Below are 113,258 nucleotides of genomic sequence, written 5' to 3'. Positions count from 1 at the left end.
ATGGCCACCGGCGGGACCATCACCCACCACCATGCGGTCGGTGCCGACCACCGCCCGTGGATGCGCGACGAGATCGGCGAGCTGGGAGTGCAGGTGTTACGCGCGGTCAAGCAGACATTGGATCCGGCCGGAATTCTCAACCCCGGCAAGCTGATTCCGTGACACCGCCGCGCCGCCGAGAAATCGCCAAGGTGATCGCGCTGACCAACCCCGTGTCGGGCCACGGCGCCGCGGTCCGCGCCGCCCAGCTCGCGATCGCCCGGCTGCACCGCCGGGGCGTGGAAGTAGTCGAAATCATCGGCGACGATGCGCAAGACGCGCGGCACCTGGTCGGCGCCGCCCTGGAGAAGGGCGCCGACGCGGTCATGGTGACCGGAGGCGACGGCGTCGTCTCCAACGCCCTGCAGGTGATGGCCGGCACCGACATCCCGCTGGGCGTCATTCCGGCCGGCACGGGCAACGACCACGCCCGCGAATTCGGCATTCCCACCAAGGATGCCGAGGCCGCCGCGGACATCGTCGTCGACGGCTGCACGGAATCCATTGACCTGGGCCTGATTCGGGACAGCAACGGCGTCGAGAAATGGTTCGGCACGGTGGCGGCCACCGGCTTCGATTCGCTGGTCACCGACCGCGCCAACCGGATGACCTGGCCACACGGCCGGCTGCGCTACTACGTCGCGATGCTCGCCGAGCTGTCGCAGCTGCGGCTTTTGCCATTCCGCCTAATTCTCGACGGCATCAAAGAGGTCGACGCGGACATCACGCTGGCCGCCTTCGGCAACACCCGCAGCTACGGCGGGGGGATGCGGATCTGCCCCGGCGCCGACTACACCGACGGTCTGCTCGACATCACCATGGTGCACGAGGCATCCCGCACCAAGCTGGTCCGACTGTTCCCCACCGTGATGAAGGGCACCCACGTCAACCTCGATGAGGTGAGCACGGCCAGGGCCCGGTCAATCCACGTGGAGTGCCCCGGCATCAACGTCTACGCCGACGGCGACTTCGCCTGCGCGCTGCCGGCCGAGATCTCGGCGGTGCCGGGCGCGCTGCAGATCCTGCGGCCCACTGGCGAGCGGGAAACCTAACCGACGCCCCGGCTCAGCCAGGTCACCTCTCCGACGTCGCCGCCGTCGCGGTAGGGCTCGAGTGCCTCATCCCAGGCGGTGCCCAGCACCGAGTCCAGTTCCGCCGCCAAGGTGTCGGCGCCCTGGGCCATCATCGACCGCAGGCGCATCTCCCCGACCATGACGTCGCCGTTGGCGCTCATCGCGCCGCTCCACAGGCCGAGCTGTGGGGTGTGGCTGAAGCGGTGGCCGTCGACTCCGGGGCTGGGGTCCTCGGTGACCTCGAACCGCAGCACGGACCAGGACCGCAGCGCGTTGGCCAGTTTGGCGCCGGTGCCCACCGGACCGACCCAGTTGGTGACCGCGCGCAGCTGCCCGGGCATCGCCGGCTGGGGCGTCCAGGTCAGATTCGCCTTGGCGCCCAGGGACGACGACAACGCCCACTCGACATGCGGGCAAACCGCCGCGGGTGACGCGTGCACGTACACCACGCCGGTCGTCACGTCGGCGAATTGGTTCGACGCTCGCATATCCTGCTCCTTCGGTTCCACGAGGGACGTCTTCCCCAACGACCTGCGGACCCGACAAACAGGGCAGCGTGCTGAATTCTTCGATTTTTTGTGTGTCGTGCGTGTCTATTGTGCCTTGTGATACCCCTGTTGCGCTAGTGTGCGTTTCCCACTAGCTGTAAGCGGCTATCACGGCGTCAGAAATCGCCGGCCACGGCCCCAGCGCCCAGTCCCCGAATTCCCGGTCCGTGAGCACCACCAGCGCCAGGTCTTTTTGGGGATCTGCCCAGATGAAACCGCCTGCTTGGCCAAAATGTCCGTACGTTCGCGCGGAATTACCCGCGCCCGTCCAGTGCGGCGATTTCGTGTCCCGGAGCTCAAAACCCAGCCCCCAATCGTTGGGCCGCTGCACCCCGTAACCGGGCAGAACGCCGTCCAGACCGGGAAACTGCACGGTCGTCGCCTCGGCGTGCAGGTCCGGCGAGACCGTCACCGGGCGCAACAGGTCCCCGGCGAACGCCGCCAGGTCCGCCACCGTCGACCTCGCCCCGAATCCGGCGGCCACCGCGCCGCCCTCCAGGACGGTCGCCGCCATGCCCAGCGGTTCGCATACCGCCTCGGTCAGGTAGCGCGCGAACTCGATGCCGGTCTGTTGCTCCACGGTCTGACCCAACACGGTGAAGCCCTGGTTGGAATAGATCCGGCGGGCACCGGGCGCGGCCAGCACCTGGTCGGAGTGCATCGACAGACCGGAGGTGTGGGCCAACAGGTGGCGGACGGTCGCGCCGGGCGGCCCGGCGGCCGTGTCGAGGTCGACCGCCCCTTCCTCGATAGCGACCTGCACGGCCCGGGCGGCCAGCGGCTTGGTCACCGACGCCAGTTCGAACACCCGCCCGGTGTCGCCGTGGCTGGCCAGCACACCATCGGGTCCGATTACCGCCGCGGCGGCGGCCCCGACGGGCCAGTCGTTCAGGGCGTCGAGGGCCGCCATCACTTCCGGGCGATGTAGTAGTTGTTGATCGGGTCCGACTCGATCTCGGCCACGCTCACGTCGGCGAATCCGGCATTGCCCAGCATCGAGACGGCCAATTGCGTCCCCCAGGCGGTGCCCAGTCCGGCCCCGTCCAGCGCCAGCGACACCGTCATGCAGTGCATCAGCGACGTCGTGTACAGGTAGGTGCTCATCGGCACGCCGACGTTCTCCTCGAGCCGGCTCGACGCCTTGATGTCGGCCATCAGCAGCACGCCGCGGGGCCGCAGCGCCCGGTAGATGTTCTCCAGGACGCGCGCCGGTTGCGCCTGATCGTGGATGGCGTCGAAGACGGTGATGACGTCGTAGGCGTCCGCCTTGTCCAGGTCAGCCAGATTGTGGCTCTCGAAGGCCGCATTGGTCAGGCCGAGCTCCTCGGCCTCCCGGATCCCGGTGGCAATCGCCTGCTCGGAAAAGTCGATCCCGGTGAAGCGGCTGGCCGGAAACGCTTGTGCCATCACGTTGATGGCGTGTCCGCTGCCGCAGCCGAAATCCGCGACCTCGGCTCCGGACCGCAGGCGCTCCACCAGGCCGCCCACCAACGGCAACACCACGTCGACCAACGCGGTGTCGTACACGACGCCGCTCTGCTCGGCCATCAACGCGTGAAAGCGGGGAAACTCGCTGTAGGGCAGACCGCCGCCGGCGCGGAAGCACCCGATGATTTTCTGTTCGACCTCGGCGAGCACCGGAAACAGCAGGGTCACCAGGGCCAGGTTGTCCGGTCCGGCCTCGCGCGTCAGCACCTTGGCGCGCTCCGCGGGCAACGAGTAACTGGCGGTGCCGGGGTCGTACTCGACCACGCGGCCGGTGGTCATGCCGGCCAACCACTCTCGGACGTAGCGCTCGTTCAACCCGGCAGCCGAGGCGATCTGCTCGCTGGTGGAGGGTGCCATCCCGGCCATCGTGTCCAGCAGGCCGGTCTGATGCCCGATGCTCAGCAACAGCGACAGGCTGGCGCCGTCGATCGCCGCGGTCATCCGTTCGGTGAATTCTTCGGTGGTTTCCAAAGCCGTCACGCACAGCGACGCTACACCCGGTCCATGGCTGGACAACCCGCCGAGAGATGTATGGCGGCGGTCAGTAGGTTGGAGCCCATGAGTCAGACAGTGCGCGGCGTGATTTCACGTAAGAAGGGCGAGCCCGTCGAACTGGTCGACATCGTCGTCCCGGACCCCGGGCCCGGCGAGGCTCTGGTCGACGTCATCGCCTGCGGGGTCTGCCACACCGATCTGACCTACCGCGAGGGCGGCATCAACGACGAGTATCCGTTCCTGCTCGGCCACGAGGCCGCCGGCCGGGTCGAGGCCGTTGGGCCGGACGTGACCGCCGTCGCGCCAGGCGACTTCGTCGTGTTGAACTGGCGCGCGGTGTGCGGGCAGTGCCGGGCCTGCAAGCGCGGCCGGCCGCAGCTGTGCTTCGACACCTTCAATGCCACGCAGAAGATGACGCTGACCGACGGCACCGAACTCACACCCGCCCTGGGCATCGGGGCGTTCGCCGACAAGACGCTGGTGGCCGCCGGCCAGTGCACCAAGGTCAATCCCGAGGCCGACCCGGCGGTGGCGGGCCTGCTGGGTTGCGGGGTGATGGCCGGACTCGGCGCGGCGATCAACACCGGGGCGGTCACCCGGGATGACACCGTCGCGGTGATCGGTTGCGGCGGCGTCGGTGACGCCGCGATCGCCGGTGCGGCGCTGGTGGGCGCGCGGCGCATCATCGCCGTCGACACCGACAACACGAAACTGGACTGGGCCCGCAAGTTCGGCGCCACCCACACCGTCAACGCCCGCGAACTCGACGCGGTCGAGGCGATCAAGGACCTCACCGACGGGTTCGGCGCCAACGTGGTGATCGACGCGGTGGGCCGGCCCGAAACCTGGAAGCAGGCCTTCTACGCCCGCGACCTCGCCGGAACCGTTGTGCTGGTGGGTGTTCCGACCCCCGACATGCGCCTGGACATGCCGCTGGTGGACTTGTTCAGCCACGGCGGGGCGTTGAAGTCGTCGTGGTACGGCGATTGCCTGCCCGAACGCGACTTCCCCACCCTGATCGACCTGTATCTGCAGGGCCGGCTTCCCCTCGAGAAGTTTGTCTCCGAGCGAATCGGGCTAGACGGCATCGAGGAGGCGTTCGAGAAGATGCATGGCGGCAAGGTACTGCGATCGGTGGTTGTGCTCTGATGGTCGACATCGATCGGGTGGTCACCCACGGCACCTTTGAACTCGACGGCGGCAGTTGGGAAGTCGACAACAACATCTGGCTGGTCGGCGACAACTCGAATGTCGTGGTGTTCGACGCTGCCCACGATGCGGCGCCGATCATCGAGGCGGTGGGGGGTCGCCATGTGGTGGCGGTCGTGTGCACGCACGGCCACAACGATCACGTCACGGTGGCGCCCGAACTCGGCAAGACGCTGGACGCACCTGTGCTGCTGCACCCCGCCGACGACGTTCTGTGGCGAATGACCCACCCGGACAAGGATTTTCGCACCATATCCGATGGTGAGACGTTGAAGATCGCCGGCACCGAGTTGAAAGCGTTGCACACTCCGGGTCACTCCCCTGGATCGGTGTGTTGGTACGTGCACGACCTAGGCGTCGTATTCAGCGGCGACACCTTGTTCGCCGGCGGCCCCGGCGCGACGGGGCGTTCGCACTCCGACTTCCCGACGATTCTGGAGTCGATTTCCGGGCGGCTGGGCAAGCTGCCCGGCGAGACCGTCGTGCATACCGGCCATGGGGACAGCACCACGATCGGCGAGGAGATCGTGCACTACGAGGAATGGGTGGCCCGCGGCCACTGAGTACTCCACACTGTTTAAGGAGTGATACGCATGGCCAGCAACCTCGTCGCCACCCTGCCCGATCTGTCCGGAAAACTGGCGGTCGTCACCGGAGCGAACAGCGGTTTGGGCTTCGGGCTCGCTCGGCGACTCTCGGCCTCGGGCGCCGACGTCGTCATGGCCATTCGTAACCGGGCCAAAGGGGAAAGGGCGATCGAGGAGATCCGCACCACGGTTCCCGGGGCCAAGCTGACCATCAAATCGCTCGACCTGTCGTCGCTGGCCTCCGTCGCCGCGCTCGGCGAGCAGCTCAATGCCGACGGCCGACCGATCGACATCCTGATCAACAACGCCGGGGTCATGACGCCGCCGGAGCGCGACACCACCGCGGACGGCTTCGAATTGCAGTTCGGCAGTAACCATCTCGGGCACTTCGCGCTGACCGGGCATCTGCTGCCGCTGTTGCGCGCCGCCCAGGGCCCTCGCGTCGTCTCGCTGAGCAGCCTCGCGGCGCGCCAAAGCGGCAAGATCCACTTCGACGACCCGCAGTTCGAGCAGTCCTACGCGGCGATGTCGGCCTACGGCCAGTCGAAGCTCGCGGTGTTGATGTTCGCCCTCGAGTTGGACCGGCGCAGCCGGGCGGCCGGCTGGGGCATCATGTCCAACGCCGCACACCCCGGCCTGACCAAGACCAACCTGCAGGTCGCCGGCCCTTCACACGGTCGCGAGAAGCCCGCGCTGATGGAGCGGTTGTACAAGGCGTCCTGGCGCTTCACGCCGTTCCTGTGGCAGGAGATCGACGAGGGGATTCTGCCGGCGTTGTACGCGGCGGCCGCGCCGCACGCCGAAGGCGGCGCGTTCTATGGGCCCCGGGGACCCTTCGAGGCCGCCGGCGGCGGGGTGGCTTTGGCGAAGGTTCCCCAGCGCGCGCGCAACGAAGACGACTGCCGGCGGCTGTGGGAGCTTTCGGCGCAGCTTACCGGCGTGAGCTATCCGACGACGAACTGATAATCAGCGCAACGATTATCGTTGATCCATGCGGCCCGAACCCCAGATGCCCGAATCGAGCATCGTGGTGCGGCCCGAACCCGACTACGCCGAGGCGTCGCGGCTGCGGGCCGCCGGTTTGGCACAGGCGATCGCGGCGTTCGAGCGGGCCGCCGAAGAGGTGACGCTGCCCAAAGCCCCGCAGCCCATCGTCATCGCCGACTACGGCGCCGCCAACGGCCACAATTCGCTGAAGCCGCTGTCGGCGGCAATCGCGGTGTTGCGTCGCCGCACCCGCCACGATCACGCAATCCTGGTGGCGCACACCGACGTACCACGAAACGACTTCGCGGCGCTGTTCTCGACGGTGGCCGACGATCCGGAAAGCTATCTACACTCGGACACCGCGACGTTCACCTCGGCGGTCGGCCGATCGTTCTATGACCAGATCGTGCCGTCCAAGACGGTCAACCTGGGTTGGACGTCGTGGGCAATCCAATGGCTGAGCCGAACTCCGTGCGAGGTGCACGATCACGTGCACGTCTCGCACAGCAGGGACGAGGCCGTGCGGTCGGCCTTCGCCGACCAGGCCGCGCTGGATTGGCATAACTTCGTCGCCTTCCGCGGCCGCGAGTTGGCCCCCGAGGGCCGACTGGTGGCGTTGACGCCGGCCGCCGACGAGGACGACACGGCGGGCTTCGCCCCGCTGCTCGATGCCATCGTCGATGCGCTGGGCGACCAGGTGCGCGACGGCCTGCTGAGCTCAGATGAGCTGCGGCGCATGACGATTCCGGCGTTTCCCCGTGCCGAGAAGGATTTTCGTGCCCCGTTCGCGCCGAAGGGCCGGTTCGAAGGCCTGATGATCGAGCACCTCGAGATGTTCAACGCCGAGGATCGATTTTGGGCTCGTTACCGGTTGGACCGCGACGCAGAGGCTTTCGGCGCGCAGTGGGCGGTCTTCGCTCGCTTCGCGCTGTTCCCCTCCCTGGTGGCCGCGCTCGACGGTGGGATCCACGACGGGCGAGCGGCGAAGTTCGCCGAGCAGCTGGAGGCCGGGCTCGCCGAGCGCCTGTCGAGCGCACCCGAGCCGATGCGGATTCCGCAGGCGTTGGTCGTGCTGGTCAAGCGCGACTCAGCGCAACGATGAGAGTTTCGGCACAACGGCAGTGCGGGTAACCCCTAGCAATCGTCAACCTGCGACCGCGAAGGGGTAGACGCATGAGCGTGCAAGACGATAAAGGGACTGAGAACGACAAGTCGACCGAGGAAGATACGCAGTCGGAGCGAGCCAAGCAAGCTGATCAAACCAATCAAGGGGACGATGAGCAGCGGGTTACGGAGAAACCCGAGCCGGACGACGACGATAAGCAGAAGGCCGCCGAAATGATGGAGGCCTACAAAGAAAAGCCCACGATCGTCCTGCCCGGCACCGGCGGAAGCGTGTCCGGCACCGCGGTCAACGACTGGCTGGACGAAGACGGCAATCCCAAGCACGAAGAACCCGAGGGTTCGGATGCTCAGAACTCGGACGCCCAAGGCTCGGATGCGCAGGATTCTGACGCGGAGCAGGGTGATGGCCAGCGCGACGAACAGGCGTTGAAGGAGCAGATCGAAAAGGACAAGGCCCTCAACGAGAAGCTGAGAGAAGCCGCCCAGGAGGAGAACAAGGGCGAAAAAGATTGAGCCGGAAGCAAATTCCCGAACTCAACGCCCGGGCAGCGGCCCCAATCCGCTGATTCCCAAGTTGCCCGCGATCCCCTGAATGATCTCGTTGACCCGGTCGAGCCCGGGAAGGGGTTCGTTGACGCCCGGTATGGGGGGAATCGGTGGGGCCGCCACCCTGCGCGGAGTCGCAGGACGCGCGGGCGCCGCCGGTGGGGCCGCCTGGGGAGTCGCCCCGGGTGTGGTGGTCATCGGCGTCTCGGTTTCGGCGGGTGGCGTGGTGTCGGAAGTTGACGGCACCGGAACTTCCGGTGGCGGCGCGGCGGGTTGGCCGGTTGCGCTGTTGGGCGCCGCCGGCGCCGTGCTCCGGATCGGCGTTGGTGTGGTCGCCGATTTGTTCTGCGAGGTCAGGCCGATCGCCACGGCGGTCCCGACCAGCAGCACCGCCGCGACCGCGATGATTATTGCCGCCGCCGGCAGCAGATGCCCTCGAGAAGACAGCTTCTTACGCGTGGCGGTTTCGGGTGCGGCCTCGGCCACCCGGGTCGGCTCGGCGCTCGCGGTCGCGTCCGTGCGCGGATCCGGCCGCGCCGACGCCCGAGCGGTCACGGCGGCGGGCGCGGCGGGCGCGGCGGGCGCCGCGGGTGCCGAAAGCGTCGCGCCGGCGTCGCCGGGGCCGTGCGCCACCCGCAACGCGGCGCCGACCGCGGCCGTGAGCTGCGGGCGCGGCGTCGTTGCCACGGGAACGCGGAAATGCCTAGACAGCGAGGTGATGACCGTCGGCAGGTTCGCCCCACCACCCGTCGAGACTATCGCGACGAGGTCGCGAATTCCGTTACGCGTCAACGCTTCTTCCAACGCCGCGATCACGCCGCCCAGCGGAGGGCGGATCGCGTCGTCAAGTTCGTGCCGGGTGAGCCGGACTTCACCGCGCGTACCGGTCAGCCCGTCGGTCAGCGTGGCGACCATGCTCGAGGACAGCTGTTCCTTGGCGATCCGGCACGCGCTGCGCAGGCGGCTCAGCGAGCCGATCGCCGCGGTGCCCGTCGGGAACGCACCGGTGGTCGGCATGTTGGCGATGGCGACGCCCAGCAGCGCCTGATCGACCAGGTCGCCGGAGAAATCGCGGTGCCGAACGGTCGGGGCCAGCGCGCGGTAGTCCCCGCCGGCGTCCATCAACGTGATGTTGGTGCCGCTGCCGCCGAAATCGCAGACCGCCACGGTTCCGCCCGGCGGTATGCCCGGATTGGCGCGCACGGCGAGCAGCGTCGCCGCGGCGTCGGGGATCAGCAGGATGGGGCGCGCCCGTTGCGACCATTCGGGGACCTCGCTCAGGGCGGCGCCGAGGGCATCCACAGCGTGTGACTCCCAGTGCGCCGGATACGTCACCGCGACGTCCTCGGGCACGGCATGGCCGCCGGTGGCGGCGTGCGCGAGCGCCCGCAACGCGTCGGCGATCAATATCTCGCTGCGGTGCACGGAGCCGTCGACCGCCACGACGCCACGCGCGTCGCCGACACGGTTGACGAAGCCGGTGATCACCACGCCGGGCCCCCGCAGTCCGGGGTTCTCCGCGGGGATGCCGACCTCGGCGGGACGATCCGGATAGAGCGTCAGAACGGGCTTGCGAGTGATGGCGTTGTCGCTGGTGACGGCCGCGAGGTTGGTGGTTCCGATCGACAAGCCCAGCGCTGTCCCGACTCCATTGGCCATATCCCGATTCCCCGTATCCACAGCACCAACTCGCATCCGGCTAGGCGTCATTGTGCCGTCGCAGTCTGTATTCCGTGTCAGCGGCGGCTATGCGCCCGCTGTGCGCCGTCAGCGGATGCTGCCCTCGCCGGCGATCAGCGGCAGGTCGAGGGGGGTGACCCAGCCCGGCCGCAGGTCGTTGACGGCGGGGACGGCATTGAGTGCGCGCAGGCCGGTCGCCAGGCATCCGGCCGCGGCCGCGTCCCGGCCCGAACCGTCGGTGAAGCGGAACGCCGTCTCCTGGAAGATGCTCGGGGTGCCCTCGATGTCCACGCGGTAGACGTCGTTGTCGTGGCCGGTGGGCCAGTCGGGGGCCGCGTCGAGCCCGATCCGGTTGACGTGCTCGAGCTGGATGCGGGTCTCGCCCCGGTAGACGCCGTTGATGGTGAACCGGACCGCGGCCACGTGCCCTGGCTTGATGACGCCCCTGGCCGAGTTGCGCTCCGTCGGGGTCACCCACTTGTCCCAGGTGGTGGTGATTTCGTCGAGCATGATGCCGGCGGCGTGCGCGATCATCGGGACGGTGGCGCCCCAGGCGAAGATCAGCATGTCGCGGTCTTCCAGCATCGGCTTGAACTCGGGCTCGCGGCCGATGCCCATCTCGAATTCGTAGTCGCCCTCGTAGTTGGTGTAGTCCAGCAACTCCGAAGCCCGGACCCGGCGCACCTCCGAGCACAGGCCCATCAAGGTCATCGGGAACAGGTCGTTGGCGAATCCGGGATCGATGCCGGTGGTGAAGCAGGACGACTCCCCCAACTCGCACGCCTCGGTGATCGGCTGGATCCAGTTCGGGGGGTTGAGGCTCATGGTCGGCCAGACCCACGGCGTCATCGCCGTCGAGCACACGTCGATGCCGGCCCGCAGGAACCGGGTGATCAGCGAGATGTTCTCCTTGGCATGCATCGCGGTCGGGCCGTAGTGAACCAGCGCATCGGGCTTCAGGGCGATCAGCGCATCGACGTCGTCGGTGGCGGTGATCCCGACCGGCTCGGGCAGCCCGCAAATCTCGCCCACATCGCGGCCGACCTTGCCGGGATTGCTGACGCCGACGCCGACCAACTCGAACAACGGATGCTTGACGATCTCGGCGATCACCATCTTGCCGACGAAGCCGGTTCCGTACACCACCACTCGCTTTGAGCCGTGTTCCGCCATGCGTTTACGCCACCTTTCCGGTTACCAGCCGAACTTCACATTAAGCTTCCCTACCGTCGCTCGTGGTGACACGATGCAATTCATGATGAAGCACCTCACCGGACCTTCGGTCCTGTTGGCCGTCGGTTTCGGATTCGCGAACGCGTGCGGCGTGGCCCACGCCCTGCCCCAGATGCCGAAGGTCCGCTATGAGGTCAACGGGCCCGCGGTCGCCGAATTCATCTACTACCAAACCGACGACGGGCAACTGCACCAGGTGAACGCGCCGCTGCCCTGGTCGACGGAGTTCACCGCCTTTGGCGGGGAAGTGTTCACCATCAGCGCGCAGGGGCCCGGCCCGATTTCCTGCAAGATCCTGCTGGACGGCAACGTGGTGAGCGCCGCGACGGCAACCACCGGTACGCCCGCCAGAACGGTCTGCACGCACTGACCCAGCGCTCCCCTTTGCCACCTCGAAGGAGGTCTAGATGAGCCTCAAGACGGGTCCCAAGAACGCCCTGGCGCCGCGAACGAATGGGGCGCCACCGTCCGACATTTCGCTCGCCGACATCCATCTCGACTCGCTGGACTTCTGGGGGTTGGACGACGACATCCGCGACGGCGCCTTCGCCACCCTGCGCCGCGAGGCGCCGATTTCGTTCTGGCCCGCGATCGAGTACGAGGGCTTCGAACCCGGCGGCGGGCATTGGGCGCTGACCAAACACGACGACGTGTACTTCGCGAGCCGTCACCCCGAAATCTTCAGCTCCAGCCCCAACATCACCATCAACGACAACACGCCGGAGATCAGCGAATACTTCGGCTCGATGATCGTGCTGGACGATCCGCGGCACCAGCGGCTGCGCTCGATCGTGAGCCGCGCGTTCACCCCGAAAGTGGTGGCGCGCATCGAGGCGTCGGTCCGCGAGCGGGCCCGCCGGCTGGTCGCCTCGCTGGTCGCCAATCATCCCGACGGAGAGGCCGAGCTGGTCAGCGAGCTCGCCGGTCCCCTGCCCTTGCAGGTCATCTGCGACATGATGGGCATCCCCGAAGACGACCATCAGCGCATATTCCATTGGACCAATGTGATTTTGGGGTTCGGCGACCCGGATCTGGCCACGGATTTCAACGAGTTCCTCCAGGTGTCGATGGACATCGGCGCCTACGCCAGCGCGCTGGCCGAGGACCGGCGAACCAACCACCACGACGACCTGACCACCAGCCTGGTGGAGGCCGAGGTCGACGGGGAACGGCTGTCCTCGGCCGAGATCGCGTCCTTCTTCATCCTGCTGGTGGTGGCCGGCAACGAGACGACGCGCAACGCGATCAGCCACGGTGTGCTGGCGTTGTCCCGTTACCCCGCCGAGCGGGAGAAGTGGTGGTCAAACTTCGACCGCCTGACCCCCACCGCCGTCGAGGAGATCGTGCGGTGGGCCTCCCCGGTGATCTATATGCGACGCACCTTGACCCGGGACTTCAAGCTCGGCGGCACCAAGATGAAGGCCGGCGACAAGGCCACGCTGTGGTACAACTCGGCAAACCGCGACGAGTCGACGTTCAACGATCCCTGGGTTTTCGACGTCGCCCGCACACCCAATCCGCACTTCGGTTTCGGCGGCGGCGGAGCCCATTTCTGCCTCGGCGCCAACCTGGCTCGCCGTGAGATCAGGGTCGTCTTCGACGAATTGCGCCGCGAGATACCCGACATCGTCGCGACGGACGAGCCCGCGCGCCTGCTGTCGCAGTTCATCCACGGCATCAAAACCCTGCCGGTGGCCTGGACCCCGCCTCGGTAGCCCCGGGCCCAATTCCCCTCTGTGCGAAGCTATATCGCCTTCTCGAATCCGACAGCGCATGCGCGAGCGGATTCGGGGCTTACGCTGACCACGTGACCATTCCCGCGTTTCCGGCCGCCGAGGTGCTGGCCGCCCGCCAAAAACTCGTGCTCGACCACTTCCACGACGAGGTTCGCCAAGCCTGGGACGACGTCTTGTCGACCTTTCCCCATCCGCGCTACGAGCTGATCCCCCAGATGCTGGTGCACGACGGCGACGAGGCGGTGCGCGAGTACTACGCCTATACGCGGACCGCGTTTCCCGACCAGGACCACGAAATCATCGCGGTGCGCCACAGCGCCGACGCGGTGATCGTCGAGTTCTGGCTGATGGGCACGCACCGCGGATACCTGGGCAAGGTCCCGCCCACGGGCAGCCGGTTCCGCGTCCGCATAACCGCCTACTTCGTCTTCGACGACACGGAAACCCTTGTCTGCGAACGTATCTACTTCGACACGCTGACCATGATCAAGCAGCTCCTGGGCGGGCTGGACATGAAGAGGCCGGCCAATTGGTGGCTGGCCGCGCGCTGCCTGCGCGGGTTCTTGTCGATGTCGTCTGAAAAGCCGGACCCCGCGCTGACCGACACGCGCGCCTTTGCGGGCTAGGAGATCATGTAGTCGCTGAGGGGAAAGGCCCGGGCTTCTCGCACTGAATTGAGCGTCGACGTCGGCCGCAGCAGCGACGCCTCACCGCTGGGGCTGAAGTAGTACGAACGCGATGTGGCGCAGTTACCGGCGTAGAACACGGAGTTGTCCAGCAGTTTGGTCATCCGCTCCATGAATCGGTCGGTGGCCTCCTCGGTCACCTCGAAGGTCGTCGCGCCGCGCCGCTTGACCTCACCGAGCAGCCGGTCCATGTGCCGCATCTGGTATTCGATGGTGTGGAAGAAGGACAGTCCGGAGAAGGCGAACGGGCTTGCCAAGCCCAGGTAGTTCGGGAAATACGGCATGGAGACGCCCTGGTAGGCCTGAAACCTGGTCTCTCGCCACCACTTACCCAGATTGCGGCCCTTGCGCCCGACCACCTCGATGGCCGGGAAGTTGGCCTCCCACAGGTCGAACCCGGTCGCCAGCACCAGCGTGTCGATGACGGTCTTGCGCCCGTCTGCGGTGACGATGCCGTCGTGCTCGATCCGCTCGATCGAGTTGGTCTCCAGGTGCACGTGCGGCTTGGTGAAAGCGCGATAGAAGCCGTTGGAAAAGGTGGGCCGCTTGCAGCCCATGTCGTAGTCCGGCGTCAACTTGGCGCGCAGTTCCTTGTCCCGGATCCACCGGAATCGGGACATCTTGGCCAGGTCGGAGGCCGAAATGTTGCCGCGCCCCCGTGACTCCCGGAAGTGCAGCGCGCCCACGACCATGATGATCTCGAGGATGATGTCGGTCACCCAGCGCAGCGCGCGCTGCGCCGCCGGCACCCGAGTAAACAGGCGACGCACCGCCGGGGAGAACTCGAAGTCGACCTTGGGGATCACGTGTGTCGCGGTGCGTTGGTAGACGGTCAGCTCGCCGGCCTCCTTGGCCAGCTCCGGGACGACCTGCACCGCGGACGCGCCCGTCCCGATGACCGCAATGCGCCGCCCCGCGTAGCTGTAGCCGTGGTCCCACGCCGTGGTGTGGACCACCTTCCCTTGGAAACTCGCGATGCCCGGGATGTCCGGCATGCGCGGCTGGGACAGGAATCCGGTGGCGGTGATCAGGAAGCGTGTCCTCAGCGTTTCGCCGCCCGCCAGCGCGACCCGCCACTCGGCGGCGTCGTCGTCCCACTGGGCGCCCTCGACGGTCGTGTTGAACCGCATGTGGCGGCGCACGTCGTACTTGGTGGCCACGTCCTGCGCGTAAGCCTTGACCTCGGCACCCGGCGCAAACAGCCGTGACCAGTCCGGCTTGGGCTCGAACCAGTACGAGTACGTAGTGGAGGGAATGTCGACAGCGATGCCCGGGTAGTGGTTTACGTGCCAAGTGCCACCCAGGTCGTCCTCGCGGTCGAGGATGATGAAGTTGTCAAATCCGAGGCGCTTCAGCTGAATAGCGGCGCCGATGCCGCCGAAACCTGCGCCTACGATGATCGCGTCGAAACGCTCCGTGTTCACAGCCTCGCTCCGTGCTACGTGATTGCGTACTTAAGGAATCATAAGCTTTCCCTAAGATACGCGACTCTAATAGGGCGCCACGCCGGGCGCATCCGAGCTTTGCCAGTATGTGATCTTGTCGACACAACTGGGGCAATCCGTCGACACGTCACCATGCCTGGTCAACCGGGTGATTAACCGCGTAAACGGCGGGTCCAAGCGCCGCAGTCGTCATCTTGTGGCCGGCCCGGCCGCGGACGTCCCCTGTAGTCGGCCCAGAAAATCGTGGCATCGCCGGGCGCGTTCGGAGTCCTGAGCCATTACTTCGTGGAAGAAAGACTCGACATCATCCAAACCCGCGTTCTTCGCATCACGCGCGTACTGGCCATAATCGTGCCCCGCCTTCAGCGAGTGATATTGAAGGGAAATAAGATCGAAAGTTACGTCGTCGAATCCCGTTTCACCCGTTGCCATGTCGCCACCTCCTGACACTGAGCGCCAATCTGGTACTCGCCGTCTCCGGCTACCCTGAATGGACAACACCAAACGACGACTCGAATGGTTTTTTTGGCAAGCCGCTGCGCGATGGGCCGCACCGGTCCGATGGCGACGACGCCGCCGCCATCTTCCGCGGTATACAGGAAAACATCACTTAATGGTTGGCAACTTGACAGTTTTGGGAGGGCTGGCATGGGCATTTTCGATGCCATGAACGCACGTCAATCTCTTCGTCTCCTCGGTTCAGCAGTAGTTCTCGCGGCGTCGGGCGTGGCCGTTTCGGCCGTGTCCACGTCGATCGTCCCGTCCGCTTCGGCCCAGTGTCCGGACGTGCAAGTGGTGTTCGCCCGCGGCACCGGCGAAGCACCCGGCGTCGGCCCCACCGGACAAGCCTTCGTCGACTCCCTGCGCCAGCGCGTGGGCGGACGCTCCTTCGACGTCTACCCGGTCAACTACCCCGCCAGCGACCAATGGGACACCGGCATCGACGGCGTCAGAGACGCAGGCGCCCATGTCAATTCGATGGCCCACGACTGCCCCAACACCAAAATGGTGCTCGGCGGCTACTCCCAGGGCGCGGCCGTGATGGGCTTTGTCACCTCCGCCGCCGTACCCGAGGGCATCGACCCCAACACCGTGCCCAAACCGCTGTCCCCCGACGTCGCCAGCCACGTCTCCTCGGTCGTGCTCTTCGGCATGCCTAACGTGCGGGCAATGAACTTCCTGGGCGAACCCCCCGTGGTCATCGGCCCGCTCTACCAAGACAAGACCGTCAAGGTGTGCGCCACCGAAGACCCCGTCTGCTCCGACGGCATGAACTTCTCCGCCCACGACACCTACGCCGACGACGGCGCCATGATCGACAAAGGCGTCAGCTTCGCCTCCAGCCACCTCGGTATGGGCGGGCCGGCTCCGGTCGCGTCGCCGGCGCGAGGATTCGGCACCTGAGCGGCCGGGCGGCCTGAGCTAGATCGTCTCGGGCATGACGGCCGCGACGATCAGCGCGACCACCAACGCGGTGATGAACACGTACGACAGCGTCACCCCGACCAAGGCACGCTCGCGACCACGCTGGCCGGTCTGGCGAATCTGGGCTAACCCCAGATGCCCCAGGATCAGTCCCGCTGGGGCGAAGACGAACGCAAACACCACCGACAGCGTCGCCAACACATTGGCTTCGTCCCGCGGCGGGCCAGGAGGTGGCTGCGGTACTGGATGCGGGCCAGGCGCACCCGCGCCGAACGGATTGGGCTGAAACGGGCCGGGGCCAAAGGGATTCGTCATCGGCTCAACTCGGGATCTTGCCCAGGATGTAGTTGGCGATGTCCAGGGCGGCTTGCTCGCCCCGATCGGTGTCCACCAGCACGACGTTGATGTCCACCACCACATTGTTCTTGGCGACGATCGCGCGATCGTTACGAGATCGCATCGCCGGGCCCTGCGTGGTCAAAACCATGACGGTGATGCCGTTTCCGGCGTCGGAGGGGACGCCCATGGTCACCGCCACCGGCGGCGACTGCTTGCCCGGGGGCGGCAGGATGTTCATCGTCGAGCCTCCACATTTTCGCCATATCGACACCAGATTCGTCAATTGTCGCTGCGCGGCCGGCGGGTCACGAAAGGCCATGACCACCTGTCCCGCTTCCTTCAGGGCAGGTACGTCGTGGTCGTCGATCAGCACCAAGCCGTAATAGCCGACGAGGGCCTGCATATCACTGTTCGGGGCGCCGCCGCCCATCACCGGCCAGCACTCGGGGCGATCAACGGAGGCGCTGTCGGAGTCCGGGCCCGGCTTGTAGGTGGGCGGAAGGGCAACGAGGTTGGGGATCCCCATGAACCGTTTGACGTCGTCGATGGTCGGCAGCAGTCCGGGCAGGCCCGTGGGCGTGACCATAGGCGAGGACGGCGCAGAAGTGGTTGATGCTGCCCTACTCGTGGTTGACGCCGTCCGGGACGGGCCGCTGTCGGTCTGCGATGCCCAGGCCACCACGGCCACCACCGTCAGCGTGATGACCGCGTACGACAGCATCAGCCCGACGATCGCGCGGTCGCGGCCCCGTTCGCCGGAGCGGCGTATCTGCTTGAGACCTAGATGCCCCAGCACCGCCCCGGCGGGGGCGAAGACGAACGCGAACACCACCGACATCGTCGCAAAGATGTTGGTGCGCGGCCGCTGCGGTGGCGGCGCCGTGTAGATCGGCGGGCCGGGCGGCATTCCGCCGTACGGAGCACCACCAAAGGGGTTGCCACCGAAGGCATTGGGCCCGGAGGGTTCCTGTGGATTCGTCATGGCTCAGCTCGGAATCTTGTTGAGTATCTGGTTGGCGACGTCCACGGCGGCTTGCCGGGCGCGGTCGGTGCCGTTGCCGGTGTAGGACACCAGCAGGTCGATGAAGACGTTTGCCTTGGCCGCGACCGCGTGCACATTCAGCGACGCCTCCGATGCCAGTTCGACTGTGCTGATGCCGTTCCCGACGTCGAGCGGCCCAGTCACCGAAATCATGAAAGGCGCCTTGTTCGGCCAGGTGTCTTTCACTGAAGCTCCGTTACATTGGCGCCACACTGAGAGAAATTTCGTCAGCTCTGTTCGCGCCGCGGCTCCGTCGACGAACGACGCGACGCCCGGGCCCACCGTGACCGTATTGTATGAATCGCCCCCTGCCCCTTCGACGTACATTGCGACGTAGAAGCCTTGCATCGCACCGCCGTTATAAAGTTCCGGCACGCCAACGTCAAGGGCTCCCCTACACTCCGGTCGGTCGAGGGTTTCTAGGGCCGGCTGCGGCTGGTGCGATGCTCCGCCGATCGTCAGGGTCTGCTCACCGGTGATGACTTTAACGTCATCGAGGCTGGGGATCAGTGCAGGTAAATCGGCCGGTTTCACTATCGGCGCCGCTGTGGTGGTGGGCGCGGCGATGTGCGCCGGAGCGCCCGAGGGCTGCAAACCCCACACCACCAAAACTCCGACCACGACGACGATCACCGCATACGACAGCACCGTCCCGACCAGTGCCCGATCGCGGCCGCGCTGCCCGGTGCGCTGGATCTGCCGAAGGCTCAGGTGCCCCAGGGCGGCACCGACGGGGGCGAACACGAACGCGAACACCACCGACAACGTCGCCAGGGCGTTGACCGGTGGACGGTCCGGCGGCGGTGCCGTCGGCGGCGAAGACACCGGAGGCGCAGCGGGATTGCTGCCGAACGGGGTGCCGCCGAACGGATTGTGCTCGAACGGGTTTCGAGGTGGGATCGTCATGTTCGCGACTGCCTAGAGCACACCGAAACTCGAAGTCACCCAGCGGACCGGGTCGACGCAGCGGAACGGGGCGATGCCCCGGGCGTGTAGGCGCTGCCCGCTGGGTGGCTGGCCGAGGGCGGAGACGACGAAGAACCGGTGCCTCAATCGCCGGGGCGTGGAGGGGTTTTCGACCCCGGCGATGATCGAGCCGGCGTTGAGCCGGGTGAGCAGGCTGCGGACCTCCTCGTGCAGCAGCTGACCGTCGTTGTCGTCGTAGAGCACGGAATCCGAGGGATCACGCAGATAGGCGGCCCCGGCGTTGGACATCACCATGCTCCACTCGGACCCGTCGACATCCCGCAGCGCTCGAAGGGCGTCGAACTTCGACAAAATGACCGCGAGCCGCGGTTCACCGGAACCGATGGCCATCATCACGTTGTTCAGCACGCCGCGCGGGTCCCCGCCGCTCACCATCTGCGGGGGCAGCAGGTCCTGCAGCTGATCCCGAATCGATTGCACCCGAAGCGGATCGAACATGAAGAACACGGCCTCGGCGTTGCTGAAGAACCGAAACGGCGGAGAATGCAGGTTCCCGGACTCCATGTCCTCACCGGCGACGTCGCGCAACACCAGGTAACGCTGGATCCCATGCCACGTGCCCAGGCTGAAGATCAGCGGCTCGCGCTGAGTCGAGGTCTGCGTCATCATCGTGGGCGTCGGCGGGATGAGACCGCGCTGCACGAACAGCGGTGTCTCGTAATGGGTGGCGTACGCGACGGCCGTCGAGCGCGTCGCGGGCGCCATCGCGAACCCGAGGTGTTCGCACAACAGCTGCAGCTGGCGGACCAGCACGCCGATGTAAAGGCTCTTGCCGGTGGCGCGGGCCCCCGCCATCGCGATGCAATAAGCCTGACCCTCCCGCCACCGGTCGGGCAGGGTGAAATGGCAGACCGGGCAGATCTCGAGGACGGGGCCGCGCAGCGCCTGCGCGGCGATGTTCGGCGGCGGCGGACCGTTGTATCCGGGCGGCCGATCCCACCGGAACATCGGGCCGATGTCGGCCTTGGCGCCCAGAAACGCCGAGCCGACCTCGTCGTGGTAGCGCGGCGCGCCGCTGGCGGGCGCGAGCGTCCACAGGTGATGATCGGGATCCAGAAGCCCAAAGCAGCGTGGACATTTCGTCAATATCGCCGGGGCGGTCGGAGCGGTCATGTCAGCGCCCGAACAAGGCCGGCGGCGATCTCGTCGAGCACCTGCGGATGCGCCAGCAGTTCGGCGGTGGCATCTTGCCCCGACCGCGGTGCCGGCAGCCGTGGCCCGGCGGCACGGCGGTCATCCGACAGGGTGATCAAGGCGAATCCGCTGTGCACGCCGCTGGCCGGGAAGTCCGAACAGGCCACGGTGGCGATGTCGGTGCGCAGCCGCGACCAGCGTGCACCCGCCGACCATCGCGGCTGCACCTTGCGAACCGCCTCGGCCAGCCCCAGCCCCGGTCCGTTGGCGTGTCCGTCCACCGGAACCTTGGTGACGTCGGCGCCGACGAGGACCGCGGCGACGTCGTGAATCCCGAGGGCATCGGCCACCCCGACCGCCACGTCGGTGGCGGCCGCCGCGCTGCCGTCGGCGAACCAGGGCCGCATCGACGCCGAACTGTTCAGCGCGACAACCAGTTCGGCGTGGGCCTGCTTGCGGTCGCGGCCGATGAGACGCCGCGCGGACGTCCGCGCCGCTGCCGCCAGCGGGCTCAGCGCCGTGTCGGCGGCGGCGGTGACAGCGACTTCGATGTGGTGACCGGCCGGACGCAGCTCGGCGAACACCACCGTGGTGTCGCCGCTGACATCCACCGGATCGAACAGCACCTGCACCGGGTCGGCTTCGTCGGGCACATCGTGCGCGATCGCCAGGTGCACCACGGCGCCGGCACCGAACTGCGTGGTGAATGCGGGCCGGACGGCGACGGTGACGGGACCGGTCAGCGAGGGCAAGACGACATGATGAGGGCTCGAGCGCACCACGGGCTGGCCCGGTGCGCCCTGGATGTCGAGCGTCGCGTCGCGGACCGCACCGCTGATCGACACCGAAAGCGGCCCAACGGGTATGTGCGCGCGTTGATTACGTGCGGTCAGGGCGTAGATCGGCATCAGCGGTTCCTCCACATCTGAGCCGGCGGGGCCGTCTGCGGGGCAAGCCCGTCGGCGCGGCGGGTCAGCGCCGTGTTCACCAGCTTCCGGTAGCGCCGCGGCGGTGCCGCATCGTTGCTGCCGACCATCCGCATCATCACCGCGAGCACCCCCTCCTGGTCGTCATCGCTGAACGGCCGTCTCGCCGTCACCGCGGCGGCGGCCGCGGCCAGCACGCCATCGACGGCGTCGCCCGGCTCGGCGGCGTCGGTGCGCAACAGGCTGGCCGCCACAACCTCGGTGGCCGTGACGATCTCGCTGTCCGCCAGGGCCAGCACCTGCTCGGTCGCCGCGCCGGCCACCAGCGGGTCGCCGGCCAGCCGGCCCGCCGCAACCGGTCGCGGCTGTCCCGCGATCAAGCCCAGGGCCGCGAACACCGCCACCCGCACCGCGCAGTCGGGATGTATTCGCTCAGGCCCGATCTCGCGTAGTGCCGTGTCCCACAGCCCGGCATAAGCCTGCTGATGAGTGTTGAGGTAGCCCCGCTGCACCCAGGATGCCGGATCGACCATCCGCAGCGCCGCGCATGCCACCGCGAGGTCATCGTTGTTAGCGCCGGTGATCTCGTCGGCCAACCGGGCCAGTGATTCACTGTCGGGCGCCCCCAGCAGGGTCGGCAACAGCGCGGCGGTGCTCATCGTGGCGCCGCCCGCCGCCAGCAGCTGGGTGGGATCCCAGATCCGTTGGGCCGCCAGCTCGTCGCGGCGCGGCGACCCGTTGGCCGCGAGCCACCAGAGCTCGGCGAAGCGATCCGCCTCACCGGGGTTGCGTTCGGCGCGCATGCCGCACACCGCAGCTCGCGTCCACGTCGCGTCCCACGGTTGTGCGCCAAGCAGTTCGGCCGCCGCGGGCATGGTCGATCCATCGGCGAACCAATCGAGCACGGCGTCGCTGATCGGCGTGGCGCGTTCACAACTCAGGCGCAGCGCCGCGGCGGCCGCGGCGATCCGGGTTTCGGGGCCGAGCCGGTGCGTCAACCGCCGGGCCAGCGTGGGCCCGGTGTGCGGGTCGGCGAGCTGGGCCGCGACGCCTTCGGTGAGGGCCTGAGTCAGGCGATCGTCGTCGACGCCCGCTCTCAGTAGCAGGTCGACCAGCTTGAGCAGCCGCTGCGGGTCACCGGCGGCGCCGGCCCGCTCCAGCGCCGGGCCCAGCGCGGCCGTCAGCGGTTCGGGAACCGCACGGCCGTGATAGGTGTTGGCGCTCAATGGGATCGGGCCGAGCTGATCCAGCCAGGTGTCGTCGCCGATCGCGCGGCACAGGTAGGTCAGCGCGGCGTGTTCGCCGGCGAACCCGGGCAGGTTCTGTTCGGCCGCCTTCCACGCGTCGGGCGTGGTGTGGCCGACCAGGGCCGAAAGCGCCTCGTCGACAAGGCGTTCGGTCGGAGACCCGGGGGTGATGCCGGCCGGCGAGTGGGCGGTGATGATCGCGTTGGCCTCGGGATGGGCGGCCGCGAAATCTTCGTCGGCGGCGATCGTGACCGCCAATGGCCAGGCCGGGTGCAGGCCCCGATCGTCGGTTTGGGCGGCCCGGCGGTCGAGTTCGTCGAGCATCGCCAGTGCCGATTGCGGGTCGAGTAGCACCTCTTGCGCCATCACCGACCAGGCGGTGACGTCGATCGCCTGACCGGCCGCGGTCCGATGGGGTTCGCCACCCAGCTCCCCCAGCGACAGCGTCGCGGTCTCGTCGATGACGACGAAACCCGTTGGCAGCGTGTCCAAGTCACCGATGGGCACCGCGGTCAGGTGCGCGATGGCGTGCTGCGCCGAGCCGAGCTGGTCGGCGCGGTCGAAGGTGCTGAAGTTCAGGGTGGCCGCGGCCCCCGGTGACATCAAAAAACTCACCAGGCCGATCCACTGCGCAGCGGAGTCGACGGAGACGGTACCCAGGACGACGGGCGCGCCGCCATCGAGGGCCGCCGCCACCGCGTCGAGCAGCCCGAGCAGGGTGCCGACCCGCCAGGTCGTGGTGTCCAGCGCGAACGCGATCGCGCTTTCCCGGGTGACGACGTGCGCTGCGCCCGGCGGGTCGGCGGGCAGGGCGGCGCGCTCGACGGCCGCGGCGCCGAACGGGCGTAGCCAGGCGGGCGAGCCCCACCGCTGAATGGGCCGCAGCCGCGGCGCGGAATCCGGTGCCCGGTCCAGCAATACGTGGGCGAACACGTTGCCCGGGCGCCCCGTGCTGTCGGCGCCGGCGGCGACGGTGTGCCAGTAGCCGGCCGCGTCGCCGGCCCAACGCCGGTACTCCAGCCGCCGTGGCGCCGCGTCCAACTGTTCCGGGGTGGGGTAGTCGGGGAGCGGGATGACGGGCCGAAACGCGGTGCGGACACCGGACGCGAGGCGTTGGGTCTCCTCGGGCGACAAATCCCCGGTCGTCTGCTTGACCTGCCAGCCGCCAGCGCCGCCCGGCTGGTCGAAACTCGTGTAGGCCAACTGGCCGTAGCGCGGGGTCACGGCGCGCCCACGCTCAAACGGAGGCTGTGCACCGGCGGGTCCAGCAGCGCGATGGTGCGCAGCCGCGCCGCCGAGGGCGTGTTGACGAACAATCGGATCCATCCGCGTCGGCCCCGCAGGTCGACGGCCCAGGGCTCGGCGGTGCCGGCGGTGGTCAGGGCCGACCATCGCAGTTCCTTGGAGGGGGTGGCCGCCAGGCCGCCCTGTGCGTCCAGCGGCGCGGCGTCCAGCGCCTCGCCGTCGGTGGGCGACAACGGAATTCGGTCGGGGTTGTTGATCAAGACGAATGCCGGTGAGCCCGGCACTTCGTATTCGGACCGCATGTAGATGGTGGCGTGCGACGGCTGTCCGTGCGGATCGCGGCTCAACTGCACCGCGTACTGCAACCGCAACAGGCCCGCGTATTCGATGCTGCGTACGGTGCCGATGGCCCGGCGGCCGGCGGAGAACGCCACCGGCGCCAGGTGCAGGGAACACCCGCTCACCGGCAGTTTGCCGTTGGGCAGTTGCAGGCCGCCGTACTTCTCGTACTGCTCGACGGTGATTTCGTAGGACGTGCCGGTCAAACCGTTGCGCGGGTCATAGCCCTTGGGGGCCAGATACACCACGACGACGGCGGCGCCCTGCGGCCAGTCGAACGTCAAAACCTGCTTGTTGCAGTACTCGGCCAGCTCGACATCCCGAATGACCCCGGTGCGCACCGAACAAAAAGTCTTGCCCAGCAACGCACGACCCGCCAGCACGGTGACCGGGGTGAAGTAGGCGCGGCTCCAGTCCGTCGGCCACGACACCCCCGACATCATCGACCACGGCCGCCCGTCGGGACCGGCCTGCTGGGTGATCGGTTGCGTCAGGCGCAAATCCGGGGTCAGTCCGACCTGCTCGAGCGCGGCCTCGGGCAGGTCATTGGCCTCGGCGCCGGCGGCCGGGCCCTTCTGGCTTCGATAGATCACCACCTCGCCGGCGGAGGGCGGCTGCCAGGTGAGCTCGAAGCCGTCGGTGGCCCCCGGCGCCGACGTCACCATCAAATCGGTGACCGGCGTTAGGACGGCGGCGATTTCGACCTCGGCGTCGACCGGCGCTGCCAGTCGCAGCACGCCGTTGACCGGGACCGCGGCCCGAACCCGATACACGTAGCGCCGCCCCGGCGCTGGGTCGGAGTCGACGAACCCGGCACGGTTGTCGCGGTCCAGCAAGATCCGATGCTGCGGCCCCTCACGACCGGCTTCCTCGGCCAGCATCCGGGACACGAACACGGTGCTGACCGCCGAAGGCACCGTCCAACTGCCGATGACCTTGCCGTTGTCCTGCCGAACCACGCAATCGCGCACCGGGCTGACGGCCACACCCTCGGCGTGCTTGATCGGCTGCGCCGCAAGCGCTTCGGCGCGGGTACTGCCGACGTTGACCCACACCTGGTAGTAGCGCACCGCTGCGGCAGAGGGCTCGTGGTCGGCCGCGGTGGTCGCGTGGGTGGCCGCCACCAGCCGGGCCCGGTCCGGGGAGTACGGCGCGTTGTCCTCTTGCGCGACCAGCCGGTAGATCACCACGGCATCGCCGCCCGGTAGGTACGGCGTCCAGGTCAGCTCGCTGCCCGCGGTGTCGCCGTCGTCGGGCCGTGACGGTCTGACGGTGACGGCGGCCAACGGGCCGGTCTGCTCACCGAAGGCGTATGCGGCGAAATCGGCTGCATTCAACGGCAATTCGTCGCTCGTCGTGCTGTCTGCGGCGTGGGTCGGATCACCGTCGGGTCCAACCGCGGACAGGCCGGCCGGGCGATGCCGGCCCGGCGACGGCTGCGACTCCACCTCGGCCAAAACGGCCGCCAACTCCTCGGCGTACTCGGCGACCGAGCCGGGCAGCATCGCCCGGATCTGTTCCACGTCCGTGCGTCCGGACCGCAGAATCAGCCGCAGGTGGGTTTCCTTGAAGCCGGCCTTGGACACCGCCCCGGAATCGATCAGGCGCTGGCGCCACGCGATCAGGGCGTTGAGGCGGGGGTCGTCGGCGTCGCCGGCATGTTGCGGATCGGGCATGACTAGAACACCAAATCCCCGCCGGGCGGCACGTCGCGGTGCTCGGTGTGGGTGATCACCGCGGTCTTCTCCATCTCCACTCCCGACGCGGCGGCCAACGGAACCTCGAACAGGGTGAAGTCATAGGGCGCCAGCCCGTCGCTGGCCTGCACCACCGCGGCCCGAAATCCCAGGCCGGGCCGGGCAAGTGCGGCCGTATCGATGGCCACCGCGCAGCGGCTCGCGGTCATCGCCGCGTCGGTGAACACCGATCCGTCGAACGGGGCGGCGTGTCCCGGCCGATGGTCGACGACACCGGCGGCGAACTGTTCGGACCCGACGTGCTGCCCCATCGCGGGAGCGAAGACGGCACCGGTCAGCGCGTTTCCCACGCGGCTGTCCTCGGCGAACATCTGCTCGACGCGTTGCCATAGCGCCTCGGCGCCGGTGGAGTGCACCTGCCCGGAGGCGACGGCCGCCGACCATTGGTCCAGACCCGAGGCGGTCTTGAAACCCGGCATCCGATACAGCATTTCGGGCTCCTCCCGTAGCCGGCCCGCTGCGTGGGCGACCATGTCCTGCCACGGCTTGGTCAGCCAGCCGAGCGCGTACAGGCGGCGCTGAATGGCATGGGCCGCATCGTCGGCGCGCTCCGCGTTGGGGTCGGCGACCCCGACCTGGGCGCAGCGGGGCAGGCCGTCGGAAATCAGCGGCGCCGGCGAGCGCCCCGCGGGTGCGGGTCCAAAGGGCGCGCGTAGCACCGGCCCCAGCACGCGACACCACGACAGATACTGGCCGTACGCGGTGGACAGGCGGCTGACGTCCTGCAGCGCGGTCTGCAGGTTCGCCTGCATCATCTCGAGCTGATTCTGTTGAGATTTCCGCAGATTCATCAACGTGAACATGTCGCGCTGGGCGAACAGGAACAACGTCAGCGACACCACGATGTAGAGGCCGAGCAAAATTCCGCCGGTGATCAACGTGTACTTCCAGCCCGTGAAGCCGACCGCCGCGAGGCCGACCAGCACGACGAGGACCCCCATGGTCGCCCAGGTCATTGTGGCCAGGATGGTGCCGATGGCTTGCTGGCGGGCGCGCACCCGCTCGTCGATCGAGATCTCGCTGGCCGCCCGCTGAATCTGCTCGGCGATCTGCGCCACCTCGGTGCGGGCCCGCCCCAAGAAGTCGGTCAGGATCGATCCCGCCTGCCAGGCATAGCTTTTCGACGCATGCTGTTGCCAGCGCTCCAGCTCGGTCGACACCCCGCGCGCCTCGACGCCGGCGGCGGGGTCGGAGTAGGCGCGCTGCAGCCGCTGGCGCAGATCCGCCGCGCCCAGCACGTCGGCAGGCTCCAGGTCGCTGACGCCGATCACCGCGGCCAGCGACGTCGGGATCGCCCTGAACCGGTCCGCGCGGCTGGGAACGACGTCGGCCGCGTTGGCCAACACACCCACGCCAGCGCCCACTTGAATCGGGTCGAGCCCCTTCGCCCGGCGTCCGCCGTCGGCAAGGGTCAGGGCGCCGTTGACGAAATCGATCCACAGCGGGCTCAGATCCTGTTGCGCCAGTTGACCGTTGCCCGCTGTTCCCCCGATGGCGGCGTTGAGTGTGTCGGCGCTGCGGCCCAGGTCCTGCCAGTCGGCGAGCTGGCTGCTGGTGACCACCGAGAACGCCGATTCGCGGCCGCCGAACACGGTGCCCTGCACCGTCGAGGCCAACACCGCCGATACCGATCCCTTGACCGCCGACAACCACGCCGACGGCGCGTTGCGCAAAGCGCCGCCCATGAAGCGCAGGAACATCTTCATCGCGGCCCAGATCGAAATTGCTTGGGTGGCAACATCGTCGGCACCCAGCCGCGGTCCGCGCAGCACGTCGCGATGTTTGGTCCACAGCGCGCGGGCCATCGCCTGGGTGGCCGCCGCAACGTCCTCGACGTAGAGCACCGGCACCTGGCCGCCGTGCGGCAGCGGCAGCCGCCCCGCCGGATCGAACAGCCGCGCCCGCAGCCGGCGTTCCACCTCGGCGGTGTCCAGGCTGCGGTAGAACGCGCGCACCGCGCGCAGCGTCTGGCCCGGCAGGATCTCCACACTGTCGAAAGGGGTCTGCTGCACATCGGCCCACAAACCGGCCACCGCCGCGACCACCGGCGCGGCGCGCTGGGCCAGATCCAGCGGTTCGGCGAGATGCCCCCACGGCACCGCGCCCAACCCGGGTGCCGGCGAATCCTCCGGTGCGATCAGCAGGTTGTGCCAGCCCTCCACCACCACCGACGCGCCGAGCTGACTGGCGCCGGCGCGCCCACTGGTGAGCAGCATCCGGAGCAGGGTCATCGCGGCTCCCCTGGCGGTGCTGCGCACGACTTGTTCGACGAACTGCTCGGCGGCCAGCGGCGCCCGCTGCTCGGCCGGCGCATCGAGGGGAACCAGCACCGCCACCCGGACCCGGTCGTAATGCTGGGCGGTCAACACCTGTTGCAGCACAACGCTTTCCGACCGGCCATCGCGCACCATCGTCGCCGCTGTGGCGGGCCCCCGCGCATCGCCGGCGTCCACCCAGACGAAGACGCCCAGCAGCCCGGCGGACGAGTAATCGCACAGGATGCCCAGAAGCTCGTCGGTCTGCAGGTGCGGGGCCACGACCACGGTGAGCGAGGTGTCGGGGGATGCGGCCATCGTCAGAACGTCCCGCCTTCGGGAATCACCACGGGCGCTCCGCCGTCGAGCACCGGGCCGCCCGCGGCCGCGCCGGCCGCCAGCGCCTCGGCCTCGTGCTGGATCAGGTTGATCAGCGCACCGGTGGCCGCGTACACGTCGGGCGCGAGATCGCGGAACATCGGCGTGTTCGACGCCGTGGTTCGCGTCGGCACCGTCGTGAACGCCCCGCCCGGCGTGGCGCCGGCCATGTCGGCCGGAAGATACTGCGTCGCAACGTCACGGATGGTGGTCAACCACTCGATCGCCGCAGCGGCGCGCTCGTCGGCGGTCTGGGCCTCGGCGATGCCCGGGACCCGCGACTGCACCCCGGGCGCGCTCGAGGCCCCCTGCAGGAATTCGCGCAGCAGTCCCTGCGCCGACAGCGCGACGATGCCGCTGGCGGGGTCTTGCGAATGCGCGTCGTAAAGCTCACGCAGCACGCTGTAGGGCCGCAGCGAGCGCATCACCGGCGGCTCGTGCGACTGCGCGATGGCCAGCAGGATCGACTCCAGCACCGCCGGCAGCCAGTCGTAGGGAGCGTGGAACGCCGACGGCGGTGTCAGCAGCGGGTTCGGGAAGTTCAGCCACTGCCCGCTGTCGGCGTCGTAGATCCGCACCGGCTCGGTGAACGGTGACGCCGGGATCTGGATGCGGCCCAGCAGCTGGCCGACGAACCAGCCGCCGGTCATCGTGAATCGCTGCTCGTCGGTCATTGGCAGCGACGCCGAAAGTGGCCGGGAGCGACGGTATTTCCAGAAGGCGCCCCGCCCGGGCCCCGCGGTCTGCGCCCATTGCTGGGCCGCGGGCTTGAGCACCGAGTCGAACGCCAGCGGCGAGTAGTTGGGATACGAGCCGAAGATGTCGATTCGGGTGACGCTGTCCTCGTCGGACAGCGAACGCCCGTAGTTGTCCTTGGTCGCCTGGTCGATCCGCGGATTGTTGCGGATGACTTCGAACAGTTCGCGGTCCACCGGTTGACCGGCGAACGGAATCTCGGAGAACTTGTAGCGGTATTCGGTTTGCTGGCCGGGGTGGACCCGTTGCAGCGCCTGGTCGTTGACGCTGGCCAGGGGTCGCGCCAGCGACAGCGCCTCGGCGAACTTGGTGGCGATGTCGCGGCGGCGCGCCACCAACTCCGACTCCGAGGCTCCCGCCCCCTGCACGTAGTCGCGTAGCGACACCTTGCAGAATTCGGCGAACGACTCCCCCGGCCGCTCCACGTAGAGCCGGGCCCGGCGCAACAATTCCACTGGGCGGGTGTGGATGTCGAACTGCGCGATCGAGGGCACCCGCGCGCGGCCGGTCTCCGGGTCGGTGCCCAGCGCCCGCGTGACCCACGTCGCGGTGCGCTCGATCAGCCCGCCGGGTGCGGCCACACCGCCGGTGGTCTGCCACTCCCCCAGGATCACCCGCGTGGTGGCCTCCTCGATGGCCGACTGCAGCGGGATCATCGCGTTGGCGCCGGCCACCGCCTTCGGCAGGTCGGCCTCGTAGCGGCCCTTGAACGCGGTCGAATTGATCAGCAGCACTTCGTTGTTCGCCTCCGCGAACCGGCTGGGCACCAATTCGTCGGCGTCCGCCGGCCAGGCCGCGTACTGGTCGGTGGCCAGGCGCGCCAGGCCCACGTCGGTCGGCGGCTCCGAGCGGGCGTTCTCCAGCTGGATCATCGCCTCGCTGAGCCGATCCCGCAGCGGCACCAGCAGTTCCAGCCCCACCACCCGCAGCACGTCGGCGATGCGGGCGGCCGCGTCGGCGAACAGCTGGCGGCGCACCGTCGCGCGGAACCCGTCCACCACGGCGGCCACCACCTGATCGGTGTTGGTCATCACCCCGTGCAGCGATTTGAGCCCGGCGTCCACCTGCGGCGAGAACGCCACGATGTCGGGCGGGCCCATGTTGCCCAGCTGCGCAACCCCGGCGGTGAGGTGGTCATCGATGTGGCGGCGCAGCTGGTCGACGACTTCCCGCGCAAACGGCAATCCCAGCGAGGCGACGGCCGCGCCGACGACCCGTTCGAGCCGGTTGGCGAAATCCTGGTGCCATTGAAAAGCCATGGCGTAGGCCGCCTCCGCGCATGCGCGGGTCAACTCGGCGCGCCGGTTGTGCACGGCCTGCCGCATGGTCGGCACCCACTGCTCGGCGGTGACGCCTTCCGGGTTGGGCAGGTGGTTGCGCAGTTGGCGGTCGATGAGGCCGTTGACGGTGGAGACGACGGTGTCGGCGGTGAAGGCCTCGGTGCCGATCCAGCGGCCGAGCTGGCTCACCCGGGTCTGCTCGTCGCCGGCGCTGGGTGGCAATCCCAATTCGCCACAGAGCGCGGCCCATTGGCTGGACAGCAGCGAGTCCAACTGCTCGGTGCTCGACGCCGGGTTGCCCCGCTGCATGTGCCCGTCGAGCAGCTTGTCTACGCAGCTGCGGGCCAGGCGCTGGGCCGCGTATTCGGCGTAGCGGTCACGGCCCATGCTCAGGCTGGAGAAGCCATAGGTGCCCCAGGGCAACACATCCCACGACGAGATGCCCCAGCCCAGCAGGTCGCGATCACCCACCGGCGAGGCGGTGTTGCCCAGGTCGTAGGCGACGAACTGGTCGCTGGCCCGCCCGCTCATCATCAGCCCCGCCAGCCCACGCGCCAATCCCCGGTACACCGCGTACTGCGAGCCGTCACCGAACAGGGTGCGGTCGGCGCCGATGTAGCGGCCGACGGGGAACACCCGCGCGAACGGAATCGGTTCTCCCTCACCGTGATGGTGGCCCAAGGCGCGCAGGATTCGCACGTCGTGTTCGCGGGCGGCACCGGATTGGCTGGCCACGATCTCACCGAGCATCGCCAACGCGTTGGCCCGCACCCCGATGATGGCGCTCTGCGGGAGCGAGTCGAAAATGTCGGGCGTCACCATGAATACGCCCATCAGGCGGGGATCCAGACCGGTGACCAAGGTCAGCAGGCGGCACACGTCGAGCGCCATCGACGCCCCCGCACCGCCGGCCATCGACGACACCACCAGCACCAGGGGCGGTTCGTTGGGGTCGAAGCGACCCATGCCCGGCACGTCGACCGTCGACATCTCGGAGACGGTCTCGACGCGAAACAGCGTGTCCCACGCCGCCTGTAGCCGGGCGTGGATCTCGGCGGCCTTGCTCAGCGTGATCATGCGCCCGATCGCCCGGTATTGCCCCGCGCCGGCCGAGATCGGGATCGACACCTCCTGCGGGCTGCGCGGCGCCCAGGTGGCGATGGTGTCCAACGCCGATTCTGCCGCCAGTCGTTGCGACAGCGCACCGTCCAGGACGGCGTAGCTGCTGCCCTGCGGTCCACACCCGACGTAGCTGCCGCCCTGGGCGGGAACGTTCGCCAGCCCCTCCGGGCCCGACTCCGCGGCGCTCGGCACGTCGATGTGGACGAATTGCCAACCGGCCAAGAGCTTTTCGATTCCAGCGGTGTGCAGTTCGGAGCGCAGCTGGTCCATCATCAGGGACAGTGTGGCGCCGCCGGAACCGCCGCAGCCCACTACCAGGAATCGTCGCATCAGGTGCCCTCTCCGAACGGGTCGAATGGATCTGGGTCAAATCGATGGGAGGGTTGCGTCGGATCGGTCGGCGGGAGCCCGCGCGGCGTGCCGTCGTCGCGCTCTTCGCGCTCTTCACCCTCGTCGTCATACCGGTAGCCGGCTGCCATCGTCTCGTCTTGGCGGAATATCGGTTCGGGGATCGGCCGCTCTTGTGTCTCCGCCTCATTGAAGCCGGGCGGCACCGGCCCAGTCGGCACGTGGGGCGGCGCCGCGGGCCGCGAAGGCGCCCCCGCAGGTACCGAAGGCGCCGCCGCGAACGGCGAATCCGCGCCGCTCCCAAAGGGATCGTCTCCGGCTGAGGCGACGACGACGCCCGCCGGCGTGTCACCGAATGGGGAGGCCGCCTCGCCCGGCGCGGCGAACGCTGCGGTCATGCCGGCCTGCACGGCGCGCAACCGCAACCCGGTGAGCAGGTCGGGCAGCCGTTGCGCGACGTCCTCGTAGAGCCGCTCACGCGCGACGGTGTCGGTGGTTCCGGCCACCAACAGCAGTACCTCGGCGGCGTTCTCGGGCCCGTACGGGTTGTGCAGCAGCACCCAGGTGTTGTGCACCGCCAGCGGCAGCACCGCGCGCAGGCCGGTCTTGTCGGATCCGGGCAGCTTGGACCCGACGCTGACCAAGCCCTCGGCGCCGACGACCACGTGCCCGGATCCGAATGGGCTGCGCCTCAGCGCAACCGACAGATTCACCCCGGCCACCGACAGCTGGCGGGTGCCACCGGGCGGCAGCCCGGTCACGGGTTGCACCAGGTCGGTGTCGGCCATCGCGAACGGCTCACCGCCGCGCAGCACCGCGTCGTGCTCGACCTGCACCGGGATGCGTTCGGCCAGCAGCGGATTGTCGGGAATCTTGCTGACCCACCACTTCGATGCGTACAGCAGCGCCAGCGGGATTCCGGGACCCAGCAGCAGCGCGGCGATGAGCACCAGGATGAAGTTGGTGGTGTTGAGCGGGTTGATCATCGACGCCGTGAAGGCCACCGGCACGGTCTGGGCGTCGTCCGGGTTGTCCAGCGTCGAAACATGCACGGGCACAGTGCCGTTGAGTCCGCCGTGCCCGTTGTGATCGGTGCGCAGGCTGACCGACAGCTGTGCGGTCTCCCCCGCCTGCACCTTCAGGCAGTGCTGGCCCGAATTCGTCGGCGAACCCACGTGCGGCGCGCCGATGCCATCCGGTGCGCCCGTCACCGTCGGGGTATCGGTGTCGCTGATCCAGGCGCAGCCCGGTCCGGTGATGTTCAGCGTCGCGGTCGCCCCCTTGGCTCCCTCAACCGTGCCGAAGTCGATGCGCTGGCCCGGGGTCGGCAGGCCCACCTTCGGCAGAATCTGCACGGGCACATCGACTTCCTGCGGCGACAACTGCGTGCCGGCGATCGGCCCGCCGTTCTGGTCGGTGGTGTTCGCGGTGGTGATCACCAGCGACATCCGCAACGTCGCGTGCCCCGGGGCCACTGTGGTCAGATCGGCGTCGACGGGTTTGGCGATGTCATCCTTGCCCGCCGCCGTCAGCAGCGGAATCGGCGCGGCGCCATCGGGACTCAACGACGCCGACATGGTGGCCGTACCGGCAAGGTCGCTCGGGGCCATCGGCTTGCCTTGGCCGTCAACCAGACCGAAGACCAGGCCCTTCAGTGTCTGCCCGCTGTGCCAGGCGACCTTGTCGGCGCCCGTCAAGGCCGGGAAGATGTCGGTGGTGATGTGAATGCTGACCTTGGACACCGCGTCGGCGTGCTGGCCGGTGGTGTCGACGTAGACGATCGCCCATTGCCCGGTCCAGTGCGGGGCGTTGCCGTTCTGCAGCGAGATCGTCTGCGCCGATTCGGATTGCCATTGGTAGCTCACCGCTACGCCGTCGACGTTGACGTTCTGGGCGCCGTCCTTCTTGGGCAGCGGCAGGGTCTGCCCGGTCGGCGAGACGAGGTAGGGTTCGACGCCGGGCACGCCGCCGGATCCCAGGATGTTGACCTCTTTGATGGACCGGTCGAGCACGAAGTTGTGCCGCGCCTCCGGGCACACCTTGATCTGGCAGACCCCACCCTGGTCGGTCACGCCGGGGTCCGGGTTGAGCGCGTCGAACGCGAACAACATGTCGTCGATGTTGGCGACGGGAAAGAAGTCGCCGGGCACCGGATCCGTGATGGCGCCGCACGCCAAGCCCTGCAATCCCTTGCCGGTGCTGATCGCCGACATCACGTTGAAGTCGCCGGGAGTCTGCTTGGCGCCCAGCCCGATTCCGAGCATGATGATGTTGCTCGACCGCAACTGATCGGCCAGGCCGCTCGGGCGGCAGATGGATTGCACGGCCTTCTGCGTGGTGTCGGGGATTCCGTTCGGCGAGTCCAGCGGCACCCCGTCGGCGTAGGGCTTGGTGACCGGGCGGGCGGTGAAATCGATCATCCCGTCGGAGAACCAGGCGATGGCCTGGCAGCGCTGACCCTTGTCGGCCGAACCGGCGTGCGTCGTCAGCGCCTGCCGGGCGCCGTCGAGGGCCAGCCAGTAGTCGGTGTCGATGCCGGTGTTCTTCTTGGCGATCGGATCCAGCGACGCCCCAACGCTGTCCGCGGTCGAGCCGGTGAGCTGGGTCCAATCATGTTCGGGGACATAGGTATCGGAGAACCCCGCCACCGCGACGTCGAGTTTCGCGCTCACCCGGTCGGCGTATTTGCCCAGCGTCTGCACCAGGTAGCGGGCGGCCTGCACGCGGGCGGCCTGCGGGTCGGTCTGCTGCAGGCTGCTCGACTCGTCGAACAACAGCAGCAGATCGCCGGCCTTCTGCGAAGCCAGGCAGGCCCCGAATCGGCTCGCGCCCGGCGAGCCCGCCGCCCACGCGACGGGCGCCCAGCCAGCCACGTTCAGCACGGCAACGAGGGCCGCGACCGCGGCCACCCGCGCGAGCGTCGCAAAGCCGTTGCGGCCGCGGGGCATTCGAGAGGAGTGGGCCACTACAACGTCCCCGCCCACAGCGCGATCTGCCACGCCCCCACGGCTATCCCAAGCAGGCAGACGGCCAGCACTATCCAATACAGCTTCGAGGTCCACGTTGGCGCCGAGTAGATGGCCTCGGTGCGGCGCCGGGTGTCGACCCGGCTAAAGACCGCCAAGGCGCCGATCGCCAGCGGCCCGGCCAGCAGCCACCCCATGATCGCGGCCGCAATCATCGGGCCGCCCAACGCGCTTGCACCGGCCAGCGCAATGCCGGCAACCCCCAGCGCCAGGGCCACCGCGAACCACACCAGCGGCGGGCCCGCCGTCGTCAGCGCGCCGATGCCCGCCGGGCTCGCGGTGAGTTGCCCGAACGCGTCACGCCCACTCGTCGGGTCGAACGCCGGTGGTGCCTGAAAAGCATCGGGGGCTCGCGACGCGGCGGGTCGCTGGTTGGCCCACGGATCGAATCCGCCCGCAAAACCCCCGCCCTGCGCCGGCTGCTGTCCGCCACCGGACTGGGTCTGCTTGCCCGGCCCGAAGTCGCTGAAGTCGAAGGGGTTTGGTGCGTTCATCGGTCTCAATACGGGTTCAGGCAGAGGGCGAAGGAACGGTCGGGAGGCGCGGCCACGTACACTGAGTTGCAGTCGTTGTTCGAGCGCACCCGCGCGGCAACCGTGTACACCCCGTCGCGGTGTTCGCAGTCGACACCGAACAGGTCCAGCGCGTCATTGCCCGTGCTGTTGCGCAGCTGTAGCTCCACGCAGGTGCCTATCGGCACGGTCGCCAGGTCGAGCTTCGGGCCGCGCGGCACCGTGGTGCCCGGTGCGACCGACGTGATGACGCGCGGCGGTATCGGCCTGGGCACGGCGGAGCTGGAGGCGGTCGCGGGCGTGGAATTGCTCGGGCGGGTGCCCCAATACACGCCGCCGAGGATCAGCAGGACGCACATCAGGTAGCCGATCGCCAGGCCGGCGATCGCCGCCGGGCGCCCGCGTTCGCCGCTGCGGGTGATCTGCGGCAGCGCGAGGTGGCCCATGACGATGCCGGCGGGCGGAACGATCACCCCGAAGACCGGCGAGAGCACCGCCAGCGTGTTGTAGTCGGCGCGCGGCGGCTGCCCGCCGAACGGCGCACCCGGGTAGCCGACCGGGGCCGTCGGCGCGCCGCCGTATGAGACGGTGGGCGGCGTCGCGCCGAACGGGTCGCCGGAGGACGGTGCAAAAGGGTCTTCGCTGGGATACATCAGTTCACCCCACCGGCCGTAGCGGCGAACCGCTGTGTTGAGCTACGCGAGCTGTGCGGCCCCATGTCAACCCTTGAAGTCGACGATGCAGGCGTACACGGTCTTGGTCTTGTTCCACAACGTCGTGGGGGTCTTGCAGGAGTCGTTGGACAGCAGCTGGGTCACCTGCAGCACGCCTTCGCGCACCTCGCACCTGACCGGGTAGATGGTGATGAAGTCCGCCTTCTCCGACGGGTCCGGCTTGTTCTGCTGGACCTCGATGCAGTCACCCACGTGCAGGTCGCCGACGGAGACGCTCGGGCGCTGCGCGGGCGGGGCCGTGATCACCGTGGTGCGCGGCGGGGTCGGCGGCACGTACGGGCTGGGAGCCGCCGTCTTGACCGTGTTCGAATCCGATCCGCCGCTGGTGACCAGCCATACCGCCAGGGCGCCGACCGCGAGCACGATGAAAAGGTACGAGGCCGTCAGCCCGAAGATGGCGCGGTCGCGGCCGCGCTCGTGGCGTTGGCGGATCTGGGACAGGGCCACGTGGCCCAGCGCGGCACCGGCCGGCGCGAAGACGAACGCGAAGATGGCCGACAGCGTGGCCAACGTGTTGACCTTCGGCCCGGACGGGAAGGACCCGGATCCCGCGGGCGGATGACCCGGCTGGTTCTGGCCGAACGAGGACCCCTGCCCCCCGAACGGATCGCCGCCGAACGGATCCTGGTAACCGCTATACGTCATTGGCGCCCCTCGATGCTGGGCCCGAGCTGGTCACCCATCCCCCTCATCAATCGCCATCCCATTCCCGGTCGACGCGCCCAGTCGGCGGCGTTCACCGTCACCACATGCCTTGAAATTCGTGACGTCCCACCGCAACAAATCAACATAGTCGGTGCAGGCACGACGCACTCTTTTTCCACGAGAAGCACCCTTCGGTACTGCTATATATAGTGGCGCGCCGCACACCCGCGCAATTTAGGTTGTGACGCGACGTTCGCTATACGGTCGGCATTGAAGTTAACTGAGTTGCCACATGGCTGAGCCCAGCGCATCGCGTAAGTTAGCTGCCGGACGTTCGAAGCGCGTCGGGTAATTAGCTCGCGCTAACCGGTCGGGGCTTTGGAGTTGAGAAAGGCGACTATCCCCTGGGTGACCGCGGCGGCATATTTCGCCCGACCGTCCGGACTTTCCATTCGCGCCAAGTCACCGGCGTTTTTCATGTTGCCCAGTTCGACCAGCACCGCGGGGTACTGGGCCAGGTTCAGCCCAGCGAGGTCGTCGCGGCCGTAGAGGCCGTCCGAGCCGATGTAGTCAGCCGGCTGTAAACCGGACTGGACCAAGGCATCCCGCATCGCGTGGGCCAGCTGTACGGCGGGCCCGGACTGGACGTCGTTCAGCGGCGGGCTGGAGTAGTTGACGTGGAATCCACTGCCGGATGCGGGCCCGCCGTCGGCGTGGATGCTGACGATCGCGTCCGGGTGCATGGCGTTGGCCGCGGCCGCGCGTTGGTCGATGCACGGGCCGACGCCGCTGTCGCTGTCGCGCGACAGCTGGGTTCGCGCGCCCATCTGGCTCAGCGAGTCGTTGATCAGCCCCACCACCGCCCAGGTGAACGCGTGCTCGGGATACCCGTCGTCGGCGACGGCGCCCGAGGTTTGGCAGGGCTTGGTGCCGCCGCGGCCGTTGGGCACCTGCTGGTTGATCGAGGCGTCGTTGACGGCGTTGTGGCCCGCGTCGAGGAAAACCGACGTCCCGGCCACCCCGGCCCTTGCCCGCGGGACGGGCAACAACGCACCCGCAGCGACGGTCGCCGGCATCAGACCGGCGATTCTCAGGACGTCGCGGCGTGTCATCGATCGCGAGGCGCCGGGGCGGTCACTCACCGCGCGATGGTAGCAATCAGGGCTCTTCGACGGCAGCCGTCAGGGCATCCCCCACACACTTCAGGAAGGTGGCCGGCACGCTGTAGCCACACGTCACCATCCTCAGCCTGCCCTGGTAAGTGGTAACTCCGGTCAGATACTCGCCGTCGGTCTGGCTGAGCACCACCGGTCCCCACACCGCCGTCGGGCGCAAAGGGCTTGCGCCGTCGAGGTTTTGCACACCGAGGTTGGTGACCATGATGCCCCACGGGCTGATCCGGCTGAAAAGCTCCTCCGCATCGTCGGTGTCGGCGTCGATGGTGATCATCTGCTCGAGCGCCATTGAGCTGGTGCGGATTCCGGAGGCCGACCGGGCGACGTTCAGATGCGCGGTCATCGCGCGGGCCTGCTCCCAGAACGGTGGCCCGTCCCACGGCGCGTGCCCCGTCGCGGTCGGCACGATGCGCATGGCGCAGCCCCCCTCGATTCCGAGAATCGGCCGCACGTTGATGGGGTGGAGGACGCGGACGAACTCCGCGCCGCGGTCGGTGGCGCGCACTCGGCACATCGCCACCACCAGCGCCGCGTGCACCGTGGTGCTTTCCGCGCGGCAGCGCCGCACCAGTGCCGCGGTGTCCGCGTGGGTCATGGCCATGGTGCGCACGTTGGTCAAGGCGCCGTCGAACGGACGGATGGTGCTGGGCTCGCTCATTCTCGGGTCGCCCGATAGCGCGGCAGGTTCTAGCGGGCCGGCCGCGAGGGTGTTGGCGATCAGGTCCTCTTGGGCTTGTGGCACAGGCGAACTCGTCATGGTGCGTCCGTTGAGCGCGGAAAGCACGTCGGTGAGCACGACGATGGAACTGATTCCGTCCGCCACCGTGTGATCGAACGTGAGCAACAACGCGCTACGCGACGGGCCCTGCAGCAACGAGGCACGCACCAGTGGCGCACGCGACCGGTCGAACGGTCGGCGCAGCTCCTCGGCCGCGGCGGCCCGCCACGCCAGTTCCGGATCGCTTCGGACGGTCAGCTCGACGGGCGCGACGGTTGCCGCACGGTAGAAGCCCAGGCGGATGCCGGGCCGGTCCTCCACGTGTACCGACAGCAGCGGATGCCGTCGCTGGACGGCGGCCAGGGCGGTACGCAGCTTGTCCGGGTGGAGCACCTCGCCGAATTCCGCCACGATCGAGAAGTGAGCGGGGTTGCGCTCGCTGTACCGGTAAAAGAGCCGCTCCGCGGCGCCCAGGGGGCGAACGAGAGTTGCCTGGTCGTGCTGCGGACTGTTGACGATCACCGAACCTCCAAACGCCGGAAAAGCACTGCGACACAATGCAGACGGTCTCCCGGCCGATTCGGTTCAAGTCTCCTGCCGCCCCCTCGCCCCGGCCCCCTTTGATGGGCCACGTTTCCCACACATCGCGACATCGCGCCGACTTGTGCGTCAGCCGCAACGTCGGCGCACACCGCTGGATATCGCCATACTAAATAGTATGTTATGGTCTTCGGCATGTCCGTGGTTGAAAGCCGCCCGCTGCACGGCGTCACCGATGAATTCGTTGCGCGGCTGGCCGATCGCGCCGACGAGGCCGAGCGGTTGCGGCGCCTCCCCGCGGCGACGATCAGCGACTTCCGGCAGACCGATCTGTTCCGGTTGCTGCTGCCCGCCCGGTTCGGCGGCATCCAGGCCCCGTTTCCCGAACTGCTGCAACCGATTCGGCGAATGGCGCACGGCTGCGCGTCGAGCGCCTGGACGTTGGGTTTCTACGCGCTGCACAACTGGATGCTGTCGCTGTTCGATCCACGTGCCCAGGACGAGGTGTTCGCGTCGGGACCCGTGCTGGCGCCGGCTCCCCTGGCTCCCACCGGCCGTGCCGTTCCGGCCGACGGCGGGGTGCGCTTGACAGGCCGGTGGTCCTGGGCGACGGGCGCGATGGATGCCGACTGGGTGATCGTCGGCGCGCTCGTCGAACGGCAGGACCGGATCGATCCGGCGTTGGCCGTGGTGCCCGTCGAGCAGGTCGAGGTCGTCGACACCTGGCACACGGCCGGCATGCGCGGCACCGGCTCGCACGATCTCGTCATCACCGACGCCCTGGTGCCCGAGCATCGATTGGTCGCCGTGGCCGACATCTACGGCGGGACGGCACCGGGTGCGCGTGAGCATGGGGTCCCGACGTACCCGTGGCCGCTGGTTCCGGCGCTGGCGCTGACGGCGTCCATGCCCGTGCTCGGCGCCGCGGAGCGGGTGACCGAACTCTTCGCCGAGCGGCTCAGCGGGCGGGTGCTCGCCTACAGCGGGGTAGCGCAAAAAGATCAGCCCGCCGCGCAGATCCGGCTGGGCGAGGCCCGGGTGCGGCTGCGCTCGCTGCGGGCGTTGGTTGACAAGACGGCCGACGACATCGAGGCGATCGTGGTGAGCGGGGAACGGGTGAGCCGATCGGTGCGGGCCGACGCGCGCCTGGCGGCCGCGCGTACCGTGCACGAAAGTCGGGCGATCATCGCCGATCTCATGGAGGCCTCCGGCGCCAGTGTGCACTTCCTGTCGAGCCCGATGCAGCGCGCGAAGCGCGATGTGGACATCGCCGCGGGGCACGTCGTGTTCGACTACGACACCAGTCGAGAGTTGGCCGGGGCGTTGGCGATTGGCGCGAAGATTTCACCCATCGCCATGATCTGAGCCGGCCGTCTCGCCCAGCATCAGGGCCAGGAACCGTTCTCGTTGAGCCACCGATTGGGCCTCTTCGGCCGAGCTGGTGAGGTGCAGCAGTCCGATTCCCGCCGCGAAGGTCAGTTCGGCGCGCAGCTTCGCGTCCTCGCCGCTGAAACCGTAGTCGCGGTAAGCCTTTATCACAGTGCGTACTAGGAGCCGATCGGTGGCGCGGATGTTTTCGGCGGCCACCGGATCCAGGCGGGCCCATTCGCGCATTGCCCGCTCGAGCATCCAGTATTGCGGGCTGACCAGGGTTTGGGTCAGGGCCGACAGGCGCTCGCGGGGCGGCAGGGCGTCGAGTTCAGAGAGCGCCTGGCGGTCGCGTTCGAGGAAGTTGTTCCACGACTCGATCAGCGCGGTCCGATAGTTTTCGATGTCCTCGAAGTGCCAGTAAAAGCTGCCGCGGGTGACGCCCGCCTGCTGGCAGAGGCGTTCGACTTTGAGTGCGCGCACGCCCTCTTCGGCGAGCACCGTATAGCCCACCTCGAGCCAGTCTTCGGCTGACAGGCGGGTCGAGGGCTGCTTTCGCACCACCACACCATGCAGATTACGGGAGGCGTTACCGGCTCGTCGGCGGAATCGGGAGTCGGGCGGTGTCATCGAGGTCGACGTCGAGCGCGTTGAGCATCAGCGCAAGGCCCGCATACCGGTTGATCACCATCAACGTCTCCATGGTGGCCTCGGAGCCGAGGGCCGCGTGGACCTCGTCGAAGAGTGGGGCCGCGACGTGGCGGGTGGTCACCAGTTCGGTCGTCAGTCGCAGCACCGCCAGCTCGGTGGGGTCGAATTGCCCGGTCTGCCAGTCGGATTCGGACGTAATGGCGTCGATGGTGGCGGTGTCGAGTCCGACCGTCTGTGCGACGTCTCGGTGCTGGCCGAGTTCGTAGGCGCAGTCCATGAGATAGGCGGTGCGCAGCACGATGAGTTCGCGAAGCCTTCGCGGCAGCACCGGGCTGCTCAGGGCGGCGTCGCCGGCCACCATCCAGCCGGTGAACACCTTTTCGGCATTGGCCAGTGCGCGATAGACGTTGAGATTGCCGCGCCGCGCGGTCAATTCGCGGGCGACTTCGGTCATGTCTTCCGGCTTGCGATACGGGATGCGTGTCATGTCGCGTCGATGTCGAGGTCAACGGCGTTGAGCACCAACGCCAGGCCGTAGTAGCAGCTGACGATCATCAGCAGTTCCGCGAGCGCCTCGTCGCCGAGCAGGGCGTGGGCGGCGGCGAAGGCGTCGTCGCTGAGCCGGCGGGTGGCGCACAACTCGGTGACGGTGTCGATGACGGTGCGCTCGTCTGGGCTGAATCCGGCCGAGTCCAGGACGGCTTTGTTCTGGAGGGCGTCGATTTGTGCTTTGTTGAGTCCGGCTTTGCGGCCGAAGCCCACGTGCTGGGCGAGTTCATAGGGCGAGTCCTGCATGTGGGCCACCCGCAGGATGATGATTTCGCGTATCCGCGGGGTGAAGGTGGGGCTTTCGAAGAGCTGGCCGGCCATCTGTGCCCAGCTCTCGAATATGTTGGGGGCGTTGGCGATTAGTCGAAGCACATCGAGGGTGTCGGGGCGGGTCAGCAGCTGCCGGCTCCGTTCTGGCTGGTCGTCTGCTTTGGCCAGGGGCATTCGCGTCATCCGCCGAGGCCCTTTCTCCTCGAACGATTTGGATGTATAGATCGTTGCCGCGCACCTGCATGGTGTCGCGCCGGCGATTGCGTTTGACTGCAGGTTATTTCGCTTTCGGGATCGCGACCCGTCACTTTGTCACGATAGCCGAGTTGTAGTTTGGGGCCCACGCCCGCTCGAAGACAGCGATGGGAACCTGCTCGTCGCGGCCGGTACTGATACCGCTGTCGTTGAGATGCACCACCCCGGCCTTGCTGTCGATGCCGGTGACCACCACGAAGTGGTTCGCAGAGTTCCGCTTTCCCGGCCGATTCCAAATTGTTTCGGCATTGAGGATGGCGATGACCTTGTGGTTTCCCGCCAGACTGCGCGCCACGGCGGCGGTATCGGTCTGAATGTTGTCCGCTCTGATCCAGTAGTGCCACAGCAGGACCGGAAGGTCGGCGATATTGGTGGTGCCCGCTGGCGTCCAGATCGGCCCGTGACCCGCTGTGCTCGGCGTATTTTCGGCCAACGTGATCATCTGCTGCTCTGTTGGCTCGCGTCCCGTGATCTGGCCGACCACGTCGGCCACCGCCATTTCCCCGCAGTCGGAAGCGTGCTGCTCGCGCCAGTAGGGCGCGGCGGCGACGGGATCGCCATACATTCCCAACTCATGGTCGGCGTCGGGGACGGGAGCACCCGGGTTGGCGTGCACCCCAGCGGGCAATAGCACCGGCGACACTGCAATCGTGGCGGACAACAAAGCGACCCGGCCGACCCTTCGTGCGGCGCTGGCGACCTTTGCCCGCGAGGTGCTCGTCATCGGTGTCCGCTCCGGGGCCGCCGCGACGGCGTGCAGATGTGAAATCAGGTTGGGGGCCCTGGACGGAGGGTGACAGAAAGTCGGCGAAATTCCGTACCGACACGCGGGTGATTAGAGCCATAAAATCAAGCCGGTAGTCGTAAGGGCCCCGCCCGGGTTGCCGCTCGGTGCTGACCAAAGGCATGCGCGCCATCGTCTAGTCCTTCAGATCCACCAAGAGTCCTTCGACTGTATAAACAACACCGTTCGGATGCAGAGGGTTTGCGAAAGCTGCTAGCTCTAGCAGATTAGACGGCACTCCGCCTGGTAGTGGACACAAGGGGCAGATGCATCTCGGATGCTGGGCGCCGCTGACCTTCCCAACTAGCCTGAGACCGTGCTTGCCATTCCGACCCTCAAGTTCAGCTACGGCAATCTCCTGCTTGCCCGCCTTCGCGACCTTGGCTCGACCAGTATCCAGGAGCTTCTCGGCGACGATCCAGGGCAGCTCTTTAAATCCGATGGACCCTTTGAGAACCCGGAGCGACGGGCTCGTGATTGTCTTCGGTTCGCGAAGATGCTCGACCTGGCGGTGGAGGACGAGCGCAGGTGGAACCTCACCGAGGCGGGCATCGCCTACGCCGAAGATATTGACCGGAGCAACCCGTGGATTGTTAGTGACTTTCAGGCAGGTGTCCTTCGTGACCGCCTATCGTACGGTGGCGCTCCGCTGGCTGAGGACGTCCGAATCGCACTGGAGATTGTTCGTGATTTGCCCGCCGGCTTCTCCACTGACGATCTCGGCCGCGCGTTAGCGGAGCGCACGAAAACCGACCAATGGCAAGCTGACCGGACCTTCGAATCGCAGGGTGCGCGCTACCGAGAACTCCTCGTAGAGAGTGGGCTAATCGATAGGAGCGGTGAACTAACCGAGCAAGGGTCCCTTTTTCTTGGACGGCAAGCTTCGGTCTGGTGGGTCAATCAAGGTGCCACTTATGCGAAGGAGCGCGATGGTGGCTTTCTATGGGCGCCGATGCTGAGCCGGGCGGGCCGCCCGCAATATCACTGGGACAACATGGATGAGGTCCGCGAAGCTGACATTGTTCTGCATTACAGCAATGGCTCGTTGCGGGCTGCGAGCCACGTAACCGCAGCTGCGAGACCGGCGCCGAACCCGCTCGACGCTGAAGCTTGGGAGACGGCGGGCCGGCTAGTCGAGTCTCAGTACCAGGAGCTGAATGAGCCAATTGCACTTGCCGCTATCGACGAGGGTGCCCGAATTAGGCAGGGTTCACCGTTCACCGTCACTGGATCAGTCCAACAGGTATATCTCGTCCGCCTCCAGGACGATTTCGTTAAAGAACTGGCCCAGCGGTTTCCCGAACTTGTTCCGCACCTATCTTCGGTCCCAGCCGCTGCGCGTCGAAGTTTAGCGCTGCCGGAGGTGCCGACGCCGCCCGACCTGTTCCATGACTTTGCCGAAGCGGTAGAAGCTTCTGGACTCCGCTTTCCCGCAGGGTCGAACCTCGTTCGGTCGTTTTTCAGCAGTCTGCTTGCCAAACCCTTCGCGATTTTGACGGGGCTCTCCGGTTCGGGCAAGACTCAGCTCGCGATGAGACTCGGTGAATGGTTCGGCACAGATGAACACGGACGTCATCGCCACGTCGTCGTGCCCGTGCGCCCTGACTGGACGGGGCCGGAAGCCATCTTTGGTTATGAGGACGCACTACGTAGGTCGGCGTCTGGGGCGCCGGTTTGGTTCGTCCCCGAAGCCTTCGAGTTTGTCCTCCGCGCGGCGGATGATCCCGAACATCCATACTTGCTGATCCTGGATGAAATGAACTTGGCTCACGTCGAGCGGTACTTCTCGGATTTTCTCTCCGGGGTCGAATCACGGCGCCCGGTACTACCGGATCTTGTCTTTGATAAACGATCTCGCCAATGGGTCCTGCGCGACGTAGAAGCGCAAAGGCTGCCCTTGCCACGGAACCTTTTCGTGGTCGGCACAGTCAACGTGGACGAGACGACCTACATGTTCTCGCCGAAGGTTCTCGACAGAGCATCCACCTTCGAGTTTCGGGTGACCTCCGATGAACTCGACGCTGAACTACAGCGGCCGATTGCTACGCCGGCGGGAGCGGACCAGCGAGTGCGTGCCTTCGCGTCGCTCGCGGAAAGCGACGATTGGCAGCGAGAGCATCCTCACCCGGCTCGCGTCGAGATTGTGTCGACGCTTCGCGAGGCGCACATGATCTTGGCTCGCGCCAACCAAGAGTTCGGCCATCGCACTCTGTACGAGATCCTACGGTTCTGCGCGTTTTTCGCGGCGACGGGAGATACCGATGTCGATACTGCGCTCGACCTCGCAATGATGCAGAAGGTTCTGCCGAAGGTGCACGGGTCGCGACGGCGCGTTGAACCTGTTCTCAATGACCTCGACGGGCTGGCAGCGGGCGATGGCCCAACCCCCCGGCTACCCATCACGCACCACAAGATCGTCCGCATGATCGAGTCCGTTCGCACAAATCAGTTCGTTAGCTTCGCTGAGTAACAATGCCCCACGATTCGTTGCAATTGAAGCTTCGAAATGGCGAAGGCAACGTCGTCGGTCACCTGCTGGTCGCCAGTCTTCCGCAGCGGCACGACATGACGTTGTCGAGGCGTGGTGGTGTCGCCTTGCGTGAGGCAGGGATTTACCGCTACGAAATAAGTACTGATGCAAGGAATGTCGACGTTGAGCCCAGCGAGTTGTTCGATCCCGATGATCAGAGCTGCAAGCAAGGGAGGCTACGCACCGGTCAATCCGTTGGGCGTCTCCGAATTCAAGTGGTCGATCGCGTCACCGGGCAAACAGCAACGGCCGATATCGATGTCCTAGCCATCAAGCTCGACCATGAGACCGAGTATCGCCAGATGCTTACGGACATTTCTTCATTCGCTGCTGAGGCAGTGTTGCAGGGATTTGCGCCAACGTTATTGGATCTTGCGCCAAGCGAGCTACCTGCCGAACTTCTGTACCTCCGCTTCGCGATGATCGCGGCGTACCTGCAAGATCCGGCGTTCGAGGCCGCGATTGCGCGTGTCACCGCGCAACCCCACCGGACATGGGTATCTGAGCAAGAGATCCGTCCAATTGGGTCACCTTTTCCAGCTGGAGCCGCTTTTCGTCGCGCAGTATGCGCGCCCGGTCGGCGTGTGCCCTGGACGGGTGGGTCGGCCGCACTCGCCTCGTTACCTGCTGCGCTAACCCGCGATCGCGCCGAAGCGAGCGTCGACAACTCGGCTAACCAGTTCGTCAAGTTTGCTTTAGAGCGTTGGCGAGCCGTCGCGCTGGAATTGCTCGACATACTGTCTCTGGCTTCGCAAAAGATCGAATCCGGGCCTCTGCGCCGTGGCCAGCAGATTGCTGCGGAAGTTGGTGCCCAACTCGACGAATACCTGGCGCACCCGCTCTTTCATGAGGTCAGTTCACTAACGAGAATGCCAATTTCGGACCAGGTGTTACTCAAGCGCGCGGGCTACCGCGAAGTCTTTCGGACCTTCGCGTTGACCGAATCGGGCCCTACGGTGCGAATAGAACGCAGCGACGTAGCCGACATCTACGCAGCTTCCCAACGCAATATCGCAACGCTCTATGAGTTCTGGTGCTTTCTCGCCGTAGTGAATTCACTTGGACGAGTGTGCGGGCAAGACCAGACGGCGCGTGCCTTCACGGTCGCAGCCGATGGCACCTCCATGACTATGCGATCAGGCGGCGCGTCGAAGTTATCGTGGTCTGTCAGACGAGGAGGTCGTCCTCTTCGTGTCCAGGTCTTTTTTAATCGGACGTTCACCGGAGGTGATGATCGACGAGGCTCATGGAGCCAAGCGATGCGTCCTGACTGCTCGGTGCGCATTCGACCCGAAGGCAGTACTCCTTCGCGCGTCCCCACGCAGGAACTCGAGATCTGGATCCACTTCGATGCGAAGTACCGTGTTGACAATCTCCTCGCGCAGCTGACATCAACTCCTGATTCGGCCGAGTTGCTTGGCGAATCGACGACCTCTGGCGGTGCGAAGCGCGACGACCTGCTCAAGATGCACGCGTACCGCGACGCAATCTCGCGAACGGCAGGAGCGTACGTGCTGTATCCGGGATCCGAGATAAAGGACATCCGACGACATCCGGGCTTCAAAGAAGCGCTACCGGGCCTCGGCGCCTTCCCGCTCAGGCCGAGTAGTGAGGGCCTCCAATCGTCATCGGAGGCCCTCGACCACTTCTTGAGCAATGTCCTCACACATGTCGCTAGTCAAGTCACGCGCGACGAGCGGCATCGCTTCTGGACCGCGACTGTGCATCGGCCTGGTGAGCCCACCGTCACGTCATCACTGACAACGGACTTTCTGGACGAACCTCCCGCGGACACGGATGTGCTTCTCGGTTTCGTCCGAAATGCTGAGCATCTTAGATGGATAGAACGGTTGCGACAGTACAACATTCGTGCGGCAGGTCGGGTTGGCTCCGTCGAAATCGGCGGGCGAGAGCTCGGCGCCAAGCTTCTTCTCTTGTACGAGAATCGGACCGGCTCCCTCCATGTGTCCCGCGGGGCAAAGGTAGTGCGCTGGCGGCCAGCGACGGCAGGCGACTTAATGGCCACTGGGTATCCAAACCCTCGCGGTGATATCCACTTCGTGGCCGACCTCGAGTTCGTCGAACATCTGCCCACGTGGGCCGACTCGATCGACCTTGAGCTTCTGACATCAAAAGTCCGTGACGGGGCCCCGATTGTTGTGACCTGGTGGGACGTCGTCCGAGCAGCCTCGACCGTTGAACCCTGAGCTGAACGTCGCAAACGGATCTTCCCGCGAGTTTGGGGACCGCACTCGCACTCACAACGCCGCGCTCGCATCGGATCCCTCGCGGCTGGATGGATAGGGAGTACTAACTGAGGCCGCGGGCCGCGACGATAGCAGGCTGTTACGGCCAACGGCCCTACGGCCTCGCCGGCAACGCCGCCAACCACCCATCCGAAAGCAACTCCAACAGCTGCCCATCCGGATCCCGAATCATCGCCATCGCGTCACCCACGGTCCCGTCGACCACCACTCCCCCAAACTCGGCCACTCGAGCCAGCACCCCGGGAAGGTCGGACACCGAGAACGAGATGTGCGTCAGCCCGACCTGGTCCATCACCCGCTCCGAGCCGGCATGGACCTGACGCTTCGAGTAGTCCATCAGTTCGAGCACCAACCCGTCGCGCACCAAGTACGTCGCATGCACGCCGAGCGGCTCGGGCAGCCCGACGAGCTGGGAGGTCGGGCCGTCGGGCGAGTCAAGCTCCCACCAGAACTGGAACCCCAGCAGGCCCTCGTAGAAGCGGCGCGACCGCTTGCAGTCGCGCACGCATAACCCAACGTGATTGAAAACCGTCCGATGGTTCGTCACGACACCCTTTCCGCACCAAACCGGGCGCCCAGGCGGCGGCGTCGACCGACCTGCAAACCGCTTCCACCACGCAGCCTAAACGCGCAATAATGCAAAGATAATAAGCGCACCGCCAAATACGCAGATTACCTTCCGTTGGAGGGCTTTTCGATGGCCACACGTCCGAACGTCAGCGCCGACGCGATCGTTGACTTCGACCATCATTCCGATGCGTTCAATCTCAACGAGCTGGCCGTCAACGCCGACCTGCGGCAGCGATGTCCCGTGGCGTGGAACGAGAACTACGGCGGGTTCTGGTTCCTCAGCAGCTACGACGCCGTAAGCCAAACCGCCCGCGACGGCACCACTTTCGCCCACAAGTACGAGCCCAACGCCGCGGATGGCGTCGACTATCAAGGCGAGATGGGCGTCCCCCGTCCCGACGGCCAGCCGGCCCTGGGCATCGGCGAGGTCGACGGCCCCTACCACCAAGCGCTACGCCACGCGCTGGCACCGTTCTTCTCCCCCGGCGCCGTCGAGAAACTTAAGCCGTTCATGGAGCAATCCGCCCACTGGTTCCTCGATCAACACATAACAAGAGGCCACATGGACCTGGTGCTCGACTACGCCAGCCCGGTCCCGGCGATCCTCACCATGAAGCTGATGGGCCTGCCGTACGACAACTGGCACCTGTACGCCAACCTCTTTCACTCCGTCATGGCCGTCCCCCAGGACAGCGACGAGTACGCCACCGCGATCGCCAAAGTGCCCGCCATGATGGAAGAAGTCCTCGAGTTCGCGGCCAACCGACGGGCCGACGCCCGAGAAGACTTGACCAGCTTCCTCATTCAGTTCGAATTCGACGGCCACCGCCTCACCGACGAGCAGCTGCTCAACATCCTCTGGAACCTCATCGGCGGAGGCGTCGACACCACCACCTCCCAAACCGCACTCACACTCAGACACCTGGGCACCCACCCCGACATCAGACAGCAGCTCATCGACCACCCGGAGCTCTACCGCACCGCCACCGACGAATTCCTGCGCTACTTCTCCGTCAACCAAACCCTCAGCCGCACAGTCACTCACGACGTCGTCCTCGCCGGCCAACGCCTCCGCAAGAACGACAAAGTCGTCATCAGCTGGCTGTCGGCCAACCACGACGAAAACGAATTCGACCGGCCCGACGAGGTCATCCTCGACCGCACACCCAACCGCCACGTCGCCTTCGGACTCGGCCCGCACCGCTGCATCGGCTCGCATTTGGCCCGGCTGATGTCCGCCGTGATGGTCAAGGCCGTCCTCGACCGCATCCCGGACTACCACGTCGACGTCGAGAACGTCCACCAATACCTGGGCAACCCGAGCATGACCGGCCTGGGCAACCTTCCGGTCACCTTCACGCCGGGGGCCAGCCGGGAAACAGAACGGCCGTGGTGATCGCTCAAAGCACTTGCGCCACAACACCCGCGATCAGTTCGTCGGGGGCCTGGACAATCCCGACGGCGCTCAATTGGCCACCGATGGCCAGCGACGCGACGCCGTGCACCAGCGACCAGAGCGGCGCGGCCACCTCCCGAGGATCCCGATCCTCGACGATCCCCGCCTCCTGACACTTGACGATCGCGTCGAGCAGATCGCCGAACGCCTGCTCACCGGCGACCGCCAGGCCGGGCTGCTCGGCCTTCAGCGACTCCGCGCCGAACATCACCTGATAGTGGTCGGGATGGGCAATGGCCCATTGCACATAAGCCCGGCCGAGCTCGACGACCCTCTCCCTCGGATCCGACACGCGCTCAGCAGCGGCACTCAAGACCGCGTGCAATTCCCGAAATCCCTGTTCGGCGACGGCGGCCAGCAGCTCGGCCTTGTCGGCGAAATGCCGGTACGGAGCCGCGGCACTGACCCCCGCACGCCGCGCAGCCTCCGTGAGGGTGAACCCTTTCGGCCCCTTCTCGGCCACCAGCGAGAGCGCGGCGCTGGTCAGCGCGCGTTTGAGATCACCGTGGTGATAGCTCTGACGCCGGGAGGTTGACCGCTTCACTGACATGTTGACGACATTAACATTGTTGTCTATGTTAATGCTATTCACATCGGCGACCCGGGAGACGAAATGTCGAATCTGCCTGAAACCACATCCACACTCGCCGGCACCCGCGACCGGGAGAAGACGGCCGACCTACTCGGTCAGGCGCTCGCCCAGGGCTACCTGCAGGTGGACGAGTACGACCAACGACTGCAAACGGTGTTCCAGACGCACACGGCGCAGGAACTAAGCGAACTCACCGCGGGCCTGCCGGTCGATCGCATCCGGCGTCACGATCCCCGCCGGCGTGCCGCTCGCATCGCCGCGGCTCGGCGCGGGGTGCGCGCCCACCTCTACGCGTACCTCGCCATGTGCGTCATCGTGCTCACCGTCTGGGCAGCGGTCGCCATGACCACCGACGCGACCTACTTCTGGCCGATCTGGCCCATCCTGGGCGCGGGAATCGGACTCGTCAGCCATACTTTCTCGATACCGGGCGCCAAGCAATGGCACTGGCTACCAATGCTTCCGGCCACAAACCACCGAGAACGCTTGCAACCGTGGTGACCCCTTGCGCACCAACGTAGTCCGGCTGCAGTATGGCTAGTCGTGGCGCGAACATGGTTGTCGATCAGGGTCGACCTAGTCAGCGGTCGCGGCGAGGTTTACTGGCCGCGGCCCGGCCGAATCTTCGCCGCCAATCGCACCCATCGGTTCAGTCAACTCGCTGAGGCGATCGACGTCGCCTTCGCCCGCTGGGACCGCTCGCATCTCTGCAAATTCGAGCTAAGCGACGGCCGGGTGATCGGCCAGCCCGAGTTCGACGACTTCGACCAGGGCCTCCTCGATGCCGGGGCGACAAAATTGTCGACACTGTCGTTGGGTGAGCAGTTCGTCTACGAGTTCGATTTCGGCGACGGTTGGACACATCTGTGCACCGTGGGGCCGGAATTGATTGATCCGGAAGACGAATTGGGGATTCTGCCGAAGTCCCCGCTCGCCTACTTCGGGTGGGGCGATATTCCCGACCAGTACGGTCGCCGGTGGATCGACGATGACGGCGAAGACGAGCCACCGGATCCTGAATTAGGCGACCTGCCGCCATTGCAGCCGGGCTGGGGCCCGCAGATCTGACGCGGTCCGCTGGCTATTGCAAGCTATCAATTCTCTTGCGCAGCATCTGCGCGAGCAACTTCGTCTGCCGCTCATCGAAACCGATTGCACTGCATTTGTCCGGCCAATCCTGTGCGGCATCGACAATCGCGTCGATCATCCTCGTGATCGCGCGTGGCCGTAGACCGAGGTGTTCGCCTGCCGCCACGAAGTCGGCGCGGGCAAGACGATTCGCCCGGCCAAATAGGTTAAGCGCCATGGGATCCCGCCACCGCATATAGGGTTGCGTGCACAGCAGGTCGTACGCGGGCGTGGGTTGCCAAACCCCGTCCGGGTTGTAGATCGACAAGTTCTTACCATGCAGGTCGCCGTTGCCGATAAGCCAGGAAAAAACAACGATTTTCAGCAATTCAAGGATCGCGGCCGGCCGGGAGCCGCCGCCGCGTCCGCACGTATCGGCCAGCGCTGTAATGGCGGTCTCGGTTTTGATGCGGTATTTCGACGCGGGATAAATTCCGGCAACCTGGCATGCATCCTCTTGCGCTATACGCGTTGTCCCTGCCCGGTCGAATCGGGTCACCAGCAGGGCACTACTCCCCTCGGCATCATGCAGCAGCGATGTCGCGGCGACCCGAAGCCCGCACGCGGCGGCCATCGTCATGAAAAAGTGCTCGTTCTCGACGATCAGCGGATACTGGACGGGATTGAGCTTGAGTATCGCCGGCCCGGAACGGGTCTGGGCCGGCGTCGACAGCATCGCGGCGCTGACCTTCGGCTGTACACCGGCCAGACCCACGGGGTCTGCATCGACCGAACCGGTCAGCCGTGCAAACACGGCACGAAAGTCGTTGTCGCGGTCGGGCTCAAACATCGGCAGTGGCCGAGCCGGTGCGGCACCCGCCGGCACGACCCGCACGTTGCCGATGGTGTCTGCGCCGATCGCCAGCAACAGCGTGAGGTGGTCGTCGGCCGAGGTTTTCGTCGACGACGTCACCACGCCGAGCCGTACTCCCTCGGGGAGAAGCCCTGCGAAGAACGGCGGAACGGCCCCTCCCGTGCTGAGGACGGGATATTTGCCGGACCGAAGTAGCGACCAGGACACCGATCGTTCCCGAACACTTGATTTGGCCGGATGTTGGTCGGCGTTGTAATCGAAGCTGATCGTGTCCGAGCGTTCGCGAGTCAGACGACCAGCGAGGTCTTCGCCGATGTACACGTCAGCCTCGGTGACGTCCCGTAGATCGAGGCGGCGGGATCTGGTCATTCAGCCGCTACGCTCACGTCGATGGACATGCCGAGGATCTCGGCGATCTGGACGACGGACCCGAACTTGACCGCACCGCTTCCCCGTTCGAGCGACTGAACACTGGAGCGCGAGACGCCGGCCAAGTCGGCCAAAGTCTGTTGGGTGAGGCGCAAGGCAACGCGTCGCTCAGCGAAGGCCCGCCCTATGCGTGTTATATCAGGCATAGAGCGGTCCAGTCGGGGGCTGGTCCGCCTCGGAGTTGCCACCTCACTCCTTGTGCTTGGAATTAAATGCATAAACAGCATGCGCCGCTGCCGCAGGGGCTGTCAACCCTTCTATGCTTTATCCTGCAAGCTTAAACTTGGCGGCCGACTCGCGGCGCTCGCAGGGGCGAACCGAGGGGCAATTTTCAAAAGCGCTATCGGGTCCGCTAGCACGTTCGTGAGTCGTGTCATGTTGCAGTGCCCGGCCGACCCGAATATATTGCGCCCGTGGTTATTACGTCGCCGTAGCGTACTGCAACACGGGCTCCGCGGAATCGACATGCCCATAGCTGATAATCCGCAGCCGATTCGGCCGTACCTCGTAGACGACGCCGTCGACCGGATTGGTGACATCGAACCCGTCGTCGGCGCGCTCGGCATTGGAGAGCTCGATGTGGGCGCCGTCGCGAATCCGCTCGCCGCGATAGTAGTAAGTGCCGCTGAGGTTTTTACACACCACCGCCAGTGACTTGGCGGTACGCACCACCGCGGCCGGCGGATTGCCGGGATCGCAGCGGGCGGTCTCGCCCACAAACCCCAACCCGTCGGCGCCCTTCACCGGACGCGACAGCGTCGGCGTCAGCGGTGGCGCCTGAGTCGTCGGGGCCGGAGGCGCCGCCTGTGCCGTCGATGGCGGCGGAGCCCCCGGAGCGTTGTGATCATCTCCGCCAACCAGATTCACCGACAACACCACCCCGGCCAACAACACGACCGCCGCCACCGCAGCCACCACGACCGGCATGCGACCGATCGCGGGCCAATGCCACGAACGCCTCGGCGCAGCAGGCGGCCCGGGCCGGCTGTCCGCGGGCTCATCGAGTTCGGCGAAGGAGACGGTGGGTAACGGGCGCGTCTTCAAGGGCCCGCTTCGTCCGGCCACGGCACCCACCGGTTCGTACGCCGCGAACACCGCCTCGCTGGCGGCTTGGGCGAGCTCACCCGCGGACGCGAAACGCGCCGCGCCCTGCTTCGCCATGCCCCGGGTGATGATGTCGTCGTACTCCCGGCCGACGCCGCGGCGCATGATGCTGGGCCGGGGCGCCGGCGCCAACATGTGCGCGCGCTTCAGCTCCCCCGCGTCCTCGCTCTCGAACGGCGGTTGGCCGGTGAGGCATTCGTAGAGCGCGCACGCCAACGAGTACACATCGGTCTGCGGCCCGACGCGCCCGGTGGTGAATCGCTCGGGCGCCATGTAGGTCCGCGAAATCTTCTCGTCGCCCACGGCCTGCGCGATGCCGAAGTCCGCGAGGTAAGTGAAGTGGTCGTGGGTGAGCAGGATGTTCTCGGGCTTGACGTCGAGGTGCACCAGACCACCGGCGTGCGCGGCGTCCAGCGCGCGCGCCACCTGCGCGGTGATCGATGCCGCACGCGACGGTTCCAGCCCGCCCTGTTCGCGCAGCAGGTCTTTGAGGCTGCCGCCGTCGTCGACCAACTGCATATCGATGAACGGCACCCCGTCAATCTCGCCGAAGTCATGCAGCGGCAGGACATGCGGCTCCTGCAGCCGCGTCACCTTTCGGCACTCGCGCCAAAGACGTTGCTGGAAGCCAGGGTCCGCGGCCGTCTCGCCACGCAATACCTTGAGCGCGACCATCCGGTCCTTGACCGTGTCGTACGCGCGGTAGACCTCGCCCGTTGCCCCAGCGCCGATCAGTGAGCGCAGCTCGTACGGCCCGAACCGGGTACCGAGCCGCGAACCGCGGGACGAGGAGGTCACTGCGCAATCCTTTCTCAAGACAGTCCAGCCCGCGGGTTCCCGAATCGGGCGTCGACATAACGTGCGCAGCCTCACGCGTGTCGCTACTCTGAGACGCCGCTGGTGGCCGCTATTGTTTGCCGGCCGGAATCAACACCACTGCGCGAAACTGCGCCTGCCCCACCCTAGCGGCAGCTGCACGTCCACGCAGACCGCAATCGTGAGCCGCACCCCCGATACAGTGAGTCATCGTCCGGCACGTAAGTAGGTGAGGCCTTCGATGAACGACATGACGGCGCAGTTCGCGGAGATCGTCGGCGAGCACAACCTGCTGACGGGCGACGCAATTTCCGAGGACTATTCGCACGACGAGGTGCTGACCAAGCCGCCGCAAAAGCCGGCATACCTGGCCAAGCCCGCGGCCGCCGAGGAAGTCGCTCTACTCCTCGAGGTCGCCACGGAAAACCACGTGCCGGTGACGGCCCGCGGCTCGGGCACCGGCCTGTCGGGTGCGGCCATCCCCCGCGCGGACGGGCTGCTGATCTCCTTCGAGCGCATGAACGCCGTGCTGGAGGTCGACGTCACCAACCAGGTCGCCGTCGTCCAACCCGGGGTGACGCTCACCGAACTGGACGACGCGACCGCCGGCACCGGGCTTCGGTACATGGTGCACCCGGGCGAGCTGTCGTCCAGCGTCGGCGGTAACGTCGGCACCAACGCCGGCGGCATGCGCGCGGTCAAGTACGGCATCGCCCGCCACAACGTGCTCGGGCTGCAGGCCGCGCTGCCCACCGGCGAGCTCATCCGCACCGGCGGCAAGATCGCCAAGGTCTCCACCGGCTACGACCTGACCCAGCTGATCGTCGGCTCCGAAGGCACGCTGGCCCTGGCCACCGAGGTGACCGTCAAGCTGCATCCGCGGCTCGACCACAGCGCCACCGTGCTCGCCCCGTTCGCCGACTTCGACCAGGTCATGGAGGCGGTGCCCAAGATCCTCGGCAGCGGCCTGGCGCCCTACATCCTGGAATACGTCGACAACGTGACGATGGCGGCGCTGGTCCATACGCAGAATCTCGAGCTGGGCGTGCCCGATAGCATCCGCGACAGCTGCCAAGCGTATCTGGTTGTGGCACTTGAGAATCGGACGGCAGACCGGCTGGACGAAGACGTCGAGAAGACCGGTGAACTGCTCGCCGAACTCGGTGCGGTGGACGCCTATGTGCTCGAGGGCGGCTCGGCGCGCAAGCTCATCGAGGCGCGCGAGAAGGCGTTCTGGACGCTCAAGGCGGTCAACGCCGACGACCTCATCGACGCCGTGGTGCCGCGCGGCGCGATGCCGAAGTTCCTTTCCGGCGCGCGCGGTCTGGCGGCGGCGGCCGGTGGCGCAGCGGCCGGCTGCGGGCACGCCGGCGACGGCAACGTGCACCTTGCCATCTTCTGTCCGGACCCGGCGATCCGGAAGAAGCTGCTGACCGACATCTTCGCGCTGGCAATGGAATTGGGCGGCGCAATCTCCGGCGAGCACGGCCTGGGCCGCGCCAAGGCCGCGTATTTCGTGGAGCTCGAGGACCCGGTCAAGGTCGACCTGATGCGCCGCATCAAGGCGAGCTTTGACCCCGCGGGCATCCTCAACCCCGACGTCGCGTTCGCTTCGGGCGACCCGTAATTCCACTGGACCGATCCCCGGCGCGCACAGTGAAGCAGCGCACACAACCCAGCGTTGTGCCTTCACAACAGATGACCTCTACTGACGCCGCGGTAGGTAGTGCACCATGGAAATCGCGACCCGTGGGTCCAACGACGAACTTGCGGGTACCTACAGACCCACATCATCGCGATGCCGCGGCCCGACAGCCCGCCCCGCGGCCGCACATCGGCCCGATCTGAGGCCAGATCCGCCCTAAGGAACGAGAACGCCACATGACCACCGCACGTCCCGTCAAGACCCGCAACGACGGTCAGTGGGCGCTGGGCGATCGCGAACCGCTCAACCACGCCGAGCAGTTCAAAACCGACGACGCCCCGCTCAACGTGCGTGACCGCATCATCAACGTCTACTCGAAGCAGGGCTTCGACAGCATCGCCAAGGACGACCTGCGCGGGCGGTTCCGCTGGATGGGCCTCTACACCCAGCGTGAGCAGGGCTACGACGGCAGCTGGACCGGCGACGAGAACACCGACAAGATCGAAGCCAAGTACTTCATGATGCGGGTCCGCTCCGACGGCAGGGCGATGACCGCGCACACGATGCGCACGCTGGGGCAGATCTCGACCGAATTCGCCCGCGACACCGCCGACATCAGCGACCGCGAAAACCTGCAACTGCACTGGGTTCGGATCGAGGACGTGCCCGAGATCTGGCGGCGGCTCGAACCGGTGGGCCTGCAGACCACCGAGGCGTGCGGTGACTGCCCCCGCGGCATCCACGGCTCGCCGCTGGCCGGCGACTCGCTCGACGAAATTCTCGACGCGTCACCAGCGATCGACGAGATCGTGCGGCGCTCGCTGAACAACCCCGAGTACGCGAACCTGCCGCGCAAGTACAAGACGGCGGTCTCGGGCCTGCAGGACGTCTCCCACGAGACGCATGACGTCGCGTTCGTCGGCGTCAACCACCCCGAACATGGCCCCGGCCTGGACCTGTGGGTGGGCGGCGGACTGTCCACCAACCCGATGCTCGCCCAGCGGCTGGGCGTGTGGGTCCCGCTGGACGAGGTCGCCGACGTCTGGGAGGGCGTCACCCAGCTGTTCCGCGACTACGGCTACCGCCGGCTGCGCGCCAAGGCCCGGCTGAAGTTCCTGGTCAAGGATTGGGGCGTGGAGAAATTCCGCGACGTCCTGGAGACCGAGTACCTGAACCGCCGGCTGATCGATGGACCTGCGCCCGCGCCGGTCAAGCAGACCATCGACCACGTAGGGGTGCAGCGGATCAAGAACGGGCTGAACGCCGTCGGCGTCGCGCCGATCGTCGGGCGCGTAACCGGCAGCACCCTGTCGGCCGTGGCCGACCTGATGGAGAAAGCCGGCTCCGACCGCGCGCGGTGGACCCCGTTTCAGAAGCTGGTCATCCTCGACGTCGCCGACGACAAGGTCGACGAACTGGTCGCGGGGCTGGAAGCGCTCGGCCTGCCGTCGCGGCCGTCGTCGTGGCGCAAGAACACCATGGCGTGCACGGGAATCGAGTACTGCAAGCTGTCCTTCGCCGAAACCCGGGTCCGGGCACAAACTTTGGTGCCCGAGCTGGAACAGCGCCTGGCCGACGTCGATTCCAGGCTCAACCTGCCGATCAGCGTGCATCTCAACGGATGCCCCAACTCGTGCGCCCGAATCCAGGTGGCCGACATCGGGTTCAAGGGCCAGTGGATCGACGACGGCGAGGGCAACTCGGTCGAGGGTTTCCAGGTGCACCTCGGCGGCGGCCTGGGCGAGCAGAGCGGCTTCGGCCGAAAGCTGCGGCAGCACAAGGTCACCAGCGCCGAACTCGGCGACTACATCGACCGGGTGACACGCAAGTACCTCGACGGTCGCCAGGACGGCGAGACCTTCGCGTCCTGGGCGCTGCGCGCCGACGAGGACGAATTGCGCTGAGGCCGCGATGAACACACTCGTACTCACCGCACACGGCAGCCGCGACCCCCGGTCGGGCGCCAACGCCGAGGCCGTGGCCGACCGCCTGGCGGCGATGCGGCCCGACCTCGATGTGCGGCTGGCGTTCCTCGAGCTCAACACGCCGAGCTTCGCCGACGTGCTGGCCGGGTTGCCGGACAGCCGCCGCGCGGTGGTCGCCCCCTTGCTACTCGCCAGCGCCTATCACGCGCGCCTGGACATCCCCCAGCAGATCGCCGACGCCGGCGCCCACGGCATCCGGCAGGCCGACGTGCTCGGTGAAGACGAGCGACTGGTCGCGGTGCTGCGCGAGCGCCTTGCCGAGGTTGGGGTTTCGGAACTCGACGACGGCCTCGGGGTGATCGTCGTCGCGATCGGTTCGTCCAACCTCGCCGCGAACGCACGCACTTCGAAGGTGGCGGCCAGGCTGGCCGCCGGCACCCAATGGGCTGGAGCCACAACGGCGTTCGCCACCCGGCCCGAGGCGTCGGTGGCCCGGGCCGCCGATCAGCTGCGCGGCCGCGGCGCGCGCCGGCTCGTCATCGCGCCGTGGTTCTTGGCGCCGGGCCTCATCACCGACGGGGTGTCAAACTTCGCCCGCGACAACGGCATTCCGATGGCGGCGCCGCTGGGCGCTCATCGGCTGGTGGCCGAGACCGTGCTCGACCGCTACGACGAGGCGCTGGCCGAGGACGCCGCGGCCTGAGCCTTCGACGCCGCCGCGCGGCCGAGGATGTGGCTGAGCAGGTCGCGGATCGCTCCCGGCGGCGGGGTACGCCCGCCGACCCAGATGGCCCGAAACTTACGGCGTAGGTCCAACTTCGGGATGTTGACCGCGTGCAGGCGACCGTCGGCCAGGTCGTCGGCGACGGCCAGCCGGCTCATGGTCGCCGGTCCCGCGCCCGCGAGCACTGCGGCGCGCATGGCCGCCGCGGAGGTCAATTCCAGCACGGGTGCGGCCTGTTCCATATCTTCGCCGAGCACCTTGCGCAACGCGGCCGTCAGCGAATCACGGATGCCCGAATGCAGTTCGCGGGCCACCAGCGGCGTCTGCGCGAGCTCGCGCGCGGTCACCACCCGCCCCCGTCGCGCCCACTTGTGGTCGGGCGCAACCACGATCACCAGCTCGTCCTCGCCCACCACGCAGCTTCCCAAACCCTTTGGCGTACCGGGGTTTTCGACGAATCCCAGGTCGGCGCTACCATCGCGGACCGCGGCGATGGCATGGTCACTGTTGGTGGCGGTCAAAATCACCTGGGGCGCGGTCTCGCCGCGCCGCGTCGCCTCGGTCTGCAGCGACAGCAGCCAGTGCGGCATGAGTTGTTCGGAGATCGTCTGACTGGCCGCCACCCTGATGCGTTCGCGGCCTTCCTTGCGCAGCGAACCCAGGCCCGCGTCGACCTCGCCCGCGACCTCGAGCAGGCGGGTTGCCCAGTCCGCGACGATCAGCCCCGCGGGCGTCAGTTGCGAGCCCCGCGTGGTCCGGACGGCCAGGGTGACGCCGATCTGGGCCTCCATCGCGGCAAGCCGTCGCGATATCGCTTGCTGGGTCAGCCCGAGCTCGCGCGCGGCCCGGCCCAGGGTGCCGGTCTCGGCGATCGCCAAAAACGCCTCGAACGAGGCGAGGTCGGGCAACCGGGGGCTCAGCGGCATGGGCGGCGGCTCACAATCAAATCGTGTGACACAACTATAGCTTGTGACACCACAACGCGAAGCCTCTATTCACGCCCACGCCCGAGCCGGAACAATCGGGCGCATGACGCGTGCCGGCTGGTAGCCCCCGCGGGCGCCGTCGCGCTAAATTAGCCAGCCAGACCGTATTTGACTGCTCGCAGCCGGCTGACCCCGCTAGCCAGAAGGAAGGACATCACCCGTGGCCTACGTGATCGCCGAACCCTGTGTCGACATCAAAGACAAGGCGTGCATCGAGGAATGCCCCGTCGACTGCATCTACGAGGGCGCCCGGATGCTCTACATCCACCCCGACGAGTGCGTCGACTGCGGTGCCTGCGAGCCCGTATGCCCCGTCGAGTCCATCTTCTACGAAGACGACCTGCCCGACGAGCACAGCCAATACCTGCAGCTCAACGCCGATTTCTTCACCGAGCTCGGCTCGCCCGGCGGCGCGGCGAAGGTCGGGCTGACCGAGAACGACCCGGCCCCGATCAAGGAGCTGGAGAGCAGAGCAGAGGCGTCGTAGCCGCACCCGTTTCGTAAGGTGAGGCAATGCGGATAGCCCGAATCGTCCACGTCCTCCGGCAAACCGGGTCGTTGGCGGTCACCACCACGACCGCGGCGTCCACCATCAACGCCTACCGGCCGTTGGCCCGCGGCGGATACCCCTCGCTGTTTTCGTGGATGTTCGGGCTCGTCGTCACCGAATTGCCACTGCAAACGCTGCTGACCCAGCTCGGTGGACTGGCGTTGACCGGTCGCCGCCTGACCAAGCCCGTGCGAATAGCCGCGTGGATCGTCGCCGGTCTCTCCGCACTGGGTCTGCTGAACCTCAGCCGCGCGGGCCATCGGGCCAATGTGCCCCTGACCGAGGCCTTGGACAGCGGATTGGGGGCCGACCGGCTCACGGAGTCGGGCGGCCTGTGGCGGCGGCCGTCCGGCGGTGGCACCGCCAAGACCCCGGGGCTGGTGCGCATGCTGCGGATCTACCGCGACTACGCCCACGACTCCGACATCAGCTACGGCGAATACGGCAGCGCCAACCACCTGGACATCTGGCGACGCCCCGACCTCGACCCGGCCGGCAAGGCGCCGGTGCTCTTCCAGATCCCCGGTGGCGCCTGGACGACGGGAAACAAACGCGGACAAGCTCATCCGTTGATGAGCCACCTCGCCGAGCTGGGTTGGGTCTGCGTCGCGGCCAATTACCGGCACAGCCCGCGCAACACCTGGCCCGACCACATCGTCGACGTCAAGCGCGCCCTCGCCTGGGTCAAGGACCACATCGCCGAATTCGGCGGCGACCCGGACTTCGTCGTCGTCACCGGCGGCTCGGCCGGCGGCCACCTGACGGCGCTGGCCGCGCTGACGCAGAATGACCCGCAGTTTCAGCCGGGATTCGAGGACGCCGACACCCGGGTGCAGGCGGCGGTTCCGCTGTACGGCATCTACGACTTCACCCGGTTCGACAAGACGCTGCACCCGATGATGCCGGCGATGCTGATCAAGTCGATCATCAAGCAGAAGCCCTCCACACACCTGCAGACGTTCGAGGCCGCGTCACCGGTCAACCACGTACGCGCCGACGCTCCCCCGTTCTTCGTCCTGCACGGCACCAACGACTCGCTGGCCTACGTCGAGCAGGCCCGCACGTTCGTCGAGCGACTCCGACAGGTCAGCGCGCAGCCGGTGGTGTACGCCGAATTACCGCTCACCCAACACGCTTTCGACATCTTCGGCTCGGTCCGCGCCGCACACACGGCGGTTGCCATCGAGCAATTCCTCGCCGAGATCTACGCAGCGCACCTGCGGGCCGATGTCGTTGCGGCCCCCGAGGTGTCGTAACCGCTAGGACTTCGGACGCACCCCCGCGGCGCGGTACACGAACAGCGGTTCCACCGGAAACCGCAACGTCGTCCTGGGTAGAGCTCCCAGCACCTCGTCCGGAATCCTCTTCTTGTAGTTGAGCTTCATCGAGCCGCTGAACGCGGCGTCGACTCCATGAAGGTCGATGTCGATGCCGAGTCCCTTGCCGGTGATGGTGGCCCGGCCCGGCCCGAAGTCGGTGTCCCACGGGCAATCGACGGACCGCAGGTTGGCGTCGCCGCGCGCGGGAAAGGTGGCGACGATTCGGGCGGCGCTGAACGCGAACCCACCCGTATACCGCGAGACGCCGGAGGCCGAATACACCCCGGGCACATGGCCACTGAAGTGGCGGACCACCCCCACCCGGCCGGCGCTGAAAATGATCCCCTCGGCGTCGAGTTCCGCACGCAGCGCCGCGGGCAACTGGCCGATCTGGGACAGATTGCGAAGGAATCCGAACACGTCCGAACCGTAGCCTCGCGGCTGGCGTCGCGCAGGCTTATTGCACCGTCACGGTCAGCGTGTAGGTGCACGCCGGTTTGGCGTCCTTGCCCACGAAGCTCGTGTACGAGGTGCTGACCGTGGTGCTTCCCGGCTTCAAAGCGGCGAACGTCCACTCCTCGTTGCCCGGCGCCCCCAGCGCGTCAGAGGTCGGCTGGACGAACTGGTGGCCGAGTTGCTTGATGACGGACGCATCGCCGATGGTCGTGTCGGGCGTCCACCGATACGGGGTGGTGTAGTTCGAGCCCAACTCCACCACCAGGGTGTTGCCGACCGACAGGGTGACGTTCTGCTTGATCTCACTCTGCGTCAGCACGTCGTTCATGGGGACCTGGAGCGTCTTGGTCGACGGCGGGTTTCTGGAGGCGAAGTGGCAGCCCACCACGGTCGACAACATCAGCACGGCGACTGTTGCCAGCAGCCTGACCCTCACCGAATCCCCCTTCGATTTCCCGCCCCGGAGCCTAATAGGTCTGATCCAGACCGAAGATAGGCGACGACGCCGCGGATCGCCGCGTCCGGCAGGATGGGCTGGTGTTTGGCCTCGAACTGATCGTCGCCCTGGTGTCCACCGTCATCGTCGGGACGGTCATCGGCCGGCGCTATCGCGTAGGTCCCCCGGTGTTGCTCATCTTCCTGGGCGTCCTGCTGGGGCTCATCCCCCATTTCGCGCACATCAAGGTCAACGGCGAGATCGTGCTGTTGCTGTTCCTTCCCGCGATCCTCTACTGGGAGGGCCTCAACACGAGCTTCCGCGAGATCCGGGCCAACGCACGCATCATCGTGTTCCTCAGCGTCGTCCTGGTGATCGCCACCGCGCTGGCGGTGTCGTGGACGGCGCGAGCGCTGGGCATGAATCCGCACGCCGCCGGCGTCCTGGGCGCGGTCCTGTCGCCCACTGACGCGGCCGCGGTGGCCGGTCTTGCGAAGAAGCTGCCGCGCCGATCGCTGACCGTGCTGAAGGCCGAGAGTCTCATCAACGACGGCACCGCCCTGGTGCTGTTCGCCGTCAGCGTCAACGTCGCGATCGGTGGGTCAGCGATCACCCCGCCCGAGGTGACCGTGCGGTTCATCGTTTCCTACCTCGGCGGAATCGCCGCCGGTCTGCTCGTCGGTGGCGCGGTGACCATGCTGCGCAAGCGAATCGACGCCCCCCAGGAGGAAGGGGCGTTGAGCCTGGTGACGCCGTTCGCGGCCTTCCTGCTGGCTCAGTCGATGGAATGCAGCGGCGTGGTCGCGGTGATGGTGTCCGCCCTGGTCCTCGCATACGCCAGCCCGTTGGTGATCCGGGCCCGTTCGCGGCTGCAGTCCTTCGCCTTCTGGGACATCGCGACCTTCCTGCTCAACGGCTCGCTGTGGGTGTTCGTCGGTGTTCAGATCCCGGGAGCGCTGCGCGGCATCGTCGGCGTCGACGGCGGGGTTCGGCATGCCCTGTTCGTGGCGCTGGTGATCACCGGCGTGGTGATCGTGTCGCGCATCTTCTGGGGCGAAATCACCACGCTGCTGATCCGGCTGATCGACCGCCGCCAGGTGCAACGCGAACGCCGGGTCAACTGGCGCCAGCGCTTCGTCACGGTGTGGGCGGGGTTCCGCGGGGCCGTGTCGCTGGCGGCGGCGGTTGCCGTGCCGATGACAACGCTGAGTGGTGCGCCCTTCCCCGACCGCAGCCTGCTGATCTTCATCGTGACGGTCGTCATCCTGGTGACCGTCCTGGTCCAGGGCAGCACGCTGCCCGCCGTGGTGCGGTGGGCGAACATGCCCGAAGACGCGACCCACGCCGAGGAACTGCATCTGGCTCGATGTCGGGGATCGCAAGCCGCCCTCGCCGCGCTGCCCACGGTCGCCGACGAAGTCGGCATCGGCGACGACCTGAGGCGGCGGCTGCAAAAGGAGTATGAGGAGAAGGCGGCGCTGGTGCTGGCCACCGAGAACGGTGAACCAAACTCCCGCATACTCAAGGGCCGGGAAAAGGTCCGGCGCGTGCGGCTTGGCGTGCTCGAACACAAGCGCCGGGAAATCACCTCGCTGCGCAACCAGAACCTCATCGACGACATCGTGCTGCGCGAATTGCAGAACGAGATGGACCTCGAGGAAGTGCAGCTGCTCGCCGCCGCTGCCGACGACGACGACGACGACGACGAATAGGCCCCGTCGGTGGCCGACCGTACAGTCGGCCCCATGCTGCACACCGTCGCGATCCGTGGCTATCGCTCGCTGCGCGAGGTGATCCTGCCACTGGGCCGGCTATCGGTGATCACCGGCGCCAACGGCGCCGGCAAATCCTCGCTGTATCGCGCCTTGCGCCTGCTGGCCGACTGCGGCCGCGGCGAGGTCATCGGGTCACTGGCGCGCGAGGGTGGGCTGAAATCGGTGCTGTGGGCCGGCCCCGAGCAGCTGGCCGGCGCCCGACGCTCCGGGAAGGCCGAGGGCACCGTCCGCACCCGGCCCGTATCACTCGAATTGGGCTTCGCCGCGGACGATTTCGGCTACCTCGTGGACCTGGGCATCCCGCAGTCGGCCGGGAAGTCGGTGTTCGCCCGCGATCCGGAGATCAAGCGGGAAGTGTTGTTCGCCGGGCCGGTGCTGCGGCCCAGTACGACGCTGGTGCGCCGGTCGCGAGTCTTCGCCGAGGCCAGCGCGGATTCCGGCAGCGGGTTCGACGAGTTGTCCCGATCGCTGCCGTCGTACTACAGCGTGCTCGCCGAATACGCCCACCCGCATGCGCTTCCCGAGCTCGCGGCCGTGCGAGAACGGTTGCGCGGCTGGCGGTTCTACGACGGCTTCCGGGTCGACGCGGGGGCGCCCGCGCGGCACCCGCAGGTGGGCACCCGCACCCCGGTGCTCTCCGACAACGGTAGCGACCTGGCGGCCGCAGTCCAGACGATCCTCGAGTCGGGGTTCGACGACCTCAACCGCGCCGTCGCCGAAGCATTCGACGGCGCCACCGTGTCGGTCGCCATCCACGACGGGTTGTTCGACCTCCAGTTGCGACAGCGCGGCATGCTGCGCGCGTTGCGTTCGGCCGAATTATCCGACGGCACATTGCGTTTCCTGCTCTGGGCCGCCGCCCTGCTGAGCCCGCAACCGCCCTCGCTGATGGTGCTCAACGAACCGGAGACCTCGCTGCACCCCGACCTGGTGGCACCGCTGGCGTCGCTGATCCGCACCACCGCCGCCACGACGCAAGTCGTGGTGGTCACGCATTCCCGGTCGCTGCTCGACTTTTTGGATACGGTTCCGCTGAGCGAGCGCTCCGACGGCGAGGCCATCGAGATCGAGCTGTACAAGGACTGGGGCGAAACACTTATCAGCGGCCAGACCTTGTTGACGACGCCCCGCTGGGACTGGGGCACGCGCTAGTCACTTGTCGCGGTCTTGTCTCCGCGTCGATTGTGCATCCTGGGCGGGCCCGCACCGGCGTGTCGCCGCCGTAGCTGCACGCTCAACGCCCTGAACGCACAGTCAACAAACAATTGCCCGCCAGGCAATCTTGCCCACTAGGCAACTTTGGCGTACGTTGGTCGCCATGACCGGGCTCCGTGAGCGCAAGAAGGCCGACACCCGGCGCGCGCTCAGTGATGCCGCATTGCGACTGGCATTCGAACGCGGCCTGGAAAACGTGACGCGCGAAGACGTCGCGAACATGGCCGGCGTCTCACTGCGCACGTTCAACAACTACTTCAGCGGCAAGTACGAAGCGCTCGCCTACCGGCAAGCCGAGCGTGTGCGGCGCAGCATCGCCGTGCTGCGACAGCGCCCCGCCGACGAACCGTTGTGGACGGCCCTCACCCACGCGGTGCTGGAACCCTTGGAAGCGGACTTCGGCGACGTGTACGGAGACGAGAACCGTGCTCCCAGCCGCCAAGAGCTTGTCGAGGTCCGAAAGCTGGTCATGCACCCGCAAGTACGGAACTCGCTGCCACACAACCTGTTCGACGAGTTACTTCAGGTGATCGCCGAACGCACCGGGACCGACCCCGACCGCGACCTGTATCCACGATTGGTGATGTCCGTCGTACGCGCCGTCGGCGATGCCGCCGCCGACGCGTATGTGCGGGCCGATCCGCCGGTGGCCATCACCGCACTGATCCGCGAGGGGTTCGCGACCGTCAGCGCTGGGCTACCCGAACCCCCCAGAAAGAAGGCACGCCATGGCTGACGAACACGTCGACGTGGTCATCGCCGGCGCCGGGCCCAACGGGCTGCTGCTGGCGTGCGAGCTGGCGCTGACCGGAATCAGGCCGGTCGTACTCGACGTGCTGCCCGGGCCCAGCTCCGAGCCAAAAGCCAACGGCCTTGTGGGACAGGTCATCCGACAGCTCGACATGCGTGGGCTATATCAAACCTTCACCGGTGACCAGGCGCCTCCATACCCGAACCCTGGATGGATTTTCGCGGCCATGGGGCTGGACTTCTCGGAGGTGACCGACAACCCGATGTATGTGCTGGCCATGCAGCAGCCCCGGCTGGTGCGGCTGCTGGAGAAGCGAGCCCGCGACCTCGGGGTTGATCTGCGCTGGGGCCATGGACTCGTCGACATCGAACAGAACCCGGAATCGGTTGCGCTGACGGTCTCGTCGCCCGAGCGCGAGTACACCATCGCCGCCGGCTATGCCGTCGGCGCCGACGGCGGCCGCAGCCTGGTCCGCAAGAGGCTCGGCATCGACTTTCCCGGCTTCACATCGCCGATGGTCGCCCGACTGGCTCACGTGCATATCCCCGACGAGTTCCACCGACCCTACAGCCGCATCGAGATTCCGGGATTCGGACTGCTTCCCTTCGGCCACAGCCGCTTTGACCGCGGCGGGATCATCTACGCCGAATTCGAGCCGGGCCGGTCGCTGCTCGGGACCCTCGAGTTCGGCCCTCCGGTCCCCGACGTTCCGGTGACTCTGACCGAACTCCGCGACAGCGCGCATCGCATCCTGGGCGTCGATATCCCGTTCGAAGAGCCGAAAGGCACTGGGCCGCACGCCCTTCGCCGCATCAACGGGCAGAACACCCGACACGCCGAGCGCTACCGCGATGGCCGGGTCCTGCTGCTCGGTGACGCCGCGCACGTGCACAGCCCGTTGGGCGGCCCGGGCTTGAATCTGGGGATGCAAGACACCATGAACCTGGGCTGGAAGCTGGCGGCCGAGGTCAATGGCGCGGCCCCGCCCGGATTGCTCGACACCTACCAGTCCGAACGTTACCCGGCGGGCCAGCGGGTCATGATGCACTCGCTGGCACAGATCGCCCTCATGGCGCCGGGCCCCGAGGTCGCCGCATTGCGAACGCTGCTGGGCGAACTCCTCACGTTCGCCGACGCACAAACGCACCTGGCGGCGCTGCTGGCGGGTGCCGACGTGCGCTATGACGTGGGCAACGACCACCCGCTGTCGGGCTGGCTGGTGCCCGACCTGACGCTCGATGACGGTCGACGGGTCGCCGAGCTGCTCCACGATGGCCGCGCAGTTCTGCTCGACCTCGGCGGCGGCGGCGCGGACACGGCGCGTGGCTGGGCCGATCGGGTCGACACCGTCAGCGCGGGCATCGCTGACGGGCCCGCCGCGGCGCTGCTGATCCGCCCCGACGGCTACGTCGCCTGGGCAGCCGACGAATTCGGCCCGACCCAGGAAACGGGCCTGCGGGCGGCACTTCAGCGCTGGTTCGGGCCGCAGACGGGCGGATAACGGCGCACCGAAGCGAAGTTCACACAGAGTTCAGGCCCGCGTCGGTTCGGCATTGGTGAGCGCACACGCGCACCGCGTGTCCTCACGGTATGCGCGTTGTACAGGTCGCCAACTTCTATGGCCCTCGCTCCGGCGGCCTCCGCACCGCGATCGACCGGCTGGGTGCGGAATACTGCGCCGCCGGGCACGAAGTCTTCTTGATCGTTCCCGGCCAGCGCGCTGAGCGCGCCCAGCTGTACACCGGCGTCGTGCGAATCACCCTGCCGGCCCGCCTGATTCCCTTGACCGGCGGCTACCGTGCGGTGCTGCCGGGCCCGGTCAAGGCGCTGCTGGCCGCGCTGCGACCCGACGCGTTGGAGGTTTCGGACCGCCTCACCCTGCGATCGCTGGGGCGGTGGGGCCGCGACTTCGGCGCCACGACCGTGATGATCTCCCATGAACGCTTGGATCGCCTTGTCGGGCAGGTTCTTCCGCGCCGTGCCGCGCGGAAGTTCGCCGACGTGGCCAATGCGCGCACCGCCGCGAACTACGACACCGTCGTGTGCACCACGGCTTTCGCCCGCGAGGAATTCGACCGGATCGGTGCCGACAACACCGTCACGGTTCCGCTTGGCGTGGACCTGCAGACGTTTCATCCGCGCCACCACTCGTATCTGGTGCGCGAGCGGTGGGCCGCGCCGACGCAGCTGCTGCTCATCCATTGCGGGCGGCTGTCGGTGGAAAAGCGTGTCGATCGCAGCATCGACGCACTGGGCAAGCTTTTGCACGCCGGTATCGACGCGCGACTGGTGGTCGTCGGCGAGGGTCCATTGCGGTCCCGGCTGGAGCGACAGGCCGCGCGACTACCGATCGACTTCACCGGCTTCGTCTCCGACCGCAACACGGTCGCACAGCTGCTGGCGACGGCCGACGTAACCCTGGCGCCGGGGCCGCACGAGACTTTTGGGCTGGCCGCGCTGGAATCGCTGGCATGCGGAACCCCGGCCGTGGTCTCACGCACGTCGGCGCTCCACGAGATCATCACCCCGGACAGTGGCGCCTCGGCCGACAACGACCCGGCCGCCATCGCAAAAGCGGTCAGCGCCATCGTCAATCGGCCGGAACGACAGCGTCGCATTGCGGCGCGACGCCGCGCCGAGGACTTCACCTGGCACCGGGCCGCGACCGGCATGCTGGCGTCCTTGGGCGCACCGGCCTTCAACGACCCGCGCGGCACTTCCGAGCAGACGGCGTAACGGTCACTAGGCTCGCAGCAGACCGCAAGGAGGATCCGGTGCGAGCACGCGATCAGGTGTTGATCACCGCCGCCGAGTTGGCGGACGTCATTCAGGCCGGCGACCCGGTGACCGTCCTGGACGTGCGATGGAGGATCGATGCTCCCGACGGGCGGCCGGCCTACCTGGACGCACACATTCCCGGCGCCGTGTACGTCTCACTCGACGATGACCTCAGCGACCACACGATCTCCGGCAGGGGCCGTCATCCGCTGCCGTCGGGACGCGACGTGCAGACCGCCGCGCGGCGCTGGGGAATCCGGCAGGACGCATTGGTCGTGGCGTACGACGACTGGAATCGCGCCGGTTCAGCACGAGCGTGGTGGGTGCTGACCGCGGCCGGGCTGCACAACGTGCGCATTCTGGACGGCGGCTTGGCCGCGTGGCGATCGGCCGGACTACATCTCGAGACCGGACCGGTCGATCCGCCGCCTGGGAATGTGACTGTGCCGCACCACGATCTGTATGCGGGGAGCCGGCGCACGCTGACGGCCGAGCGCATCGGCGAAGACACTGTGACGCTGCTCGATGCGCGCGCACCGGAACGCTACCGCGGCGACGTCGAGCCTCTCGATCCCGTCGCCGGCCATATTCCCGGCGCGAAGAATCTTCCCAGCGGCTCGGTACTGGCGGCCGACGGCACCTTCCTCGACGACGACTCGCTTGCACAACTGTTGTCCGATCGCGCGATCGAGCGTCACGATGCGGTGGCGGCCTACTGCGGCTCGGGCGTCACCGCCACGGTCGCGATCGCCGCACTCGCCGCGATGGGACGCGAGGCCGCGTTGTATCCGGGGTCGTGGTCGGAATGGAGCTCGGATCCCGCCCATCCGGTGCAACGCGGTGCCGAGTAGCGGTCAGCGGCCGGTCCAACTCTGCAGGAAAGCCGCGGTTACCCGGGCGGCGTTCGCCGCCGCAATCCGCTTGTAGCAGAAGAACTGGAACGGAAAGCCGGGCAGGTGAAGCGGATCGCCGGGTCCGTCCGTGATGCCCCGGATGCCGACGAACGGGACACCATGCATGTCGACGACGGCCTGCGCGGCCGCGGTCTCCATATCCGTCGCGTCGAATGCCGGATCTGCCGTCGACACGATATTGAGGTTGCTGACCAGGCCGCTTCTCAGCCAGGGGCCCGCTGCCCGGAAGAAGTTGCCGGAATATAGAAAGGAACGGCCGGGTGCACTGCGGGGCTGGCAGCCAAAAACGCTGCCGCCGTGCGGGATGCACGGGAATGCCACGCCGTTGTTGTTGTCATAGCTGCATCCGTCGCCGCCGGCGAACACTCGCGGCCGGTGCCGCAGTTTGATGCGCCCGGCGACGCTGTCCAATGCGACGGAAAGCTTCTCGGTCGTGGCGAGCATCCCGGGATCGACCGAATGAAATGTCTTGCCGCCGTCCAATGTCCACCGCGCCGGTACCGCCACATCCGCGATGCTGGTGCGGCCGCCCCCGCCGGCGACGCCCGAAAAGACCGCTGCGCCAATCGTAATGACGGACCCAGTGGAGAAGCGGCCGAAGGCGGCCTCGGTAGTGTCGGTGGCGTTTCTCAGACCGATACCGGTCATCGCCACGATCACCTTCGTGCCGGCTATCGAGCCAAGGTAAAAGCGCCGACGGTCAGCGACGACCACCGGATCGGGATCGAGCGTGGTGTGTGACAGCACCGCGTCGGCTTCGGCCGGAAAGGCGGACAAGACCAGCGTGCGCCGTTCGCCGCGATTCGTTCCGCCACCCACCGACACAGTAAACGCCACGACCAGGATGACCTGGAAGGGTTCGCGCGGATGAGACCGCCTATGGCACCGCGACAGAGATCTTCCCTAAGATGACATGATGCTCGACCCTGGACGGCCGGCCGTCGCCGAACGGATCCACGCGTGGCTCGAAACATGCCCGCCGGCAAGGTGACTGCTTCATGACCGGACGCCTCGACGGCAAGGTCGCGATCATCACCGGCGCCAGCACCGGCCTGGGACCGGTACTGGGCTCGGTGTTCGTCCGGGAAGGCGCCAAGGTGTTGCTGGCCGCACGGCGCGCGGAGCTGGTCCAGGCCGCCGCGCGCGCGGCCGGCCCCGGCGCCATCGCGATGCGCGCCGACGTGACCGATGAGGACGACGTCGCGGCCATGGTGGCGCGGGCGGTCGACGAGTTCGGTCACGTCGACATCTTGTGCAACAACGCCGCCGCCCCCGGTCAGGACCGCTGGGTCTGGGAACAGACGCTGGACAACTGGAACGCCACCATCGCCATCGACGTCACCGCCGCGATGCTGTGTACCCGTGAGGTTCTCAACCAGTCGATGCTGCAGCGCCGCCGCGGCGTCATCTTGAATTTCTCCTCCACGGTCAGCTATGCCGGCATGGTCCGCAAAACGCACTACGTCACCGCCAAGGCATCGCTGCGGGCGTTCACCAAGGCCGTCGCCCTCGAGGTCGGCCCGCACGGCATCCGGTGCAATTGCATTGTGCCCGGTGCCATCGACACCGAACTGTGGCGCAACTGGGTGCAACGCATCGCGAACGAGCAGGGTGTCGACGCCGAAACCGTCCGCGCCAGGCAACTCAAGGGCGTTGCATTGCAAGATATCTCCTCGCCCGAGGACATCGCCAACCTGGCGCTGTTCCTCGCCAGCGACGAAAGCCGCACCATCACAGGCCAATCGATCCCCGTCGATGCCGGGGGGTACATGCAGGGATGAGCGGATACCGTTCCCTCGTCGGCGGTGGCGCGTGATCCGTGTCAGGGCAGGCATATTCAGCCTCACGGGCAGGCCGCCCGATGACGACGACGGCAGTTACCTGCGCTGGCACCTGCTGGATCACCTGCCCGAGCAATACCAGCTGCCGGGCATCGTGCATGGGTTGCGCTGGATCGCCGACGGCGACTACCCCGACCACCGCCTGGCGTCCAATGGACCACTGGGCGACATCGGCAACGCGGTGCACTACCTGGTCGGCGATCCCGTCGAGCAGACCTTCGACGACTTCGTCACCCTCGGGCGCACTTTGCGCGACAACGGTCGCTTCCCAACTGTGCGACCGTCGCTGCAAGTGGCCGGCCTGCGCCTGCTGCAGTGGCAATCCTCGCCACACGCCCTGGTGTCGCCCGAAGTGGTCCCGTTTCGGCCGCACCGCGGCATCGTGCTGATCGTCGAAGAGCCCACGGACGGCCGGCCGGACGATTGGCTGCAGTGGTTGCACGCCGAGCACTACCCTGCCCTGCTCACGACACTCGGCACGGCCGGCGCGTGGACCTTCGGCTCCAGCGCCGGATGGAGCCACCTCCCCCGGGGCTGGCGCACCGATCACCAGTACATCACCGTCGTCTACCTCGACGAGGATCCGCTGACCACCATCGAAACGCTGGCCCCCCTCATCGAAGAGCGTTGGCGTTCAACGGCGGTGCGCCCCGTATTCGCCGGCCCGCTGCGCAGCATGATCAGTTGGGAAGCCTGGCCGTAACAGACAGGCTTTATAGTCCTCATGACCGTCTAGCGGAGGACAGGTATGACGCATCTGAACAAACAGCGATGGGTCGCTCGCTCGGCGGCCGCGCTCGGCCTGGTGGCGTTGGGGGCGGTCCTGCCGGCCTGTTCCAGCAAGGGTGATCACCCGGCCGCCGCCCCGAGCTCAGGACCGCCGTTGGCAAGCACGACCGTCATGATCGATGGAAACAGGCACACGATCATCGCCGCGGTGGACTGCACCCGCTCTGCGGCGCAACCGAGCGCGTCGCCTCCGGAATCCGGCGACCTCACCACCCGAATCAGCGTGCACGACGATAACGCGTCGGTCTCGCTGGCCATCTCCGACGAGCAGCCGCCCAGCGTCGACGCGTTCGGTATTTCGCTCAAGCTGGACAACGGCCAGTACCAATTGCCGTACCAGGGAACCAAATCGCCCACTCAGGTCCAAGCCACCAAGGTCGGCAAGGGCTACACGGTGACCGGGACTGGTCAGGCGACCACGCCCGGCCAAAGTGGCTTGCGAGACGTCACTTTTGGAATCCACGTGGCGTGCCCATAGGCACATGTTGTCTGTCGCGGCCCCCTCTGCGATGCTGGCAGCTTGGACATCTTCGCGCAGTGGCAAGACGGCGGCAGCGAGCTTCGTTGGCGCTCGACAACCGCGGCCAACGGCGGCCAGGAGGTCACGGTGTTCAGTCGCCGGTGCGGCACCCCCGGGGCGCCCGCATTGGTCTTGGTGCACGGCTTTCCCACCAGCAGCATCGACTACTTCGCGCTGGCCGGTGAACTGAGCGCCGACTTCGACATCTACCTGCTGGACTTCCCCGGCTACGGACTCTCCGACAAACCACCCGAGCCCTATGTGTACTCGCTCTACGACGACGCGCGCCTGCTGATCTATGCGATCACCCAGGTGTGGGGGCTCACCGAATACCGCATGCTCACCCACGACCGCGGCAGCAGCGTCGGCATGATCGCGGCGGGCATGCTGGCCGCAAAAGATCCACCGACGGCGCCCGTCGATTTGATCTTGACTAACGCCAACATCTACCTTCCGCTGTCCAACCTCACCGCTTTCCAGACCGCGCTGCTCGACCCCGCGACCGCGCGGGCCACCGCGGCGGCCACGACGCCCGAGATGCTGGCGGCGGGCATGGGCGCGAGCACGTTCATGCCGCGGCGCACGCTGGAAGACCCGGAGATCGCCGCGTTGGCCAAGTGCTTCGCCCACAACGACGGAATCCGCGTGCTGCCCGACACCATCCAATATCTGCACGAGCGCGCCGCCGACGAAACCGGTTGGCTGGAAGCGCTTTCCACGAGTGAGGTCAACACCACGGTGGTGTGGGGCGTGCACGACAACGTTTCACCGTTGCGGGTCCCCAACTACGTCTGGCAGACGTATCTGAAGAACAAGCCGGGTCGCAACCGCTACTGGGTGCTGCCCGGCGCCGACCACTACCTGCAGTGCGACGCCCCCGAACAACTAGCCCAGATCGTGCGTCTCACCGCCCAGGGTGGGGATATTCCGTTGCAGACCTTGGGAAATCGGCCCGACGGCGCGGTATTGGTGGACCACAGCGCGCATTAGCTTCGCCCAGTGTGAAGTTAGCTTCACGTTCGGCGTCGAGCGTGAAACTAACTTCACGCTCGACGCAAAACGAGCAGCCCGCTAACCCACGACGACGGGCAAACGTGCCCACCCACGCACGCTCGCGGTATGCGCCCGTTGGGCATTCGCATAGTCGACTTCCCAGTCGGGCCAACGCTTCAACACCTCTTCGAAGGCCACCCGCGCCTCCAACCGGGCCAGCGCCGAGCCCAGGCAGAAGTGCAGGCCCTGCCCGAAGCTGAGATGGCTTCCGCGACGGTGGATGTCGTAGCGATCCGCGTCGGGGAAGTGGCTCTCGTCGCGGTTGGCCGAGGCGTTCAGCAATAGCATGAACGATCCTTCGGGGACCGTGCGGCCGTAGTGCTCGGCGTCGCGCGCGACGTAGCGGGCCTGAACCGGTGACGGCGGCTCGTACCGCAGCGTCTCCTCGATCGCGCCGGGGATCAGCGACGGGTCCGCGACGAGTTCGCGGCGTTGATCCGGGTGATCCGAGAGCAGTTGGCCCATGAAACCGATGAGGCGAGCGGTGGTTTCGTTGCCTGCGCCGGCGATCATCGCGGTGTAAGCCAGCACCTCGGTCCGCGACAGGGGCCGCCGCGTGCCGTCCGGCTCGTCGATCTCGGCCCGCAACAGTTCGGTCATGAGGTCGTCGGATGGATGATTGGCCCGCCATTCGATGTACTCGGCAAATAAGGCAATGGAATTCGCGAAGACGTTCGCATCGACCGCGGCGGGGTCGCTGTCCTTGGACAATTCGATGTTCGCGACGCTGCGGTCGCGGATCTTCTCTTGGTCGGCTTCGGGAATGCCGAGGAGGTATCCGATGGTCCGCATCGGCATCATCGCGCCCAGGTCCGCGATGAAATCGAAGCCGCTCCCGCCGATCAGCGGGTCGAGCTCGCGGATGCAGAACCCACGCACCAAGTCCTCCACGGCGAGCATGCGCCGGGGCGTGAAGACCCGGGACAGCAGTTTGCGGTGCAGGTCGTGCAACGGAGGATCCTCGAACAGCAGAATGCCCGGGGGCACTTCGATATTCGCGAACAAGATGTCGGCGGTGGTGCCCCGCCCGGAGCGGTAGGTCTCCCAGTTGGGCAGTTCGCGCACGACGTCGTCGTATCGACTCAGCGCGTAGAAGTTGTACTTCTCGTTGTAGTACAGCGGGGCTTCTTCGCGCATCCGCTTCCACACCGGATAGGGGTCCGAGTCGATCTCGACGTCGAATGGGTCGTAGTACAACTCGATGGCACTGGGGCTCGTCATAGTCGGATCCCTAACTCAGTCGTTGCGGTGCAAGAAGCCGTGCAAGAGCGCTTGAACGAGTTCCTCAACGATCACCTCCCGGGGCGGCGGTTCGTTGCCGAAGTAGGTCGAACGCAACGCTGCCATGCCCGCGATCATCGAGACCGTCGAGTGGGCCGGCAGGTCGGGGTGGTCGGACCGCAACCCCCGCAATTGCATGCCCTCGACGCTGATTTGGCCCAATACCGTGACCGCCCTGCGGATCTCGGCGATGCCGGCGTCCACCTTTTCCTCGTCGCTCAGATTTTCGGCCGCCATCAACGTCAACAGCAGACCCTGATGTTCGACGAACACGTCGTACAGTTGTGACACGAAAAGCCGGGTCAGCTCCTCTTCGTCGGTCTCCTCGGGGACGACGGACTGCCAGGTTGCCCCGAATTCGTCGACGAAGCTCACGAACGGCACGACGAGCGCCTCGCGAAACAGCGCCGCCTTCGACCCGAAATTACGGAACAGCAGGTGTTCGGTGACGCCGGCGGCCTGCGCGATCTCACGCGTCGTGGTGCTTCGGTAGTCCTGGCCGGCGAACAGGGCCCGGGCCGCGTCGAGCAGCAGCCGGCGTGGCTCCCCGCGGGGACGGCGCGCCACCGTAACCGGTTGCGGCCGCCTAGTTGCTCGCTGAGCCACCGATGTCCACTCCCGTCGAATCCGCCTTGAGGATAGTAACTGCTATCCACATAGGATAGTATCCACTACCTTAAAGGCGAAATCATCGAAAGGGCGACACAATGGGCGCTGTCATCATGCTCGGCACGCTGTTCGGCCTGATCGCTTTGATCTTCGGGTTGGTACTGCGCTTCGATCCCGAGGCGCGGCGCACGCCGAGCGACGACGGCCGCCGGTGAGCGCCCAGATGACGCCGGTGATGGCCGGGGCTCAGTACTTTTCGTACGCCGCGAGCATCGCGTTCCTGACCATCGGGATCTACCTGAGCTACCGTCGGCGCCGCACCCATCCGCTGTTGCTTCTTGGCATCTCGGCGATCTCGTTCTCCTGGATCGAGTCACCCTATGACTGGGCGATGTACGCGCAGTTTCCGCCCGGACTGCCCCGCATGCCGTCCTGGTGGCCATTGAACGTGACGTGGGAAGGCTTGCCGTTGGCGGTGCCGATCGGCTACGTCTCCTACTTCATCATCCCGGCGGTGACCGGGGCCGCCCTCGGACGGTGGCTGAGCGCAAAGTTCAACTGGCGCAGGCCGATTACCCTGCTCGTGGTCGGCCTCGTCGTCGGCTTCTGCTGGGCATTGTTCTTCAACGCCTACACCGGGGCCCAGCTCGGCAACTTCTATTACGGCTACGTGATTCCCGGGCTCGCGATCTTCGAGGGCACCAAGCACCAGTACCCGCTCTACGACTCGCTGGCCATGGGCATCCAGATGATGCTTTTCACCTATCTACTGGGCCGCACCGACGCCGAAGGACGCAACGTCATCGACATGTGGGCCGACAAGCGATCAAAGAGCCGGGGCCAGTCCGCGGCGCTGTCGATCGCGGCCGTCGTCGTCGTCGGGCACCTGGTATATGGCGCGGTCTTTGCGCCCCATCTCATCACGAAGCTGGCCGGCTATGTGACCGCGGGCCCGACCGAACAGCTCTATCCAGGCGTACCGAACCAACCCAAATAACGGGCCGTCAGCCGAGCGCCTCGGGCAGCACGACCTCGCCCACGCGCTTCAGATACGGCCACGCGATGTCGGGTGGCAACCCGCCGCACAGCGGCGACAGGTTGAGCACCTGGCCGGCTTTGACGCGCGAAATCGCTTCGGGCACAGAGATAATCACGTGCGACGTCCCCGTCTCGCGCAGCTCTTCGATGCTGTTCACGTGGCTGAAGCCCGCCGTCGTCTCGTCGCCGGGGTTCCACGCCGCGTAGCTGCGCACGTCGTGCAGCAGGTGCTCGCCGATCTCCTTCCACGCCTGATCCACATCGTCGGCGACGAACACGACCGAAGGGGTGTTGCGGTCGGGAAACATCGTCGGGCCGGGCGTGTGGCCGTGCTCGCGGCACGCCTCTTCGTAGGCCTCCTGCATGCCGGGCGCGTTGGCGTTTCCCAGCATGCCCAGGCCGTACCTGCCGGCCCGACGGGCCGCAGCGAGCGTTCCCCCGCCCCACATCAGTCCGGGGCCGCCGGGAGTCAGCGGGCGGGGTGTCACGGTGATCCGCCGACCGTCTTCGACGACGGTTTCACCGGCGAGCAGGCGCCGGAGCAGCGCGAGCTTCTCGTCGCAGACCCGGCCGCGCTTCTTGATCGGCACGCCGAAGTGCTCGAACTCCTCGGGCCGGTAGCCCAGCGCCAGAATGTAGGAGGCGCGCCCGTTGCTGATGATGTCGAGCACCGCCATGTCCTCGGCGAGCCGCACCGCTTCGTAGAACGGCAGGATCAGGATCAGGCTCAGCGCCAGCCGCTGCGTTCGCGCTGCCACCGCCGAGGCCAGCAGGAACGGTGAGGGCAGGTAGCCGTCCTCGGACGCATGGTGTTCACAGAGGATTGCGGCCAGGCCACCGTGTTCTTCGGCCCAGGCCGACATTTCGGGTGCCGCGGCGTAGAGATCGGCTGGGGGCGCCGCCCATTCGGGGTCGCGCATGTCGAAGCGCAGTGTGTACACGGCTGACTCCTAGCTGGCCTAATCGTTGTGCTGCACGTTACACGTTCAGTCGGAGGCGTAAAGCGGAAGAGTCGTCGGGAGGTCCGGCGCAGGCGGACCCGGCCGCGACGGCGCGGCGGTGCCCGACTACGTGCGCCTGGCGCCCCCATGCGGGGCGCGCATGTCGAACCTGAGCGTGAACATCAGCGGCCGCCGGGATTGGGCGTTACCGCTGCAGGTTAACCTAAGATTTGTTCATTAGGATAGTACTTACTCTCTTAAACCCTTGACCGTGCGGCATAGCGGCTGTTAGCTTCCGAGACGAACGTTGGGTCACTGCTGCCGTAAGGGCAACGGACGCCTCAGCTTTCGCCGCGCACGCACCCGAGGAGGAACAAGATGACGGCTCATCGCGTGGTGGTGTGGGCGACAGGTGGCATCGGCTCGATCGCCATCCGCGCGATCCAGCGGCGCCCCAATCTCGATCTTGTCGGCGTGTGGGTGCATTCGGAAGAGAAGGTCGGCAAGGACGCGGGCGAACTGGCCGGCGGTGAGCCGATCGGCCTCAAAGCCACCAACGACGCCGACGCGCTGATCGCGCTCAGGCCCGACTGCATCGTCTATGCCGCCAGCGGTCCGGAGCGCGACGCGCTGGCCATCCCGGATTACGTCAAGCTGCTCGAAGGCGGGATCAACGTCGTGACCACCAGCACCACGCGATTGGTCAATCCACACGCTTACGAGCCCGCGGAGTGGCGCGACCAGCTGGTCGCCGCGGCCAAGCAGGGCCAGGCGTCGCTGTACGCCTCGGGGATCGAGCCGGGCTTCGCTGCCGACTACCTGCCGCTGGTGCTGTCCACCCAGTCGTCGTCGATCGACAAGATCCACTCGTTCGAGATCGGGCTGTATGACGACTACGGCGTTCCCGACATCATGAGCGACGCGCTGGGCTTCGGCCGTCCGCTCGACTACCAGCCGTGGATCAGCTTCCCCGGTGCCATCGCCGGCGAATGGCAGGGGCAGATCCGGTTGATCGCCGACGCGTTGGGGGTCGAAGTCCAGGAAGTCCGCGAGGGTTTCGACCGCGCGGTCACCAACCGGACGCTGGAGGTTGCGATGGGCACCGTCGAGGCCGGAACGTGCGGCGCGCTGCGGATGCAGGCGATCGGCGTCGTCGACGGCCGGGAAGCCATCGTCATCGAGCACGTCACCCGGCTCGCGCATGACGTCGCCCCCGACTGGCCCACCGGGATCGGCGATCTGTCCTACCGGGTCATGATTTCCGGCGATCCGGATATCGATTGCACCCTGGCGGCGACGCTGAAGGATCCCGCCAAGGCCGGCATCGGCGGGATGACCTCCGGGGCCGGCGCTATGGTCGCTACGGCGATGCGCGTCGTCAACGCCGTGCCGTATGTGGTTGCGGCCCAACCGGGATTGCTGAGTTCGGTGGATCTACCGCTGACGATTCCACAAAAGGCGTTTGTCGGGGGCTAGGTCGCGGCGGTTAGTCTGCGGGCGTGACGGTTAATCCGCTCGAGGAACTGACGCTGCAGCAACTCCGGCGTCGCACCAGCATGAAATGGGGCGCGCACCCCGCCGACGTCCTGCCGCTCTGGGTCGCCGAGATGGACGTGACCCTGGCACCGACCGTCGCCGAAGCGCTGCGGAAGGCCATCGACGACGGCGACACCGGATATCCCTGCGGGCACGCGCTGGCGGAAGCCGTCAGCCAGTTCGCCGCGCGGCATTGGCAGTGGCATGACCTCGCAGTGAGCCGCACCGCGCTGGTTCCCGACGTGATGCTCGGTGTGGTCGAGGTGTTGCGCCTGCTCACCGATCGCGGTGACGCGGTCATCGTCAACCCGCCGGTGTATGCGCCGTTCTACGCGTTCGTGTCGCACGACGGCCGTCGCGTCATCGAGGCGCCCCTGGTCGAGGGGCGAATTGACTTGAACGCCTTGGAGAATGCCTTCGTTCGGGCTCGCACGGAAGCCGCAAAGGACACCAAGATCGCCTATCTGTTGTGCAATCCGCACAACCCGACCGGATCGGTCCACACCGCCGACGAACTCCGTGCGGTCGCCGAGCTCGCGCGGCGATTCGGGGTGCGGGTGGTGTCCGACGAGATTCACGCCCCCGTCATCCTGCCGGGATCGCGATTCACCCCGTTCCTCACGGTGCCGGGGGCCGAGAACGCCTTCGCGTTGACCTCGGCGTCGAAGGCTTGGAATCTGTCCGGCCTCAAAGCGGCGCTGGCCATCGCCGGACCGGAGGCCGCCGCCGACCTGAACCGGATGCCGGAGGAGGTCGGTCACGGACCCAGCCACCTCGGCGTCATCGCCCACGCCGAGGCGTTCCGGAGCGGCGACGACTGGCTCGACGCGACCCTGCGGGGCCTGGACGCGAACCGAACCCTGCTGGGCGAGTTGGTCACCGAGCACCTCCCCGGCGTGAAATACCAATGGCCGCAAGGCACTTACCTGGCCTGGCTCGACTGCCGGGAGCTCGGTTTCGACGAGGAAGTCACCGATGGGCTTGCGGTGGTTGCCGACCTGTCGGGCCCGGCGCGCTGGTTCCTCGATCACGCGCGGGTAGCGCTCAGCTCCGGCCATGTGTTCGGAACCGGCGGAACCGGACACGTGCGCTTGAACTTCGCCACCTCGCGAGCGATCCTCACCGAGGCGGTCTCGCGAATGGGCCGAGCCCTGGCCGACGCCCGATAGTGGAGTGTTCAGCTAGGCGGAGACCTCCTCGGCGCCCCGGCCCAAGTTGCGGAACCCTTGTGCGGGCTCCTTCATGCCGAGCGTGAAGGGCAGGGCGTCGAGTTCGAACCTCGTCGTCGCGCCGAACCGGCGCAAAAAGCTGCGCCGCGGCGGCGCGACGTAAACCGGTAACGCCGCAAGGTCGATGTAGTGCGTCGAGGTTTCTCCGATTCCGTCGAAGACGTGCGTCAGCGGCATGCACAGCTCGCGCATCGGCTCGTCGAGGCATGCCGCTACGGGATCGGTCATCAGTACGTATTCGGCTACCGGCACCATGTTTTTCAGCATGCGGTGCACCAGAATGACGTCGAAGCCGGCCAGCTCGACGTGGCGCTTCACCTTCTGATCCGCCACCTCGCCCACGTGCACGACGAACTTCAGCGACAGCTTGTCCAGTTGCGCGCAACTCGCACACTCGCAGGCGATGTCGTTTTTCATTTGCTCACGCCGCTCCAGAAACGAGGCGCGCATCCGTGACAAGCGCTCGCACACCACCGCTTTGGCGTGGCTGTCCGGAGCACAGAAGAACGCGGCGTCACCCTCGAGTTTGGCCAGCTTCAAACCCTTGCCCGCATTGATCACCGACTCCAACAGGGCGGCAACCGTCAGCTGCGCATGGGCAAGGTGCGTCCGGTTCCACTGCATGTAACGCGTGTACCCGCCGATGTCGGCGATGAGCAGAAGCACGCGCCGAATCGCCATGAACACGTCAGTTTAGTTGGCCGAGGTGCGTTGCTCAATGAATCTGCTACTAGACGAACTCGCGTCGGCGCGAGAGGCTTACAGAGGTGCCGGTTCACCGGAGGAGCTGATATGCATGTGCTGCGAACCCCGGACTCCCGATTCGAAAACCTGGAGGACTATCCGTTCGTTGGGCACTACCTTGACGTAACCGCAAGCGACACCCGGCCGCTTCGCATGCACTACCTCGACGAGGGCACTGTCGAAGGGCCACCGATCGTCCTGCTGCACGGCGAGCCCACGTGGAGTTACCTCTACCGGACGATGATCCCGCCTTTGACCGACGCCGGGAACCGCGTGCTCGCGCCCGATCTGATCGGCTTCGGCCGTTCGGACAAGCCCAGCCGGATCGAGGATTACACCTACCAGCGCCACGTGGAGTGGGTGATCTCGTGGTTCGAGCATCTCAACCTCAGGGACGTCACGTTGTTCGTGCAGGACTGGGGATCGCTGATCGGGCTGCGTATCGCCGCCGAGCAGTCCGACCGGGTCGGGCGGCTGGTGGTGGCCAACGGTTTCCTGCCCACGGCACAACGGCGCACCCCGCCCGCCTTCTACGCCTGGCGCGCCTTCGCGCGCTACTCCCCCGTCCTGCCCGCCGGCCGAATCGTCGGCGTCGGGACCGTTCGCCGGGTGCCGTCGAAAGTGCGGGCCGGCTACGACGCGCCTTTTCCCGACAAGACGTATCAAGCCGGGGCCCGAGCGTTCCCCCAGTTGGTGCCCACCTCGCCCGACGACCCGGCGATCCCGGCCAACCGGAAAGCATGGGATGCGCTCGGCCGCTGGGAAAAGCCGTTCCTCGCCATTTTCGGAGCCCGTGATCCCATCCTCGGAAAGGCGGACACGGCCCTGATCAAACACATTCCCGGCGCCGCGGGCCAGCCCCACGCCCGCATCAACGCCAGCCATTTCATCCAAGAGGACCGCGGCCCCGAATTGGCCGAGCGCATCCAGTCTTGGCAACAGGCCTGGCTCTGAGCGAAGGTCAGCGGGCGTTGACCAGCCGTACGAAGCCGCGCATGGCCGCCCTGCTGGCGACGTGACGCGCTCTAGCGAGCGCCGAGCCGCGCTCGGGTGGCGAGGCGGCGCCGAGCCGCGGGAACAGCGCCAGCGCGTTGTCGCGCTCGATCGCCGCGTGGCCGTCCGGGCGCAAACCCGGGTAGGCCTCCAGGCCGGCGGCGAACAGCTTCCCGGCCGCCGTCGGCGCGAAGGGCCAGTCCGAGCCGAAGGTCACGTGGCCGGGCTTGGCGAACGCCAGCAGGCTCGGCAGCGCGGCGGCGCTCGAGGACAGCGCGGTGTCGAAGTAGAAGCCGGCGAAGTCGTCCAGGCTGTCGCTCGGGCTGCGCCCAGTGTCGCCCATGATGCCGACGGCCATCCGGTGCGAGGCGTAGGGTACGAACCCGCCCGCGTGGCTGAGGATGAACTTGATGTTCGGATATCGGTGGCAAATGCCATTGCGCACAAACAAATACGCGGCGCGGGTCGTGTCGAGCAGGAAGTCGACGGCGAACGGGGCGACCCCGTCGATCACCGGTCCGGGCAGCTCGCCGGGATGGATGAACGCCACCGCCGAGCGCGCGTCCAGCGCGGCGAATAGATCGTCCTGTCCGTCCTGCCCGAGGTAGGTCCCGGCACTGTTGGCGAGCAGCACCACCCCGTCGGCGTGCAATTCGTCGAGCGACCTGGCGACCTCGCCGACGGACTCGCGCAGGTGCGGCAGCGGGATGGTGGCGAAGAATCCGAACCGGTCGGGTTGGTCGGCGACGAGCCCGGCGAGGTAGTCGTTGAGGTCGCGGGCCAGCGCGGCCGCGTCGGCCGCGTCCGGCAGGAATGTGGTGCCCGGCGTCGACACCGAGAGTATGGCGGTGGCGACGTTCAGTTCCGCCATGGTCCGCAACGACCCGTCCGGGCTCCAATCCGGCAGCGCCCGGCCTCCCGCCTCGTCAATCCTGGCTTTTCGCAGCATGTCTCGGTAGAAGGCCGGGATGGCGTGGTGGTGAGTGTCGATCCGCAACATCGGGTGCATCGCTCCTCTTGAGGTCGGTGATCAGCGATCGGGAATTCCCGCTCCAGCGAGCGCGGGAACGACGTCCTCCTCGTGCAACAGTGACGCGGCGCCGATCTTGAATTGGGTGAGTTTGTCGATGATCGTTTGTCCCTCTGGAGTGTGGCCCCAGATGCTGATGCCGCGGTAGGTGGCGGGCTCCCAGGTGGCCTCGTCGACCACGATCGGATTCCATCCGACCTCCCATTCGAATCCCGACGGCGTGACGGCGTAGAAGGACAGCTCCTTGTCGTTGGTGTGCTGACCCACGCCCAGCGCCATCCGGAAGCCGAGTTGTTTCACTCGCTGGTAGGCGCCGGTCATGTCGTCGAGGTCGGCCACCTGAATGTTGAGGTGCTGCACGCGAGTGCGGATCGGGTTCAGCCGCATGCGGTCGACGGCGGCGACGGCCACGGTGTGATGACGCTGATTGACCCGCAGGAAGCGGATTTTGAACTTGAGGCCGCTGATCGTTTCGTCGATGAAATCGGTCAGCCGCGCGTCGAACACCGTCTGGTAATACCCACGCACCTGCTGCGGCCGCTTGCTGGTGACGGCGACATGGCCCATACCCGCTGCGCCGGTGACGAATCCGCCTCGCGCGGCCATCTGCAGCGGCTCCACGCCGGCCCGCGCTCGAGTGAAGACCTCTTGGGTGAGGCCGTTGGGTCCGGGGAATCGGACCAGCCGCTCCACACCGCGCAGCGCCGCCTCCTCGTCGGTGCCTTCGGTGGCCGGCACTCCGTGTTGCCTGATGCGGGCCAGGATCGTGTCGAATGACGCGTGGTCATCGATCTGCCAGCCGAGCGCGGTGACGTCCTCGGCGGGTCCGTGCTGTAGCAGAAACCGGCACTGGTTGTCATCGAGGCGAAATCGCATGACGTCGGTCGCGCTGTCGTCGAGGTGCATGCCGATTGCGTCACGGCCGAATCGTCGCCAGTCGCTGAACTTCTCGGTCTCGATCACGATGTAGCCGAGGTGGACGTTGCCGAAAACCGACGTGTTCATTGCTGCGCCTCAAGGAACTCAATTGCCAACCGGTTGAACAGTTCTGCGCGCTCCCACTGCATCCAATGCCCGGTCTTCGAGGTCATCACCAGCTGCGCGTTCGGCAACAGGTTGAACAGCATCGGTCCGCCGGAAGGGCGGTTGACCTTGTCGTCACGGCCCCATAGGACGAGCGTCGGCGTCTTCAAGTTTTTCAGTCTGCTGTCCCGGGTCAGGTCCATCCGCCACAAGGTGCGCGGGGCCGTCGGCCCGGACGGGCGGCGCAGTGGCGGGTCGGCGATCACCTCCGGGTCGATGGAAGCCTGGTAGCGCAGGTCGATGAGATCCTCTGGTACCGCCGCGCCGTCGTACACCAGATACGTGCGGATGAACGCGGCTAGCTTGTCCCGACTCGGGCCCTCTCCGCCGTAGTAAGACAGCAGGGCCTTCAACCCCCGCGTGGGAAGGCCTCTCGTGGTACCGATTCCACCCGGTCCCATCAACACGAGCTTGCCGACACGTTGCGGGGTATCCAGCGCCAGGCGCAGCGCCGCCGCGCCGCCGTACGAGTTGCCGACGAGATGGGCGGTCTCGATACCGAGTTCGTCGATCAACCCGCGGATCATGTCGGCGAGGTAGCCGAAGGGATCGTCGTGGTCGACGCCCTTGACCGACCTGCCGTATCCCGGCATGTCGGGCACGATGACGCGGAAACGCTCCGCGAGTGCGCCGATGTTGCGCGTGTAATTCGACACGCCAGACGCGCCGGGTCCGCCGCCGTGCAGCATCACGACGGCCGGTCCGGCGCCGGCTTCGCAGACGAAGACCGGTTTCCCCGCGACGGTGACCGTGTGCTCGATCGCGTTGGTGAGCGTCATGCGGTCGCCCCGATTCGGGGCGCGGTGTGGATGGTCGCGCGCAGCTCGGTGAAGCCGGACGGTGGTGGCGGCAGCGGCTGTCCGGGCCTCGCCGCTGCGTAAACGAATCCGTCCGGGCGCACCGCGACCGCCGCGGCCTTCTTGCCACGCAGCCAGCGGGTCAGTACCCCGTCGCAATCGCCGAGCGCGGCACGGCTTCTGGTGACGGCCAGCGGTTCGGCTCCCAGCCGCCGCCACCGATCCGCGCCGGCGGGTGCCGCGCCGAGATGCATTACCACCCAACGCCCTCCGATGACATCGTCGAGCCGCCGCCTGGTCCCCTCGGCGTCCGTGATCCATGGTTGCGGCAATTGCCAACCCACGGCCGGATGCGACTCGGCGGCCAACAAGCCGGCGCGGTACCGCGCGTTGGGAATCCAGATCAGCTTCTGTCCGGCCGCGAGGACCCCGGGCAACCGTGTCAACGTTCGCAGGAGGTGATTTCGCAGGAAGGCCAACGTCTTTCGGCGCTCGGTGATGAGCCGCCCGTTGCGCACCGACCGGCGGGTGACCGTGATGACGTGAGGTTTGCGTTCGGCCTGGTAGCTGTCCAGGAGCGAATCGGGCGCCTGCCCTCGCACCACGGCCGCCAATTTCCAGCACAGGTTGGCCGCATCCCGCACACCGGCCGACATGCCCTGACCGATCCAGGGCGGCATCGCGTGGGCGGCATCGCCGGCCAAGAAAATCCGGCCGACGCGCCACCGGTCGGCGACCCGCACGTGGTGGCTGTATATGACGGCGCGCAGGATTTTTACCTCGTCCTCGGTGATGCCTTGCTCGTGCAGAACCTGCCAGACCGCCTCATCGGTGACGAGCTGTTGCTCGTCCTCGTCGGTGCGGGCCGGGTATTCCCAGCGGTGATGACCCAGCGGCGTGGGGCAGTCCACGGTCGGGCGGGCCGGGTTGCAGTGAAACCGCAGCCGGTCGTGACCATCCCACTCGCGAATCACCTTGGTGTCGATCACAACCCAGCGTTCGGTGTAGGTGCGCCCGGCGTAGCCGACACCGAGCAGGCCGCGGGTCGGCGAGGAACCACCATCGGCGGCGATCACGTAGGAAGCCCGAAGTCGTGTGAAGGTGTCGGTGCGAAGATCGGCCAGCATGAGTTCGACCCACGACTCGCCATTGGCCGCGCGCAGGCACTCGTGCTCGAGTAGCACCTCGACGTTGCCGAAGCGGTCGACGCCCTCGCGGAGCACGTGGTCGACCGCGGGTTGGTACAGGAACTGCTGCGGCGGATGCCCGCAGCCGCGGGGCGTCATGGTGGTTTCCACGAACGGCACGCCGTTGGCGTCGACCCAGGCCAACGGCCGGTCGGGCAGCATGTCGCGTTGCAGCCGATCGGCCAAGCCGATGGACTGCCAGATGCGCATCACCTCCTCATCGGTGGAGATGGCCCTCGCCCGCCCGTACACGTCCGGGTCGCGCTCGATCACGACAACGCTAAGCCCCAGGCGGCCAAGCAGATTCGCCGCAGTGGCACCCGTGGGGCCATAGCCGATCACCGCCACGTCGTAGACCGGATGCTCGTCCATTGCCGTCTCGCCTTCGCGTCGCACTTGATTCTGTAGTGATCGCTACGGTAATGTAGTGATCACTACGGAGTCAAGACCCAACGGCAAGGAGTTCCCGTGGCCACCAGCGACAAGCCACAACGGCGCCGCCGCCTCGACGGGGAGACGTCCCGGGTCCGTATCTTGGACGCGGCCACCGAGATCGCCAGCGAGCGCGGTTACGAGGGCACCAGCATCGCGCTGGTCAGCGCCAAGTGCGGTCTGCCGGCCAGTTCCATCTACTGGCACTTCAAGGACAAGGACGACCTGATCGCCGCGGTGATCGAACGCAGCTTCGCGCACTGGCTTTCGGCGTGGGAGATGCCGCGCGAAGGCAGCGCGCGGGAGCGCCTTGTCACGATGGCGATGCAAATCGCCAAGGCGCTGTTGGACTCTCCCGACTTTCTGCGGCTCGGATTGATGCTCGCCCTGGAACGTCGGCCCGTCGAGCCGCGGGCGCGTGCGATGTTCCTGGCCGTTCGCGACCGCGCGGTCGAGGCGCTCAGCCCGGCCATTCGAGAACTCGCGACGGGCCTGACCGACGCACAGGTCCGTCAGTTGGCCACCTACGCAATCGCGGGGGCTGACGGCCTGTTCATCGCCAAGGAGGTCGGCGGCGACTCCGTGGACCTGCCGGCCTTATTCGAGATGCACGCGGCCGCCCTCTACGACAGCGCCCTGCGCATGATCACCGAGTCCAAGTGACCGCCCCCCAGCGATGGCCGGTGGCCATCATCGGGTCGGGGAACATCGCCACCGACCTGGTGCTCAAGATCGCACATAGCGACGGCCCCCTCAGCGTGGGCGCCATGGCGGACGGACTCGACGGCCTACTGCGCATGCCGGACTTCGCCGATATCAAGCTGGTCCTCGACGCCACCTCGACCGCCGCGCACCGCGCCAATTGGGAGGCATTGCGAGACAACGGAATACGAATGCTCGACCTCACCCCCGCCTTGATCGGACCGTTCTGCGTGCCAGCGGTCAACCTCGACGAACACCTCGACGCCCCGAACCTCGACATGGTCACCTGCGGGGGGCAGGCGGCGGTCCCGATCGTCGCCGCCGTCGGCAACGTCGGAATCGTTTCCTACGCGGAGGCCGTCTCGTCCATCTCGGCGCAATCCGCGGGCCCGGACACCCGGGCAAGCATCGACGAATTCATCGAAACCACGGCCAGCGCACTGCGCACGGTCGGCGGCGCACAACGCGGTAAGTCGGTGCTGATCCTCAGCCCCGCGGAGCGGCCGGCGCCGATGCGCAACACGGTGTACTGCCTCGTCGCGGGGGATGCCGACCACCGCATGATCGAGGAAGCCATCCTCGATATGGTCGATCAGGTCGCTTCCTACGCGCCGGGCTACCGTCTCACGCAGGACTTACAGTTCGAGCTCTTCGGCCCCGAGCAACCGCTTTACATCCCCGAAACCGGCAAGTTCATCGGTACCCGAGTAACCGCGCTGCTGGAAGCTGACGACGACATCATGACCTCCGCCGCGAAGGCGACCGCCGAACGGATCGCGCTTCATGCGGTAGAAACCTCCGGGGCCACAACATGAGCCAACGCCTCTACGTGAGCGATGTGACCCTTCGTGACGGCATGCACGCGGTGAGCCACCGGTACAGCATCGGGCAGGTGGCCGCGATCGCGCGCGCCCTCGACGCCGCCGGAGTCGACTCGATCGAGATCGCCCACGGCGACGGCCTGTCCGGTTCCAGCTGTGTATACGGGTTTGGGGCGCACACCGACCTGGAATGGATCGAGGCCGTGGCCGGGGTGGTCCAGAACGCCCGAATCGCAACGCTCCTGCTGCCCGGCGTCGGTAGCCTTCGCGATCTCAACGACGCGCGCCGCGCGGGCGCGTCCGTCGTGCGCATCGGCACGCATTGCACCGGAGCCGAGGTTTCGGCGCGCTACCTCGCCTCCGCCCGCGACCTCGGCATGGATGCCGTCGGATTCCTGATGATGAGTCACTTGACCGAACCCTCGCAGTTGGCCACACAAGCCAAGCTGATGGAGAGTTACGGGGCGACGTGCGTCTACGTCGTCGACTCCGGCGGCGCCATGACGATGCACGGCGTCGCCGAACGGGTCGACGCCCTGCGTCAAACGTTAAGTCCGTCAACCGAAATCGGCATCCACGCTCATCACAACCTGTCTCTGGGAGTGGCCAACTCCATCGTCGCGGTCGAGCACGGCGCAGTTCGCGTCGACGCCTCATTGGCGGGCATGGGGGCCGGTGCCGGCAACGCGCCGCTGGAGGTGTTCATCGCCGCGGCATCTCGACTCGGCTGGGCTCACGGCTGTGACCTCCACCGGCTGCAGGATGCCGCCGACGATCTGGTCCGGCCTCTGCAAGACCGGCCCGTCCGAGTCGACCGTGAAACCCTGACCCTTGGCTATGCGGGCGTCTACTCCAGCTTCCTTCGCCACGCGGAAGCTGCCGCCGCACGATTCGACGTCGACGCCCGAACGCTGCTCGAGGAGGCCGGTCGGCGCGGCATGGTGGGCGGCCAGGAAGACATGCTGGTCGACATCGCGCTCGACCTCGTAAAGCCGACCTCCTAGGCCCAGCGTCGAGTTGTTGTCGCAAATCCGCGTGATCGCCGCAACTACTCGACGTTGGATGCCGTAACCGCGAGTACGGCTTCCGCCAATTCGGGCCGGCAGACCACCAGATCCGGCAACTTCGGGTCGGGCTGGTTGTACGCCAGTGCGGACCCGTCGATGCGAGAGGTGTGCAACCCAGCGGCCCGGGCCACCGCCACCGGCGCGGCGGAGTCCCACTCGAACTGGCCGCCGGCGTGCACGTACACATCGGACAGCCCTTGGACGATCGACGCGACCTTGGCTCCGGCAGAACCCATTTCGACCAGGACTCCGTCCAGCGCATCCCGTACGTTCAAGGCGATGGCGGGTGGACGGGTACGCGACACCACGATGCGCGGCTTGCCCGGCACGGCTGGGGGCGACGCTATCTCCGGAGTCGCCAGCGTGATGCCTTGGGCGGGCAGCGCCACCGCGCCCGCGACCAACTCGCCGGACTGCCAGAGTGCGACGTGCACGGCCCAGTCGTCGCGTCCAAGCTCGGAAAATTCTCGCGTGCCGTCCAGCGGATCGACGATCCAGACGCGGTCCGAGCGCAATCGAACCGGGTCATCGGCGCCCTCTTCGGACAGCACCGCATCACCGGGGCGCTCCGCGGTAAGGGCCTCCATCAGAAAATCGTGAGATCGCTTGTCCCCCGCGGCTTTCCGGTCACTCGGTGCCGCGTCGGAGAATTCTTCCCGAACCGCGAGCAGTAACCGACCTGCCTCGGTGGCCAGCCGTGCGGCCAGATCATGGTCATTCATTCGGCAACTCCGGGAATGTTCAAAATGTTGGTAGCGATGACCAACTTTACCCTGTCATGCCGTTTCGCGGTCACCAACCCGACGGCCAGTTTCACCCGTAATCTGGTGACCGTGAGCGGCAACGCCAACGTTTCTTTGATGAGGCGGTTGCGGCACACCTCGCGGGGGCGGGTGATCGGGGTCGGCATTGTGGTGGCCGTAGTGCTGGTCGGGGTCCTCATCGTGGTGGGCGTGCAGCTGACCCAGCGCCGGCAAGGCGCGACGACGCCCAGCACGTCGCCGTCGTCGGCGGCCCCGGAGAGCTTCGCCATCCCGGGTTGCTACAACCCGTCCGTTCCCCCGGTCGCGCGCCCCAAGCGGCTCAACGTATTGGGTTGCGCCAGTGTGGCCGTCGCGCTGCAGGACATGTCGTGGAGTTCGTGGGGGCCGCAGGGCGCCGACGGGACCGGCACGGCATTGTTCAAGCTCTGTGATCCGAACTGTGCGACGGGATCTCAATTGACCGAGCCGGTGGTCGTGCACGCGTGGAATCCGCAGCCGCCGCGACGCGAGGCGATCTGCCAGGTGGGCTTGCAGATTTTCGCCGACATGATCCTGGCCTTCCCCAAAGGCGTTCCACCACCGAACGTGCAGAAGATGAACACCCAGTACAACGGGAATCCGGCCGTGCACTTCGCGAACTACTCGAGCGGCGACACGCGCGGCACCCAGTTCATCGGCTACACATTCTGCAACTAATCGGTCGTCAGACCTCGATGACGACAGCGCCACCCTGGCCGCCGCCGGCGCACATCGCCGCGACGCCGATGCCGCCGCCGCGGCGGCCGAGCTCGTAGGCCAGCGTGGTCACCATGCGCGCACCTGAGGCCGCGATCGGGTGGCCCAGGCTGCAGCCGCTGCCGGAGAAGTTCACCTTCTCCTCGTCGAGGCCGTATTCGCGGCACGCCGCGATGGGCACGGAAGCGAACGCCTCGTTGATCTCCCACAGCGCGACGTCGCCGGGCGCCAGACCGGCCCGCTGCAACACCTTCCCGATGACCTTGACCGCGCCGAGACCGCAGTCGCGGGCCGGCACGCCCGCGGCGGCCCAGGCCCTGACCGTGCCCATCACGTTGAGCTTCTCGGCCTGGGCGTAGTCGCTGTCGACGAGCGCGACGGCGGCCGCGGCGTCGTTGGTGCCGCTGCTGTTGCCCGCGGTAATCGAGAAACCCTCGATCTCGGGGTGTAGGACCTTCAAGCCGGCCAGTTTCTCGACGGTGGTGTCGCGACGCGGATGCTCGTCCACGGCGAACTCGGTGACCGAGCCGTCGAACTGGGTGATCTTCAGCGGCAGGATCTCATCGGCGAACTTGCCGGCGTCCTGGGCCGCGACGGCGCGCTGATGCGAGCGAGCCGCCCAGGCGTCCATCTCCTCGCGCGTGATGCCGACCGCCTGCGCGGTATTCCAGCCCACGGTGATGGACATGTCCTTGGCCGGCGCGTCCGGCGTCTCCACGTGCGTCGGCGGCATCCAGCGCTCCTCGAACTTCAGCTCGGGGCCGGGGATCCGCCAGTTGGTCAGCGGCGTCATCGACAGCGACTGCACGCCGCCCGCGATGAGGACGCGCTCCATGCCGGAACCGATCTGCGCCGCGGCGTTGCCGATGGCCGTGAGGCTGCCCGCGCAGTGGCGGTTGACCGACTGCCCCGGAACGTGCTCCAGGCCCGTCGCGGTCGCCGCATAGCGGGCCAAATCGCCACCGCCGTAATGTGATTCGGCGAAGATGATGTCGTCGATGTGTGCGGGGTCGACGCCCGACCGGCGGACCACCTCGGGAAGCACGGCGGTGATCAGGGTCTCGGGCGGCGTGTTGACCAGCGTCCCCTTGAACGAGCGGCCTATCGCGGTCCGGACGGCTCCGACAATGACGGGTGTTCCCATGTTCTCGACCTCGTTGTTGTGGGCGGTCAGACGCCGCGAATCGTATCAAATACTGTATAGACAATAGTAATGGTCTAAATTCCGGTTGCCGGCCCCTGTGACGGCGCTAACAATTAAGCGGTTCGGCTAAATACGGGAGGCCACCCCTTGGCGAGCCCCGCCAGGGCGAGGTGACGGTTGCGCTGGAGACCGCCGGGTAATGCCACTCCGACCACCATCACCCTCGAACAGATCAACGACGGGTATCGCGACATGCTCGAGGGCGGCATCATCCGCTATACGGACGCCGACCGCGGGTAATCGGCGGCTGCATTGGCACAATGACCTGATGACAACCAGATCGCTCGCCGCCCCGGCCGCCACCCAACAGCTCGCCTACCGTGTCGCGGCGATGCTGCTCGGCATTGGCACCCTGCACTTCGTTGCGCCCAAGCCCTTCGACTCCATCATTCCGGTCGAGTTGCCGGGCAGCCCAAGGCTCTACACCTACGCATCGGGCGTGGCCGAGCTGACGATCGGGGCACTGCTGGTGCCGCAGCGAACCAGGCGGTCCGCCGCGCTGGCCGCCGTTGCGCTGTTCATCGGCGTCTTCCCGGGCAACGTCAACATGGTCCGGTTGTGGTGGGGCAAGCCGTGGCCCATGCGCATCGTCGCTTTGGCCCGCCTGCCGCTGCAGATCCCGATGATCACCACCGCGCTCAAGATCTGGCGCAACAGCTGACGCGTTGGCTAGTTGTCACCCGCGCCGCAGCCATCCCCGCCGGTTTTTCACTTGCGCCACTGCCGTCCCTGCCGGCGGGCACATACGAGTTGCCTGCCTCACAGCGACAACGAGCGCGCTGGGCGGCCGGCACCGCGCTTCCTCGGCCGGGTTGTCGCTCAGAGGCGGGCAACTCCTGCATAGCCCGCTGGGGGAACTGGTGTTACAACTGTGACCGACTTCATGACGAAATCAGCTGCGGGACAAGCGAATCCCACAGGGTTGATCTCATCCCACATCGACGGAGCGGCCGAGATAAGCCATGAGCCGGGCGGTCGGCGTCGCATCCGGCGGCGCGGTTTGCGCCGGGCCGAACCCGCCCGGTCGCCGCAACATCCCCTCCGGCACCGACCCCACCAGCTCGCGGCACATCGCCAGCAGGTCGGCGGGCAGCTCGATCAGTCGCCCCTGTGAGCGATGGACGTCCCAGGCGTGCATGGCCAGGTCCGAGACCGGATACGTCAGCGCCCGACGCAGAGGGACCTCACCTTCCGGCGAGGTCCGCATCCCATCCATGTCGGCGTTGGGCAGGGCGTCCGCCAAGCGCGTCGCCAGCTCGCGAAGCCGCGCCGCCGGATCCTCGCATACCCAGTCCGAGGGTTGCGAGGGCCGGTCCCAGATCTCGCCGTTCTCCACGAGGGTCGCAATTTTGGCCGCGCTGCCGGTGACATGGCCAACCAGATCGCGCACACTCCAGCCCTCTAAATTAGACGGCTGCGACCAGCTGTCCGGCGCTATCCGGTCGACGGCGTCGATCAGTAGATCGAGCGCCTCGGTAGCCATCACGCCGATCCTGGAAGTCGTTTCGTCCATGGCGTGTATCTCCTTGCGGATAAGCGGCTTCGGCCTCCGCCACCGTCGACCGCGCACGTGCAGAAGTCTAGGGCCGCAACTCCTCGTCGAGCCAGCCGATTGAACTCCTCGACCGCGCACGCTAAGACTTGAGATCGGCTGATTACCCAGGAGGGCCGTTTGGACAAGGCAGACATCGCCGCATTGCTCGCGCTGGCGGCCGCGCTGATGGTGGGCGCCGGAGACGTCGCCCAGCAGCGATCCGCTCAGCAGGTCACCGATCAATCAGTCGGCACCTTCACCCTGTTCCGCCGGCTGCTGCGCGACCGGAGATGGTGGGTGGGCAGCCTGGTGGCCGCGGCCGGTTTCGGGTTCCAGGCCGCGGCACTGGGCCTGGGCTCGGTGGTGCTGGTGCAGGCGCTCCTGGTGACCTCGTTGCTGTTCGCATTGCTCATCAGCGCGAGGGCGAATCATCGCAGAATCACTCGCCAGCAAGCGATTTGGGCGGTTTTGCTTGCCGCCGCGGTGGCGGTGGTGGTGACCGTCGGCGACCCCCAGCAGGGGACGCCGCGCGGCTCGGCGCAGACATGGACCATCGTGGCGCTGGTGATGGGCCCGGCGCTGATCCTGTGTGTGATTGGAGCGCGGATGTTCCCGGGTTCGGTCGGCGCATTGTTGCTGGGGCTGATGTCCGGTTCCCTGTGGGGCCTGTTTTCGGTGTTGACCAAAGGTGTGGTCGACCAACTCGACCGCGGCATCCCAGCCTTGTTGCGCGCACCCGAGTTGTACGTGTGGGTGGTGATCGCGGTCGCGGCTACCGCCTGGGAACAGTCGGCATTTCGGGCCGGGCCGCTCACCGCCTCGCTCCCGGCGGTCACCGTCGCCGAGCCCATCGTCGGCTCGCTGCTGGGCGTCACCGTGCTGGGAGAGACGCTGCACAGCAACGACATAGGCTGGGTGGCCTTGGGCTTGTCGATAGGCCTGATGGCGGCGGCGACGGTGGCGCTGGCCCACAGCCAGGCCAGTGACACGCCGCCGACTGACCAAAAGCACGCCCCCGCAACGTAAAAATCCCAATAGCCTTCTGCCGTTTACTTGTTGACGGTAGCCATCCGCGACGCCGCGCGCGTATGGTGTGGCCGCCGAGGCGGTGCAACGATCGAATTCACGCCGCGCGGCGCCGCAATACCTGGTTTCGGGGTAGGTTGGCCGCGGGTTCGGTCGTACCGCCTTGAGGAGGGATAGATGAGCACATCGGAAAAGGCGTCGAAGCCGCGCGCCGGGCAGCCGGTAATCCACCTCTCCCAGCTGTTGCGTGCGCCCGTGCTATCCCGTTCCGGCGAAACGGTGGGCCGGGTCGAGGACGTGATCGTGCGGCTGGGCGGGGCGGAGGAGTACCCGCGCGTGGCCGGAATAGTCGCGGGGGTCGGCGGACGCCGGGTCTTCATCGGCGACAAATCCATCGACGCATACTCCGTGGATCGAGTTCTGTTGACCAAGAACAAAATCGACCTTCGCGGGTTCGAACGCCGCGAGGGTGAGGTGTTGTTGCGCACCGACGTGTTGGGCCACCGGCTGATCGACGTGGCCACCGTCGAGCTGGTGCGCGCCTACGACGTCGAGCTGGAACAGACCGGCCAAGGTTGGATGGTCACCCGCCTGGACACCCGCCGCCCACCGCGATTGTTCGGGCTGATCAAGCATTCGGGCGGGCATGCGTCTCGCGATTGGAAGGCATTCGAGCCGCTGATCGGCCACGCCCGTTCGGATGCGGTCCGACGCCTCTCGGACCGGTTCGGCGAGCTCAAAGCCGCAGAGATCGCCGATCTTCTCGAGGAGGCGGACAAGGCCGAGGGCGGCGAGATCCTCGACCGCGTGCACAGCGACCCCGAATTGGAAGCCGACGTCTTCGAAGAACTCGACCCGGAGAAGGCCAGCCGGTTGCTCGACAACATGCCGGACAACGAGGTCGCCGCGCTGCTCGGCCGGATGCGCGCCGACGACGCCGCCGATGCGATCGCCGACCTGCGCCAGTCCCGGCGCCGGCGCGTGCTCGAGCTGATGCCGGCCCCACAGCGCACCAAGGTCATCACCTTGATGGGGTTCAACCCCGAAAGTGCCGGCGGCCTGATGAATGTCGACTCGGTGACGTGTTCGCCCGCCGCCACCGCGGGCGAGGCGTTGGCGTTGATCGCCGCGTCGCACAGCATTCAGCCGGAAGCCCTGATCAAGGTGCACGTGCTCGACGAGGACCAACGCCTTGACGGCGTCGTTTCAGTGATCACCCTGTTGCAGGTCGATCCCGCCGAAAAGCTCGGTGCGCTAATGGATTCCGATCCGGTACGGGTTAACGCCGACGCGGACCTGACCGATATCGCGCTGCTGATGGCCGATTTCAATCTCTACTCCATACCCGTCGTCGACGAGCAGGACCGCCTACTCGGGGTGGTCACCGTCGACGACGTGCTGGAGGCGACCATCCCCGAGGACTGGCGCCGCCGCGAGCCCGCGCCCCGCCCCATCCGCGAAATCGTCGCCGACGACCGTGACGCACCGCCAACGGGAGGTAGCGCGCAGTGAGCCCCGGTGGCGAGAACCCCGCCCAGGCCGACGGGCCGGGCGTCGACGTTCAGGGCTCCGAGCCGGCGCAGCCGCGGCGCACCGCCGTCCTGGACAGCGCTCACGTGGGGGATATCGAGGGCGCGTTCGGACGCATCAGCGTCGGCGAGACCGAGCATGCCCGGACCTGGCGGACGCGGCTGCTGACCCTGCTCGCGATCGTCGGGCCCGGAATCATCGTGATGGTCGGCGACAACGACGCGGGCGGGGTCGCCACCTACGCCCAAGCCGGCCAGAACTACGGCTACTCACTGCTGTGGGTATTACTGCTGCTGATCCCCGTGCTCATCGTCAACCAAGAAATGGTGGTCCGGCTCGGCGCGGTCACCGGGGTCGGACACGCCCGCCTGATCAACGAACGCTTCGGCCGCGGCTGGGGCTGGTTTTCGGTCGGCGACCTGTTCTTGCTCAACTTCTTGACCATCGTCACCGAGTTCATCGGCATCAGCCTGGCCGCCGAGTACATCGGCGTCTCCAAATACGTTGTGGTACCGGTCTCGGCGGTGGCGTTGGTGGCGATCATGGCCAGCGGCAGCTTCCGTCGATGGGAGCGGGCCATGTTCGTGTTCATCGCCGTCACGCTACTGCAGATCCCGATGCTGTTGATGTCGCATCCACAGTGGATAAATGCGGCGAAGTCCTTTGTCGTGCCCAGCATTTCGGGCGGAATCAGCTCGGACGCGGTGCTGCTGATCATCGCGATCGTCGGCACCACCGTCGCTCCGTGGCAGCTGTTTTTCCAGCAGTCCAATGTCGTTGACAAGCGCATCACTCCCCGGTTCATGGCCTACGAACGCGCGGACACCGTGCTGGGCGCCTTCGTCGTGGTGGTCGGCGCCGCCGCGCTGGTGATGACCGGCGACTGGGCCGCCCGCTCCACCAACACCGTGGGTGGCTTCACCGACGCCGGCACCATCGCCCATCTGCTCGGCCAGCATCGCGAGACGCTTGGCTGGATTTTCGCGATCGTGCTGATGGACGCTTCGATCATCGGTGCCGCCGCCGTCACCCTGGCCACCAGTTACGCCTTCGGCGACGTCTTCGGGCTGAAACACTCACTGCACCGCGGCTTCTCCGACGCCAAACAGTTCTACCTGTCCTACACCGCAATGGTGGTGCTGGCCGCCGCGATCGTCCTGATTCCCGGCGCCCCACTCGGGCTGATCACCACCGCCGTGCAGGCCCTCGCCGGTCTACTGCTGCCCAGCGCCAGCGTATTCCTGCTGCTGTTGTGCAACGATCGAGAAGTATTGGGCCCCTGGGTAAATCGGCCCTGGCTGAACTGGGTCGCCGGGCTGATCGTGGGCACGCTACTGCTGCTCTCGGGAATCTTGATGGCCACCACGCTGTTTCCCGGAATCGATGTCGTGGTGGTGTCCGGCTACCTGGTAGCGGCCATGGTCGTATTCGCTACCGCAGCCGCACCTGCGCTGCGCTGGATGGGCCGCCGCCGACCCGCTCGCCCCGTCGCACGCTTCCCGGCCCGCGGTGTCGACCGCAGCACCTGGCGCATGCCCCCGCTGACGCTGCTCGAGCCGGTCGTCTGGTCGCCCGGCACCCGACTGGGCATGATCGCGCTGCGCACGTATCTGGTCGCCGGCGCGCTGCTACTCGTGGTCAAAGCCATCCAACTCAGCCGCTGACCGTTTGCACCCGGCGAGCCACCTCGCCGTACCGCTCGAAGCGCTCCAGATCGGCGACGGCGTTGTACATCACCAATCGCGTTGCCATCCCTGCGTATTTCGCGACCAACGCGTCGGCCAGCCCATCCCAGGTCGACTCGGTCGCGAACAGCGCGATGTGATCGTCGCTGACCTGAGCCGCCATCCCGGCGAAGTCTCCGGCCTTCTGCTTCTCCCGAATCCGGGCGGTCGTGCCCTCGAAACCCGCCTCATCCCAGATGAACGCGTAGTTGGGCGTGCTGCCGTAGAACGCCATGCTGGCGCGCACGACTTCACGTTGCTTGGCGAGCTCTTCGTCGGTGTCTCCGACGATCGTCATGACGGGCACGATGATCGCGACGTCCGACGGCGACCGGCCCGCTTTCGCCGCCCCTTCGGCGACCGTCGGCAGCACGTGCCGGGCCAGGTAGCCCGGTTCGCCGATGGGGTGGACGTGCAGGCCGTCGGCAACTTCACCCGCCATCCGCAGCATCCACGGATTGACCGCTGCGATATCGACTTTGGGGTCCGGAGCGTCGATGGGCCCCGGGCTCCACTGCGGGGTGATGAAGTCGAGATCGTAGAAGTCACCGTGGTGGTCGAGTGTCCCTGAGCGAAACGCCGCGAAGCAGGCCTTGACCGCAAGCAAGTAGTCGCGCAGCCGGGGCCCTGGCCGCTCGAAGGCGGTGCCGTAGCGCCGCACCACGTGGGTGCGCACCTGCGTCCCGAGGCCCAGCCGGAACTTTCCCTTGGTGGCTTCCTGCAGCTCCCATGCCGCGGCGGCGGTGACGAAGGGGCTACGCGGGAAGGCCACCGCGACGCCCGTCGACAATTCGAGGTCCGGCGCGGCCTGCGAGGCTACGGCAGCATTCAGGTATGCGGTGCGGCCGGTCTCGGTGAACAACAGGCCGGAGAATCCGGCGCATTGCGTCCGCCGGGCAAGGTCACCGATTTGGCCGAGCGGCTGGGGAGTCGTCATCGCGTCGACATGCATGGTGGGAGCGTACGTCGAGCGAGTCCGGGCGCGTCGTCGCGTGGTCGTCGGCCGGAGGCGGCGAATCAGCGTTTGGTTGGCCGCCGGCTCACCGGGGCGGTGAAGCCTTCGGTGTCATCGAAGAATGCCCATTGCCCGTCGTCGTTGACCTCCATCCGCCACCCCAGCTCGGTGTCGCCGCCGACCGAGTTGACGAACCAGGCATGCGCGGCCTCCGCATTGGCGAAACTCTTCGTCGCGACGACCCGGCCCCGTGGGTCGAGAACGCGAAACTCAGGCATGGGATCTCATTATCCCTGCCAGCGAGTTTTCAATCGGCGAAATCGCTTATTTGCCGGTGAACCCCGGTTACACCGTGCGGGCCAGCCGGCCGGCGAGAATCTCGGCAAACCTTGCCGGATCGTCGAGCGCGCCGCCCTCGGCAAGAAGCGCTGTGCCGTAGAGCAATTCCGCGGTCTCCGCGACCGAGGGATCGTCGCCGCGGTCCTGGTGCGCTTGCCGCAGGCCGGTGACGAGCGGGTGGTTGGGGTTGAGTTCGAGGATCCGTTTACCCACCGGAACGGCCTGCCCGGAAGCGCGGTACATGCGCGCGAGCGCCGGCGTGATCCCGAAGGCGTCGGTGATCAGGCACGCGGGCGAGTCCGTCAGGCGGTTCGACAGCCGAACTTCCTTGACGTGATCGGTCAGGGTCTCCTTCAGCCAGGTGAGCAGGTCGGCGAATTCCTTCTGCTGCTCCTCACGTTCGGCCTCGCTCTCGTCGCCGTCGGCACTGAGGTCCACTTCGCCCTTGGCGATGGACTGCAGCGGCTTGCCGTCGAATTCGGTCACGGTGCCCACCCACACCTCGTCGACGGGGTCGGTGAGCAGCAACACCTCGTAGCCCTTGGCTTTGAACGCCTCGAGGTGCGGCGACTTCAATATCTGCTGACGCGACTCCCCCGTGGCGAAGAAGATCTGCGTCTGGCCCTCTTTCATGCGCTCCACGTACTCGGCGAGCGTCGTGGCTTCCTCCTCGCTGTGTGTCGAGGCGAACGAGGAGAGCTGCAGCAGGGTCTCTCGATTGTCGAAGTCGGACATCAGCCCCTCCTTGACGACCCTGCCGAATTGGGTCCAGAAGGTGCGGTAGTCCTCCGGGCGCTCGGACTGCAGATCCTTGATCGTGGAGAGGACCTTCTTGGTCAACCGGCGCCGGATGGCCTTGATCTGGCGATCCTGTTGCAGGATTTCGCGCGACACGTTCAGCGACATGTCCTGCGCGTCAACGACGCCCTTGACGAAGCGCAGGTACTCGGGCATGAGCTCGTCGCAGTCGGCCATGATGAACACGCGCTTGACGTAGAGCTGGATCCCGGTCTGGGCGTCCCGATTGAACAGGTCGAACGGCGCGTGCGACGGGATGAACAGCAGCGCCTGGTACTCGAACGTGCCTTCGGCCCGCATCGCGATGACCTCGAGCGGGTCGTCCCAGGCGTGCGCGACGTGCTTGTAGAACTCCTTGTACTCCTCCTCGGAGACCTCTTCTTTGGGCCTGGCCCACAGGGCCTTCATCGAGTTGAGGGTCTCGGTCTCGATCGTGACGGTCGGCTCGCCGCCCTCTTCCGTCGCGGGCGTGCTTCGCACGACCTCCATCCGGATGGGCCACGCGATGAAGTCGGAGTACTTCTTGACCAGGCTCCTGATCTTGAAGTCCGCGGTGTAGTCGTGCAGCTCGTCCTCGGCGTCCTCGGGCTTGAGGTGCAGGGTCACCGACGTTCCCTGCGGGGCGTCGTCCACCGACTCGATGGTGTAGGTGCCCTCGCCGCTCGATTCCCATCTGGTGGCGTCGCTCTCGCCGGCCTTGCGGGTGAGCAGTTCGACCTTGTCGGCGACCATGAAGCTGGAGTAGAAACCGATCCCGAATTGACCGATGAGTTCCTCGGAAGCCGCGGCGTTCTTGGCCTCGCGCAGTTGTTTGCGCAGCTCGGCGGTGCCGGACTTGGCCAGCGTGCCGATCAGGTCGACCACTTCGGCGCGGGTCATCCCGATGCCGTTGTCGCGGATGGTCAGGGTGCGCGCGTCCTTGTCGACGTCGATCTCGATGTGCAGGTCAGAGGTGTCGACGTCGAGGTCCTTGTTCCGGAACGCTTCTAGCCGCAGCTTGTCCAAAGCATCGGAAGCGTTGGAGATCAACTCTCGCAGGAACGAGTCCTTGTTGGAGTAGACGGAGTGGACCATCAGATCCAGCAGCTGCCGAGCCTCTGCCTGAAACTCCAACTGCTCAACGTGCGCGCTCATGAGATTCCCTTCGACAACATGACGTCCCAAATTTACCGAGCCGCCGACGCGTGGTGCGCAATAACCCCGTGCTCTCCCGGGGTCACCGGCTCTAGGCTGAACGGATGTCTGTTGCTCAACGCGAACGTGCCGCCCTTGTGGAGACCATGCGCGGCGTGGGGCCGGATGCGCCCACCCTGTGCGAGGGATGGAAGACGCGGGACTTGGCCGCCCACCTGGTGATCCGTGAGTACCGGCCCGACGCGGCGCCCGGCATTTTGATCCCCTTCTTCGCATCCCACACCGAGAAGGTGCAGAACCAGGTGGCCGAGCAGAACGACTGGGACGAGCTGATTAGCAAGGTCGCCGCCGGCCCACCGGTCTACTCGCCGTTCAAACTGCTCGACCCCGTGGCCAATGTGGCCGAGATGTTCATCCACCACGAGGATGTGCGCCGAGCGCAGCCGGGCTGGCAGCCGCGCTCCCTGGAGCCCGCGCTGACCAAAACGTTGCGGCGGACCCTGCCATTGATGGCCCGGCTCACACTCGCCAAGACGCCAGGCCGGCTGGCGTTGCGCACCCCGGAGGGCAAGACCGTGCTCACCGCGGGCCAGGGGCCGGCGGTGACGGTGACCGGGGCGTCCGAGGAGCTGCTGCTGTTCTCGGTCGGGCGACAGGCCAAGGTCGAATTCGACGGCGACGCCGCTGCGGTGCAGGCCGTCCGGGACGCGCCCAAGGGGCTGTAGGCGTCCGGCGGCCCCGCGCGATTCACCCAAAGGTCTCGCGCAGCTTCTTCTTGATCACCTTGCCGAATTGATTGCGCGGCAGCGTTTCGACGACCACCAGGTGCTCGGGGTGTTTGTATCGGCTGAGGCCGCGCGATTGGCAATGTCGCACAAGGGATTCCAAAGACACCTCGCGCGCCGTCGCGGGAACCACGACGGCACAGACGCGTTCGCCGGTGCGCGGGTCGGGAATTCCGATGACGGCGACATCGGCGACGGCCGGATGCGTGGCCAGCGCATTCTCGATTTCCAGCGCCGAGATGTTCTCCGCATTACGGATGATGGCGTCCTTGGTGCGGCCCGTGACGCGGACGTTGCCGTTCGCGTCGATCAGGCCGAGATCGCCTGTGCGCAGCCAGCCGTCGCTGTCGAACGCATCGGCGTCAAGCGTCGGGTCGGCGTAGCCGAGGAAGCATTGAGGTCCTTTGAGCCGCAGCTCCCCCTCGCGTCCGGCGCCCACCTCTGCGCCCTCGCAGTCGACCACGCGCACCTCGACGCCGGGGACCGGCGGGCCGACCGTATGGTCGAGCACCTCGGGCGCCGCGGTCAGCGAAGGCGAGGTCGCGCATGGAAACTCCGTCATTCCCCAGGCATTCGCGATTCCGGCCAGGCCGAAGGTTTCGCGGACCTGACGTCCCAGCTCGGCCGTGATGGGCGCGCCGCCGGCCAGGCAGCCCCGCACCGACGGGAACAGCGGCCGATCACCCTGCGTCCGTTGGGCTTCGAGGAACGCGACGAAGAATGGGGTCGCGGTGCCCAGGAAAGTCGGATTGTGCGCGGCGATGGCCCACGGTGTGGTAGCCGGGTCGAACGCCTCGAACAGGGCCAACCGCATGCCGGTCAACAGCGCGGTGGCGAGCATCGCGGCCCCACCGATGTGGGCGATCGGGAAGGCGACCGGATCCACATCTGTGCTGCTGGCGCCCACCATGCCCACCACTCCCGCCGAGCCGGCGATGACCGAGGTGTCGCTATGACGGATCCCTTTGGGGGCCGCGGTGGTTCCCGAGGAGTAGTAGATCCAGCGAGCCTCATCGGCGGAACTTGGTGGCGCCGGGAGGGCGTCGACGGCGGCGCCGGGCAGGCGCAGCGCACCGGCCGGCGGCGTTGCCAGATCGAGGGTGATGACGTCGAAGCCTCTGTCCGCCGACAATGCTCGGGCCAGGTCCCCGTATCCGAAGCCACGCCAAAGCTGGGGCACCACAAGGAATTCGGTGTGCAGTTGGCCGGTGATGAAGCCAACCTCGCTTTCCCGCAGGATGGGGATGATCGGGTTCTGCACGGCACCGAGCCGGGCCAGTGCGGCCATCACCACCATGGTCTCCAGCGTGGTGGGCAGCTGCCAGGACACGACGGTTCCCGCGCGGATGCCCCGCTCGGCGAGTGCGGCGGCGGTTGCGCACGCGGCGTCGTGCAGTTGACGCGCTGTCAGGCTTCGCCCGTATTCATCGACCAGCAGCGGCCGGCTCGATCCTCGCCGCGCCGCGTCGGCGATCAAAGCCCAGAATGTCACCGTGCCAGTCCCTTTCGGCTAGCGGGCCGACGGCTCGGTGGCGGGTGGGCGGAACCCCGAGTGCGCGATGGCGGTGGACACGCCGGTGCCGATCGGCCCCTTCGCGTCCACCAGGACCGCCGAGCCGCTGGCCACCCCGTCGTGACTGTGATGCGTCAGGGAGGCCAGCCCGATGTGGTCGCCCACCGGCAGCCGGCTGAGCGTGAGCGTGTAGTCGACATTGATGAATTGCAGGGAGTTGGTGCCCCAGTTGGCAATTGAAGCCGTGATGTCACCCGCCATCGCCACGCGGGTGAAGGCGGTGAGAGGTTCGTCGTCGATCAGCGGGCGCGTCTCGTGTATCCAGGTGTATTTCGGGCCGTCCGTGTGAGGCCAGTTCGGATCGGGGTTCTGGACATCGGCACCCCAGCCGTAGGTGCGCATGAACAGCGTCGAGTAGGCCTCGTCCAGCGGGATCGGTGGCATCTGCACGGGTGGTGACCAGACGTGCCCGTCGGGCTGCGTACCGCGGCGCAGAAACAGCGCGCTCGCCTGCGCGACCACCGCGCCGTCCTGGATGATCGCGGCTTCGACCAGACGTAATCGGCGTCGGTCCTGTCGGACCTGCGTGTGTACCTCGAGCGGCTCCAACGCGGTCGGACGGGGCAGGTCGACGGTCAACCGTGCCGGCTGCAGTTGCGCATCGGGAGCCGCATCCTCGACCGCCCACGCCAAGAGACCGCCGACAACATGTCCGCTGAGCGACGGCCCCCAGCCCCCGCGCGCGAATTTGGTTGGCACGAAGTAATTGTTGTCGCGCACAAAGTAGGGCACCGGTTCGGCCCATTGAGCTTCATCGGGCAAGATATCGGGCTCGGCCACTGCTTGACTCTCCACGGAAGAGGATCGCGGGCTCGGCTGAGGACCGCAACTGTCGATATTACAGTTACGCTTCCAGTCGCCGGAGATGCATCGTCCACTACGCCCGAAGCTCAGCTGATTGCGGCGCCCACCAGATGACCGATTGCGTAGGTGATCGCCAACGCGAGAGTGCCGCCGATGGCGTTGCGCAGCACCGCTCGGCCCTTTGGCGCTCCGCCCAATCCGGCCGAGACCGCACCGGTGATCACCAGCGCTGCGAGTACCGCGGCGACAGTGATGGGGACTCTCCACGTCGTGGGCGGAACCAGGATCGCGATCAACGGCAGCAGGGCACCAATGGCGAACGAGAGCGCCGACGACGATGCCGCCTGCCAGGGATTCGTCAGCTCCTCGGGATTGATCCCCAGTTCCACCTCGGCATGGGCGAGCAGCGGATTGTGGTCGGTGAGTTCCTCGGCAACGGTGCGAGCGGTCGCCGGCGTCAGGCCTTTTGCCTCGTACAGCGTCGCGAGCTCGTCCAATTCGGCGACGGGATCATCGCGCAATTCGCGGCGCTCCTGGCTCAACAGCGCCTTCTCCGTGTCGCGCTGGGTGCTGACGGAGACGTATTCGCCCAACGCCATCGACACCGCGCCCGCAACCAGTCCGGCGCTGCCGGCGGTCAATATCGGCGCGCGTTCGGCGGTTGCCGCCGCGACTCCCACCACGATGCCTGCGGTGGAGACGATCCCGTCGTTGGCGCCCAGGACACCGGCGCGCAGCCAATTCAGCTTCGACGACACCGAACCGACGTGGGGTTCGTGCGGATGTGACGCATTCGACACGGCCGCAACCATATAGATGAAAACCCTTGCCGACTAGCCAACGTAGCCTTCCCAAACAGACGCCGGCGCCGGGTCGGTCCGCGTCCATCGTGGTGAAAATGCCTGGTAATCAATGCGCGGCGGACGCGCCGAGCATGGTGACGCGCGGACGGGTGCCGGCGGCAAACACGTCGTCAGTGGGCCGGACCCAAAGGTCTGCACTGGCCGAGCCACAGCTGTTCCATAGGAAAGCTATTTAGCGTCGGGGTGGTAACGGGGGGTGTTCCATACGAACTTCCTTGCAAGTAATCCCTAGTGGATAGGTGAAGCATCATGAAGTTGAAGCAACTTGTCGGAGGGGTGTCCATCGCCGGAGCGCTCGGCGCTGCGGCCTTCGGAATGGGCGCCGGGGTTGCCAATGCTGCGCCCGGAGCGCCGCAGCCGCCGGGCAATCACGGCGGGGCGGCACCTGGTGGCGGCCACGCTCCCACCGGTCCTAACGATCCCGGCGGCCCGGGTGGACCGGGTGGTCCCGGTGGCCCGGGTGGTCCCGGCGGTCCGGGTGGACCCGGCGATCATCCTGGAGGCCCGGGGGGCCCGGGTGGACCGGGAAATCATCCCGGCGGCCCAGGCGGACCTGGCGATCACCCCGGCGGCCCGGGTGGACCCGGCGGCCCGGGCGGACCCGGTGGACCGGGTGGTCCCGGCGATCACCCCGGCGGGCCGGGTGGACCAGGTGATCACCCCGGTGGGCCCAACGGGTTCGGCGGACCGGATCCTCACCCTGGCGGCCCGTGGCATGGGGACGCCCAACGTGGTTACTTCCGCGGGGCGCCCTGGGGCGACGGTCCTGGACCGTGGGGGCCGGGCGCGCCGCCGCGGCCGGCATGGGATCGACCGCTCCCCCCGCCCGGTGGGCACTGGGATTACGGCCCGATCAATTACTGGGGCTACCAGGAAACACCCGTCTGGGATCCCGGTTTCCACCAGTGGGGTTTCTGGCTCTTCGGAGTGTGGGTCCCGCTGTGATCGATTAGCTGACAAGACGCCCGCTTCGCCGATTGGCGAAGCGGGCGTCTTCGCTTGCCTGCCGAGTGTGTTTCACGCCCGGCGCCGGCTCTAGCTTTTCGTGCCGACGGTCAGCAGGTCGGACACCAGCGCTGTCCACGCCGGGCGCGGGATCCGGTGTTGATCGGTGATGACGAACCCGGCGTCCTCAAACAACGCTCGCATCTCGGGCGCGGACGTGTTGTGCTGCGGCTTCCATCGAGCGTTCGCAGATGACTGCAGCCGCGGCTGCCGCGTGCTCAGCGCCGAAACGGCCACCAGGCCACCGGGAGCCAGCACACGATGGAATTCACGCAGCGCCGCCGGCTGATCGAAGAAGTGGAAGGCCGACGTCGTCACGACCGCATCGAGGGCGCCGGCGTCAAACGGAAGCCGCTCGGCCGGGCCGCGCATCCATTGCACCCGATCCGATCTGGCCCGAGCCTGGCCGAGCATGCCGTCGGACATGTCGACGCCGTAGATCTCGTCAGGCTGCAGTTCGCGCTGGATTCGATCGCTCAAAATGCCTGTGCCGCAGGCTATATCAGCGATCTTGCGTGCCCCGTGGTCGCGCAGCTGGGCAATCACCTCGTTGTGCGGTGGTCGGTACACCCACCGTTGCAGGAAGGGCAGATCGTACGCCGGCGCGAGGAAGCTCCACATCCGCGTGACGGCCTCATTGAGCCCTCGTCGCTGCGGCGCGGTCATTTGCTCAGCACCGAGCTGTAGTAGATGGTGTCGGCCATCGACACGGAGTCGTTGGTTTGCGGAATGGCATCAAGACCGGAGTCGGCCAACAGCTCACTCATCCGAATGCCATCGGAGCGCCACCCCAGGTTGTCCAGGTACACGGCGACGTCATTGCGCTCGCCCTGGTAACCGAGCTCGCCGAATTCCAGGTCGAAGCCATGCTCACGCCATTTGGCGGCGGCCCTGCTCATCATCTCCTGCGCTTTCTCGGTGTCTACCTCTGACATGTCCGGAATAGCTTCGCACGCCAGCCGGCTGCCGTCGGCGCTGAGTGCGGTGATGTTGTCCAGCAGTCGATCCTGCGCCTCCGGCGGCAGATACCCGAAGAGTCCCTCCGCGATCCAGGCCGTGGGTTGACTCTTGTCAAAACCGGCTTCGGCCAACGCTTTCGGCCAGTCATTGCGCAGATCGACGGCGACCGTGCGCAGCTCGGCCTGCGGGGCGGCGCCCAGCTTGGCCAGCGTGGCGGCCTTGAATTCGATCACCTGCGGCTGGTCGATCTCGAAGACCGTCGTATCGGCCGGCCAAGCCAACCGGTAGGTGCGCGCGTCCAAGCCCGATGCCAGAATCACGGCCTGCCGGATCCCGGCCTGCGTCGCTGCGTGAAAGAACGAATCGAAGAATCGGGTCCGGGCGGCCATTGCGGCGGGCATGTGTCCGAGCTTCCAGCCCGACTCGTGGTCGTCGACGTCGGCGGCCACCAGGTCGCCTGATATCCAGCGAGTGAAGAAGTCCACCCCGACGGCACGCACCAGCGGCTCGGCGAAACGGTCTTCGATCAGCGGGTTGTCGGCGTTCGTCGCGATCGCTCGCGCGGCTGCGACCATCGTCGCGGTCGCGCCCACACTGGTGGCCAGATCCCAGGTGTCGTTGTCTGTACGTGGCATGCGGCTGTTGTCCCCCTCGGATTCACAGGTTACTTAGCCGGCATAACGACCCAGGAGCTCGTGAAGTTCCCATAGCCCGCCCGGTCCTCGTGGCCCTCCGAGTTGCACCCGGTCCATTCGCGCCAGGGGCAAGGAAAGCCCGCGCCGATTATTGTGCGGCAATTGACCCGTCGACTGGCCGAATTGGCGAGCATGAACGCCCTTGACAGCCCGTGTCTTCAGACCTTCAGACGGTGACCAATTCGAAGACCGGGATGAGCCGATCCGTGCGTTGCTGGTACTCGCCGAACCCAGGGGCGCGCTCGACTACCACCGGGTATACCGAATCCCTTTGGTCACGCGGCAATTCGCGCGCGATCGCGGGCTTCGCAGGTTCCGAGCCGATCTCGACGGACACGCGAGGATTGGCGCGAATGTTGTGCGGGGCGAACGTGGTGTGTGGCAGGCGTCACTGCCCCGCTGTGGGCGGCGCGGCTTCGATGGTGGTCAGTTCGGCGAGACCGCTGACCCTGAGGACGGGCATCAGGATCGGGTGCGCGACGAGCCTGATGCTATCGGCGTGAGCGGCCAAGATGCTGATGGCCGCGCTGTCCAGGTACTCCACCGCGCTGAGGTCGACGAGCAATGCTGCGTCGTCGCCGGTGGCCTCCGTCGCGGCGCTGGCCAACGCCCGACTGAACGCATCGATATTGCTCATGTCTATCTCCCCCGCGGCGACCAACACGAAATTCCCGGCGCTGCCGCGCGCGGTATCGAGCATGAGCGGGGTGGTCATCAGGTGATCCTCGTGGATAGGTGGACGGTGGTGCCGCCGGCATCGGGCCGTATTTCGACATCACCCATGAGGCTTCGCATCAGTGGGATGCCCCGGCCGCGATGAGGATAGGAGGCCGGTTGCGGAGCCTTCCACGTGCCAGTGTCGGTGATAGTCAACTGAAGCTCGTCGCCGAGTGCGACCGCCCCCAGCCGGATTGTGCCCTGCGGTCTATGACGATGACCGTGCTCGATCGCGTTGGCGACGGCTTCCCCAGCGGCGACGAGCACGTTCAGGGCCTGCTCGGGGTCCAACCGGGCCCGAGTCAACCAGTTGCGCAAAGCATTACGGGTCGGCGCGAGCTGACTGACGTCTGCGGGAAACATCAGTTCCAGCGGGGCCGGGTGGCGGTAGAGCAGCAGCACGACATCGTCCTGATACCCGTCGCGCGGCGCGACGCGGGACATGATCTGGTTCGCCAGATCGTCCAGTTTCGAGGCACGGGAGTCCTGCGCGACGTCCGCGACGCGGGAGATGCCATGGTCGAGCGGAAGGCGGCGACGTTCGACCAGACCGTCGGTGTAGAGCAACAGCGTCGAACGCGCCGGAATGAAAACGCGAGCTTCGGGGCGAGTCCAGTCGCCTCGTATCCCCAACGCGATGGTGTGGCCATCGTCGAGGATCTGGGTGCTGCCGTCTCCGTGTATCAGGATGGGCGGCGGATGACCCGCGCTCGAGTAGACCAATTCACCGGTCTCGGGGGTGAGCACCGCACAGACCGCGGTGGTGCACTGTGCGCCGGGCAGCCGCGCGGCAAAGCGATCCATCCCCGCGAGAGCAGCACTAGGACTTGCGTTTTCGAACAATAGCGCGCGGCAGGCGCTACGAACCTGGCCCATCACGGTCGCGGCGGCCAGACCATGCCCGACACAGTCGCCGACGACTAACGCGATGCGCCCGTCGTCCAAATCGACGATGTCGTACCAGTCGCCGCCGACCTGGAGGGGTCGCGTCGCGGCCTGATAGCGCACCGCGAACCCGTTGGGCAGATCGGCGGGACCCAGGATCGCGTGCTGCAATGCCAGTGCGGTCTCGCGCTGCTGATCGACCTGGTACACCCGCTGCAAACCCTGGCCGAGGCGGCCGGCCAGGACGGTGAGCAAGGTCTGGTCCTCGAGGGTGAACGGGCGCTGCGCGGTCAAGTCCATCCAGACGACGAGCACGCCTTCGGGGTGCTGCAGCGCTATGCCCGCCGTTCCGGGTTGCGCCGCATTGGGGGTGAGCAGGTCTCCGTCGCGCAAAGCGCTGAGCGCCGCCTGGATGTGCGGCGCCAGGTCGTCCCACTGCGCGGGCTCGCCAACCGATACCACTCGCGGTGTGTAATAGGCGGATTCGGTCGAGGAGTTTTGCGTCGGGAAGGTGACGGCCAGAACGCGGCGCGCCCGCCAGAGCCGGCGCAGTTCCTCGGCGGCGGCTTGCACCGCGTCATCGACGGTGTCGGCTTGGGCCAGTTCCTGGTTGAGCGCGTGTTCGCGGCCCGCCGCCAGTGCCAAGGCGATCGCCGCGTGCCGGGCGAAGTCACTGACCAGATCGAGGTAATCGTTACCGAACGCGGGTTGGTGCGGGTCTCGCGCCACGGCGATGACGCCAAGCACCGCGTCATCCGCAATCAGCGGCATGACGATCGCGGAGCGTTCACCGACATCGGTGAAGCCCTCGATCGGGTATTGGAAGGAATCGGTGATCAGCGGAAGGCCGCGGCGGGCCACGCCGCCGGTGGTCGAGCCTTCCATCGGAACTTGTCGACCGATCACCTCCGAGGAGTAGCGGCCCGCAGTCGCGGCGACGACCAGGGTATCGACCTGGTCGGCAGGCAATTCGGCCTCCCGCGGAACCAGCAGGATGGCCTGCTCGGCGCCTGCCAGCTCCAGTGCCAAGTTCACGATGAGCTGCAACGGCCCCGTCTGCGGGTCGCCCGACAGCAGCGCGGTGGTGATCTCGCGGCTGGCCTTCGTCCATTTCGCCGATTCACGCTCTCGCTCGAAGAGCCGCGCGTTGTCAATAGCGGCGGCCGCCGCCGTGGCCATGGCGCGTACGGCGCCCTCCTGCGTGTCGGAGAACACCCGCCCGGGCCGGTCGTCGGCCAGGTATAAGCTGCCGAAGTTGGCCGCCCGCACGGTAATCGGGATGCCGAGGAGCGCGCGCATCGGCGGTTCGTGTCTGGCCAGCTCGACGGTGTCGGGATGGGCGCTCAGGTCGTCGACGCGCAAACCATCGCCGACCGGGAGATCGCCGAGCCGCCGGGCAGTTTGAACGTCGATTCCCGCATGCACGAAGGAAACGAGCGTCCCGTCGGAGGCGCGGATGCCCAGGGCGGCGTAGCGGGCACCGGTCAGCTCCATCGCGGCCTTGAGGACTCGATGCAGCGTCACGTCCAGATCCAGATCGGAGCCGATCTCGACGATGACCCGCACCAGTTGTTCCATCTGGTCGCGCGCCGCCACCAGATCGTCGAGCTGATCATGCATCCGGCTCACCAGTTCGCGCCGGCCCTGCCAAGTGAAGGCGGACTCGCCCTGGTCGCTGTGCATAGGTACCAACGGTAACGGTCCGGTGAACGCGAATGCTCGGTATCCGGATGGGTATAGCACCACGCCGACCTTTGCAGCTGCGGACGGGCCAGCGCCGGCCTCAGTAGCTGGCCGGCATCCGCCGAGGTCACGGGAGGTTGCGGGCGCTCGACGAACTGCAGGCAGCGGGGCTTTACTCGATCTTGACCAGGTATTGAATTGTGCCGCCGAAGATAGCTGACGTGAGTACGCTTTCATCGGTGGAACTGGGCGTTTTGGGACCGCTTCAGGTCCGGCAAGGCGGAGCGTCCGTCGTCATACCGGGCGCGAAACCACGCGCCATCCTCACGATGCTCGGACTGCACAGCGGTTCCGTCGTGCCGGCCGACACGCTCGTCGAGCTGCTCTGGGGTCAGGATCCGCCGCGCACCGCCGCCAAGGCCCTGCAAACCCACATCTCTTCGTTGCGTCGCACCCTCGGCGACGGATTCGTGGTGACCCAGGGCGCGGGCTGGACTCTCGCCGAAAGCGAGGTCGATGCCGCGCGCTATAAATCGACGGCCCGGCTGGGACGCGAGGCCGCCGCCGCGGGCGATACCAGCCAAGCGCTGGCCCGGTTCGATGAGGCCCTTGCCCTCTGGCGCGGAGCCCCCGAGCTGCCCGACGGCCGGCGCGGAACGTCCGAAAGGACGCGATGGGTCGAGAGCCACGCCGCGCTGGTCGAGGACCGAGCCGATGCACTGCTGGCCACCGGCCGTGCCGCGGAAGTCATCGGTGATCTCGAGGGCGCGGTGGCCGACGCTCCGCTGCGAGAGAGGCGATGGGGCCAGCTGATGCTCGCCTTGTACCGCGCCGGCCGGCAAGGTGAGGCCCTCGGCGCGTATCAACGGGCCCGGTCGCTGCTTGCCGACGATCTCGGGGTCGACCCGGGGCCGGAACTTCGCCGGCTCGAGGCGGCGATCGTCACGCAGGACGCGTCGCTGGATATCGCTGTCGCGCAGAGCGCTCCGTCGGTGACGCGTGCCGTGACGTTCCTGCTCACCGATATCGAGGGCTCGACGGCCGCATGGGAGGCGGATGCCGGCGCCATGGCCGTCGCGCTGGCCCGCCACGATGAGCTGGTCGAACAGGTCGTGACGTCACGTGGCGGTCGGCTGATCAAGACGCGCGGTGAGGGTGATGCGACGTTCTCGGTCTTCGACCGTCCTTCTGCGGGCGTCGCGGCGGCGATCGAGCTGCAGGACGCGATTGCTCACGAGCCGTGGGCTTCGCGGGACCCCATCCGTGTCCGCATGGCGCTGCACACCGGCGAGGTCGAGCTGCGCGACGGCGACTACTTCGGCCGAGCGGTCAACCGGGTTGCCCGATTGCGGTCCCTGGCCGAGGGCGGCCAAATCCTGTGCTCGGGCGCGACCGCCGAGCTCGTCATCGACTCGCTGGCCGACGACGTCATGCTCACCGACCTGGGAATGCGTCAGCTCAAAAACCTCGCGCGGCCCGAGCATGTCTTCGAGTTGCGACTGGAAACCGGTGCAGACCAATCGGATTCACCGGCGCCCGAGATGCCGATGGAGCGGCCCAACTTCCCCGCCGTACTCGTTGGGCCTGGGCCGTTCGTAGGGCGTGGCCGCGAACTCGAAGGGCTGCTTTCGGCGTGGCAGACCGCGCTGGCCGGCGGTGTGCGCGCCGTATTGATTGCCGGTGAACCCGGTGTTGGCAAGACGCGTCTGGCCGGTGAATGGTCGCAACAGGCCTACGAGCAAGGGGCGGTCGTCCTGTACGGCCGTTGCGACGAAGATCTCGGGGCTCCTTATCAGCCGTTCGCCGAAGCGCTGCGTTCGCTAGCGCCGTGCGTGGGTGCGGACCGGCTGAGAGCTGTGCGCGGCGTCGAGGCGTTGCTGTCGCTTGTGCCCGGACTGGCCGATGTGGTGCCCGATCTCACTCCCCCGGCACACGCCGATCCCGACACCGAGCGCTACGCGTTGTTCGATGCCGTCGTTGCCCTGCTC

General features: G+C 66.9%; 105 protein-coding genes and 1 pseudogene (2 of these 106 cut by a window edge). 49 read left to right on the top strand and 57 right to left on the bottom strand.

Annotation, left to right across the window (positions count from 1 at the left end):
• Both AC5Y4T_RS04320 and AC5Y4T_RS04315 read left to right on the top strand, forming a co-directional pair.
• Window positions 1–162, top strand: the final stretch of a protein-coding gene (locus tag AC5Y4T_RS04320) for an FAD-binding oxidoreductase (RefSeq protein ID WP_499916728.1). It extends 1,419 nt beyond the left edge of the window; 162 of the gene's 1,581 nt are visible here — the last part of the coding sequence; its start codon lies beyond the left edge, outside the window; its stop codon occupies window positions 160–162.
• Window positions 159–1,091, top strand: coding sequence for a diacylglycerol kinase (locus tag AC5Y4T_RS04315; protein WP_499915819.1), 933 nt, complete (start codon window positions 159–161; stop codon window positions 1,089–1,091). Before AC5Y4T_RS04320 ends, AC5Y4T_RS04315 begins: the two co-directional genes overlap by 4 nt.
• Here the strand turns inward: AC5Y4T_RS04315 and AC5Y4T_RS04310 are convergent.
• The 3 genes from AC5Y4T_RS04310 to AC5Y4T_RS04300 form a co-directional block, all read right to left on the bottom strand.
• The gene (locus AC5Y4T_RS04310) at window positions 1,088–1,600 is read right to left on the bottom strand and encodes a DUF3145 domain-containing protein (protein ID WP_067132670.1); all 513 of its coding nucleotides are present in this window, start codon (window positions 1,598–1,600) and stop codon (window positions 1,088–1,090) included. The two genes, AC5Y4T_RS04315 and AC5Y4T_RS04310, sit on opposite strands and share 4 nt — an antisense overlap.
• A gap of 151 nt (window positions 1,601–1,751) precedes the next feature.
• Window positions 1,752–2,570, bottom strand: a complete 819-nt coding sequence (locus tag AC5Y4T_RS04305; RefSeq protein WP_499915816.1) for a serine hydrolase domain-containing protein — start codon at window positions 2,568–2,570, stop codon at window positions 1,752–1,754.
• A complete protein-coding gene (locus tag AC5Y4T_RS04300; protein ID WP_499916726.1) occupies window positions 2,570–3,589 on the bottom strand; it encodes a class I SAM-dependent methyltransferase in 1,020 nt (339 codons plus the stop codon). Before AC5Y4T_RS04300 ends, AC5Y4T_RS04305 begins: the two co-directional genes overlap by 1 nt.
• A gap of 117 nt (window positions 3,590–3,706) precedes the next feature.
• Between AC5Y4T_RS04300 and AC5Y4T_RS04295 the strand changes: the two genes are divergently transcribed.
• From AC5Y4T_RS04295 to AC5Y4T_RS04275, 5 genes are all read left to right on the top strand, one after another.
• Window positions 3,707–4,792 (top strand): S-(hydroxymethyl)mycothiol dehydrogenase, encoded by a 1,086-nt coding sequence (locus AC5Y4T_RS04295; protein ID WP_499915815.1) that lies wholly within the window; start codon window positions 3,707–3,709, stop codon window positions 4,790–4,792.
• Window positions 4,792–5,415, top strand: a complete 624-nt coding sequence (locus AC5Y4T_RS04290; protein WP_499915813.1) for an MBL fold metallo-hydrolase — start codon at window positions 4,792–4,794, stop codon at window positions 5,413–5,415. Before AC5Y4T_RS04295 ends, AC5Y4T_RS04290 begins: the two co-directional genes overlap by 1 nt.
• A gap of 30 nt (window positions 5,416–5,445) precedes the next feature.
• Entirely contained in the window at window positions 5,446–6,402 is a 957-nt protein-coding gene (locus AC5Y4T_RS04285; RefSeq protein WP_499915811.1) for an SDR family oxidoreductase, read from the top strand.
• Window positions 6,403–6,430: 28 nt separating this feature from the next.
• On the top strand, window positions 6,431–7,528 hold the full coding sequence (locus AC5Y4T_RS04280) for a class I SAM-dependent methyltransferase (protein ID WP_499915809.1): 1,098 nt from the start codon (window positions 6,431–6,433) through the stop codon (window positions 7,526–7,528).
• A 71-nt stretch (window positions 7,529–7,599) separates the two neighbouring features.
• On the top strand, window positions 7,600–8,064 hold the full coding sequence (locus tag AC5Y4T_RS04275; RefSeq protein WP_499915807.1) for a hypothetical protein: 465 nt from the start codon (window positions 7,600–7,602) through the stop codon (window positions 8,062–8,064).
• A gap of 21 nt (window positions 8,065–8,085) precedes the next feature.
• Here the strand turns inward: AC5Y4T_RS04275 and AC5Y4T_RS04270 are convergent, their stop codons facing one another.
• Together AC5Y4T_RS04270 and AC5Y4T_RS04265 are read right to left on the bottom strand one after the other, a co-directional pair.
• Window positions 8,086–9,756, bottom strand: coding sequence for an Hsp70 family protein (locus tag AC5Y4T_RS04270; RefSeq protein WP_499915805.1), 1,671 nt, complete (start codon window positions 9,754–9,756; stop codon window positions 8,086–8,088).
• Window positions 9,757–9,864: 108 nt separating this feature from the next.
• Window positions 9,865–10,950 carry an NAD(P)H-dependent amine dehydrogenase family protein gene (locus AC5Y4T_RS04265; protein WP_499952288.1) on the bottom strand — a complete coding sequence of 362 codons (1,086 nt, stop codon included), beginning with the start codon at window positions 10,948–10,950 and terminating at the stop codon, window positions 9,865–9,867.
• An 82-nt stretch (window positions 10,951–11,032) separates the two neighbouring features.
• Here AC5Y4T_RS04265 and AC5Y4T_RS04260 point away from each other — a divergent pair, with 82 nt between their 5' ends.
• The 3 genes from AC5Y4T_RS04260 to AC5Y4T_RS04250 all read left to right on the top strand — a co-directional run bounded on the left by AC5Y4T_RS04260 (window position 11,033) and on the right by AC5Y4T_RS04250 (window position 13,372).
• Window positions 11,033–11,380, top strand: coding sequence for an MmpS family transport accessory protein (locus AC5Y4T_RS04260; RefSeq protein WP_499952287.1), 348 nt, complete (start codon window positions 11,033–11,035; stop codon window positions 11,378–11,380).
• A 37-nt stretch (window positions 11,381–11,417) separates the two neighbouring features.
• On the top strand, window positions 11,418–12,725 hold the full coding sequence (locus AC5Y4T_RS04255; RefSeq protein ID WP_499952286.1) for a cytochrome P450: 1,308 nt from the start codon (window positions 11,418–11,420) through the stop codon (window positions 12,723–12,725).
• Window positions 12,726–12,817: 92 nt separating this feature from the next.
• Window positions 12,818–13,372: an ester cyclase gene (locus AC5Y4T_RS04250; RefSeq protein ID WP_499952285.1), complete on the top strand. Its 555-nt coding sequence runs from the start codon at window positions 12,818–12,820 to the stop codon at window positions 13,370–13,372.
• Here AC5Y4T_RS04250 and AC5Y4T_RS04245 read toward each other — a convergent pair.
• Both AC5Y4T_RS04245 and AC5Y4T_RS04240 read right to left on the bottom strand, forming a co-directional pair.
• Window positions 13,369–14,856, bottom strand: a complete 1,488-nt coding sequence (locus AC5Y4T_RS04245) for a flavin-containing monooxygenase (RefSeq protein WP_499952284.1) — start codon at window positions 14,854–14,856, stop codon at window positions 13,369–13,371. The genes AC5Y4T_RS04250 and AC5Y4T_RS04245 overlap by 4 nt on opposite strands.
• A 210-nt stretch (window positions 14,857–15,066) precedes the next feature.
• The gene (locus AC5Y4T_RS04240) at window positions 15,067–15,309 is read right to left on the bottom strand and encodes an acyl carrier protein (protein WP_499952282.1); all 243 of its coding nucleotides are present in this window, start codon (window positions 15,307–15,309) and stop codon (window positions 15,067–15,069) included.
• 216 nt (window positions 15,310–15,525) lie between these two features.
• Here AC5Y4T_RS04240 and AC5Y4T_RS04235 point away from each other — a divergent pair, with 216 nt between their 5' ends.
• Window positions 15,526–16,281: a cutinase family protein gene (locus AC5Y4T_RS04235; RefSeq protein WP_499952280.1), complete on the top strand. Its 756-nt coding sequence runs from the start codon at window positions 15,526–15,528 to the stop codon at window positions 16,279–16,281.
• Between the two features lie 18 nt (window positions 16,282–16,299).
• Here the strand turns inward: AC5Y4T_RS04235 and AC5Y4T_RS04230 are convergent, their stop codons facing one another.
• The 15 genes from AC5Y4T_RS04230 to AC5Y4T_RS04160 all read right to left on the bottom strand — a co-directional run bounded on the left by AC5Y4T_RS04230 (window position 16,300) and on the right by AC5Y4T_RS04160 (window position 38,789).
• Window positions 16,300–16,617 (bottom strand): DUF4190 domain-containing protein, encoded by a 318-nt coding sequence (locus tag AC5Y4T_RS04230; protein ID WP_499915789.1) that lies wholly within the window; start codon window positions 16,615–16,617, stop codon window positions 16,300–16,302.
• A gap of 4 nt (window positions 16,618–16,621) precedes the next feature.
• Window positions 16,622–17,623, bottom strand: a complete 1,002-nt coding sequence (locus tag AC5Y4T_RS04225) for a sensor domain-containing protein (protein WP_499915787.1) — start codon at window positions 17,621–17,623, stop codon at window positions 16,622–16,624.
• Between the two features lie 3 nt (window positions 17,624–17,626).
• A complete protein-coding gene (locus tag AC5Y4T_RS04220; RefSeq protein WP_499952335.1) occupies window positions 17,627–18,442 on the bottom strand; it encodes a sensor domain-containing protein in 816 nt (271 codons plus the stop codon).
• Between the two features lie 159 nt (window positions 18,443–18,601).
• The gene (locus AC5Y4T_RS04215; protein ID WP_499950740.1) at window positions 18,602–19,756 is read right to left on the bottom strand and encodes a hypothetical protein; all 1,155 of its coding nucleotides are present in this window, start codon (window positions 19,754–19,756) and stop codon (window positions 18,602–18,604) included.
• A gap of 23 nt (window positions 19,757–19,779) precedes the next feature.
• Window positions 19,780–20,712, bottom strand: coding sequence for a hypothetical protein (locus tag AC5Y4T_RS04210; protein ID WP_499952277.1), 933 nt, complete (start codon window positions 20,710–20,712; stop codon window positions 19,780–19,782).
• Window positions 20,712–23,201: a GAP1-N2 domain-containing protein gene (locus AC5Y4T_RS04205; RefSeq protein ID WP_499952274.1), complete on the bottom strand. Its 2,490-nt coding sequence runs from the start codon at window positions 23,199–23,201 to the stop codon at window positions 20,712–20,714. Before AC5Y4T_RS04205 ends, AC5Y4T_RS04210 begins: the two co-directional genes overlap by 1 nt.
• Window positions 23,198–25,237, bottom strand: coding sequence for a SaeA-related protein (locus AC5Y4T_RS04200; protein WP_499952270.1), 2,040 nt, complete (start codon window positions 25,235–25,237; stop codon window positions 23,198–23,200). Before AC5Y4T_RS04200 ends, AC5Y4T_RS04205 begins: the two co-directional genes overlap by 4 nt.
• A 2-nt stretch (window positions 25,238–25,239) precedes the next feature.
• Window positions 25,240–27,891: a hypothetical protein gene (locus AC5Y4T_RS04195; protein ID WP_499952267.1), complete on the bottom strand. Its 2,652-nt coding sequence runs from the start codon at window positions 27,889–27,891 to the stop codon at window positions 25,240–25,242.
• Window positions 27,892–27,893: 2 nt separating this feature from the next.
• Window positions 27,894–31,439: a tubulin-like doman-containing protein gene (locus AC5Y4T_RS04190; protein WP_499952265.1), complete on the bottom strand. Its 3,546-nt coding sequence runs from the start codon at window positions 31,437–31,439 to the stop codon at window positions 27,894–27,896.
• The gene (locus AC5Y4T_RS04185; protein ID WP_499952262.1) at window positions 31,439–34,405 is read right to left on the bottom strand and encodes a vWA domain-containing protein; all 2,967 of its coding nucleotides are present in this window, start codon (window positions 34,403–34,405) and stop codon (window positions 31,439–31,441) included. Before AC5Y4T_RS04185 ends, AC5Y4T_RS04190 begins: the two co-directional genes overlap by 1 nt.
• Before the next feature lie 17 nt (window positions 34,406–34,422).
• On the bottom strand, window positions 34,423–34,977 hold the full coding sequence (locus AC5Y4T_RS04180) for a hypothetical protein (RefSeq protein WP_499952258.1): 555 nt from the start codon (window positions 34,975–34,977) through the stop codon (window positions 34,423–34,425).
• Window positions 34,978–34,982: 5 nt separating this feature from the next.
• Window positions 34,983–35,648, bottom strand: coding sequence for a DUF4190 domain-containing protein (locus AC5Y4T_RS04175; protein ID WP_499952255.1), 666 nt, complete (start codon window positions 35,646–35,648; stop codon window positions 34,983–34,985).
• 66 nt (window positions 35,649–35,714) lie between these two features.
• The gene (locus AC5Y4T_RS04170) at window positions 35,715–36,374 is read right to left on the bottom strand and encodes a DUF4190 domain-containing protein (protein ID WP_499952252.1); all 660 of its coding nucleotides are present in this window, start codon (window positions 36,372–36,374) and stop codon (window positions 35,715–35,717) included.
• Between the two features lie 362 nt (window positions 36,375–36,736).
• A complete protein-coding gene (locus AC5Y4T_RS04165) occupies window positions 36,737–37,516 on the bottom strand; it encodes an Rv3717 family N-acetylmuramoyl-L-alanine amidase (protein WP_499952249.1) in 780 nt (259 codons plus the stop codon).
• 16 nt (window positions 37,517–37,532) lie between these two features.
• Window positions 37,533–38,789 (bottom strand): condensation domain-containing protein, encoded by a 1,257-nt coding sequence (locus AC5Y4T_RS04160; RefSeq protein WP_499952247.1) that lies wholly within the window; start codon window positions 38,787–38,789, stop codon window positions 37,533–37,535.
• 213 nt (window positions 38,790–39,002) lie between these two features.
• Between AC5Y4T_RS04160 and AC5Y4T_RS04155 the strand changes: the two genes are divergently transcribed.
• Window positions 39,003–40,172 (top strand): acyl-CoA dehydrogenase family protein, encoded by a 1,170-nt coding sequence (locus AC5Y4T_RS04155; protein WP_499952245.1) that lies wholly within the window; start codon window positions 39,003–39,005, stop codon window positions 40,170–40,172.
• Here AC5Y4T_RS04155 and AC5Y4T_RS04150 read toward each other — a convergent pair.
• The 4 genes from AC5Y4T_RS04150 to AC5Y4T_RS04135 form a co-directional block, all read right to left on the bottom strand.
• On the bottom strand, window positions 40,152–40,688 hold the full coding sequence (locus tag AC5Y4T_RS04150) for a TetR/AcrR family transcriptional regulator (protein WP_499952334.1): 537 nt from the start codon (window positions 40,686–40,688) through the stop codon (window positions 40,152–40,154). The genes AC5Y4T_RS04155 and AC5Y4T_RS04150 overlap by 21 nt on opposite strands.
• Window positions 40,689–40,764: 76 nt before the next feature.
• Window positions 40,765–41,313 carry a carboxymuconolactone decarboxylase family protein gene (locus AC5Y4T_RS04145; RefSeq protein ID WP_499952243.1) on the bottom strand — a complete coding sequence of 183 codons (549 nt, stop codon included), beginning with the start codon at window positions 41,311–41,313 and terminating at the stop codon, window positions 40,765–40,767.
• Window positions 41,310–41,828: a carboxymuconolactone decarboxylase family protein gene (locus AC5Y4T_RS04140; protein ID WP_499952242.1), complete on the bottom strand. Its 519-nt coding sequence runs from the start codon at window positions 41,826–41,828 to the stop codon at window positions 41,310–41,312. The genes AC5Y4T_RS04145 and AC5Y4T_RS04140 overlap by 4 nt, the downstream gene beginning before the upstream one ends.
• A 121-nt stretch (window positions 41,829–41,949) precedes the next feature.
• Complete coding sequence (locus AC5Y4T_RS04135; RefSeq protein ID WP_499952240.1) at window positions 41,950–42,534, bottom strand: C39 family peptidase; 585 nt, start codon at window positions 42,532–42,534, stop codon at window positions 41,950–41,952.
• A 16-nt stretch (window positions 42,535–42,550) separates the two neighbouring features.
• On the opposite strand from AC5Y4T_RS04135, the gene AC5Y4T_RS04130 reads away from it, so the two are divergent.
• The 3 genes from AC5Y4T_RS04130 to AC5Y4T_RS04120 all read left to right on the top strand — a co-directional run bounded on the left by AC5Y4T_RS04130 (window position 42,551) and on the right by AC5Y4T_RS04120 (window position 47,421).
• Window positions 42,551–42,697, top strand: a complete 147-nt coding sequence (locus AC5Y4T_RS04130; protein WP_499952238.1) for a hypothetical protein — start codon at window positions 42,551–42,553, stop codon at window positions 42,695–42,697.
• A gap of 303 nt (window positions 42,698–43,000) precedes the next feature.
• The gene (locus AC5Y4T_RS04125; protein ID WP_499952235.1) at window positions 43,001–45,154 is read left to right on the top strand and encodes an McrB family protein; all 2,154 of its coding nucleotides are present in this window, start codon (window positions 43,001–43,003) and stop codon (window positions 45,152–45,154) included.
• Window positions 45,155–45,156: 2 nt separating this feature from the next.
• Complete coding sequence (locus AC5Y4T_RS04120) at window positions 45,157–47,421, top strand: DUF2357 domain-containing protein (RefSeq protein WP_499952233.1); 2,265 nt, start codon at window positions 45,157–45,159, stop codon at window positions 47,419–47,421.
• A 154-nt stretch (window positions 47,422–47,575) separates the two neighbouring features.
• On the opposite strand, the gene AC5Y4T_RS04115 is transcribed toward AC5Y4T_RS04120, so the two are convergent.
• Complete coding sequence (locus AC5Y4T_RS04115) at window positions 47,576–48,028, bottom strand: VOC family protein (protein ID WP_499952231.1); 453 nt, start codon at window positions 48,026–48,028, stop codon at window positions 47,576–47,578.
• A gap of 150 nt (window positions 48,029–48,178) precedes the next feature.
• Here AC5Y4T_RS04115 and AC5Y4T_RS04110 point away from each other — a divergent pair, with 150 nt between their 5' ends.
• Window positions 48,179–49,447, top strand: coding sequence for a cytochrome P450 (locus AC5Y4T_RS04110; RefSeq protein ID WP_499952229.1), 1,269 nt, complete (start codon window positions 48,179–48,181; stop codon window positions 49,445–49,447).
• A gap of 4 nt (window positions 49,448–49,451) precedes the next feature.
• Here the strand turns inward: AC5Y4T_RS04110 and AC5Y4T_RS04105 are convergent, their stop codons facing one another.
• On the bottom strand, window positions 49,452–50,051 hold the full coding sequence (locus tag AC5Y4T_RS04105) for a TetR/AcrR family transcriptional regulator (protein ID WP_499952333.1): 600 nt from the start codon (window positions 50,049–50,051) through the stop codon (window positions 49,452–49,454).
• 69 nt (window positions 50,052–50,120) lie between these two features.
• Between AC5Y4T_RS04105 and AC5Y4T_RS04100 the strand changes: the two genes are divergently transcribed.
• Both AC5Y4T_RS04100 and AC5Y4T_RS04095 read left to right on the top strand, forming a co-directional pair.
• The gene (locus tag AC5Y4T_RS04100) at window positions 50,121–50,600 is read left to right on the top strand and encodes a DUF1707 domain-containing protein (protein ID WP_499952227.1); all 480 of its coding nucleotides are present in this window, start codon (window positions 50,121–50,123) and stop codon (window positions 50,598–50,600) included.
• Between the two features lie 42 nt (window positions 50,601–50,642).
• Window positions 50,643–51,167, top strand: a complete 525-nt coding sequence (locus AC5Y4T_RS04095; protein ID WP_499952225.1) for an IS1096 element passenger TnpR family protein — start codon at window positions 50,643–50,645, stop codon at window positions 51,165–51,167.
• Window positions 51,168–51,180: 13 nt separating this feature from the next.
• Here AC5Y4T_RS04095 and AC5Y4T_RS04090 read toward each other — a convergent pair whose 3' ends face one another.
• The 3 genes from AC5Y4T_RS04090 to AC5Y4T_RS04080 all read right to left on the bottom strand — a co-directional run bounded on the left by AC5Y4T_RS04090 (window position 51,181) and on the right by AC5Y4T_RS04080 (window position 54,372).
• The gene (locus AC5Y4T_RS04090) at window positions 51,181–52,410 is read right to left on the bottom strand and encodes a type II toxin-antitoxin system HipA family toxin (RefSeq protein WP_499952222.1); all 1,230 of its coding nucleotides are present in this window, start codon (window positions 52,408–52,410) and stop codon (window positions 51,181–51,183) included.
• Window positions 52,407–52,616, bottom strand: a complete 210-nt coding sequence (locus AC5Y4T_RS04085; RefSeq protein ID WP_499915723.1) for a helix-turn-helix transcriptional regulator — start codon at window positions 52,614–52,616, stop codon at window positions 52,407–52,409. The genes AC5Y4T_RS04090 and AC5Y4T_RS04085 overlap by 4 nt, the downstream gene beginning before the upstream one ends.
• Window positions 52,617–52,890: 274 nt before the next feature.
• Window positions 52,891–54,372, bottom strand: a complete 1,482-nt coding sequence (locus tag AC5Y4T_RS04080; RefSeq protein WP_499952220.1) for a serine/threonine-protein kinase — start codon at window positions 54,370–54,372, stop codon at window positions 52,891–52,893.
• 259 nt (window positions 54,373–54,631) lie between these two features.
• On the opposite strand from AC5Y4T_RS04080, the gene AC5Y4T_RS04075 reads away from it, so the two are divergent.
• The 3 genes from AC5Y4T_RS04075 (at window position 54,632) to AC5Y4T_RS04065 (ending at window position 58,663) form a co-directional block, all read left to right on the top strand.
• The gene (locus AC5Y4T_RS04075) at window positions 54,632–56,017 is read left to right on the top strand and encodes an FAD-binding oxidoreductase (protein WP_499952217.1); all 1,386 of its coding nucleotides are present in this window, start codon (window positions 54,632–54,634) and stop codon (window positions 56,015–56,017) included.
• 254 nt (window positions 56,018–56,271) lie between these two features.
• Window positions 56,272–57,939, top strand: a complete 1,668-nt coding sequence (locus tag AC5Y4T_RS04070; RefSeq protein WP_499952213.1) for a nitrite/sulfite reductase — start codon at window positions 56,272–56,274, stop codon at window positions 57,937–57,939.
• Window positions 57,940–57,946: 7 nt separating this feature from the next.
• A complete protein-coding gene (locus AC5Y4T_RS04065; protein ID WP_499952210.1) occupies window positions 57,947–58,663 on the top strand; it encodes a sirohydrochlorin chelatase in 717 nt (238 codons plus the stop codon).
• Here AC5Y4T_RS04065 and AC5Y4T_RS04060 read toward each other — a convergent pair.
• Window positions 58,627–59,610, bottom strand: coding sequence for a LysR family transcriptional regulator (locus AC5Y4T_RS04060; RefSeq protein WP_499952207.1), 984 nt, complete (start codon window positions 59,608–59,610; stop codon window positions 58,627–58,629). The two genes, AC5Y4T_RS04065 and AC5Y4T_RS04060, sit on opposite strands and share 37 nt — an antisense overlap.
• Before the next feature lie 220 nt (window positions 59,611–59,830).
• Between AC5Y4T_RS04060 and fdxA the strand changes: the two genes are divergently transcribed.
• Window positions 59,831–60,157, top strand: a complete 327-nt coding sequence (gene fdxA / locus AC5Y4T_RS04055) for a ferredoxin (RefSeq protein WP_499915711.1) — start codon at window positions 59,831–59,833, stop codon at window positions 60,155–60,157.
• A 26-nt stretch (window positions 60,158–60,183) separates the two neighbouring features.
• Entirely contained in the window at window positions 60,184–61,476 is a 1,293-nt protein-coding gene (locus AC5Y4T_RS04050; protein ID WP_499952205.1) for an alpha/beta hydrolase fold domain-containing protein, read from the top strand.
• A gap of 3 nt (window positions 61,477–61,479) precedes the next feature.
• Here AC5Y4T_RS04050 and AC5Y4T_RS04045 read toward each other — a convergent pair whose 3' ends face one another.
• Together AC5Y4T_RS04045 and AC5Y4T_RS04040 are read right to left on the bottom strand one after the other, a co-directional pair.
• Window positions 61,480–61,959, bottom strand: coding sequence for a hypothetical protein (locus AC5Y4T_RS04045; protein ID WP_499952203.1), 480 nt, complete (start codon window positions 61,957–61,959; stop codon window positions 61,480–61,482).
• A gap of 37 nt (window positions 61,960–61,996) precedes the next feature.
• Window positions 61,997–62,431 carry a protease inhibitor I42 family protein gene (locus AC5Y4T_RS04040; protein WP_499952200.1) on the bottom strand — a complete coding sequence of 145 codons (435 nt, stop codon included), beginning with the start codon at window positions 62,429–62,431 and terminating at the stop codon, window positions 61,997–61,999.
• 101 nt (window positions 62,432–62,532) lie between these two features.
• Here AC5Y4T_RS04040 and AC5Y4T_RS04035 point away from each other — a divergent pair, with 101 nt between their 5' ends.
• The 6 genes from AC5Y4T_RS04035 to AC5Y4T_RS04010 all read left to right on the top strand — a co-directional run bounded on the left by AC5Y4T_RS04035 (window position 62,533) and on the right by AC5Y4T_RS04010 (window position 69,801).
• Window positions 62,533–64,143, top strand: a complete 1,611-nt coding sequence (locus tag AC5Y4T_RS04035) for a Na+/H+ antiporter (protein ID WP_499952197.1) — start codon at window positions 62,533–62,535, stop codon at window positions 64,141–64,143.
• 33 nt (window positions 64,144–64,176) lie between these two features.
• Window positions 64,177–65,358, top strand: a complete 1,182-nt coding sequence (locus AC5Y4T_RS04030; protein ID WP_499952193.1) for an AAA family ATPase — start codon at window positions 64,177–64,179, stop codon at window positions 65,356–65,358.
• Window positions 65,359–65,524: 166 nt separating this feature from the next.
• On the top strand, window positions 65,525–66,157 hold the full coding sequence (locus AC5Y4T_RS04025; protein ID WP_499952190.1) for a TetR/AcrR family transcriptional regulator: 633 nt from the start codon (window positions 65,525–65,527) through the stop codon (window positions 66,155–66,157).
• Window positions 66,150–67,673 (top strand): FAD-dependent monooxygenase, encoded by a 1,524-nt coding sequence (locus AC5Y4T_RS04020; RefSeq protein WP_499952186.1) that lies wholly within the window; start codon window positions 66,150–66,152, stop codon window positions 67,671–67,673. Before AC5Y4T_RS04025 ends, AC5Y4T_RS04020 begins: the two co-directional genes overlap by 8 nt.
• Before the next feature lie 89 nt (window positions 67,674–67,762).
• Window positions 67,763–68,908: a glycosyltransferase gene (locus AC5Y4T_RS04015; protein ID WP_499952183.1), complete on the top strand. Its 1,146-nt coding sequence runs from the start codon at window positions 67,763–67,765 to the stop codon at window positions 68,906–68,908.
• A gap of 38 nt (window positions 68,909–68,946) precedes the next feature.
• Entirely contained in the window at window positions 68,947–69,801 is an 855-nt protein-coding gene (locus AC5Y4T_RS04010) for a sulfurtransferase (protein ID WP_499952181.1), read from the top strand.
• Between the two features lie 3 nt (window positions 69,802–69,804).
• On the opposite strand, the gene AC5Y4T_RS04005 is transcribed toward AC5Y4T_RS04010, so the two are convergent.
• Window positions 69,805–70,683: a 5'-methylthioadenosine/S-adenosylhomocysteine nucleosidase family protein gene (locus AC5Y4T_RS04005; protein ID WP_499952179.1), complete on the bottom strand. Its 879-nt coding sequence runs from the start codon at window positions 70,681–70,683 to the stop codon at window positions 69,805–69,807.
• A 179-nt stretch (window positions 70,684–70,862) separates the two neighbouring features.
• Here AC5Y4T_RS04005 and AC5Y4T_RS04000 point away from each other — a divergent pair, with 179 nt between their 5' ends.
• Genes AC5Y4T_RS04000 through AC5Y4T_RS03985 form a run of 4 tightly spaced genes read left to right on the top strand, consistent with a single transcriptional unit; the run spans window position 70,863 to window position 74,004 of the window.
• Window positions 70,863–71,645, top strand: a complete 783-nt coding sequence (locus AC5Y4T_RS04000; RefSeq protein ID WP_499952176.1) for an SDR family NAD(P)-dependent oxidoreductase — start codon at window positions 70,863–70,865, stop codon at window positions 71,643–71,645.
• 34 nt (window positions 71,646–71,679) lie between these two features.
• Complete coding sequence (locus tag AC5Y4T_RS03995; protein WP_499952332.1) at window positions 71,680–72,408, top strand: hypothetical protein; 729 nt, start codon at window positions 71,680–71,682, stop codon at window positions 72,406–72,408.
• A gap of 45 nt (window positions 72,409–72,453) precedes the next feature.
• Window positions 72,454–72,972 carry a lipoprotein LpqH gene (locus tag AC5Y4T_RS03990; protein ID WP_499952173.1) on the top strand — a complete coding sequence of 173 codons (519 nt, stop codon included), beginning with the start codon at window positions 72,454–72,456 and terminating at the stop codon, window positions 72,970–72,972.
• 42 nt (window positions 72,973–73,014) lie between these two features.
• The gene (locus AC5Y4T_RS03985; RefSeq protein WP_499952170.1) at window positions 73,015–74,004 is read left to right on the top strand and encodes an alpha/beta fold hydrolase; all 990 of its coding nucleotides are present in this window, start codon (window positions 73,015–73,017) and stop codon (window positions 74,002–74,004) included.
• A gap of 81 nt (window positions 74,005–74,085) precedes the next feature.
• Here the strand turns inward: AC5Y4T_RS03985 and AC5Y4T_RS03980 are convergent, their stop codons facing one another.
• Both AC5Y4T_RS03980 and AC5Y4T_RS03975 read right to left on the bottom strand, forming a co-directional pair.
• Window positions 74,086–75,288, bottom strand: a complete 1,203-nt coding sequence (locus tag AC5Y4T_RS03980; RefSeq protein ID WP_499952167.1) for a cytochrome P450 — start codon at window positions 75,286–75,288, stop codon at window positions 74,086–74,088.
• A gap of 15 nt (window positions 75,289–75,303) precedes the next feature.
• Entirely contained in the window at window positions 75,304–75,954 is a 651-nt protein-coding gene (locus AC5Y4T_RS03975) for a TetR/AcrR family transcriptional regulator (protein WP_499950725.1), read from the bottom strand.
• Window positions 75,955–76,168: 214 nt separating this feature from the next.
• Between AC5Y4T_RS03975 and AC5Y4T_RS03970 the strand changes: the two genes are divergently transcribed.
• Entirely contained in the window at window positions 76,169–76,954 is a 786-nt protein-coding gene (locus AC5Y4T_RS03970; RefSeq protein WP_499952163.1) for a spirocyclase AveC family protein, read from the top strand.
• A gap of 7 nt (window positions 76,955–76,961) precedes the next feature.
• Here the strand turns inward: AC5Y4T_RS03970 and AC5Y4T_RS03965 are convergent, their stop codons facing one another.
• The gene (locus AC5Y4T_RS03965) at window positions 76,962–77,936 is read right to left on the bottom strand and encodes an LLM class flavin-dependent oxidoreductase (protein WP_499915680.1); all 975 of its coding nucleotides are present in this window, start codon (window positions 77,934–77,936) and stop codon (window positions 76,962–76,964) included.
• Window positions 77,937–78,314: 378 nt separating this feature from the next.
• Between AC5Y4T_RS03965 and AC5Y4T_RS03960 the strand changes: the two genes are divergently transcribed.
• Both AC5Y4T_RS03960 and AC5Y4T_RS03955 read left to right on the top strand, forming a co-directional pair.
• Window positions 78,315–79,412: an NAD(P)H-dependent amine dehydrogenase family protein gene (locus AC5Y4T_RS03960; RefSeq protein WP_499952162.1), complete on the top strand. Its 1,098-nt coding sequence runs from the start codon at window positions 78,315–78,317 to the stop codon at window positions 79,410–79,412.
• A 23-nt stretch (window positions 79,413–79,435) separates the two neighbouring features.
• Window positions 79,436–80,641, top strand: coding sequence for a MalY/PatB family protein (locus tag AC5Y4T_RS03955; RefSeq protein ID WP_499952161.1), 1,206 nt, complete (start codon window positions 79,436–79,438; stop codon window positions 80,639–80,641).
• Between the two features lie 12 nt (window positions 80,642–80,653).
• On the opposite strand, the gene AC5Y4T_RS03950 is transcribed toward AC5Y4T_RS03955, so the two are convergent.
• On the bottom strand, window positions 80,654–81,382 hold the full coding sequence (locus AC5Y4T_RS03950) for a DUF2652 domain-containing protein (protein WP_499952160.1): 729 nt from the start codon (window positions 81,380–81,382) through the stop codon (window positions 80,654–80,656).
• A gap of 111 nt (window positions 81,383–81,493) precedes the next feature.
• Here AC5Y4T_RS03950 and AC5Y4T_RS03945 point away from each other — a divergent pair, with 111 nt between their 5' ends.
• The gene (locus AC5Y4T_RS03945) at window positions 81,494–82,399 is read left to right on the top strand and encodes a haloalkane dehalogenase (protein ID WP_499915672.1); all 906 of its coding nucleotides are present in this window, start codon (window positions 81,494–81,496) and stop codon (window positions 82,397–82,399) included.
• Window positions 82,400–82,406: 7 nt separating this feature from the next.
• Here AC5Y4T_RS03945 and AC5Y4T_RS03940 read toward each other — a convergent pair whose 3' ends face one another.
• The 4 genes from AC5Y4T_RS03940 to AC5Y4T_RS03925 are packed head-to-tail and all read right to left on the bottom strand — an operon-like array spanning window position 82,407 to window position 86,907.
• Entirely contained in the window at window positions 82,407–83,438 is a 1,032-nt protein-coding gene (locus AC5Y4T_RS03940; protein WP_499952159.1) for an amidohydrolase family protein, read from the bottom strand.
• Between the two features lie 30 nt (window positions 83,439–83,468).
• Complete coding sequence (locus AC5Y4T_RS03935; protein ID WP_499952157.1) at window positions 83,469–84,473, bottom strand: VOC family protein; 1,005 nt, start codon at window positions 84,471–84,473, stop codon at window positions 83,469–83,471.
• On the bottom strand, window positions 84,470–85,330 hold the full coding sequence (locus AC5Y4T_RS03930) for an alpha/beta fold hydrolase (protein WP_499952155.1): 861 nt from the start codon (window positions 85,328–85,330) through the stop codon (window positions 84,470–84,472). The genes AC5Y4T_RS03935 and AC5Y4T_RS03930 overlap by 4 nt, the downstream gene beginning before the upstream one ends.
• Complete coding sequence (locus AC5Y4T_RS03925) at window positions 85,327–86,907, bottom strand: bifunctional 3-(3-hydroxy-phenyl)propionate/3-hydroxycinnamic acid hydroxylase (RefSeq protein WP_499952153.1); 1,581 nt, start codon at window positions 86,905–86,907, stop codon at window positions 85,327–85,329. The genes AC5Y4T_RS03930 and AC5Y4T_RS03925 overlap by 4 nt, the downstream gene beginning before the upstream one ends.
• A gap of 96 nt (window positions 86,908–87,003) precedes the next feature.
• Here AC5Y4T_RS03925 and AC5Y4T_RS03920 point away from each other — a divergent pair, with 96 nt between their 5' ends.
• The 3 genes from AC5Y4T_RS03920 to dmpG are packed head-to-tail and all read left to right on the top strand — an operon-like array spanning window position 87,004 to window position 89,494.
• Window positions 87,004–87,630, top strand: coding sequence for a TetR/AcrR family transcriptional regulator (locus AC5Y4T_RS03920; RefSeq protein ID WP_499952151.1), 627 nt, complete (start codon window positions 87,004–87,006; stop codon window positions 87,628–87,630).
• Window positions 87,631–87,650: 20 nt separating this feature from the next.
• Window positions 87,651–88,484: an acetylating acetaldehyde dehydrogenase gene (locus AC5Y4T_RS03915; RefSeq protein ID WP_499952331.1), complete on the top strand. Its 834-nt coding sequence runs from the start codon at window positions 87,651–87,653 to the stop codon at window positions 88,482–88,484.
• A complete protein-coding gene (dmpG, locus tag AC5Y4T_RS03910; protein ID WP_499952148.1) occupies window positions 88,481–89,494 on the top strand; it encodes a 4-hydroxy-2-oxovalerate aldolase in 1,014 nt (337 codons plus the stop codon). The genes AC5Y4T_RS03915 and dmpG overlap by 4 nt, the downstream gene beginning before the upstream one ends.
• A 44-nt stretch (window positions 89,495–89,538) precedes the next feature.
• Here dmpG and AC5Y4T_RS03905 read toward each other — a convergent pair whose 3' ends face one another.
• Window positions 89,539–90,279, bottom strand: coding sequence for a 3'(2'),5'-bisphosphate nucleotidase CysQ (locus AC5Y4T_RS03905; RefSeq protein WP_499952146.1), 741 nt, complete (start codon window positions 90,277–90,279; stop codon window positions 89,539–89,541).
• Between the two features lie 138 nt (window positions 90,280–90,417).
• Between AC5Y4T_RS03905 and AC5Y4T_RS03900 the strand changes: the two genes are divergently transcribed.
• Entirely contained in the window at window positions 90,418–91,017 is a 600-nt protein-coding gene (locus tag AC5Y4T_RS03900) for a hypothetical protein (protein WP_499952330.1), read from the top strand.
• Window positions 91,018–91,024: 7 nt separating this feature from the next.
• On the opposite strand, the gene AC5Y4T_RS03895 is transcribed toward AC5Y4T_RS03900, so the two are convergent.
• Entirely contained in the window at window positions 91,025–92,200 is a 1,176-nt protein-coding gene (locus AC5Y4T_RS03895; RefSeq protein ID WP_499915668.1) for a thiolase family protein, read from the bottom strand.
• Window positions 92,201–92,377: 177 nt separating this feature from the next.
• Between AC5Y4T_RS03895 and AC5Y4T_RS03890 the strand changes: the two genes are divergently transcribed.
• Together AC5Y4T_RS03890 and AC5Y4T_RS03885 are read left to right on the top strand one after the other, a co-directional pair.
• On the top strand, window positions 92,378–92,500 hold the full coding sequence (locus AC5Y4T_RS03890; protein WP_499952341.1) for a hypothetical protein: 123 nt from the start codon (window positions 92,378–92,380) through the stop codon (window positions 92,498–92,500).
• 28 nt (window positions 92,501–92,528) lie between these two features.
• Entirely contained in the window at window positions 92,529–92,921 is a 393-nt protein-coding gene (locus tag AC5Y4T_RS03885; protein ID WP_499952145.1) for a DoxX family protein, read from the top strand.
• A gap of 267 nt (window positions 92,922–93,188) precedes the next feature.
• On the opposite strand, the gene AC5Y4T_RS03880 is transcribed toward AC5Y4T_RS03885, so the two are convergent.
• Window positions 93,189–93,773, bottom strand: a complete 585-nt coding sequence (locus AC5Y4T_RS03880; RefSeq protein ID WP_499952144.1) for a TIGR03086 family metal-binding protein — start codon at window positions 93,771–93,773, stop codon at window positions 93,189–93,191.
• Between the two features lie 159 nt (window positions 93,774–93,932).
• Between AC5Y4T_RS03880 and AC5Y4T_RS03875 the strand changes: the two genes are divergently transcribed.
• The 3 genes from AC5Y4T_RS03875 (at window position 93,933) to AC5Y4T_RS03865 (ending at window position 98,014) form a co-directional block, all read left to right on the top strand.
• On the top strand, window positions 93,933–94,820 hold the full coding sequence (locus AC5Y4T_RS03875; RefSeq protein ID WP_499952142.1) for a DMT family transporter: 888 nt from the start codon (window positions 93,933–93,935) through the stop codon (window positions 94,818–94,820).
• Window positions 94,821–94,997: 177 nt separating this feature from the next.
• Window positions 94,998–96,332, top strand: coding sequence for a magnesium transporter MgtE N-terminal domain-containing protein (locus tag AC5Y4T_RS03870; RefSeq protein ID WP_499915661.1), 1,335 nt, complete (start codon window positions 94,998–95,000; stop codon window positions 96,330–96,332).
• A complete protein-coding gene (locus AC5Y4T_RS03865) occupies window positions 96,329–98,014 on the top strand; it encodes an NRAMP family divalent metal transporter (RefSeq protein WP_499952141.1) in 1,686 nt (561 codons plus the stop codon). Before AC5Y4T_RS03870 ends, AC5Y4T_RS03865 begins: the two co-directional genes overlap by 4 nt.
• Here the strand turns inward: AC5Y4T_RS03865 and AC5Y4T_RS03860 are convergent.
• The 3 genes from AC5Y4T_RS03860 to htpG all read right to left on the bottom strand — a co-directional run bounded on the left by AC5Y4T_RS03860 (window position 98,004) and on the right by htpG (window position 101,300).
• On the bottom strand, window positions 98,004–99,026 hold the full coding sequence (locus AC5Y4T_RS03860; protein ID WP_499952140.1) for a TIGR03617 family F420-dependent LLM class oxidoreductase: 1,023 nt from the start codon (window positions 99,024–99,026) through the stop codon (window positions 98,004–98,006). The two genes, AC5Y4T_RS03865 and AC5Y4T_RS03860, sit on opposite strands and share 11 nt — an antisense overlap.
• Window positions 99,027–99,091: 65 nt before the next feature.
• Window positions 99,092–99,307 (bottom strand): hypothetical protein, encoded by a 216-nt coding sequence (locus tag AC5Y4T_RS03855; protein ID WP_499915658.1) that lies wholly within the window; start codon window positions 99,305–99,307, stop codon window positions 99,092–99,094.
• Between the two features lie 67 nt (window positions 99,308–99,374).
• Complete coding sequence (htpG, locus tag AC5Y4T_RS03850; protein ID WP_499915656.1) at window positions 99,375–101,300, bottom strand: molecular chaperone HtpG; 1,926 nt, start codon at window positions 101,298–101,300, stop codon at window positions 99,375–99,377.
• A gap of 104 nt (window positions 101,301–101,404) precedes the next feature.
• Here htpG and AC5Y4T_RS03845 point away from each other — a divergent pair, with 104 nt between their 5' ends.
• On the top strand, window positions 101,405–102,025 hold the full coding sequence (locus AC5Y4T_RS03845) for a TIGR03085 family metal-binding protein (protein WP_499952138.1): 621 nt from the start codon (window positions 101,405–101,407) through the stop codon (window positions 102,023–102,025).
• Between the two features lie 22 nt (window positions 102,026–102,047).
• On the opposite strand, the gene AC5Y4T_RS03840 is transcribed toward AC5Y4T_RS03845, so the two are convergent.
• From AC5Y4T_RS03840 to AC5Y4T_RS03830, 3 genes are all read right to left on the bottom strand, one after another.
• Window positions 102,048–103,577, bottom strand: coding sequence for a class I adenylate-forming enzyme family protein (locus AC5Y4T_RS03840; RefSeq protein ID WP_499952135.1), 1,530 nt, complete (start codon window positions 103,575–103,577; stop codon window positions 102,048–102,050).
• Window positions 103,578–103,595: 18 nt separating this feature from the next.
• Window positions 103,596–104,438, bottom strand: coding sequence for a thioesterase family protein (locus AC5Y4T_RS03835; protein WP_499952133.1), 843 nt, complete (start codon window positions 104,436–104,438; stop codon window positions 103,596–103,598).
• Window positions 104,439–104,548: 110 nt separating this feature from the next.
• Window positions 104,549–105,262 carry a VIT1/CCC1 transporter family protein gene (locus AC5Y4T_RS03830; protein WP_499915648.1) on the bottom strand — a complete coding sequence of 238 codons (714 nt, stop codon included), beginning with the start codon at window positions 105,260–105,262 and terminating at the stop codon, window positions 104,549–104,551.
• Between the two features lie 312 nt (window positions 105,263–105,574).
• Between AC5Y4T_RS03830 and AC5Y4T_RS03825 the strand changes: the two genes are divergently transcribed.
• Window positions 105,575–106,270: a chitin-binding protein gene (locus AC5Y4T_RS03825; RefSeq protein WP_499952131.1), complete on the top strand. Its 696-nt coding sequence runs from the start codon at window positions 105,575–105,577 to the stop codon at window positions 106,268–106,270.
• Between the two features lie 90 nt (window positions 106,271–106,360).
• Here AC5Y4T_RS03825 and AC5Y4T_RS03820 read toward each other — a convergent pair whose 3' ends face one another.
• The 5 genes and pseudogenes from AC5Y4T_RS03820 to AC5Y4T_RS03800 form a co-directional block, all read right to left on the bottom strand.
• Complete coding sequence (locus tag AC5Y4T_RS03820) at window positions 106,361–106,996, bottom strand: class I SAM-dependent methyltransferase (RefSeq protein WP_499952127.1); 636 nt, start codon at window positions 106,994–106,996, stop codon at window positions 106,361–106,363.
• Entirely contained in the window at window positions 106,993–107,925 is a 933-nt protein-coding gene (locus AC5Y4T_RS03815; RefSeq protein ID WP_499952126.1) for an SAM-dependent methyltransferase, read from the bottom strand. The genes AC5Y4T_RS03820 and AC5Y4T_RS03815 overlap by 4 nt, the downstream gene beginning before the upstream one ends.
• Window positions 107,926–108,151: 226 nt before the next feature.
• Window positions 108,152–108,346, bottom strand: a pseudogene (locus AC5Y4T_RS03810) (nitroreductase family deazaflavin-dependent oxidoreductase); the annotation flags it as partial.
• A gap of 27 nt (window positions 108,347–108,373) precedes the next feature.
• Window positions 108,374–108,700, bottom strand: coding sequence for an STAS domain-containing protein (locus AC5Y4T_RS03805; protein WP_499952124.1), 327 nt, complete (start codon window positions 108,698–108,700; stop codon window positions 108,374–108,376).
• On the bottom strand, window positions 108,700–111,270 hold the full coding sequence (locus AC5Y4T_RS03800) for a SpoIIE family protein phosphatase (protein ID WP_499952123.1): 2,571 nt from the start codon (window positions 111,268–111,270) through the stop codon (window positions 108,700–108,702). The genes AC5Y4T_RS03805 and AC5Y4T_RS03800 overlap by 1 nt, the downstream gene beginning before the upstream one ends.
• A gap of 239 nt (window positions 111,271–111,509) precedes the next feature.
• Between AC5Y4T_RS03800 and AC5Y4T_RS03795 the strand changes: the two genes are divergently transcribed.
• A protein-coding gene (locus tag AC5Y4T_RS03795; RefSeq protein ID WP_499952121.1) for a BTAD domain-containing putative transcriptional regulator crosses the window boundary here: on the top strand, window positions 111,510–113,258 show its start. Its footprint extends 8,979 nt past the window's final position; 1,749 of the gene's 10,728 nt are visible here — the first part of the coding sequence; the start codon lies at window positions 111,510–111,512; the stop codon falls past the right edge of the window.

Source organism: Mycobacterium sp. NGS11, assembly GCF_059813315.1.
Note: the sequence above shows the minus strand (reverse complement) of the source record. Positions and strands in the feature narration are given on the sequence as shown.

What these genes read in the sequence shown, in the direction of transcription:
- AC5Y4T_RS04025 (WP_499952190.1), top strand. Translation starts at nt 65,525, where the DNA reads ATGACCGGGCTCCGTGAGCGCAAGAAGGCCGACACCCGGCGCGCGCTC.
- AC5Y4T_RS03800 (WP_499952123.1), bottom strand. Translation starts at nt 111,270, where the DNA reads ATGCACAGCGACCAGGGCGAGTCCGCCTTCACTTGGCAGGGCCGGCGC.
- dmpG (WP_499952148.1), top strand. Translation starts at nt 88,481, where the DNA reads ATGAGCCAACGCCTCTACGTGAGCGATGTGACCCTTCGTGACGGCATG.
- AC5Y4T_RS03820 (WP_499952127.1), bottom strand. Translation starts at nt 106,996, where the DNA reads ATGACCGCGCCGCAGCGACGAGGGCTCAATGAGGCCGTCACGCGGATG.
- AC5Y4T_RS04110 (WP_499952229.1), top strand. Translation starts at nt 48,179, where the DNA reads ATGGCCACACGTCCGAACGTCAGCGCCGACGCGATCGTTGACTTCGAC.
- AC5Y4T_RS04180 (WP_499952258.1), bottom strand. Translation starts at nt 34,977, where the DNA reads ATGAACGCACCAAACCCCTTCGACTTCAGCGACTTCGGGCCGGGCAAG.
- AC5Y4T_RS04285 (WP_499915811.1), top strand. Translation starts at nt 5,446, where the DNA reads ATGGCCAGCAACCTCGTCGCCACCCTGCCCGATCTGTCCGGAAAACTG.
- AC5Y4T_RS04290 (WP_499915813.1), top strand. Translation starts at nt 4,792, where the DNA reads ATGGTCGACATCGATCGGGTGGTCACCCACGGCACCTTTGAACTCGAC.
- AC5Y4T_RS04120 (WP_499952233.1), top strand. Translation starts at nt 45,157, where the DNA reads ATGCCCCACGATTCGTTGCAATTGAAGCTTCGAAATGGCGAAGGCAAC.
- AC5Y4T_RS04300 (WP_499916726.1), bottom strand. Translation starts at nt 3,589, where the DNA reads ATGACCGCGGCGATCGACGGCGCCAGCCTGTCGCTGTTGCTGAGCATC.
- AC5Y4T_RS03880 (WP_499952144.1), bottom strand. Translation starts at nt 93,773, where the DNA reads ATGGACGAAACGACTTCCAGGATCGGCGTGATGGCTACCGAGGCGCTC.
- AC5Y4T_RS03930 (WP_499952155.1), bottom strand. Translation starts at nt 85,330, where the DNA reads ATGACGCTCACCAACGCGATCGAGCACACGGTCACCGTCGCGGGGAAA.
- AC5Y4T_RS04270 (WP_499915805.1), bottom strand. Translation starts at nt 9,756, where the DNA reads ATGGCCAATGGAGTCGGGACAGCGCTGGGCTTGTCGATCGGAACCACC.
- AC5Y4T_RS04185 (WP_499952262.1), bottom strand. Translation starts at nt 34,405, where the DNA reads ATGCCCCGCGGCCGCAACGGCTTTGCGACGCTCGCGCGGGTGGCCGCG.
- AC5Y4T_RS03805 (WP_499952124.1), bottom strand. Translation starts at nt 108,700, where the DNA reads ATGACCACCCCGCTCATGCTCGATACCGCGCGCGGCAGCGCCGGGAAT.
- AC5Y4T_RS04310 (WP_067132670.1), bottom strand. Translation starts at nt 1,600, where the DNA reads ATGCGAGCGTCGAACCAATTCGCCGACGTGACGACCGGCGTGGTGTAC.
- AC5Y4T_RS04085 (WP_499915723.1), bottom strand. Translation starts at nt 52,616, where the DNA reads ATGCCTGATATAACACGCATAGGGCGGGCCTTCGCTGAGCGACGCGTT.
- AC5Y4T_RS03815 (WP_499952126.1), bottom strand. Translation starts at nt 107,925, where the DNA reads ATGCCACGTACAGACAACGACACCTGGGATCTGGCCACCAGTGTGGGC.
- AC5Y4T_RS04175 (WP_499952255.1), bottom strand. Translation starts at nt 35,648, where the DNA reads ATGTATCCCAGCGAAGACCCTTTTGCACCGTCCTCCGGCGACCCGTTC.
- AC5Y4T_RS03870 (WP_499915661.1), top strand. Translation starts at nt 94,998, where the DNA reads ATGAGCACATCGGAAAAGGCGTCGAAGCCGCGCGCCGGGCAGCCGGTA.
- AC5Y4T_RS04210 (WP_499952277.1), bottom strand. Translation starts at nt 20,712, where the DNA reads ATGCCGATCTACGCCCTGACCGCACGTAATCAACGCGCGCACATACCC.
- AC5Y4T_RS03900 (WP_499952330.1), top strand. Translation starts at nt 90,418, where the DNA reads ATGAGGCGGTTGCGGCACACCTCGCGGGGGCGGGTGATCGGGGTCGGC.
- AC5Y4T_RS04065 (WP_499952210.1), top strand. Translation starts at nt 57,947, where the DNA reads ATGAACACACTCGTACTCACCGCACACGGCAGCCGCGACCCCCGGTCG.
- AC5Y4T_RS04100 (WP_499952227.1), top strand. Translation starts at nt 50,121, where the DNA reads ATGTCGAATCTGCCTGAAACCACATCCACACTCGCCGGCACCCGCGAC.
- AC5Y4T_RS04305 (WP_499915816.1), bottom strand. Translation starts at nt 2,570, where the DNA reads ATGGCGGCCCTCGACGCCCTGAACGACTGGCCCGTCGGGGCCGCCGCC.
- AC5Y4T_RS03855 (WP_499915658.1), bottom strand. Translation starts at nt 99,307, where the DNA reads ATGCCTGAGTTTCGCGTTCTCGACCCACGGGGCCGGGTCGTCGCGACG.
- AC5Y4T_RS04020 (WP_499952186.1), top strand. Translation starts at nt 66,150, where the DNA reads ATGGCTGACGAACACGTCGACGTGGTCATCGCCGGCGCCGGGCCCAAC.
- AC5Y4T_RS03960 (WP_499952162.1), top strand. Translation starts at nt 78,315, where the DNA reads ATGACGGCTCATCGCGTGGTGGTGTGGGCGACAGGTGGCATCGGCTCG.
- AC5Y4T_RS04195 (WP_499952267.1), bottom strand. Translation starts at nt 27,891, where the DNA reads ATGGCCGCATCCCCCGACACCTCGCTCACCGTGGTCGTGGCCCCGCAC.
- AC5Y4T_RS04295 (WP_499915815.1), top strand. Translation starts at nt 3,707, where the DNA reads ATGAGTCAGACAGTGCGCGGCGTGATTTCACGTAAGAAGGGCGAGCCC.
- AC5Y4T_RS04050 (WP_499952205.1), top strand. Translation starts at nt 60,184, where the DNA reads ATGCGGATAGCCCGAATCGTCCACGTCCTCCGGCAAACCGGGTCGTTG.
- AC5Y4T_RS03825 (WP_499952131.1), top strand. Translation starts at nt 105,575, where the DNA reads ATGAAGTTGAAGCAACTTGTCGGAGGGGTGTCCATCGCCGGAGCGCTC.
- AC5Y4T_RS04200 (WP_499952270.1), bottom strand. Translation starts at nt 25,237, where the DNA reads ATGCCCGATCCGCAACATGCCGGCGACGCCGACGACCCCCGCCTCAAC.
- AC5Y4T_RS04090 (WP_499952222.1), bottom strand. Translation starts at nt 52,410, where the DNA reads ATGACCAGATCCCGCCGCCTCGATCTACGGGACGTCACCGAGGCTGAC.
- AC5Y4T_RS04155 (WP_499952245.1), top strand. Translation starts at nt 39,003, where the DNA reads ATGTCCGTGGTTGAAAGCCGCCCGCTGCACGGCGTCACCGATGAATTC.
- AC5Y4T_RS04070 (WP_499952213.1), top strand. Translation starts at nt 56,272, where the DNA reads ATGACCACCGCACGTCCCGTCAAGACCCGCAACGACGGTCAGTGGGCG.
- AC5Y4T_RS04280 (WP_499915809.1), top strand. Translation starts at nt 6,431, where the DNA reads ATGCGGCCCGAACCCCAGATGCCCGAATCGAGCATCGTGGTGCGGCCC.
- AC5Y4T_RS04190 (WP_499952265.1), bottom strand. Translation starts at nt 31,439, where the DNA reads ATGCGACGATTCCTGGTAGTGGGCTGCGGCGGTTCCGGCGGCGCCACA.
- AC5Y4T_RS04235 (WP_499952280.1), top strand. Translation starts at nt 15,526, where the DNA reads ATGGGCATTTTCGATGCCATGAACGCACGTCAATCTCTTCGTCTCCTC.
- AC5Y4T_RS03980 (WP_499952167.1), bottom strand. Translation starts at nt 75,288, where the DNA reads ATGACGAGCCCCAGTGCCATCGAGTTGTACTACGACCCATTCGACGTC.
- AC5Y4T_RS03935 (WP_499952157.1), bottom strand. Translation starts at nt 84,473, where the DNA reads ATGAACACGTCGGTTTTCGGCAACGTCCACCTCGGCTACATCGTGATC.
- AC5Y4T_RS04260 (WP_499952287.1), top strand. Translation starts at nt 11,033, where the DNA reads ATGATGAAGCACCTCACCGGACCTTCGGTCCTGTTGGCCGTCGGTTTC.
- AC5Y4T_RS04000 (WP_499952176.1), top strand. Translation starts at nt 70,863, where the DNA reads ATGACCGGACGCCTCGACGGCAAGGTCGCGATCATCACCGGCGCCAGC.
- AC5Y4T_RS04030 (WP_499952193.1), top strand. Translation starts at nt 64,177, where the DNA reads ATGCTGCACACCGTCGCGATCCGTGGCTATCGCTCGCTGCGCGAGGTG.
- AC5Y4T_RS03990 (WP_499952173.1), top strand. Translation starts at nt 72,454, where the DNA reads ATGACGCATCTGAACAAACAGCGATGGGTCGCTCGCTCGGCGGCCGCG.
- AC5Y4T_RS04170 (WP_499952252.1), bottom strand. Translation starts at nt 36,374, where the DNA reads ATGACGTATAGCGGTTACCAGGATCCGTTCGGCGGCGATCCGTTCGGG.
- AC5Y4T_RS04145 (WP_499952243.1), bottom strand. Translation starts at nt 41,313, where the DNA reads ATGACACGCATCCCGTATCGCAAGCCGGAAGACATGACCGAAGTCGCC.
- AC5Y4T_RS03950 (WP_499952160.1), bottom strand. Translation starts at nt 81,382, where the DNA reads ATGGCGATTCGGCGCGTGCTTCTGCTCATCGCCGACATCGGCGGGTAC.
- AC5Y4T_RS04255 (WP_499952286.1), top strand. Translation starts at nt 11,418, where the DNA reads ATGAGCCTCAAGACGGGTCCCAAGAACGCCCTGGCGCCGCGAACGAAT.
- AC5Y4T_RS03845 (WP_499952138.1), top strand. Translation starts at nt 101,405, where the DNA reads ATGTCTGTTGCTCAACGCGAACGTGCCGCCCTTGTGGAGACCATGCGC.
- AC5Y4T_RS04275 (WP_499915807.1), top strand. Translation starts at nt 7,600, where the DNA reads ATGAGCGTGCAAGACGATAAAGGGACTGAGAACGACAAGTCGACCGAG.
- AC5Y4T_RS04060 (WP_499952207.1), bottom strand. Translation starts at nt 59,610, where the DNA reads ATGCCGCTGAGCCCCCGGTTGCCCGACCTCGCCTCGTTCGAGGCGTTT.
- AC5Y4T_RS04015 (WP_499952183.1), top strand. Translation starts at nt 67,763, where the DNA reads ATGCGCGTTGTACAGGTCGCCAACTTCTATGGCCCTCGCTCCGGCGGC.
- AC5Y4T_RS04225 (WP_499915787.1), bottom strand. Translation starts at nt 17,623, where the DNA reads ATGACGAATCCACAGGAACCCTCCGGGCCCAATGCCTTCGGTGGCAAC.
- AC5Y4T_RS03925 (WP_499952153.1), bottom strand. Translation starts at nt 86,907, where the DNA reads ATGGACGAGCATCCGGTCTACGACGTGGCGGTGATCGGCTATGGCCCC.
- AC5Y4T_RS04240 (WP_499952282.1), bottom strand. Translation starts at nt 15,309, where the DNA reads ATGGCAACGGGTGAAACGGGATTCGACGACGTAACTTTCGATCTTATT.
- AC5Y4T_RS04140 (WP_499952242.1), bottom strand. Translation starts at nt 41,828, where the DNA reads ATGACGCGAATGCCCCTGGCCAAAGCAGACGACCAGCCAGAACGGAGC.
- htpG (WP_499915656.1), bottom strand. Translation starts at nt 101,300, where the DNA reads ATGAGCGCGCACGTTGAGCAGTTGGAGTTTCAGGCAGAGGCTCGGCAG.
- AC5Y4T_RS03905 (WP_499952146.1), bottom strand. Translation starts at nt 90,279, where the DNA reads ATGAATGACCATGATCTGGCCGCACGGCTGGCCACCGAGGCAGGTCGG.
- AC5Y4T_RS04075 (WP_499952217.1), top strand. Translation starts at nt 54,632, where the DNA reads ATGAACGACATGACGGCGCAGTTCGCGGAGATCGTCGGCGAGCACAAC.
- AC5Y4T_RS03860 (WP_499952140.1), bottom strand. Translation starts at nt 99,026, where the DNA reads ATGCATGTCGACGCGATGACGACTCCCCAGCCGCTCGGCCAAATCGGT.
- AC5Y4T_RS03895 (WP_499915668.1), bottom strand. Translation starts at nt 92,200, where the DNA reads ATGGGAACACCCGTCATTGTCGGAGCCGTCCGGACCGCGATAGGCCGC.
- AC5Y4T_RS03945 (WP_499915672.1), top strand. Translation starts at nt 81,494, where the DNA reads ATGCATGTGCTGCGAACCCCGGACTCCCGATTCGAAAACCTGGAGGAC.
- AC5Y4T_RS03940 (WP_499952159.1), bottom strand. Translation starts at nt 83,438, where the DNA reads ATGTTGCGGATCGACACTCACCACCACGCCATCCCGGCCTTCTACCGA.
- AC5Y4T_RS04230 (WP_499915789.1), bottom strand. Translation starts at nt 16,617, where the DNA reads ATGACGAATCCCTTTGGCCCCGGCCCGTTTCAGCCCAATCCGTTCGGC.
- AC5Y4T_RS03885 (WP_499952145.1), top strand. Translation starts at nt 92,529, where the DNA reads ATGACAACCAGATCGCTCGCCGCCCCGGCCGCCACCCAACAGCTCGCC.
- AC5Y4T_RS04265 (WP_499952288.1), bottom strand. Translation starts at nt 10,950, where the DNA reads ATGGCGGAACACGGCTCAAAGCGAGTGGTGGTGTACGGAACCGGCTTC.